The 115,343-nt window shown below is 52.5% G+C and carries 105 protein-coding genes, 1 tRNA gene and 1 CRISPR repeat array (1 of these 107 cut by a window edge); of the genes, 36 read left to right on the top strand and 70 right to left on the bottom strand.

The window, feature by feature from the left end; all coding sequences use genetic code 11:
* The first annotated feature begins 63 nt into the window (after positions 1-63).
* Positions 64-1,475: direct repeats of the CRISPR family, unit length 36 nt; unit sequence GCTTCAATGAAGTCCACTCATAAAGAGTGGAATAAC.
* 163 nt (positions 1,476-1,638) lie between these two features.
* The 9 genes from cas2 to VCU37_RS01940 form a co-directional block, all read right to left on the bottom strand.
* The gene (gene cas2 / locus VCU37_RS01900; protein ID WP_336248937.1) at positions 1,639-1,935 is read right to left on the bottom strand and encodes a CRISPR-associated endonuclease Cas2; all 297 of its coding nucleotides are present in this window, start codon (positions 1,933-1,935) and stop codon (positions 1,639-1,641) included.
* A complete protein-coding gene (gene cas4g/cas1g, locus VCU37_RS01905; RefSeq protein WP_336248938.1) occupies positions 1,935-3,569 on the bottom strand; it encodes a CRISPR-associated endonuclease Cas4g/Cas1g in 1,635 nt (544 codons plus the stop codon). The genes cas2 and cas4g/cas1g overlap by 1 nt, the downstream gene beginning before the upstream one ends.
* 3 nt (positions 3,570-3,572) lie before the next feature.
* Positions 3,573-4,442: a type I-G CRISPR-associated protein, Cas3-extension family gene (locus tag VCU37_RS01910; protein WP_336248939.1), complete on the bottom strand. Its 870-nt coding sequence runs from the start codon at positions 4,440-4,442 to the stop codon at positions 3,573-3,575.
* Positions 4,443-4,447: 5 nt separating this feature from the next.
* The gene (gene cas3g, locus VCU37_RS01915) at positions 4,448-7,486 is read right to left on the bottom strand and encodes a type I-G CRISPR-associated helicase/endonuclease Cas3g (protein WP_336248940.1); all 3,039 of its coding nucleotides are present in this window, start codon (positions 7,484-7,486) and stop codon (positions 4,448-4,450) included.
* A complete protein-coding gene (gene csb2 / locus VCU37_RS01920) occupies positions 7,483-9,144 on the bottom strand; it encodes a type I-G CRISPR-associated protein Csb2 (protein ID WP_336248941.1) in 1,662 nt (553 codons plus the stop codon). The genes cas3g and csb2 overlap by 4 nt, the downstream gene beginning before the upstream one ends.
* The gene (cas7g, locus tag VCU37_RS01925; protein ID WP_336248942.1) at positions 9,144-10,415 is read right to left on the bottom strand and encodes a type I-G CRISPR-associated RAMP protein Csb1/Cas7g; all 1,272 of its coding nucleotides are present in this window, start codon (positions 10,413-10,415) and stop codon (positions 9,144-9,146) included. Before cas7g ends, csb2 begins: the two co-directional genes overlap by 1 nt.
* Positions 10,416-10,642: 227 nt before the next feature.
* A complete protein-coding gene (locus VCU37_RS01930) occupies positions 10,643-11,719 on the bottom strand; it encodes an XRE family transcriptional regulator (RefSeq protein ID WP_336248943.1) in 1,077 nt (358 codons plus the stop codon).
* Positions 11,720-11,803: 84 nt separating this feature from the next.
* The gene (locus VCU37_RS01935; RefSeq protein WP_336248944.1) at positions 11,804-13,543 is read right to left on the bottom strand and encodes a nuclease-related domain-containing DEAD/DEAH box helicase; all 1,740 of its coding nucleotides are present in this window, start codon (positions 13,541-13,543) and stop codon (positions 11,804-11,806) included.
* 5 nt (positions 13,544-13,548) lie between these two features.
* The gene (locus VCU37_RS01940) at positions 13,549-14,097 is read right to left on the bottom strand and encodes a phosphorylase family protein (protein ID WP_336248945.1); all 549 of its coding nucleotides are present in this window, start codon (positions 14,095-14,097) and stop codon (positions 13,549-13,551) included.
* Positions 14,098-14,175: 78 nt separating this feature from the next.
* Here VCU37_RS01940 and VCU37_RS01945 point away from each other — a divergent pair, with 78 nt between their 5' ends.
* The gene (locus VCU37_RS01945; RefSeq protein ID WP_336248946.1) at positions 14,176-15,129 is read left to right on the top strand and encodes an N-acetylmuramoyl-L-alanine amidase; all 954 of its coding nucleotides are present in this window, start codon (positions 14,176-14,178) and stop codon (positions 15,127-15,129) included.
* A 70-nt stretch (positions 15,130-15,199) separates the two neighbouring features.
* Here VCU37_RS01945 and VCU37_RS01950 read toward each other — a convergent pair whose 3' ends face one another.
* Positions 15,200-16,615 carry a protoporphyrinogen/coproporphyrinogen oxidase gene (locus VCU37_RS01950; RefSeq protein WP_336248947.1) on the bottom strand — a complete coding sequence of 472 codons (1,416 nt, stop codon included), beginning with the start codon at positions 16,613-16,615 and terminating at the stop codon, positions 15,200-15,202.
* Complete coding sequence (hemE, locus tag VCU37_RS01955; protein ID WP_336248948.1) at positions 16,599-17,654, bottom strand: uroporphyrinogen decarboxylase; 1,056 nt, start codon at positions 17,652-17,654, stop codon at positions 16,599-16,601. Before hemE ends, VCU37_RS01950 begins: the two co-directional genes overlap by 17 nt.
* Positions 17,655-17,733: 79 nt before the next feature.
* Between hemE and VCU37_RS01960 the strand changes: the two genes are divergently transcribed.
* The 3 genes from VCU37_RS01960 to VCU37_RS01970 all read left to right on the top strand — a co-directional run bounded on the left by VCU37_RS01960 (position 17,734) and on the right by VCU37_RS01970 (position 20,236).
* Positions 17,734-18,816 carry a ferrochelatase gene (locus tag VCU37_RS01960; RefSeq protein ID WP_336248949.1) on the top strand — a complete coding sequence of 361 codons (1,083 nt, stop codon included), beginning with the start codon at positions 17,734-17,736 and terminating at the stop codon, positions 18,814-18,816.
* Positions 18,817-18,848: 32 nt separating this feature from the next.
* Positions 18,849-19,772, top strand: coding sequence for a chlorite dismutase family protein (locus VCU37_RS01965; RefSeq protein WP_336248950.1), 924 nt, complete (start codon positions 18,849-18,851; stop codon positions 19,770-19,772).
* A gap of 74 nt (positions 19,773-19,846) precedes the next feature.
* Positions 19,847-20,236 (top strand): hypothetical protein, encoded by a 390-nt coding sequence (locus VCU37_RS01970; RefSeq protein WP_336248951.1) that lies wholly within the window; start codon positions 19,847-19,849, stop codon positions 20,234-20,236.
* A 170-nt stretch (positions 20,237-20,406) separates the two neighbouring features.
* Here VCU37_RS01970 and nucS read toward each other — a convergent pair whose 3' ends face one another.
* Positions 20,407-21,084 carry an endonuclease NucS gene (gene nucS / locus VCU37_RS01975; RefSeq protein ID WP_336248952.1) on the bottom strand — a complete coding sequence of 226 codons (678 nt, stop codon included), beginning with the start codon at positions 21,082-21,084 and terminating at the stop codon, positions 20,407-20,409.
* A gap of 6 nt (positions 21,085-21,090) precedes the next feature.
* Positions 21,091-21,912, bottom strand: coding sequence for an ammonia-dependent NAD(+) synthetase (gene nadE, locus VCU37_RS01980; RefSeq protein WP_336248953.1), 822 nt, complete (start codon positions 21,910-21,912; stop codon positions 21,091-21,093).
* Positions 21,913-22,131: 219 nt separating this feature from the next.
* Between nadE and VCU37_RS01985 the strand changes: the two genes are divergently transcribed.
* Positions 22,132-23,364, top strand: a complete 1,233-nt coding sequence (locus tag VCU37_RS01985; RefSeq protein ID WP_336248954.1) for a glycoside hydrolase family 10-like protein — start codon at positions 22,132-22,134, stop codon at positions 23,362-23,364.
* 54 nt (positions 23,365-23,418) lie between these two features.
* On the opposite strand, the gene argF is transcribed toward VCU37_RS01985, so the two are convergent.
* Together argF and VCU37_RS01995 are read right to left on the bottom strand one after the other, a co-directional pair.
* Positions 23,419-24,423, bottom strand: coding sequence for an ornithine carbamoyltransferase (argF, locus tag VCU37_RS01990; RefSeq protein ID WP_336248955.1), 1,005 nt, complete (start codon positions 24,421-24,423; stop codon positions 23,419-23,421).
* A gap of 123 nt (positions 24,424-24,546) precedes the next feature.
* Complete coding sequence (locus VCU37_RS01995; RefSeq protein WP_336248956.1) at positions 24,547-26,172, bottom strand: DHA2 family efflux MFS transporter permease subunit; 1,626 nt, start codon at positions 26,170-26,172, stop codon at positions 24,547-24,549.
* Between the two features lie 188 nt (positions 26,173-26,360).
* Here VCU37_RS01995 and VCU37_RS02000 point away from each other — a divergent pair, with 188 nt between their 5' ends.
* Positions 26,361-26,945 carry a TetR/AcrR family transcriptional regulator gene (locus VCU37_RS02000; protein WP_336248957.1) on the top strand — a complete coding sequence of 195 codons (585 nt, stop codon included), beginning with the start codon at positions 26,361-26,363 and terminating at the stop codon, positions 26,943-26,945.
* 33 nt (positions 26,946-26,978) lie between these two features.
* Here VCU37_RS02000 and VCU37_RS02005 read toward each other — a convergent pair whose 3' ends face one another.
* The 20 genes from VCU37_RS02005 to VCU37_RS02100 form a co-directional block, all read right to left on the bottom strand.
* Complete coding sequence (locus VCU37_RS02005) at positions 26,979-27,992, bottom strand: polyprenyl synthetase family protein (protein ID WP_336248958.1); 1,014 nt, start codon at positions 27,990-27,992, stop codon at positions 26,979-26,981.
* Positions 27,993-28,114: 122 nt separating this feature from the next.
* A complete protein-coding gene (locus VCU37_RS02010; protein WP_336248959.1) occupies positions 28,115-28,864 on the bottom strand; it encodes a class I SAM-dependent methyltransferase in 750 nt (249 codons plus the stop codon).
* 165 nt (positions 28,865-29,029) lie between these two features.
* A complete protein-coding gene (locus VCU37_RS02015; protein WP_336248960.1) occupies positions 29,030-30,817 on the bottom strand; it encodes an NADH-quinone oxidoreductase subunit N in 1,788 nt (595 codons plus the stop codon).
* Positions 30,817-32,319: a complex I subunit 4 family protein gene (locus VCU37_RS02020; RefSeq protein WP_336248961.1), complete on the bottom strand. Its 1,503-nt coding sequence runs from the start codon at positions 32,317-32,319 to the stop codon at positions 30,817-30,819. The genes VCU37_RS02015 and VCU37_RS02020 overlap by 1 nt, the downstream gene beginning before the upstream one ends.
* 1 nt (position 32,320) lies before the next feature.
* Positions 32,321-34,222, bottom strand: a complete 1,902-nt coding sequence (nuoL, locus tag VCU37_RS02025) for an NADH-quinone oxidoreductase subunit L (protein ID WP_336248962.1) — start codon at positions 34,220-34,222, stop codon at positions 32,321-32,323.
* A gap of 2 nt (positions 34,223-34,224) precedes the next feature.
* Positions 34,225-34,539 (bottom strand): NADH-quinone oxidoreductase subunit NuoK, encoded by a 315-nt coding sequence (gene nuoK / locus VCU37_RS02030; RefSeq protein WP_336248963.1) that lies wholly within the window; start codon positions 34,537-34,539, stop codon positions 34,225-34,227.
* Positions 34,536-35,324, bottom strand: coding sequence for an NADH-quinone oxidoreductase subunit J (locus VCU37_RS02035; RefSeq protein WP_336248964.1), 789 nt, complete (start codon positions 35,322-35,324; stop codon positions 34,536-34,538). The genes nuoK and VCU37_RS02035 overlap by 4 nt, the downstream gene beginning before the upstream one ends.
* A complete protein-coding gene (gene nuoI, locus VCU37_RS02040) occupies positions 35,324-35,980 on the bottom strand; it encodes an NADH-quinone oxidoreductase subunit NuoI (RefSeq protein WP_336248965.1) in 657 nt (218 codons plus the stop codon). Before nuoI ends, VCU37_RS02035 begins: the two co-directional genes overlap by 1 nt.
* Before the next feature lies 1 nt (position 35,981).
* Complete coding sequence (locus tag VCU37_RS02045) at positions 35,982-37,250, bottom strand: complex I subunit 1/NuoH family protein (protein ID WP_336248966.1); 1,269 nt, start codon at positions 37,248-37,250, stop codon at positions 35,982-35,984.
* Positions 37,250-39,604 carry an NADH-quinone oxidoreductase subunit NuoG gene (nuoG, locus tag VCU37_RS02050; RefSeq protein ID WP_336248967.1) on the bottom strand — a complete coding sequence of 785 codons (2,355 nt, stop codon included), beginning with the start codon at positions 39,602-39,604 and terminating at the stop codon, positions 37,250-37,252. Before nuoG ends, VCU37_RS02045 begins: the two co-directional genes overlap by 1 nt.
* Entirely contained in the window at positions 39,597-40,943 is a 1,347-nt protein-coding gene (nuoF, locus tag VCU37_RS02055; RefSeq protein ID WP_336248968.1) for an NADH-quinone oxidoreductase subunit NuoF, read from the bottom strand. Before nuoF ends, nuoG begins: the two co-directional genes overlap by 8 nt.
* Positions 40,936-41,631, bottom strand: coding sequence for an NADH-quinone oxidoreductase subunit NuoE family protein (locus tag VCU37_RS02060; RefSeq protein ID WP_336248969.1), 696 nt, complete (start codon positions 41,629-41,631; stop codon positions 40,936-40,938). Before VCU37_RS02060 ends, nuoF begins: the two co-directional genes overlap by 8 nt.
* A gap of 9 nt (positions 41,632-41,640) precedes the next feature.
* The gene (locus VCU37_RS02065) at positions 41,641-42,933 is read right to left on the bottom strand and encodes an NADH-quinone oxidoreductase subunit D (protein ID WP_336248970.1); all 1,293 of its coding nucleotides are present in this window, start codon (positions 42,931-42,933) and stop codon (positions 41,641-41,643) included.
* A gap of 8 nt (positions 42,934-42,941) precedes the next feature.
* Positions 42,942-43,577, bottom strand: a complete 636-nt coding sequence (locus VCU37_RS02070) for an NADH-quinone oxidoreductase subunit C (protein WP_336248971.1) — start codon at positions 43,575-43,577, stop codon at positions 42,942-42,944.
* 11 nt (positions 43,578-43,588) lie between these two features.
* Positions 43,589-44,293 carry an NADH-quinone oxidoreductase subunit B gene (locus VCU37_RS02075; protein ID WP_336248972.1) on the bottom strand — a complete coding sequence of 235 codons (705 nt, stop codon included), beginning with the start codon at positions 44,291-44,293 and terminating at the stop codon, positions 43,589-43,591.
* Positions 44,293-44,703: an NADH-quinone oxidoreductase subunit A gene (locus VCU37_RS02080; protein ID WP_336248973.1), complete on the bottom strand. Its 411-nt coding sequence runs from the start codon at positions 44,701-44,703 to the stop codon at positions 44,293-44,295. The genes VCU37_RS02075 and VCU37_RS02080 overlap by 1 nt, the downstream gene beginning before the upstream one ends.
* Positions 44,704-44,815: 112 nt before the next feature.
* On the bottom strand, positions 44,816-45,661 hold the full coding sequence (yihA, locus tag VCU37_RS02085; RefSeq protein ID WP_336248974.1) for a ribosome biogenesis GTP-binding protein YihA/YsxC: 846 nt from the start codon (positions 45,659-45,661) through the stop codon (positions 44,816-44,818).
* Positions 45,658-46,938, bottom strand: coding sequence for an NAD(P)/FAD-dependent oxidoreductase (locus tag VCU37_RS02090; RefSeq protein ID WP_336248975.1), 1,281 nt, complete (start codon positions 46,936-46,938; stop codon positions 45,658-45,660). Before VCU37_RS02090 ends, yihA begins: the two co-directional genes overlap by 4 nt.
* 116 nt (positions 46,939-47,054) lie before the next feature.
* Entirely contained in the window at positions 47,055-47,201 is a 147-nt protein-coding gene (gene ykgO / locus VCU37_RS02095; RefSeq protein WP_336248976.1) for a type B 50S ribosomal protein L36, read from the bottom strand.
* A 105-nt stretch (positions 47,202-47,306) separates the two neighbouring features.
* Positions 47,307-48,389 (bottom strand): isochorismate synthase, encoded by a 1,083-nt coding sequence (locus tag VCU37_RS02100; RefSeq protein ID WP_336248977.1) that lies wholly within the window; start codon positions 48,387-48,389, stop codon positions 47,307-47,309.
* Between the two features lie 34 nt (positions 48,390-48,423).
* On the opposite strand from VCU37_RS02100, the gene VCU37_RS02105 reads away from it, so the two are divergent.
* Positions 48,424-49,152: a class I SAM-dependent methyltransferase gene (locus tag VCU37_RS02105; protein ID WP_336248978.1), complete on the top strand. Its 729-nt coding sequence runs from the start codon at positions 48,424-48,426 to the stop codon at positions 49,150-49,152.
* Between the two features lie 61 nt (positions 49,153-49,213).
* Here VCU37_RS02105 and menD read toward each other — a convergent pair whose 3' ends face one another.
* From menD to menA, 3 genes are read right to left on the bottom strand one after another with little or no spacing between them, the layout of a single operon-like run.
* Positions 49,214-50,983, bottom strand: a complete 1,770-nt coding sequence (menD, locus tag VCU37_RS02110; RefSeq protein ID WP_336248979.1) for a 2-succinyl-5-enolpyruvyl-6-hydroxy-3-cyclohexene-1-carboxylic-acid synthase — start codon at positions 50,981-50,983, stop codon at positions 49,214-49,216.
* Positions 50,973-52,040 (bottom strand): o-succinylbenzoate synthase, encoded by a 1,068-nt coding sequence (locus tag VCU37_RS02115; protein ID WP_336248980.1) that lies wholly within the window; start codon positions 52,038-52,040, stop codon positions 50,973-50,975. The genes menD and VCU37_RS02115 overlap by 11 nt, the downstream gene beginning before the upstream one ends.
* Before the next feature lie 17 nt (positions 52,041-52,057).
* The gene (gene menA, locus VCU37_RS02120; protein WP_336248981.1) at positions 52,058-53,041 is read right to left on the bottom strand and encodes a 1,4-dihydroxy-2-naphthoate octaprenyltransferase; all 984 of its coding nucleotides are present in this window, start codon (positions 53,039-53,041) and stop codon (positions 52,058-52,060) included.
* A 150-nt stretch (positions 53,042-53,191) separates the two neighbouring features.
* Between menA and VCU37_RS02125 the strand changes: the two genes are divergently transcribed.
* The 7 genes from VCU37_RS02125 to VCU37_RS02155 all read left to right on the top strand — a co-directional run bounded on the left by VCU37_RS02125 (position 53,192) and on the right by VCU37_RS02155 (position 59,787).
* Positions 53,192-54,517 (top strand): AMP-binding protein, encoded by a 1,326-nt coding sequence (locus VCU37_RS02125; protein ID WP_336248982.1) that lies wholly within the window; start codon positions 53,192-53,194, stop codon positions 54,515-54,517.
* 73 nt (positions 54,518-54,590) lie between these two features.
* Positions 54,591-55,985, top strand: coding sequence for a cell wall-binding repeat-containing protein (locus VCU37_RS02130; protein ID WP_336248983.1), 1,395 nt, complete (start codon positions 54,591-54,593; stop codon positions 55,983-55,985).
* A gap of 144 nt (positions 55,986-56,129) precedes the next feature.
* Entirely contained in the window at positions 56,130-56,915 is a 786-nt protein-coding gene (locus VCU37_RS02135) for a YaaA family protein (protein ID WP_336248984.1), read from the top strand.
* A 166-nt stretch (positions 56,916-57,081) separates the two neighbouring features.
* Positions 57,082-57,621 carry a helix-turn-helix domain-containing protein gene (locus VCU37_RS02140; protein ID WP_336248985.1) on the top strand — a complete coding sequence of 180 codons (540 nt, stop codon included), beginning with the start codon at positions 57,082-57,084 and terminating at the stop codon, positions 57,619-57,621.
* A 2-nt stretch (positions 57,622-57,623) separates the two neighbouring features.
* Positions 57,624-58,241: a PIN domain-containing protein gene (locus tag VCU37_RS02145; protein WP_336248986.1), complete on the top strand. Its 618-nt coding sequence runs from the start codon at positions 57,624-57,626 to the stop codon at positions 58,239-58,241.
* A 404-nt stretch (positions 58,242-58,645) separates the two neighbouring features.
* A complete protein-coding gene (locus tag VCU37_RS02150; protein ID WP_336248987.1) occupies positions 58,646-59,344 on the top strand; it encodes an SOS response-associated peptidase in 699 nt (232 codons plus the stop codon).
* A gap of 77 nt (positions 59,345-59,421) precedes the next feature.
* On the top strand, positions 59,422-59,787 hold the full coding sequence (locus VCU37_RS02155; protein WP_336248988.1) for a hypothetical protein: 366 nt from the start codon (positions 59,422-59,424) through the stop codon (positions 59,785-59,787).
* Between the two features lie 75 nt (positions 59,788-59,862).
* Here the strand turns inward: VCU37_RS02155 and VCU37_RS02160 are convergent, their stop codons facing one another.
* The 6 genes from VCU37_RS02160 to VCU37_RS02185 form a co-directional block, all read right to left on the bottom strand.
* A complete protein-coding gene (locus VCU37_RS02160) occupies positions 59,863-61,638 on the bottom strand; it encodes a PH domain-containing protein (protein WP_336248989.1) in 1,776 nt (591 codons plus the stop codon).
* Positions 61,625-62,170, bottom strand: coding sequence for a PH domain-containing protein (locus VCU37_RS02165; protein WP_336248990.1), 546 nt, complete (start codon positions 62,168-62,170; stop codon positions 61,625-61,627). Before VCU37_RS02165 ends, VCU37_RS02160 begins: the two co-directional genes overlap by 14 nt.
* Before the next feature lie 153 nt (positions 62,171-62,323).
* Complete coding sequence (locus VCU37_RS02170) at positions 62,324-63,016, bottom strand: hypothetical protein (protein WP_336248991.1); 693 nt, start codon at positions 63,014-63,016, stop codon at positions 62,324-62,326.
* 615 nt (positions 63,017-63,631) lie between these two features.
* Positions 63,632-64,411 carry an amino acid ABC transporter ATP-binding protein gene (locus tag VCU37_RS02175; protein ID WP_336248992.1) on the bottom strand — a complete coding sequence of 260 codons (780 nt, stop codon included), beginning with the start codon at positions 64,409-64,411 and terminating at the stop codon, positions 63,632-63,634.
* Positions 64,408-65,316 (bottom strand): amino acid ABC transporter permease, encoded by a 909-nt coding sequence (locus VCU37_RS02180; protein WP_336248993.1) that lies wholly within the window; start codon positions 65,314-65,316, stop codon positions 64,408-64,410. The genes VCU37_RS02175 and VCU37_RS02180 overlap by 4 nt, the downstream gene beginning before the upstream one ends.
* Positions 65,274-66,191 (bottom strand): ABC transporter substrate-binding protein, encoded by a 918-nt coding sequence (locus VCU37_RS02185; protein ID WP_336248994.1) that lies wholly within the window; start codon positions 66,189-66,191, stop codon positions 65,274-65,276. The genes VCU37_RS02180 and VCU37_RS02185 overlap by 43 nt, the downstream gene beginning before the upstream one ends.
* Positions 66,192-66,328: 137 nt before the next feature.
* Between VCU37_RS02185 and purM the strand changes: the two genes are divergently transcribed.
* Positions 66,329-67,366: a phosphoribosylformylglycinamidine cyclo-ligase gene (gene purM, locus VCU37_RS02190; RefSeq protein WP_336248995.1), complete on the top strand. Its 1,038-nt coding sequence runs from the start codon at positions 66,329-66,331 to the stop codon at positions 67,364-67,366.
* A 50-nt stretch (positions 67,367-67,416) separates the two neighbouring features.
* On the opposite strand, the gene VCU37_RS02195 is transcribed toward purM, so the two are convergent.
* The 3 genes from VCU37_RS02195 to purF all read right to left on the bottom strand — a co-directional run bounded on the left by VCU37_RS02195 (position 67,417) and on the right by purF (position 70,745).
* On the bottom strand, positions 67,417-68,889 hold the full coding sequence (locus VCU37_RS02195) for a cell wall-binding repeat-containing protein (protein WP_336248996.1): 1,473 nt from the start codon (positions 68,887-68,889) through the stop codon (positions 67,417-67,419).
* Positions 68,890-69,049: 160 nt separating this feature from the next.
* Positions 69,050-69,280: a glutaredoxin domain-containing protein gene (locus tag VCU37_RS02200; RefSeq protein ID WP_336248997.1), complete on the bottom strand. Its 231-nt coding sequence runs from the start codon at positions 69,278-69,280 to the stop codon at positions 69,050-69,052.
* A gap of 43 nt (positions 69,281-69,323) precedes the next feature.
* On the bottom strand, positions 69,324-70,745 hold the full coding sequence (purF, locus tag VCU37_RS02205; RefSeq protein WP_336248998.1) for an amidophosphoribosyltransferase: 1,422 nt from the start codon (positions 70,743-70,745) through the stop codon (positions 69,324-69,326).
* Between the two features lie 248 nt (positions 70,746-70,993).
* Between purF and VCU37_RS02210 the strand changes: the two genes are divergently transcribed.
* Entirely contained in the window at positions 70,994-71,689 is a 696-nt protein-coding gene (locus VCU37_RS02210; protein WP_336248999.1) for a potassium channel family protein, read from the top strand.
* Positions 71,690-71,924: 235 nt separating this feature from the next.
* Entirely contained in the window at positions 71,925-73,034 is a 1,110-nt protein-coding gene (locus VCU37_RS02215) for a type I restriction endonuclease (protein WP_336249000.1), read from the top strand.
* Between the two features lie 129 nt (positions 73,035-73,163).
* On the opposite strand, the gene VCU37_RS02220 is transcribed toward VCU37_RS02215, so the two are convergent.
* Positions 73,164-73,236 (bottom strand) — tRNA-Lys (locus tag VCU37_RS02220).
* A 116-nt stretch (positions 73,237-73,352) separates the two neighbouring features.
* On the opposite strand from VCU37_RS02220, the gene VCU37_RS02225 reads away from it, so the two are divergent.
* Positions 73,353-74,561, top strand: coding sequence for a hypothetical protein (locus tag VCU37_RS02225; protein WP_336249001.1), 1,209 nt, complete (start codon positions 73,353-73,355; stop codon positions 74,559-74,561).
* Between the two features lie 289 nt (positions 74,562-74,850).
* Here VCU37_RS02225 and VCU37_RS02230 read toward each other — a convergent pair whose 3' ends face one another.
* Complete coding sequence (locus tag VCU37_RS02230) at positions 74,851-75,549, bottom strand: AraC family transcriptional regulator (RefSeq protein ID WP_336249002.1); 699 nt, start codon at positions 75,547-75,549, stop codon at positions 74,851-74,853.
* A gap of 85 nt (positions 75,550-75,634) precedes the next feature.
* Here VCU37_RS02230 and VCU37_RS02235 point away from each other — a divergent pair, with 85 nt between their 5' ends.
* Complete coding sequence (locus VCU37_RS02235) at positions 75,635-75,973, top strand: VOC family protein (protein WP_336249003.1); 339 nt, start codon at positions 75,635-75,637, stop codon at positions 75,971-75,973.
* A gap of 100 nt (positions 75,974-76,073) precedes the next feature.
* On the opposite strand, the gene purL is transcribed toward VCU37_RS02235, so the two are convergent.
* Genes purL through VCU37_RS02255 form a run of 4 tightly spaced genes read right to left on the bottom strand, consistent with a single transcriptional unit; the run spans position 76,074 to position 80,210 of the window.
* Entirely contained in the window at positions 76,074-78,323 is a 2,250-nt protein-coding gene (gene purL / locus VCU37_RS02240; RefSeq protein WP_336249004.1) for a phosphoribosylformylglycinamidine synthase subunit PurL, read from the bottom strand.
* Positions 78,324-78,326: 3 nt separating this feature from the next.
* Positions 78,327-79,079: a phosphoribosylformylglycinamidine synthase subunit PurQ gene (purQ, locus tag VCU37_RS02245; RefSeq protein WP_336249005.1), complete on the bottom strand. Its 753-nt coding sequence runs from the start codon at positions 79,077-79,079 to the stop codon at positions 78,327-78,329.
* Positions 79,079-79,315, bottom strand: a complete 237-nt coding sequence (gene purS / locus VCU37_RS02250) for a phosphoribosylformylglycinamidine synthase subunit PurS (protein ID WP_336249006.1) — start codon at positions 79,313-79,315, stop codon at positions 79,079-79,081. The genes purQ and purS overlap by 1 nt, the downstream gene beginning before the upstream one ends.
* A gap of 43 nt (positions 79,316-79,358) precedes the next feature.
* A complete protein-coding gene (locus VCU37_RS02255; RefSeq protein ID WP_418896463.1) occupies positions 79,359-80,210 on the bottom strand; it encodes a phosphoribosylaminoimidazolesuccinocarboxamide synthase in 852 nt (283 codons plus the stop codon).
* 132 nt (positions 80,211-80,342) lie between these two features.
* Between VCU37_RS02255 and VCU37_RS02260 the strand changes: the two genes are divergently transcribed.
* From VCU37_RS02260 to hemL, 4 genes are all read left to right on the top strand, one after another.
* On the top strand, positions 80,343-81,512 hold the full coding sequence (locus tag VCU37_RS02260) for a 5-(carboxyamino)imidazole ribonucleotide synthase (protein ID WP_336249007.1): 1,170 nt from the start codon (positions 80,343-80,345) through the stop codon (positions 81,510-81,512).
* Between the two features lie 57 nt (positions 81,513-81,569).
* A complete protein-coding gene (locus VCU37_RS02265) occupies positions 81,570-82,391 on the top strand; it encodes a hypothetical protein (RefSeq protein WP_336249008.1) in 822 nt (273 codons plus the stop codon).
* A gap of 413 nt (positions 82,392-82,804) precedes the next feature.
* Positions 82,805-83,551 carry a hypothetical protein gene (locus VCU37_RS02270; protein ID WP_336249009.1) on the top strand — a complete coding sequence of 249 codons (747 nt, stop codon included), beginning with the start codon at positions 82,805-82,807 and terminating at the stop codon, positions 83,549-83,551.
* 92 nt (positions 83,552-83,643) lie between these two features.
* Positions 83,644-84,939, top strand: a complete 1,296-nt coding sequence (hemL, locus tag VCU37_RS02275) for a glutamate-1-semialdehyde 2,1-aminomutase (protein WP_336249010.1) — start codon at positions 83,644-83,646, stop codon at positions 84,937-84,939.
* A gap of 34 nt (positions 84,940-84,973) precedes the next feature.
* Here hemL and VCU37_RS02280 read toward each other — a convergent pair whose 3' ends face one another.
* From VCU37_RS02280 to hemA, 4 genes are read right to left on the bottom strand one after another with little or no spacing between them, the layout of a single operon-like run.
* A complete protein-coding gene (locus VCU37_RS02280; RefSeq protein ID WP_336249011.1) occupies positions 84,974-85,366 on the bottom strand; it encodes a nuclear transport factor 2 family protein in 393 nt (130 codons plus the stop codon).
* Positions 85,359-86,912 (bottom strand): uroporphyrinogen-III C-methyltransferase, encoded by a 1,554-nt coding sequence (gene cobA / locus VCU37_RS02285; RefSeq protein WP_336249012.1) that lies wholly within the window; start codon positions 86,910-86,912, stop codon positions 85,359-85,361. Before cobA ends, VCU37_RS02280 begins: the two co-directional genes overlap by 8 nt.
* Entirely contained in the window at positions 86,909-87,859 is a 951-nt protein-coding gene (hemC, locus tag VCU37_RS02290; RefSeq protein WP_336249013.1) for a hydroxymethylbilane synthase, read from the bottom strand. Before hemC ends, cobA begins: the two co-directional genes overlap by 4 nt.
* Positions 87,859-89,163 carry a glutamyl-tRNA reductase gene (gene hemA / locus VCU37_RS02295; protein ID WP_336249014.1) on the bottom strand — a complete coding sequence of 435 codons (1,305 nt, stop codon included), beginning with the start codon at positions 89,161-89,163 and terminating at the stop codon, positions 87,859-87,861. Before hemA ends, hemC begins: the two co-directional genes overlap by 1 nt.
* 91 nt (positions 89,164-89,254) lie before the next feature.
* On the opposite strand from hemA, the gene purE reads away from it, so the two are divergent.
* Entirely contained in the window at positions 89,255-89,722 is a 468-nt protein-coding gene (gene purE / locus VCU37_RS02300) for a 5-(carboxyamino)imidazole ribonucleotide mutase (RefSeq protein WP_336249015.1), read from the top strand.
* Positions 89,723-89,803: 81 nt separating this feature from the next.
* On the opposite strand, the gene VCU37_RS02305 is transcribed toward purE, so the two are convergent.
* From VCU37_RS02305 to VCU37_RS02325, 5 genes are read right to left on the bottom strand one after another with little or no spacing between them, the layout of a single operon-like run.
* On the bottom strand, positions 89,804-90,628 hold the full coding sequence (locus tag VCU37_RS02305) for a class E sortase (protein ID WP_336249016.1): 825 nt from the start codon (positions 90,626-90,628) through the stop codon (positions 89,804-89,806).
* Positions 90,625-92,268 carry an ABC transporter ATP-binding protein gene (locus tag VCU37_RS02310; RefSeq protein WP_336249017.1) on the bottom strand — a complete coding sequence of 548 codons (1,644 nt, stop codon included), beginning with the start codon at positions 92,266-92,268 and terminating at the stop codon, positions 90,625-90,627. The genes VCU37_RS02305 and VCU37_RS02310 overlap by 4 nt, the downstream gene beginning before the upstream one ends.
* Positions 92,261-93,073, bottom strand: a complete 813-nt coding sequence (locus VCU37_RS02315) for an ABC transporter permease (protein ID WP_336249018.1) — start codon at positions 93,071-93,073, stop codon at positions 92,261-92,263. Before VCU37_RS02315 ends, VCU37_RS02310 begins: the two co-directional genes overlap by 8 nt.
* Positions 93,070-94,017 carry an ABC transporter permease gene (locus VCU37_RS02320; protein ID WP_336249019.1) on the bottom strand — a complete coding sequence of 316 codons (948 nt, stop codon included), beginning with the start codon at positions 94,015-94,017 and terminating at the stop codon, positions 93,070-93,072. Before VCU37_RS02320 ends, VCU37_RS02315 begins: the two co-directional genes overlap by 4 nt.
* 11 nt (positions 94,018-94,028) lie before the next feature.
* Entirely contained in the window at positions 94,029-95,555 is a 1,527-nt protein-coding gene (locus tag VCU37_RS02325) for an ABC transporter substrate-binding protein (RefSeq protein WP_336249020.1), read from the bottom strand.
* Positions 95,556-95,683: 128 nt separating this feature from the next.
* Between VCU37_RS02325 and VCU37_RS02330 the strand changes: the two genes are divergently transcribed.
* Positions 95,684-96,655 (top strand): AIM24 family protein, encoded by a 972-nt coding sequence (locus tag VCU37_RS02330; RefSeq protein WP_336249021.1) that lies wholly within the window; start codon positions 95,684-95,686, stop codon positions 96,653-96,655.
* Between the two features lie 57 nt (positions 96,656-96,712).
* On the opposite strand, the gene VCU37_RS02335 is transcribed toward VCU37_RS02330, so the two are convergent.
* The 6 genes from VCU37_RS02335 to VCU37_RS02360 are packed head-to-tail and all read right to left on the bottom strand — an operon-like array spanning position 96,713 to position 100,896.
* The gene (locus VCU37_RS02335) at positions 96,713-97,147 is read right to left on the bottom strand and encodes a hypothetical protein (protein WP_336249022.1); all 435 of its coding nucleotides are present in this window, start codon (positions 97,145-97,147) and stop codon (positions 96,713-96,715) included.
* On the bottom strand, positions 97,128-97,481 hold the full coding sequence (locus VCU37_RS02340; RefSeq protein WP_336249023.1) for a hypothetical protein: 354 nt from the start codon (positions 97,479-97,481) through the stop codon (positions 97,128-97,130). The genes VCU37_RS02335 and VCU37_RS02340 overlap by 20 nt, the downstream gene beginning before the upstream one ends.
* 48 nt (positions 97,482-97,529) lie before the next feature.
* Entirely contained in the window at positions 97,530-97,814 is a 285-nt protein-coding gene (locus VCU37_RS02345; protein WP_336249024.1) for a hypothetical protein, read from the bottom strand.
* Positions 97,815-97,861: 47 nt separating this feature from the next.
* Positions 97,862-98,851 (bottom strand): type II secretion system F family protein, encoded by a 990-nt coding sequence (locus VCU37_RS02350; protein WP_336249025.1) that lies wholly within the window; start codon positions 98,849-98,851, stop codon positions 97,862-97,864.
* A complete protein-coding gene (locus VCU37_RS02355) occupies positions 98,845-99,972 on the bottom strand; it encodes a CpaF family protein (protein WP_336249026.1) in 1,128 nt (375 codons plus the stop codon). The genes VCU37_RS02350 and VCU37_RS02355 overlap by 7 nt, the downstream gene beginning before the upstream one ends.
* The gene (locus VCU37_RS02360; RefSeq protein WP_336249027.1) at positions 99,973-100,896 is read right to left on the bottom strand and encodes a hypothetical protein; all 924 of its coding nucleotides are present in this window, start codon (positions 100,894-100,896) and stop codon (positions 99,973-99,975) included.
* 206 nt (positions 100,897-101,102) lie between these two features.
* On the opposite strand from VCU37_RS02360, the gene VCU37_RS02365 reads away from it, so the two are divergent.
* From VCU37_RS02365 to VCU37_RS02380, 4 genes are read left to right on the top strand one after another with little or no spacing between them, the layout of a single operon-like run.
* A complete protein-coding gene (locus VCU37_RS02365) occupies positions 101,103-102,149 on the top strand; it encodes an ABC transporter substrate-binding protein (RefSeq protein WP_336249028.1) in 1,047 nt (348 codons plus the stop codon).
* 18 nt (positions 102,150-102,167) lie between these two features.
* Entirely contained in the window at positions 102,168-103,175 is a 1,008-nt protein-coding gene (locus VCU37_RS02370) for an ABC transporter permease (protein WP_336249029.1), read from the top strand.
* Positions 103,168-104,214 carry an iron chelate uptake ABC transporter family permease subunit gene (locus tag VCU37_RS02375; RefSeq protein ID WP_336249030.1) on the top strand — a complete coding sequence of 349 codons (1,047 nt, stop codon included), beginning with the start codon at positions 103,168-103,170 and terminating at the stop codon, positions 104,212-104,214. Before VCU37_RS02370 ends, VCU37_RS02375 begins: the two co-directional genes overlap by 8 nt.
* The gene (locus VCU37_RS02380; protein ID WP_336249031.1) at positions 104,211-104,966 is read left to right on the top strand and encodes an iron ABC transporter ATP-binding protein; all 756 of its coding nucleotides are present in this window, start codon (positions 104,211-104,213) and stop codon (positions 104,964-104,966) included. Before VCU37_RS02375 ends, VCU37_RS02380 begins: the two co-directional genes overlap by 4 nt.
* 36 nt (positions 104,967-105,002) lie before the next feature.
* Here VCU37_RS02380 and VCU37_RS02385 read toward each other — a convergent pair whose 3' ends face one another.
* Both VCU37_RS02385 and VCU37_RS02390 read right to left on the bottom strand, forming a co-directional pair.
* Positions 105,003-105,908 (bottom strand): PAC2 family protein, encoded by a 906-nt coding sequence (locus tag VCU37_RS02385; protein ID WP_336249032.1) that lies wholly within the window; start codon positions 105,906-105,908, stop codon positions 105,003-105,005.
* Between the two features lie 76 nt (positions 105,909-105,984).
* Positions 105,985-107,325 (bottom strand): M20 family metallopeptidase, encoded by a 1,341-nt coding sequence (locus VCU37_RS02390; RefSeq protein WP_336249033.1) that lies wholly within the window; start codon positions 107,323-107,325, stop codon positions 105,985-105,987.
* A 67-nt stretch (positions 107,326-107,392) separates the two neighbouring features.
* Between VCU37_RS02390 and VCU37_RS02395 the strand changes: the two genes are divergently transcribed.
* From VCU37_RS02395 to VCU37_RS02430, 7 genes are all read left to right on the top strand, one after another.
* Positions 107,393-109,003, top strand: a complete 1,611-nt coding sequence (locus VCU37_RS02395) for a CPBP family intramembrane glutamic endopeptidase (protein WP_336249034.1) — start codon at positions 107,393-107,395, stop codon at positions 109,001-109,003.
* Positions 108,996-109,406: a PaaI family thioesterase gene (locus VCU37_RS02400; protein WP_336249035.1), complete on the top strand. Its 411-nt coding sequence runs from the start codon at positions 108,996-108,998 to the stop codon at positions 109,404-109,406. The genes VCU37_RS02395 and VCU37_RS02400 overlap by 8 nt, the downstream gene beginning before the upstream one ends.
* 10 nt (positions 109,407-109,416) lie before the next feature.
* Positions 109,417-110,313, top strand: coding sequence for a DUF6544 family protein (locus tag VCU37_RS02405; RefSeq protein WP_336249036.1), 897 nt, complete (start codon positions 109,417-109,419; stop codon positions 110,311-110,313).
* Between the two features lie 92 nt (positions 110,314-110,405).
* Positions 110,406-111,803: a hypothetical protein gene (locus tag VCU37_RS02410; RefSeq protein ID WP_336249037.1), complete on the top strand. Its 1,398-nt coding sequence runs from the start codon at positions 110,406-110,408 to the stop codon at positions 111,801-111,803.
* Between the two features lie 118 nt (positions 111,804-111,921).
* The gene (locus tag VCU37_RS09335) at positions 111,922-113,184 is read left to right on the top strand and encodes a GNAT family N-acetyltransferase (protein ID WP_418896459.1); all 1,263 of its coding nucleotides are present in this window, start codon (positions 111,922-111,924) and stop codon (positions 113,182-113,184) included.
* A 76-nt stretch (positions 113,185-113,260) separates the two neighbouring features.
* Entirely contained in the window at positions 113,261-114,880 is a 1,620-nt protein-coding gene (gene pgm / locus VCU37_RS02425; protein WP_336249038.1) for a phosphoglucomutase (alpha-D-glucose-1,6-bisphosphate-dependent), read from the top strand.
* A gap of 51 nt (positions 114,881-114,931) precedes the next feature.
* On the top strand, positions 114,932-115,343 hold the 5' end (the start) of the coding sequence (locus VCU37_RS02430) for a multifunctional oxoglutarate decarboxylase/oxoglutarate dehydrogenase thiamine pyrophosphate-binding subunit/dihydrolipoyllysine-residue succinyltransferase subunit (protein WP_336249039.1). The gene runs 3,299 nt beyond the window's last position; 412 of the gene's 3,711 nt are visible here — the first part of the coding sequence; its start codon is at positions 114,932-114,934; its stop codon lies beyond the right edge, outside the window.

Genomic DNA, 115,343 nt, shown 5'->3' on the forward strand with positions numbered 1-115,343 from the left:
AAGTCCACTCATAAAGAGTGGAATAACAAGGACGGGTAACACAAATGAGCTCTATTCTTTCCAGCTTCAATGAAGTCCACTCATAAAGAGTGGAATAACATTATACCTTATCTATCGGTCGATGCAACCAAAACTTGCTTCAATGAAGTCCACTCATAAAGAGTGGAATAACGGGTTGACGGTTTTGCCGCCACCAGGCCGTATCTCAGCTTCAATGAAGTCCACTCATAAAGAGTGGAATAACAAGGACGGGTAACACAAATGAGCTCTATTCTTTCCAGCTTCAATGAAGTCCACTCATAAAGAGTGGAATAACGACGATCCGGGACGGTTCGTGTTTGCTGAGAAGCCGGCTTCAATGAAGTCCACTCATAAAGAGTGGAATAACAATTACCGGACGTTGGTTCCTGCTGCGGAGTCGATGGCTTCAATGAAGTCCACTCATAAAGAGTGGAATAACTCCTCGGCGTGCCGTGGTGGTGCGAACCCGAGCGCGGCTTCAATGAAGTCCACTCATAAAGAGTGGAATAACCTTGCTCACCTTCATGGCCGGTTGCGACTTGCCCGTTGCTTCAATGAAGTCCACTCATAAAGAGTGGAATAACAAAGTCTAAAGAAAAGTTGACAGCGACCGATATATAGCTTCAATGAAGTCCACTCATAAAGAGTGGAATAACCATCGGTCTCGTATCGCTCAACCATGATCTTGTCGACGCTTCAATGAAGTCCACTCATAAAGAGTGGAATAACTGTTCGAGTGGTACGCGAAACGGCCCGCGGGGGTTGCTTCAATGAAGTCCACTCATAAAGAGTGGAATAACAATTCGGTTCCACAACCCGGCGCATACTCGACACAAGCTTCAATGAAGTCCACTCATAAAGAGTGGAATAACGTGTAAACCGCAGTGACTTAAAATTGCTTTAGTTTCGCTTCAATGAAGTCCACTCATAAAGAGTGGAATAACGACCTGCAAAACGGGCATATCACCGAGGGTTGGTCCTGCTTCAATGAAGTCCACTCATAAAGAGTGGAATAACAAAGCATCATGGCCACAACAGTTAGCCGCGAAAAAGGCTTCAATGAAGTCCACTCATAAAGAGTGGAATAACACGCTGCGTGATAAACCCACCCTGTTCTAGAGGTTACGGCTTCAATGAAGTCCACTCATAAAGAGTGGAATAACCAATGTGCCAGCAAACATCAATGTGAAAGGAAAGGACGCTTCAATGAAGTCCACTCATAAAGAGTGGAATAACGTATACGGCTTTAGTCATGGGTTTCTCGACCGGGGAGCTTCAATGAAGTCCACTCATAAAGAGTGGAATAACGCTCGTCACGACCCTTGGCCTCGCGAAATCTGAGCTGGCTTCAATGAAGTCCACTCATAAAGAGTGGAATAACCACACTCCGCCAGCCGGTTAGTCGGTTAGTTGGCGTTGCTTCAATGAAGTCCACTCATAAAGAGTGGAATAACAGCGCATCGCGATCCTCATGCGCTGGTTAGAGTCTAGCAGCCTTTTGCGAGCAGCCCACGATACAAGCTAGTAATTCAATCTCTGTAATATTTTCAAGCATCTAGAAACTTCATATACCTAGTGCGAGCACCCTAGGTATTTTGGAGTAAGCCGCTCCCCTCGCTACCAGATAGTGGCACCAACATCAGGCGGCGGATACGCCCGTCCTACCCATTCAATACGACGTTCAGGAGTCCTGGAAACATCTCCAAGGTCAATAACTGCAACACTGTCTTCGTTTTGGTTAATCGTGTCTCTGACCATAGAAATTAGCTGCACACGTTCCATTAAATCTAAGTCGCATATATAAACGGAATACTGCATTCGATACCCATAAGCAATAATCCTTCTTCCCATACGAGCCAAGCGATCAGGGTCCGAAATGTCATAACAAACGAGATATCGACGTCGTTTCATCATTACCTCGTGGTAAACGCCACGTACTTGGCAATGTCTTCCATCATCACCCCAGCCAGCAACCGGCACTGTAAGCGCAGTGCTCTCCTGTACTCAGTCCGGTACTTAAAAACTGGGTGAATGATTGTTTCATCAAGACGACGTTCATATGCGCGCAACAAATCTTTTTTCATACCAGGTTTCATGATGCAGCCGTCACCTCGGTATTGAAACTTGTCAGGTGTGGCCACGCCAGTGTTGACAAGCTTGACGACCGTGGAGTCAACCACTAACGGCCTGAATTCTTCCATCATGTCTAGTGCCAATGCAGCCCGATTAAACCTTGGTTCGTGCAGTAACCCCTGATAAGGGTCGAATCCAACGCTGAGCAATGAAACTGTCATCTCTTTAGCAAGCGCTGCATACAAGAACGACAACATTGCATTCACAGGGTCTGTTGGCGGTCGTTTATTGCGCCCTTCTAATGTGAAACCCATCTCAGCTTTAAGCATGGCATCGAAAGCTGAGAAATAGGCTTTAGCAGCAATGCCTTCAACACCAAGGAGTGACTGCTTATCTTTGCAGCGTTTAACTCTTGCCAACGCTCGGGTCAGTTCTGTCAGTGTGGGTTCTACATCAATCTTGGCGTTTCTTCGAAGAAGCGTTCGGCAGTTCGCAATCTTGCCCGCAATCATTGTTTTTGCATAATCCAACGCACCAGTGATTGATGCCAACACCTGACGACGACGCAAGTCAACATTTCCACTCATCGCCCCAGACGCGTACCCTTTAAACCACCCGCCACTTGAAAACCATAAGATCGGGATGTTCCGCTCAAGACACGCCCCAATAAGTGTTGAGCTAACTTCAATGCGTCCATACAAATTAATTTCACTCACATCAAGAAGACGCACCTTTTCTTGGGTGACACGATCCTCCCTCAGCTCTACAACACCATTTGAAAGACCAATATACGTACCCTGTGTGGTTATATAAAGTGCTCGTGAAGCTGGATCAGTTGCAACCATCCGCCGAGGGGGTTGAGCACTCTTTCCATCGAGGGCATTTGTCTCATCAGGAATACACATTTCTACAAGCGAGCAACGCCGACACTTTGGACTATCAATCAAGGGTTTAGGAATCTTGTGAGACGCAGCAACCTTTTTCAAGTCTGCAACTTGGGCTAAAGCCCAATCGATTGCTTCTTTTGTTATTGGCACACTAACACGCCGCTTAACCTTGTCATACCAAACATAGGCAGTTGAACATTTATGTCCTGCTTCTCTTAATAACAAGGCCTGGATGAGGACCTGAACCTTATCTTTAAGCCAAACTGGGTCATCACCTAGCTGTGGAGCACCACGTTTAAACTCAATAGGGATCGAAAATGAACCATCACCTTCAAGCACATCAAGCTTGGCCACCAGACCTAATTCTGGCGAGGATAACTGCACTGAGGTTGCTTTAAATGGCTTTTCTTCGCTTGTAGCAGGAACCGAACCCTTCACAGCGTTGACCTTACGGTGAAGGGCAGTTCCCTCAGCTACCTCGTGATTCTCTTGAAACTGTCCCAGAACCCATTCTAAATAGAAAGAACGTTTGCAATAGACAAACTCACTGACCATTCGAGCTGGAACAAGGTCTGGGACAGGGTTCATCAGCTACTCCGACCAAACCAACTTTGGTGGACACATCCGTCCATATCCTTGACCAACTCGTAGGATTTGAGATTGATACACGAAGAAAACACCTTTCGGTGGAACCCAGTCCACCGAATCTAAACGCTGTTTGCGCGGCATAAACTGCATAAGTGCAGTAATACTTTTTGCCCCTAGGGGGCCTTTCCACATTGGCCATGCCCATGAGGCATTTCCCGCGGTTCCGCTACCGCCAGGTGTTAGAACCCGCTTGTTGCTACCGAATACCGGCAGCAGTGCTAACCCTCGGAATGCCAGCCAGTCGGCACCTGGTATCGTGGACTTTTTGGTATCAGATGGATTTGTTGCAGTTAACGCGTAATAACGATCATCACGAGGATCCCACATCAATGTTTGATATCCCGTAGCTGAGTATCGCCATGGCCCAAAGAGGCTTTCGTCCATTAAGTCTTTACTTAATGACTGCCCTACACCATTAACAATCGTCAGAAACTTTTGAGAACCAGATGTGAAATACAGGTCTGTTGGCTTAGAGAGGCCTTTCCCGTCAACTGTAATATCGGTGATAAACGAAGACCGGATTCCATGCTCTTCAGAAATACAGGTAAAAAGAAAGTCTAGTTTTTCTTCTTCCGTAAATCGTATGTCTGAATACTCGAATAATGGCCATTCCAAGACACGATCACGATCTTCTAAAAGTAGAGGAATGAGTTCGTCTTTCGCTACAGTGCTATGTAGTACCGCCGTAGGTTCAGAGTCCTCCGTCCAAGAAATCTTTGCGTTGTAATTCCGAAGAGCCTCACAAACTCCAAGTGCGGCGAGAAATGCCATCGGGTTATTACCGTGCAGGCCCCCTAGCTCAATCGTATTCATCCCAATCACCTTCTTTTAGTTCCAGATCGGACTGCCGATTGGCGGGCACTTTCATGGTGGTCAGCCAGGCGAAGCACTGCCTCTAACCAAGCAAGCCCATACCATCCAAACCGTTCCGTCATTGCCCAGAAACGATCAGTTACCCCTGAACTCACCGCGTCTAATCCATGCGCACTCGATGCCTCCATGTCATAGCCTTCACGCGAGACATGCACGTCAACCGGCTTTGGGTCGTCCTGCCGTGGTGGAATCGATCGACAATACCCATGGTGTGTAGCTACAAGGTGTTTAACTAGGTCTGCATCTGGACGAGTTTCAAAGCTCTGTGCATGCTCAAGGAGCGCCAAACTCATGAGCTCATGGCGGGTACCTCGAACATACCCAGACTGTTCATAAATAGCGGCAATTTGGGCACCTGATTTTGGCGTCTCGACCGATTTAGCCAGCACACCATCAGCAGCCATTGCAGCCGCAATCACATCCCCTCCGTATAGCACCGTTTGGAAGCGACTATCGGCTTTGCCAATATCGTGAAACGACCCTGCCAACCGAAGGGACTCGGCAAGTGATTCAATCCCTAGCGAATGGGCGTATCGTTCAGCCATAGCAGCAACATCATCACTATGTTCGTTAAGGCTAAGTGGTACACCAATCAGACTTGAAGCAGCGTCAGAACCATCCGTTTCAAAGACATACCCGCCTTTTTGGTCTTGAGTAGTTAAGGGCTTACCAACAGCCACATAGAACGTGCCTGTTTTGCCGTCAACGAACTCTTGAGGCACGAGGTCCACCAGTTCCACGCTGGAGTTGATGGTGTAATACGTACCTTCCGGGGCTTCAGATTGATTCCAACGCTCCAGCAAACGTTGTAATGCCACTAGCGCACCCTCTTTTTCAGCCTTCGAGATACGAGCATTATCCGATGACGCAGAGGGTGGCTTGATTGATGTTGGATACCCGAAACGTTCATGGAATCGAATTGTTGGTGCTACACCCGGGTAATCCTTAGCCCGTTGGAATTGGGCTATCTCACCAAGGTCAGTGACCGTATCAGTAGAAGTCGGGTCCCAGTTGCCTTCCGAAATACCACCCCATTCCAGAGGCACAATGACGACATCACCGTTGCGGACATCTTTAATAGGAATCCATTCTGAATCAACACCCCTCCACCGCAGCACCCAAACGACATGATGAGGCATCTGATCGCCCTCATCTTTCGCGTCAAAACGGTCAACATCGGCTACATCGATAAGTTGAGGTTCGTATGGATGTTCAGCTTGAAGGTTTGTTCTGTTCCGAGAACTGGCCCAGAACCTAAATGCCGGTATTGGCAGTGCGATTGCTTCACTTGAACGAGGTGGACAGGCCAACAATTGGTCAATCAGTGCCTCAAGCTGGTCAGTTCGCAACCATTCTAACGGTTGCCCATCATCGGTACGTCCTTTCCCTGGGCTGGCGTATCGAAGCGGGATTTCTCCACGCCAAATGACCGTTACTTCTGGGCGTGGTTCCTGAACGCCGTGCAAATGATAGGCAACCTCCGGTTGTGTGGCCGGTTCAGGGAATGTTTGGCTCAATGCATCAATATGACTTGGAGACAGTCGCGTCGTTTGAACATCAGGCGCTGAACAAACTAAACGCTCCTCAGGAGTACCGAGTTCTTGAGAAGCTGGCCCCATGTCAAACTGGTCTTTGCCATGAAGGCCTTCAAGCAGGTTCCAAGTTTTAGCCAGCGTTAGACCATATACCGGATCAACGTTCTTTTCGGATGTCTGCTTTTTATGCGCAACAATGAGAATCTCAGCTGGATTGCCACGCGCACTTAACTCACCCCGGCGATCAACACGACCAGCGCGCTGAATGAGTGCATCCATCGATGCAATCTCGGTGACCATCCCGTCAAAGTCGAGATCGGCGCCAGCTTCAATCGTTTGCGTAGAAACCACATACACACGCCGATCCATCTCATTACGGTCACGCCCCGCACCGGCTATCTCCTTGATGTGCGCCCAAATGGTTTCTCGATCAAGCGGCCGCATACGCCCTGTAAGCGTAATAACATCGGCATTGGGTTCGTTTGTCTTGATCTCTTGGCCTAGACGGACTGCCGTTTCCACGCGATTAACAATGACACCAATAACATTACCCGAAATCCGTTTAGCTTCGGCGGGAATACGTGCGATTAATGCCTCTTCGGGGCGTTTTGCCCCTTGGAGTGCGAGCAACTTTAAAGATGCATATTTGACCGCTCGGACTCGATCCTTGAGCCTTGGGCAAGATTCAATATCTTCCATTTCTTCAAGTTTGAAAGAAGACTGTGCCTCAAGGTCAACTGGGGTAGCCGACATTTGTACGATGCCGTTACGAATAGGTAAACCATCTTTGATGCAGGCATTTTGCATAGCTTTCAATTCGCCAAGCATCTTCGCAAAAGGCTTACTCAAGTGCACCTCGTCAAGCAGCCACAAACAGTCATTGCCCAATAAGCCCGCATGAATAGGGCGCATTTTGGGGCTAACCCCATACCCGCGGAAAAGCACTCTGGAACCTACTTGGTCGACCGTGCTGATAAGTACGGCAGGGATATCAGGTTGACTCGCCCACGTATCATCCAATGGGATACCGCCACGAAGCTCCGCTACTTCAAGCGGCACCCGATTGGGGGAAGCATTCGCCATCCGCGAACGAAGAGCCTCAGCCACTCGGCGTTGGATATCATCCGATGGGTTTAACAGCGCATTTTGAAGTGCCTTGACGTGACCCATCGTTTGACTCACAATTGCACGACGATCAACCACATACACAATCCGCCGGGGTGCCTGATGCATATCGGCCGCTTGGGTATAAAGCGCAATGTCAATGGCGCTCGTTTTCCCCGATCCAGTCGGCAGGTCCAACACCATTGGCCACCCTGCATTTATCCCAGGATGCTCTCTTTGGTTTTGAAGGATCTGCTCAACAAGACGCTGTTGCCAAGGGTATGGCTCAAATCCGTGGATCGACTGGAACCACATAGCAAAGTCCTGCCCTGAAAACTGTGTCATCGTCCTACCTCCGGAGCACACAATCCCATACCAAAGAAGCGCCCAGCACCAAGCACAAGAGGGCCTTGTACAGGTTCTTTAAATTGAATTCGTGCATGAATAAGAAACCGCCGGCGCCCACCGATTTCAATAGGGTCAAACCGTTTGCAGTCATAACTTTCACTGAAAAATGGTTGGCGTTGAACCTGAACTGAAACTGGCTCAGGTAACCCCTGATCTCGGCAAGCTCGCACAATGGAATCAATAGCCTTCGTTGCCGCAGCATCGTGTTTGCTTGCACTCGCATGACCAAAGTGTTTGGGGTTTCGATCAAGCACAATGGGGGTAGTCGTTACCCATATCGATGATGGTTTGCGCCAGGTATCCAGTTGTAGTGTTTTTACCCGTGACGTGGGATTGCGCTTGAAAACCGTTCTATCGCCGCCCGAGGAAAACAATCTCACGGTTCCCAGTTCTTGACTGTCATCATTTGCTTGTTCCCAGGCACCAATTGCTTGATACACATTGAGTCGATCTTGTTGATCGTCTGGTTCTGGAAGTATTAACACAACGCCCATGCCAGCCCCTGTTGCATGGCGGAACTGCACGAATGCGGGAGCGATGATTTTGATGTGCGGTTTGCTTGTTGGGGAGCCATCTGCTTCGTGCCCTGAGAGGTACGGGGACCGTGGATTAGGGGCGTGAGCTAACAGTGCATTTCGAAATGCCCGACATACATCCCAAGTCTTTTTAACAGAAAAACGCTTTCCCTCAACATATTCAAACGCCATCCACTCCCCAGCTTCAGTTGAAACGGCAGGGGTGAGCAGGTTGGGTTCACCGTGGTAATAAGCGGTTAGTGTGTGGGGCATGATACGTGGGTCAACATCATTAAATTGAGAAGTCGCATCGTCCCGCTGCGTAGCATGGATAGACCGAAGTACGAATGCTTGTTCCAGCCGCTCTAGCTGCCCAGCTTCAAATGTCCGAAGCACATGCCCGCCCTGTTTATCAGGAACCCAGTTGGGGGTTTGTGCACACTGACCAATAGAGACCGCAACAAAACTTGATGAATGGCCAAGCCGAGTTACCCGGGCCAACACTTGGTTTAGTGCCCCTTGGTACTGCAGCACATCATGTTCCTCAACCCCATCCCAAATAAACCACTGCACCGGTTCTTTGGGGGTAACCGACGGATAATTCCGTGCCTGCTTGTTGCGTTCTTCAGGAAGCAGGTCAACTTTGGGATTCTTGCCAATCTTCTCATCCCATGCAATAAGCTTGGTTACGTCACGTGCTGCTCCAATTTTCTTGAGTGCTGATGCCTTCTTAGCCCCAGTTGTGGCCATGGCTAACGCTTGTGTAGCATCGCCAATTTTGTTGTACTTCGTGACCAGTTGGGAAGCACTCATCACCGTCGCATCATTCGTTGGTACAAAGTGAGTTACGACAGCTCGTGCGCTGGCCTCGGAGGCAACAATCTTGGGCGCACCCAGTGTGGATAGCCAACGGAGAGCCTCTGCTTCAGCCAGATTTACCTCGTCATCGTCATGAAGGGCTGCTACACAGGCACTGAATAAACGGCTGGGATGGGCTGGCCACTCGTGGCCGGTACGGTTAAAGGCATCAGTTGCGATATAGCGCCGAGTCAGGAAATCGACGCGGATGCCGAAACGCATTAACCCTCACCACCATCTGTGGGGTTTTCAGCCATTAACTTTTCACGGCTGGCACGGATAAGTCCAACAAGCTTGTCAGCAGGATACAACACGATTGGGTCGCTCTCCCAGGTCATACCCAACGATGCAGCTTGAGCAACAGCCTGGTTCAATAAGGTGATTGCATCATTGGCAGTGAGTGAAACAACACTGATGTCTTGAGCATGTTTGCCAATGAGTTCTAAAGTCCAGGCGCCCTCATTAATCAGGTCACAACGAGAACGTAGCGCGAAATCGCCTTCCATACGTGAGGTGATGGCAACTAACCCAAGCGCAGCAATAACGGTGCGTACCGCATCGTTCACTGCTTTACGCTTCTCGCGGGGTACAGCAGTGCCGTCTGGATAGGTCGCAAAACGCAATTTTCGTAATGTGCCAAGGGACAACACACAGGTGTGCGTCGCGTGATCCATAACAATGCCACCGGCCTGCTTATCGATGCTCGGTGTCACATTGCCGTGGTTAATCTCACTCGGTCGCACGGCCTTGCCTTTTGCACCGCCTGCGTCAGCCTTGAGTACCCACTCTTCATCTCCTTTGTCGAGTTTGTAGACGACATTCTCGACCTTTTCTATTTCTAACGGATCAATACGACTCCCGACCTTCACGCCAAGGCGAATATCGTGGGCCACAATCTCTGAGTAAATAGCCCGCTCAAACTTGCTACCCAACCCACCTTTTGGCCCAGTGGAATCCCAACCACCAAAGAGCAATACCGTGGGTGCATATTGATAGAGGGCTGTGGCGTCACCAGGCCGTGCTTCCGTGATGGCCCGACCAATATCTGACAACCGGAACAGTGTGCCATCTAACAAGGAATCGCGAATTGCGGCATCATAAACACGGTGCGGAAGACCCAATGTTGACAAGGCACCAAGATCAGCTAAATCAGCTTTCCCCTCGCCATCCTCGACACTCGTAAAGTCAATCTCCATAAGTGGAATAGAGACTTCACCAGCATCGATCTTGTCCTGGACCGCATACTGCAAACCGCGCGCACCTTGGGCAACACTCATTAGTAGAGCCGTTTCCCAGTGGTTTGCCGTCCGCTCAGTTTCCCCTTCGTCAAGGATTGGTCCTTCGACAGCGTAACGAGTTCGCGCATTGTCAGGCACGGCATAGGTAGCCGGATAAACGGGTGTGCCTGCCCCACCAACTGGCTGCATCACCGCTGATACACGAAAAGCAGTTCCAGCACCTGCAACTGCTTCAGTCAATTCTTTGATATCCATCATCTATTCCTCTATGGTCATGGCGTACCCCGCCGATTTGCTAACAAGTCTCAATAGAGACCGACTCGGGCAATTATTGCACAGCAGTTTATAACCTTGCAACTATATTTCGATTATTTATCGAAATATTCAGGTAGAGGTCGGTCATCGTGGCACTTCTTGTGGCCACAAAACAAAAAACACCACATCTCAAGATGTGGTGCCCACCCAAAACAAACCGAATACAGCTAAGCGGCCACCCGCTCAGGTAACGGTGCACCAAGCCCAAGCCCTTCAATATCGCCTAGCCAGTGACGCAAACGTTCCTCTTTAATGCCGTATGTATTAACAAGATAATCGTAGGCACCCAGACCAAAGGCACGCCCCGCTGCCATGCCAAGAAGTCGCGGTGATTCTGCCTGGGGTTCATCGGGTTCCTGACGACTCCACCCCCTTGCCTCAAGCTCCTTAAGAAGTTCACGATGACGCGCCACACTGATAACACCGCAGTTCTTGGCGCGGTGAATACTGGCTTGTACAGAGATACCGTATTCACGCTTAATAACGAGAAGATCTTCGATGGTGGTCTGTTCGTTGATGCACGCCTTAGCAACCTTCAACGGCAAGAGCAACGCGGCAGCAAACTCGTGCGCCTCTTTTTCGATCTGCTTAGGGCCACGCTTACGCGCAACATGTTGGTCCATCACAAGGTGCGCAACCTCGTGCGCAATGGTGAACCGCAAGCGATCTGTCGGCTGTGCTTTTACGCTCACGATCAAGGGTCGTGTCTGGTGCTGCGCACACAACCCATCCGTCATCAATTCCAATGAAATCCGCCGGTCTTTACCGATGAGTTGGTGAATAACGCCCACACCCAGTCGTTCTGCTGCCTGGGTCATACTTGGAATAGGGTCAGAATCACCAAACCCCAAAAAATGCCGCACATCTCGCGCTGCATCTTCCGGCTTCCCGGCCGTTGTTGGCTCAACGAACATTGGATAGTCCACGCGGTCTAATAGTGACTGAGCTAACACCTGTGCCTCATTAAAGATGGCCTGAACTAAGTTCCGTTCAGTGGTAGTTACTTCTGGCGCCATCCGGAAGTTCACATGTTCAATCTCTGGAATCTCATGGGAAAAAAACGAATCAGGCAACCCAAACTCGTCAATGAGCCGTTGAGCAATCTCACGCGGCAACCCTTTGGCTCCTGTTTCAACCGCTGAAATGAATGCCTGCGACACATCTAATCGCTCAGCCATATCCCGCTGTTTAAGTAAATGTTGGTCACGCAACGACTTCAAACGGGTTCCAGGTATCCATTCCATAGAACAAATGTACGCTTTTTTGGTTGATAAGACAAGCACCCAAGTCTGATCGTCTCACCACCCGAATGCGCAAGTGCAGAATGACTATGTTCGTTTGGCATCTCCTGCATTGGCATCGGGATCAACCGTGATCGTTATCAAATCAAAGAGCGCCCGTGTCATCCCGATATATTTCAACGCATTAATGTCGGCCCCATGCCGGTCATCAACTTGTTTATCGGGATCAAACACGTCCGTCAAAATGACTGCCGGTGACTCCATTCCCTTAAAGGACTGAATGGTAGTAAACCGAATCTTCTCACCAGCAGGGTCCCCAACTTCGTAGGGTACGACCCAATCCAATAGTTCTGGCACCACTTCAACTGCCCGTTCCACAAGCGAACCATTACGTCGGTGACTCAAAATAACAATGTCTTTGGGCGTATATCCACGCTTAAAGAGCTCAGAGATACTTATCCCTAAGGTCAGTTGTGCCTGTTCATCTGTCGCTAAAGTGACATGATTTGGCCCCGGTCCCTCATCAGCACGTAAGTACGAGCGCACACCACCGTCGACCAAACTCATCTCGGTTGCAGCTTGTCCAATGATCGGCGAATTACGGCAATTCTTTGTCAGCTTAAACTTGGTGACATCGGGCATACGTTCACGGATAAGCCCCTCTATATCATCATTGACATACACCAATTGACGGGTGAAATCACCGAATAGCCAGACGTTCCCACCGGCGAGCCCACCTTTGACCATGACATCGAAGAGGTCCAAAAATACGGGACGAATGAGATCTTGGGCTTCATCAATGATGATGGCATCAAAGCGTTCTTCTTCAGAAATGGTGCGATACATCTCGATTGCTTGGAGGGGCAATGATTCGTTCCAAAAGGTTGAGCGTTCCAACACACTGGCTTCGGGTGCAGGTACTTGAATCCCCGTTTGATCAACAACCAAATCAAGCAATGGTCCAACTGTTGCATGCCGTAACCCGGCTGTGAGCGCTTGCAACCGTTTACCCAAGAGCACGTTGTAGCAAACTAGTAAACACGACTTTCCCTCTTTAACAATGCGTCGTGTGGCTTCAACCGCGAGGAAGGACTTACCCGTTCCGGCAGCACCATCTATCATCACACGCATGTTGTCGTCAAGTGCATCAATAATCTCATACTGCTCATCAAGGAGACGCAACATTTGTGCTTTTTGCTCATTGCGAATATCACGTACCGAACGCGCAATATCGAATGAGCCGACGAGATGTTGTTTGATTTCCTCAACAACGTCTGGGGTTAAACCGCCTTGCTTGACACGAGCGTTGGCACGACGATCATGTTCACGTGAGTGACGCAAGACACGCGCGATGGCGCCAGGAACGCCCGAACGAAGGTCATCAATATCGAGAACTTGCCAGTCCTCGAATTCAATGGAATGGGGTGCATTCGTCTTAAACGGTGCTCCTGTGAACCACACCACATGGGCAAAAGGAATCCCACTGGTGTCAACAAACGACTTGAGATAGGACATTAATGTCCACTTATTGTTGTCGGCTTGTTTAAAGGGTGAACGCTCGGCGAGTTTCCCATTGAACTCCCACTTGCCATCGCTACGACGGGCAATGCGCTCGTGAGACTTCACCTCAAGCACCACAATGCCCTCACCAGGAATAAGAATGACAAAATCAATCTCTCCTTGACGCTGCGTCTTGTGGCGAGCAAGGTTTAATGAGTGAAACACGACCCAATGGTCTGTCCCGTTAGCTCCTTGGAGAGCTTCAAAAATGGCGCGTTCACCAGGTGGAGCGTTCGAGTCAATCGCGCTCGGAATTAATTCAGCCACGAGGGTTATCCAATCTGCTTGCGTAGGTAGGCACCGAGTTGCTGACTTATCTTTTCAGCAACGAGTAGCCACGTGGTGTATGCCCCATCATCGGCACCATCACTGACTATTTTGACTGAGTACAGCTCCACCCCCAACGCCTGACAGCGAACAGCCAGGTCATACAGTTCCATATCCACCAATTGGGCGTGGGCCTTGAGTGCTTCATGTTCTGCAGGATCGTCAACAATATGATCGACCGTTGCAACCGTTCGCCGTGGCAAGTCTTGCGCCCACTCAGGAACCGCTAATTCAATCGGGTCACGGCCTTGGCTCGTGCCATCAACCACCTTATCGATAACAAATATGGAGCCTGGGGTATCGCCCATCCCCCCTGCGGTACCGGTATTAAGTACTGCATGTGGCTTAGGGGTTGTTCGTTGCACATAGGCATCGAGCAAGTCGATATGCGGATTCCCAATACCCACACGAACGATGTCGGCAGGTTGTGCCCCAATACCCTTTATCTCCTGATCAGCCGCAATGACCAGGGGAATAGATGGCTTCCAATACATAATGGCCTTCCTCCCATGTTGTACAGACCTTCACCATAGCGGACATTTGCCATGAGATGGGTTTAGCATCATGCAGTAATGATCTCGTCGCCTCGTTTTCTGTCGCCCGTTGCACTGTTCGTCGCCTTGTTGTGCCTTGTCCTCACCGGTTGTGCCTCGACACCAGCACCCATTGTGACTACCACACCGAGCAGCTCACCAAGTGCCTCAACATCAACAGCGAGTTGGCAAGGGGCACCAACACCGACTCCGACCCCAATCGCCACGTCTTCACCGAGTACGCATTTACAAGCTCCACAGTCACCCGATGCCACTACGACGAGCAATCATCCCGTCGCCCCAATCCCTCAATCAAGCGAACCAAAAACGATACAGCCCTTACAGGGGCTTCGGGTAGTCCTTGACCCTGGTCACAACGGCGGTAACTTCTCGCATACGAAGGACATTGCTAAACAAGTTCCTGATGGACGGGGTGGCACAAAGAATTGCAATACCACCGGCACTGCAACCTCGTCTGGCTATCGTGAAAGTACCTTTAATTGGGAAGTAAGCCAACGAGTCAAAACCTATCTCGAACAGCGGGGTGCAGTGGTTTCGTTAACCCGAACGAGTGATGACGGGGTAGGGCCGTGTGTGAATGAACGTGGTGCTGCTGGTAACGGGGCCGATGTCCTAGTCAGTATTCACGCGAACGGGAGTGACAACCCGAATGTGCGCGGCTGGTTCATTTTGCATTCGAGTGCCCCACTTAATCACAACCAAGACAACCCCTCACGACTGCTGGCCGGCCATATCGCTGAAACACTTAAAAACCAAGGTTTTCCAACGAATCCATCAGGCCCTTTTAGCCCACGCAGTGACATTGCCACGATTAACCACTCAGGCGCACCCGTGGTCATGCTAGAGCTATTAGAAATGAAGAACCCTGATGAAGCGGCGTTAGCCCAATCGCCAGCAGGCCAAGAACGCTACGCTACGGCCATCGCCGATGGTATTGAACATTGGGCAGGCGATCCTCGACGAAATGAATAGCCCTATACTTTCCAACTATTCACAATAAAATCAAACCTGTAACCCTTACCAATTAGGTAAGCCCGAGACGCTAGACCAGCTGTTCACCCGTTTTAAGTCCATGGGGCACCACAGCAGCCAATCCGGTTCCGCTGGCCCACGCCCCAGTGATCGCTAGTCCTGGCAATGTGGCCGCAGCCTCATGGAGCTGAGCAACCCGTGCTAAATGGGCAGGGGTAAGTGGCGGCAAACTCGGCCCCCAATGCATGACCTTGGAACCCAATACCTCTTCAATCCTTGCTCCGGTCAAGATTTCAGCTTCTCGAACCGCGATCGCTTCGGTAACCGTGGGATAGGGTTCACCTTCCCTCCCCCAACTCAAGCGCATGGCATGGATATCTGGTCCACATGCCCCACCGAGCCACGGCCACTTTTGAGAAGAATGGGTGAGTGCTTTAGCGCTGACCAGGCTATTTGCCTCAACAAGCATGCCAGAACCCCGTGGCGCATCATTCAACCCAGGAGCACGAACCACTAACGTTGCATGCACAATGGGCACACCTTGAGGAACCTCCCACCCTTGAGTTTCAAGCTCAGGAATTGCATCTAACAGCCGCAACCCTTGCCCTCCATCAGTTGCCACAATAACTCGAGGAGTCTGGACGATCGTGCCTTCTCCACCCGGTAACGGGGGAAGCGCTGGATTGGGATTGCGTTCTGCTCTAAATGTTGAGACCGCCCATGGAGTATGGTTTGTACCACGCTCTAGGGCAGTCGCAATGCGATGGGTTTCGATGCGCCCACCACCGGCAAGGATCTGCGAGACAAGGCCTTCGACTAGTCGGAACAACCCGCCCACGGGTTGGGCGACCGGATTACCTTTCGGCCCCCCTCCCCGTATCGCGGCAACTGCGCCAATCAAACTGCCTTCACGCGCTAAGCCTGCTCGCAAACCAGGAATGACACTATCTGCAGTTAAATTCCGTGGATGTGCACTGTGAATCCCTCCCGCAATAGGTGCAACGAGGCGATCAGCCACTTCATCACCCAACCGGAAACGAACAAGATCGTCCAGGCCCTCTCGTTCAGCACCAGCCTCTGGGCCCATTGTGAGATCTTGACGTGCGCGTTCTAGTCCTTTTGGAGAGAGCACCATCGCAACATCAGGGTCATCCAATGAAGCTGGAATACCTAGTGATCCAAAAGGTAGCGGGGTCGCACCATTCTCTTCGCTAAATAACCAGCTTGTTCCAGCTGGCCCAGCCACGGCTAAGCCCAATTCCTCACATAACTGAGCACAAACCTGTGAACGAGAAGCATACGAATCTGCACCAAGATCAAATGTTACTGGCCCGACCTGACCACCAATAATCAGTCCACCGACACTGCCACGTTGCTCTATAACAACAGGCTTCAACCCGGCCTTCACCAGCGAATAGGCGGCCGTTAAACCAGCGATACCACCGCCGATAATGACGGCATCAGCAGATTCAGTTTGTGTGCTCATCAGTTGTCACCTCGTGAACAAATTCAACAATGCGGGTCAAAACATCAGGATCTGTCGTGGGGGGTACCCCGTGGGCAAGGTTCACAATATGACCAGGGGCTTTCGAACCAGCATCAAGGACCTCACGAATGTGCTGTTCAAGCACCTCCCATGGTGCCGCCAGCAGCGCTGGATCGATATTGCCTTGAAGGGTGACAGTGTGCCCCAGGCGCCGGTCCGCCTCATCCAATGCAATACGATGATCAACGCCCACAACATCGGCTCCGGCATCACGCATTTCAGGGAGAAACTCGTTGGTCCCCGTACCGAAGTGAATAGTCGGAACACCGGCTTCATGCGCAGCTTGGAGAACCGTAGCAGAGTGATCAACGACATGGGCAACATAGTTGGCTTGGCCGAGTGATCCGGCCCAAGAATCAAAGAGCTGGATAATGCTTGCTCCACCAGCGATTTGTGCTCGAACGAAGTCGGCGCTGATACGAGCACACCAATCTAATAGGGCATGCCAAGCAACCGGATCGGCATACATCATTGTTCGCGCCGCAAGGTGGTCACGGCTTGGCCGACCCTCAACCATGTATGCCGCCAAGGTGAAGGGGGCGCCGGCAAAACCAATAACCGGGGTGTATGGAGCGGTACCGTCAGGGCGACCAAGTTCCTCGGTCACCAGCTGAACCCCTTGAGTGATTACCTCCTCACCCTCAAGGTGGTGCGTTTCTAAGGCCGAGACATCAGCCATTGTGAGGATGGGTTTATCGAGGACTGGTCCAACCCCAGGTTCAATGTGCACATCGATACCAGCAAGTTTGAGCGGCACCATAATGTCAGAAAAAAATACCGCCGCGTCAACCTTGTGGCGGCGAACCGGCTGACAGGTGATTTCTGCAGCAACCTCTGGATTCAAACATGAATCCAGCATCGGGATATTCGCTCGAAGATCACGGTATTCCGGCAAACTCCGCCCTGCCTGTCGCATAAACCAGATTGGTCGATGGGCAGACGGTTGGCCTTTAATTTGAGCGATAATCGGTGGTTGCATGGCACCACGGTAGACGGATTACAACCGAAGGTGTAAGCAAAAACGGCAGGATTGCCAATGAACAGTCAGGATAGGTTCCATGACTGACCCGCTTGAACCGTTTGACGCCATCTTGCTCCTCAGTTACGGCGGACCGCGCGGACACGAAGATGTGCTGCCCTTTATGCGTAATGCCACTCGTGGTCGAAATGTTCCAGATTCTCGACTGGAGATGGTTAGTGTCCACTATAAGAAATTTGATGGAGTAAGCCCGATTAATGCACGCATGGATGAACTTATTGAGGGGTTGTCCATGGCACTGCGTGCAAAAGGGTCTACGCGTCCGGTTTTGCTCGGTAACCGAAATTGGACGCCCTTTATGGTTGACACATTGCGTGAAGCCCATGCACAAGGGCTGCGGCATTTCCTCATCATGCCTACAGCTGCGTATTCCTCCTATTCCGGGTGCCGCCAATACCGCGAGGATGTTGCCGAAGCGGTGGAGACCTTGCGGCAAGAAGGTATCGACGGGTTCCGCTTTAGTCGCGTTCCTGCGTATTACCACTTAGATGGGTTGATACGAACGAATGCGCAAGCCGTTATCGAAGCGGTACGTGAAGCAAGCGCCGCTTCAACCCCTGAGGGTGGTGAAGATGATGAAACACCAACCGTCATTTTTATCACCCACTCAATTCCACTCGATATGAATGAGGCCAGTGGCCCGCAAGGGCAAACCAATGTCTACGAGGCCCAACATGCTGAGCACTATGCCGCAGTAATGGCCAACGTTGAAGAACTCCACGGCGGCCCCGTGCCATGGACCTTTGGGTACAGCTCACGTTCTGGCCCACCACACCAGCCTTGGCAAGAGCCCGATATTGTTGACATGCTTGAGGACATGTATGCCGATGGGATTCGCCGGGTGGTGATCTGCCCAGCAGGGTATCTCTTTGACCATATGGAAGTGGTCTACGACCTGGATACTGAGGCAGCCGAAGCTGCCGCTGAGCTGGGTATGGTGTACAAGCGCACCCGAACCGCCGGCGTGCACCCATTCTTTATGAATGATTTAGCCGATTGGGTGCTGCAGGCTGCCACAATAGCGGATACAAGCTGCTCACCCCAGTGTTGTAAATCCGCACCCACCGCAGAGATGCTTCCAGCAGTATGTGGCCAGGATTAACGAGACCAAATTTTCTACAACAAGGAACAGCTATGCCACCCCATCACGGTAATGATGCCGACCACAAGGCACCCGTTTCTACACACGGTGGAAACGACCATCCACATGCTCATGGGCGCCACGGGGCGGGAGCACATTCGGCAAGCCATGGGCATACCATGCCTGGTGCACCCGAACCAGTTGCTGATCCCAAACCTGGCCAGGGTCACTTTGGGCAGGGTTATGGCCAAGACCCGGACAAGTTAGATCCTCGTGATCGTATCGTTGACCGTGAGGTTGTAAACGCCACACCCCATTACAGCTTGCACGCAGTCTTTAAGACCGTACTCCCCTTTCCAAAGGATGAACAAAGTCAGCGCTCCGATGTTGAGCAGCTACTTTCCGCACTCGATGCAACCGGTGTGGAAATTCGTGGCTGGTATGACGTGAGTGGTTTCCGTGCCGATGCTGACTTGTTGTTCTGGGGACTTGCTGATTCAACGGATACATTGCAAGCCGCTAACCAGGCCATCTTGAACTCAGAACTTGGGGTGAACCTGGAACGGGTTTGGAATGTGATGAGCGGCCATATGGTGGCTGAGTTCAGTCCTTACCACCTCCCAGCCTGTTTTGATGGCGTTGGCCCGAGAGACTACGCTGCCGTCTACCCCTTTAATCGGTCCTTTGACTGGTATTGGCTCCAAGCCGAAAAACGCCAAGACATGCTGAAGCGTCACGGGATGAATGGACTGAATCACTTGGATGTGAAGATTTCTACCCTGGCTGCCTTTGCAATCAGCGACTACGAATGGTCGATTACCCTTGAACATGATGATGTCGCGCGGTTGATGAGTGTATTGCGTACTCAACGCGCAGTTGAAGCCCGGGTATACACCCGTGAAGACACTCCGATGTTTGCCGGTAAGCGCATGGAATTAATTGATTGGGTTAAACGCCAGCCTGCTGAAGAATATTAAGTCTGTTTGATGGTAGTCCTAACCATTCCCCCTAGGGTGTCCGATACTAGATAGGAACGGTACAAAGGATCCCCATGGAAGATGTAGCAACCCATAAACCAGCGTTCTTTCTCGTGCCATTGATTGGGACAATTGCGGGTATTGCCATACTGCTTTCCCCCGCGTTCACTAATACGGTCGAGAGCTTCTTAGGTGTCAATGATGAAGCGACGTACACCTATTACGAGAAAACCATCACAGAGGAAGAACTCGATCAAATCCTGAGCGAGAAGAACGTCTATACCGTTCGTTATAGCGCCCCGGTCAACGGTGTTATTGGATCAGTTTGGAATACTGAAGAAGAAGCTAAACAGGCAGAGCAAACCTACCGTAATGAACAGGGCGGTCCTGATGTACTCCCCGAGAGTGACAACTTTCAAGACGTACCTGGTGCCACACAGAACCAATCCGTTATCACGCAATAAGGCCAAGCTATGACTGCCATTGACATGATGAGCACTAAAGCAAAAATTCACAGTTTCGTACTTGGAGCTGCGCTACTTCTTGCTGCGGTATATGGGGCACTGTAACCCGTTGCATACGCCAGGCTTATAGTCCATCGAATGCCATCAGTCGCTATGCTGCGTTGCGTTTGTTAGAACAGCTTTAACTCTCCTGAGTCAATGCCGCGCAATTCATCGTAATCAACTTCAATGCACTGAATATCCCGACTTGCAGCCAGTACTTTCGCCTGTGGTTTTATGATTTGGGCTGCAAAGATACCGCGTAACCCATTGAGCATGGGGTCGCGTTTCATTCGTTCGAGGTATCGCGTTAACTGTTCAACCCCGTCGATTTCTCCACGGCGTTTTATTTCCACGGCTACGGCATTGCCTTGGGCATCGCGCAACAGCAAGTCCACCGGCCCGATATCGGTTGGAAACTCTCGGCGAACAAGGGTGTATCCCTCGCCCAATGCCTCTGGATTATTCGCAAGTAACTGTTGCAGATGAGCTTCGACGCCATCCTTACTTAGTCCAGGGTCCTCACCAAATTCATAGCTTGTGTCACTGATCACGTCGTGTAGCTGAATGGTGAGTGTTTCACCCTTTGGATTCGTGACTACCCATTTCGCTGCATCTTCACCACTAGCTGGTTCTTCGGTCAACGTATTGGGCGCGACCATCCAGTTCAACGGTTTGTACGCACCACCATCAGCATGAATAGCCACACAACCATCTGCTTTCACCATTAATAGGCGAGTTGCTTCAGGTAAATGAGCCGTGAGGCGACCGTCGTAGTCAACGGTGCACCGAGCAACCAATACACGCATCTCTCGTTATGCCTTTGTGTGATGAGACCCCACCGTTTGAGGTCCAGGTGGTGTTGTGCGTTTATGGGCCGAACTCCGGAACTTTTGTTCGAGATTGACTCGTGCGGCTTCACCGATCGTGCCACCGGTCAAATAGGTATCAATATCGTGATAGGTGAGCCCGAGTTCTTCTTCATCGGGTCGACCTGGTTGGCCATCTAGCAAGTCTGCAGTTGGTACTTTTTGCCACAATTCTTCTGGAGCACCGAGTGCCATTAAGAGCTGAGCACCTTGGGATTTCGTTAGCCCGGCTAGCGGCATCACATCGGCTGCCCCATCACCAAACTTTGTAAAAAAGCCTGTCACCGCTTCGGCAGCATGGTCGGTACCGATCACGAGGTACCCATGCTCGCCCGCCATTGCGTATTGGGCGACCATACGCATACGTGCCTTCACATTGCCCTTATTGAAATCACCTAAGGGTTGGTCGATAGTCGCAAAACTATGGGCGATTGCGTCAGTTGCTGGACCGATATCAATCGTGACAACTTGGTCAGCGTTGATAAACGATAAGGCGAGTTGGGCATCGGCTTCATCGACTTGAACGCCATAGGGCAAGCGCATAGCCACAAAGGTCGCCGCATGCCCTGCAGTTCGTAGTTCTTCTACGGCAAGTTGGGCTAGGCGACCGGCGAGGGAAGAATCTTGGCCACCACTAATCCCTAAGACAAACCCGTGTGCCCGTGCGGACAAGAGGTAATCCTTTAAAAAATCCACACGGTGACGAATCTCAGCTTCTGGGTTGATAGTGGGCTTAACTCCGAGTTCACGAATAATCTCAGCTTGCATATGGCAAGGGTAGTCCCTCTCACCTAACCACACCTGGGACCAATTGGCCGCAACCATCGTGAGGCCAGCGTGCACAGTACACGAGAAACAACTTCAGGTAAGCCCGTAGAGGCAAATAACGCCCCAATACTGCCTCTAACCGCTTACTTGAATGTTATCTATCCAGAATCAGGGAACACCCATGACGCAAGCGACACGCGGTACGTCAAACTAGTCGCAATGCGCATGTTTCCCAGACTATTCATTCCGATACTCAGTTCGCTCATTGCTATTGCTTTAACAAGCTGTGGATTTGACGAGAGTGGCATTAGTCGAACTCCGAAACTGCCGCCAGCTAGCAACCTCATTCGGCCAGCTATTCATGGCCTGTGGGTGGCAACAACAGACCCTGAACTTGATTCTCCCGAAGGGGTTACCACGCTATTTGATCGCGCCCACAATGCGGGTATCACGGACATATATGTGCAAGTGAACTGGCGCTATGCCACGAACTGGCCAAGCAATACATTCTTGCAGGTAAAAGCCGATGGGCGTGATGTGTATGAAGAGGTGCTTACGGCCGGAGCTGAGCGTGGAATGCGCGTACATGCCTGGATGACCGTCATGTTAGGCGGTATGGCCGATAGCCCAAATGAATTGTGGAAGGCCCACGGCCTCCAAGCACCAGAGGATCAGCGCTGGGTCACGCGCAGCGTAGATGGCCGGTGGAGCGACTTTTTAGATCCCGGAGTTCCCGAAGTACGTAAGCTCGCGGTAGAGGCGGCGAGTGAATTAGCCCAAAAAGAACCTGCCAGCGTTCACCTTGATTTCATTCGGTATCCCGAAGACGAGAACCGTGTACCAGGAAGTGAATGGGGTTATAACCCGATCGCATTATCTCGCTATTACGAAGAGACCGGGAAAACAGAACAACCGGCCACCGATGACCCCGAATGGGCGAAATGGAAGCGAGAACAAGTCACCAATATCGTGCGTGACATAGATGCCGCCGTAAGCCCACTGCCAGTGAGCGCTGCGGTAGTCACCTGGGGCCAAGGGCCGCGGTCACGAGCAGGGTTTAAGGGAACAAGTGCGTGGACCGATGTGATGCAAGATTGGCCAGGCTGGGCTGAAGAAGGCATTGTCGATCAGCTTGTGGTTATGGACTATTTCGATGAATCCAGTAATCGTTCGTACCACGCATCGTGGGCGCAGTTCGCTGGCCAACTGCGCTCAACCTACCCCAACGTCCAAGTGCTCCTCGGGCAGGGGACTTGGCTAAATACCACCAAAGATTCACTGACCCAACTCGCTCGTGAGAACGATTATGTAGATGGGTGGGCGTTATATGCGAATGACAAGGTACCTGCTGACTTGTGGCCTGCTTTACCCAACGCGACTCCCGAACCAACACCATCAGCATCGCCGTCTCGCAGGGCTAAATCATCACCGTCACCTGCATCTAGTCAGTAGTGAACTAACAGCGAGTGGTACTACCAACATCTCGGTGAGCGACCATACTGCTGGTTAAGCCAGTGTGGCGACCATGATTGCCTTAATCGTGTGCATTCGATTCTCTGCTTGGTCAAATATCACATCGGCATTGGCTTCAAATACGTCGTGGGTGATTTCCATTCCATCAGCGAGGGATGGGTACCGCTGTGCAATCTCTTTGCCGATACTGGTGCTCGTATCATGAAATGCCGGTAAGCAGTGCAGTACCTTCACTGACGGATTCTCCGTAGCGGCCAGAAGGTCGCTATTCATTTGATAAGGCAGGAGCGCTTCAATCCGATTATCCCATATTGCTGGGTCTTCACCCATAGAAACCCACACGTCGGTGTACAAAAAATCAGCGCCTCGTACCCCCGTCTGTACATCACTTGTTACGGTTACACGGGCACCTGTATGGGTGGCCCGTTCACGAACACCTTTAAGGACACTTGGGTGGGGCTGCAAACCATCTGGAGCAACAACCCGAATATCCATACCGAGTGTGGCGCCCAGTACGAGGAGTGAATGTGCCACATTATTGTGTCCATCACCGAGATACACCAGTGTGGTGGTCTGCCAATCGCGCACCCCGTGTTCTTGCATGGTTAGGGCATCGGCCAGCATCTGAGTTGGGTGAAACTCGTTGGTCAACCCGTTATATACAGGAACTCTCGCATAGGCGGCTAATTCCTCAACAACCGATTGACCATACCCACGGTACTCGATGGCGTCATACATCCGACCAAGTACACGCGCCGTATCAGCAATGGACTCTTTGGTGCCCATCTGACTACCGGTTGGCCCCAGGTAGGTCGTGTGCGCCCCCTGGTCGGCCGCTGCCACTTCAAAGGCACACCGAGTGCGCGTGGAATCCTTTTCAAAGAGTAAGGCGATATTTTTGCCTACTAGCCGCTGGGTCTCATTTCCCATCCGTTTTGCTTTCTTGAGGTCAGTGGCCAGGGTGAGGAGGTAGGCCACTTCTCGCGGGGAGAAGTGAAAGAGGGTTAAGAAATGGCGTCCGGTGAGATTCTGGGGCATATGCGAAGTCTATGAGTTGCCCGTGGCGTACTCAATGCCCACTGATTGAATACACAAATCAGGGCAGGAGTAGTCTGCCACTCTTCGCAGCACAACATCATGGACGATGTGATAGCGGTCCATTCACCCCGTGGCTGGTGTAGTGGGATGAGCAGCACGCACAACGCGTACGGCTCCGACCATACCCAAAGCAAGAAAGACCATAGCGGTTACTAGGGACCAGCGCGTAGCACCCGTAAATGCGGTAGCAAGTGCATTCACAATGTCGTTGCCTTGTGCGCCGAGGAGACCATTGGCAACATCTGCCCGTAGCCCAGCGAGGTTACTGCCGACCGATGATCGAGTCGCATCGATCAGTGCTTGTGCTTGACTGGGGTCGATAGCGGTCATTCCGTCGAAGGCATGGGTGAGATATCGGTCAAAGCCAGCCGCCAACGCCGATCCACTGAGTGCGATGCCGAGGGCTGACCCCACTTGGCGTACTGTGGATTGTGTTGCAGAACCTTGGCCAGATTGAGTGGGAGGAATATCGGCGAGAACCGTCGATGTGAGTTGTGCTGCTGCAAAGCCGAGGCCTACTCCGTAGATAATGAGGCAGGCACTTACAAGAAACGGGCTAACGCTTCGGTTGAGAACGAGTGCGAGAACCCCTACCCCAATTACTTCAAGAATCAACCCAATGAGTACCACTCGAGCGGCACCGAACCGTGCAGAGGCATGACGTGCCAGTGCCCCAGCGACAAACGCACCGAGCGCCATCGCAGCTAACACCCATCCGGCTATAAACGGGCTGAGCCCGAGCACCCCAATCAGGTAGAGGGGTAATACAAAGACCAACGCAAACTCACCAACAGCTACAGCCATCGCAGTGATGTTGCCCCAACTGAATGTGGGAATGGAGAAGAGGGCAAGGTTCAAGAGCACCCGTTGCCGTTGGTGGAGGCGATGACGTTCCCAGGTGATAAACACCCCGATGCCAACAATCCCAACTACGAGGGCGAGAAATGCGAGCGAGACTGGTGCGCTGCGTGACCAAGTTGCATTCCCCACGGTGAGTTCACGGATCGGGTGAATCCACCCCAACTCAGGGCCTTCGATGACGGCAAAGACAAGTGCACCAAATCCGACAATGCTGAGCACAAGTCCGAGCCAGTCGAATCGTCCTGGTTCAGCATCAGCAGCCTTGCTGTTGGGGGCCACGAGTAGTGCCCCGATCACGACAAGGAGACCGATAGGGAGGTTAACCCAAAAAATCCAACGCCAGGAGAGGGTGGCTGTTAACCAGCCACCAAGAAGTGGCCCGATAGCAGCCATACCTGCCATGACCGCCCCCCAAATACCGAAGGCCGTTGCGCGGTCGTTGCCTTGGAACATCGTATTCACACTTGACAGGCTGGTGGGAAGGACCATTGCCCCACCAACACCTTGTAAGCCCCGCGCAAGCAACATCGTGTTTCCGTGTTGTGCCGTTGCAGCCCAGATGGAGCCGGCAACGAAGACCATAACCCCTCCTATAAACATGTTCCTACGACCGTATAGGTCAGCCATGCGCCCAAAACTCATGAGCAAAGCTGCAAAAACAACCGAATAAATGGCATTAAGCCATTGGGCATCTGAGAGGGTGAGGTGTAAGTCACGGATGATGGCTGGCAAGGCAACACCGACAATCGTGCCGTCAAGAACGATCATCGAAAGGCCTGCGGCAAGTACAGCCAAGGCCCACCATCGTGACGGGTGTGTTGAAGTCATAGGTGGTGGATGTGGTTGGTGGCGATGTGGGTCATGACAATCACTGGTTGTGCACTGTAGTTGGAATTGCGTTTCATACCATCTCTTTTGCGACACTATGTCTCTATAAGACTACGCCTTTAACAAATAGATTGCGACACTATGTCGCAATAATGTTAGGATGGGGCTGACCGAGCTAAGGAACTATCGTGCCAAAGATTGAAGCTGAAACCGTCAAGGCCCACCGGGCTCAAATGGAAGACAAGCTCATTGACGCAGCCCAAACCTTGCTGATTGATCAAGATGACAGGGCGTTCACGGCACAAGCAGTTGCCCAGCATGTAGGTATCGCACGCAACTCCCTATATCGCTATGTCGATTCGATTGATGACCTTCGTGCACGTGTTATTGCACGATGGCTTCCAACGTGGATTGATGCCGTTGACGCTGCTGTAGCGACCGCAACGAACCCACGAGACAAATTGCTGGCCTATATTGACATCAATCTTGAATACGCACACGCGAGCAGCCATGGCAAATTAATCACCATAGCCCAATCACTCAGTCCGGAGTATCGCGCCACCATCACCTCAGCCCATGAACAACTTGCCGGAATGGTGACTGATTGGTGCGCACGCCTTGACCCCGATGGGTATGTATTAACTGCGGCCTTCATTCAAGCTATTTTGAATACAGGGTTTGACCAACTTGCCCGCGGTGGCGAACTATCTACCATACGAAAGCGGTGCCGTAGTGCGATTTTGGCCATCATCGATGACCGGACCAATCAATAGCGAGCGCATGGTGCTCGAAATTGCCATCGCACCTCACGCAATGCGGTCAACGGCTTTGGCGGCCATAGCCATGAGGGCATCGATAATGTCTTCGCGTCCTCCAACGAGTGAACCCAAGGCCACACCAGCTCGATCAATATGGTCAAAGGCTAACGCCCGCGCCTGTTCAATAGCCGGGTGGGCTCGTAGATAGTCAACCGCGAGCGCCACATGCTCTTGCGTTGGATCATCAACCCAGCGGGCAAGATCGCTATCTAGCCCATCAGTTTGTATCGCAAACAAGACCGGAAGGGTACGCACGCCTTCCCGAAGGTCAGTACCAGGCGTTTTGCCACTAACCTCGGTATCCGCCGTAATATCAATCACGTCATCTGCGATTTGAAAGGCCATTCCCGTGTGATAGCCGAATTGACGTAAACATGCGACAGCCTCATCATCAAGACCACTAACCATGCCCCCAATGGCGGCACTTGAGGCAACAAGACTGGCTGTTTTCCCCTCAATAGCTGAAAGGTACCGCTCAACGGATGGGGTAAGCGCAGGGAGTTGATGTGTATTTGCGTGTGCACTCGTCACTACTTCTCGAATTTGTCCACGCGCCAAACTGGCCACACATCGAGCCAATTCTGGTACGACACGAGCATCTAATGTGCTTGCCATCAGCGAAGCACGCGCAAGCAACCAGTCACCAGCCAAAATCGCAACGGTGTTCGACCACTGTTCGTGTGCAGATGGCTGGTTGCGTCGGGTGGGCGCATTATCCATAACATCATCGTGATACAAGGTGCTCTGATGGGTTAACTCAACAAGTACCGCACCATCAATCGCATCTGGATGGGTGGGTTCCATACCACCGACCATTGACGATAATAGAGACACGACGGGACGAAACCGTTTGCCACCTGCATGATTTAAGTGACCGGTTACAAGGGTGACGAGGCTCTCATCATCAGCAAACGATGCTTCAAGGCGGGCTTCAACGGCACGCAAGGCGTCGGTGAGGTCAAGTCCATACTGTTTGGCTTCGGCAATCAGGGGGCTGGTCATACCCATAACCTAGCCCACACCACCTATGAATCAGCCGTTTTGGACGTGCGATGGGATATTCAACGTGCAGAACCAAGCACGAATACCGGCGCTTATCCCCTGCGCAGAGCGCTGAGCAGGCATTATTCAGGGAGTTGCGTGATCCAAACTTCCGTGACCATATGCAGATCTACAGATTCTTGCTGCAAATCTGGGTGCGTGTCGACCACATGCTGCAACGCTTTTTTTCGGATCAGCTTTTGGGTTGGACTCATCACTCGGTACGCCGAATGAGTTGTGTAGAGATCAACGAGATGCTTAGTGGGAAACCGTCGAATCCAGGGGATGAAGTGACGTACTGTTGGCCCAAACGGGGTGGTTGGGAATTCAGCATGGGCGATCATCCCACCAGGTGTGGCTGTTGAGTGCGGCTGAATCTCAGCGAAGGACTGGTGCCAACCTGGTACCGCAGACTCCAAGTTCCAAATAATTGCGAACTGTCCACCCGGTTTCAAAACACGAGCAACTTCAGCACTTGTTGTTACGGGATCCATCCAGTGCCAAGCCGTTGCGGTCACGACGACATCAACATCGTTATCCGGTAACCGGATGAATTCGGCGGTTCCGTGAATCTGTTCAGCTTCAGGAGCTCGTCGAGCCAAAATAGCCAGCATGGCTTCACTCGGGTCAACCACAACTACCTCGGGCACCCTCTTGACCAAATCTTGGGTCAACAAGCCAGTGCCCGCACCAAGTTCAAGAACTCGTTGCGCACCCTCGGGAATGATCAGGTCGATCGCTTCAGCAGGATAGCCCGGACGGTACCGATCGAATTGTTCTGCTCCGGTTTGAAATGACTGGGCGCGGCGCAAGCGCTCAAGCAAATTAGGCATATGCCTGAGTGTAGTGGCTTTTAGTTAGTCTGTTATCCTCCTACACCTATTTCACCTAAATTGGGCAAGCGTTCTTTCTCATGAGTTTATGTGCCCGATTTTTTTCTGTTAAATAGCTAACGCAGCCACGATAGTGGCCGCGTTAGTAGGGTTAAAAAAGAATACTTAACCACCTAAGACAGATGCCGCCTGGTTGCCCAGCAAAATCAAGATGGCTGGCAAAAGCCCGAAGACAAGCACGGCCATCGTAGACATACCTGTTCCTAACAAGGTGCCCGGAGCCATCATCATGTCTGGCAGTTCAGCAGTCTTTGCGGTTTCCTCACCCATCCAAATCTTGGCAATAATGCCAAGGTAGAACACGCTGGCAATAACGCTCGCCGTCAATGCAACACCAACGGCCCAGTATTGGCCGGCTTGAAAGGCAGGCATAAAGACACTGAGTTTGGCGATAAACCCAACGGTTCCAGGAATACCAGCCAGGCTGATTAAACAAATGCTGAGCATCGCGCCCACGCCGGCATTCCGTCGCCCAGTTCCGGATAGGTCAGCGAGTTGGGGTGATCCCATCATTCGGCGTTCCAGGAAGGAGACACACCCAAAGGCACCAATGACGGCCAGACCATATCCAAAGAGGTAGATCATTAACCCAGATACGCCATTGCGTGCCCCTGTTCCACTGAAATCCGTAGCAAGAAGCGCCAGGGTCAAATAGCCCGCATGCGTGATCGCAGACCAGCCAAGAATACGTTTCACATCCTTGGTAGTTATTGCACCGACAGCACCAATAACCATCGTGGCACAGCCAAGCAAGAACACGATAGGCATCCAGGTCCACTGGAGTGGAGCGAGCCCAACCGCAAACAACCGCATGAAGGCAACAAAGGCGGCAACTTTAGTGCCCGCAGCCATAAAAGCGGTGACCGGAGTGGGGGCACCCTGATAAACATCAGGCATCCAGAAGTGGAAGGGGACGAGCCCGACCTTAAAGGCTAAACCAACCAAGGTGAGGATAATCGCACCGGTGAGCGCCCCATTGGGTGTGGTTAATGGTGCAAGGCTCTGACCAAGGGCGGAAATAACTGTTGTGCCGGTAAGCCCGTACAACAGAGCCATCCCATACAGCATGACAGCTGAGGCCGTAGAGCCGAGAATGAAGTATTTGATTGCGGCTTCTTGGCTATTTAAATCGCGCTTGGCAAAAGCCGTCAGGACATAAAGGGCCAAGGAGAAAATCTCAACACCAACAAAGACCATCAGCAAATTGTCTGTACTGGCCATGATCGTCATACCCAAGGCACTGAGTACCAGTAAGGGGTAATACTCACCACGATGAATCTGGCGCGTTTCAAGATATTCGTAACTCATCGGAATAATGAGCATGAGGATCAGGCACAGTATCCCCCGTGCCGCCAAGCTAATCCCATCTACGACGAGCATGGCGTTCAAATAGGCATTGACATCAAGCAATGAAGAACCAGTTGAACCAGTCGTCACATCAATAACGCTTAATGACTTGGGGTCATTGATCCACAAGTTGATGGTCATTGCCAGTCCAATTGTGGCACCAAGCCAGGTAATGAGGCTCACCATTAGGCGCGGACGAGCGGACAAGGTCATCGCCAACACAAATTGGACGATCCCCAGTAACCCGACTGCACCACCCAAAATAAGGGTGGAATTGCTGGGCGTGGAGAACAGAATCCCCATCACAGAGAGCGTGATTGAAATGAGCAGAATCGTAAAACTCATTCCTTTGCGTTGATGTTTTGCTGCATCCAGCGCTAAGGCTATGAGGGCTGCGGCAAAGAGAACTAACTCAACACTGATGGACTGCCAAGGAATCGTTGGGGTTCCACCCGTCGCCCCTAGGCCTTGAAGCAGAGACGGATCAATGGTGAACCCTTCAGGGGTTTGTGCTTGCCCAAAGGCAACAACTGTAGGCCACGACATTAGTTACCCTCCGTGGGTTGTTCGGGAGCCATTTGGGTAGCGGCCGGTGCGGTAGCACCTAAGAGGTGATCTACCGCCGGATTGACTACATCAAACAGGGGAGCTGGATACAACCCGAAGATCAGCATGAGAATTACTAGGGGGTAGACGAGATAGCGCTGTGGGCCAGTCAGGTCACCCATATGCTCACTGGCGCCTCGTACGGGACCAAAGAATGCACGTTGGTATGCCCACAAGAAGTACACAGCGGCAAGGATTACGCCTGTTGCTGCCACCGCGGTCAGTCTCGGTAATACCCCATAAGAGCCGACCATGATGGAAAACTCACCGGGGAACCCGTTTAGGCCAGGAACTGCAATGGATGCCATCACGGTGTAAAGGAAAATCCCACCGAGGACTGGTGCTTTGGAAAATATGCCTCCATGATCGTCGATGCGATTGGTACCAGAGTGAAGCACGAGCCAGCCGACGAGCATGAGCAGTGCGGCTGTGGTGATCCCGTGGTTCACCATTTGGATAATGGCACCAGCGACCGAAACATTGGTTGCGGCAAAAATACCCAAGGCGATAAACCCAAGGTGGGCCAAGGATGAATAGGCGATGAGCCGCTTCAAATCCTTTTGGGCCGCAGCAATCATTGCCCCGATGATGATGCCGAGCACAGCCAGCGTTCCAGCGAGCGTGGCTTGCTGTTCAGCAGCTTGAGGTAATAACCCCACATTGAGGCGAATGAACCCGTAGGCACCAACTTTGCCCATTACGGCCGCGAGAAGTACGGCGATAGGGATAGGTGCAGATGCGTAGGCGCTAGCCTGCCAGGTGTGGAAAGGCATTAAGGGGAGCTTGATCGCAAATGCAAGGAAGAACAGCCAAAAGACAGGCGTTTGAACGGCAAGTGGTAGGCCTGCCCCATGGAGTTGGGCGATATTAAATGAGCCAGTATTGACCCAGATATAGATGATGCCTGCGAGGAAGGAAAACCCACCGACCAGGGTGTAGACAAAGAACTTCATTGCCGCACGTACCCGGTCCTCAGTCCCAAAGGCGCCGATTGCTAACCAGGTGGGAATGAGCATCACTTCAAAGAACAAGTAGAACAGAACAAGATCATTGGCAAGGAATACACCAATAAGTGGTGCCTGCATGCCTAAGAGACTCATGGCCAACCCTCGCATATGGTGCTCGGTATGCCACATGTAAGCCACCAGGAAGGGCACAAGGAAGGTAATTAGGCCGACCATAACAAGACTGATGCCGTCTGCGCCTAATGCATAATTTACATTCCAGGCAGGAATCCATGCGTGTGTTTCAACAAATTGAAGGCCAGGAACACCACGCTGGAACGTAAACCATGCGTAGACGAATTCAGCAAAGGTCAATAGAGATGTTGCTAACGCAATCGCTCGAATGGCAGCGTGCTGTGTTGACTTAAGGAAGGCGATGAGCAGGGCACCAAGGGCAGGTGTTGCGATAAGTAGGGTCAAAATTGGGATCGTTGTCATCCTATGCTCCCAACAAGGTCAGGCCGACGATGGCTGCCATCACAAGAACACCAACCAGAATCCCGCCAGCGTAGGTACGAACCTGGCCGGACTGGAGGTTGCGTACTGAATCGCTAGCCGCTTTGGTTACGGTGCCTGACCCTTCAACAAGACCGTCAACGAAGAAGCGGTCGACGAATGATAGGAAGATAGCAAATGGTTTTGCTACATCAGAAGTAAATCGTTCATAGGCTGCGTCATACCAGAAGGCGTTACGAGCCATATCCCCGTACATGCCACCAGCGACCGTGAGTTTGGACGCCACCGGGTTGCGGTTGAGCATGTAGCCAAGGGCAATACCGAGGAGACCAACCGCAACTGCGGTACCCATCTGTATGGTGTGATCAATCACATGGGCATGACCTTCATAGGGTGCAATCGTGTGCGCCAGCCAATGTTCTAGCCACCCGGTCGCATTTAACAACCCACCAACGAGTGAGCCAACCGCAAGGAGCAACATGGGGAGGGTCATTGATAGCGGGCTTTCGTGTGGATGCGCGCCAGCTTCCCAGCGTGGTTCTCCCATGAAGATAAGCACAAACCACCGTGTCATATAGAACGCGGTGAGTAATGCCGTGAAAATACCGATACCCCATACTGCGAGGCCTGCCCCGCCGAGATCGGCGGCCGATGCAAGCACTTCTTCTTTGGAGAAGAATCCGCTTGTCAAGGGGAAGCCAGCAATCGCAAGCACACCAGCACCAGAGACGACGGCGGTGATTGGCATTTGTTTGGCCAGTCCACCCATGCGACGAATGTCGGTGGAGTTAGCCATCGCATGCATGACTGAACCTGCAGCTAAGAACAGTGCAGCCTTGAAAAAACCGTGGGTAAGGAGATGGAAGGTTGACGCGGTGTGGTTTCCAGCACCGGCACCGATCATCATGTACCCCAGTTGTGAAATCGTCGACCACGCGAGGATTTGTTTGTATTCGTTTGTGAAGCACGCAACGATTGCGGCCATGAGTGCCGTCAAGGCACCGATCCACATGACAATTGGTAATACCCCACTCAGCGCAAATGGGATGCTCAGTCGGGCTATAAGGTAGACACCCGCCGTGACCATGGTGGCGGCGTGGATAAGCGCAGAAACCGGTGTGGGGCCAGCCATCGCATCGGGCAACCAGAGGAATAAGGGGATCTGGGCACTTTTAGCGGTTGCACCAAAAAAGAGCAATACGCAGGCGGTGTATAAGACCCCTGGATCAACGTCGGGTGCTGCCGTGATCAGTGTTGGAATATCTAATGTGCCAACACGCTGGAAGAGTAAGAACATGGCAATTAAGAACGCAGCATCACCGATACGGTTGATGACGAAGGCTTTCTTAGCTGCCGCGGCATATACCGGATTATCGTGCCAGAACCCAATAAGAAGGAACGAGCACAATCCGACCAGTTCCCATCCCACAAAGAGTACGGGCAGGCTGGCACCCATGACAAGGATGGCCATCGAACCGATGAACAAATTGAGGTAGCCAAAGAACCGGACGATGTTCTCGTCGTGGTGCATATAGCCCAAGCTGTACACATGGACTAAGAGACCAACCCAGGTGACGAGCATAAGGAGTGCGGCACTGAGCGGGTCGATGAGGGTTGCCCACTGCACGGTAAAGGGGCCAGCCACAATCCAGGTCGCAACGGGCGCTAAGAGGGCGGGGGCACCTTCACCAGCAAGCTGTACTTGGAGGAAAGCAACTGTCGCCATGAGCGCAGTGGTCAGACTTGTGGCAGTTCCAAGCAATGGGCCGACAACGCCAAGACGACGATTTCCTAATACGAGGACTGCTGAACTCGCTACACACAAGACCGGCAGGAGCCAGATCAATGCAGCCATGGAGCCAGGAGGGGGTTGAATCACGTTCATTGTTACGCCTTCAAGTTCGCCAAATCGTCGGGGTCAATGGAGGCACGCAATCGGAACAGATTGACGATCAAGGCCAACCCGACTGTGACTTCAGCAGCAGCAACAACCATGACAAAGAAGGCAATAATTTGTCCTTCAACTTGGCCGTGGAGCGCGCCGAAGGCCACAAAGGCCACGTTTGCGCTATTAAGCATCAGTTCGATGCACATAAAGACAACAATCAGATTCTTGCGAGTCATGACGCCAAATAACCCAATGGCGAACATGGCTGCACTCAGGCATAGGTAGTACCCGATTGGGATGCCTGCGCTAATCATGCGCCCTCCTCTGTCTCTGAAACAGAATGTACGACGGTGTCATCGAATGCGAGGTCATCCTCATCGTCAACATCGTCATACTGTTCTATACCGGCCTGGGGTAGTGCCTCTCCAGGTGCGACGGCCTCACCGAATTCAACCAAGTCAGATGGCTTTTCATTGAACCGACCAATGATTAATGCTCCAACGGCCGCAACCGTCAATAACACCGCCATGACTTCAAATGGCCAAACATAGTTGGTGAATAAACCTACTCCGAGGTCATGTAAGACTTGTCCTTGGTCTAGGCTTAGCCCTTTGCAGGCAACCGATGGGTTTGCCTTTGCGGCTTCGACGACCGCCTCATTTGTATTGCAGGCGCTCGCCAGGCTCATCCAAGGGTTCAATACCCATCCTGCCAACCCGAGGAATACCGCACCGCTTCCCAGGGCCGCCGCGATATGCCGCGATTGTTTCCAATCCAGTCCAACCCCTTCAGCTTCAATGCCCAAGAGCATGATGACGAAGAGAAACAAAATAACGACAGCACCGGCATACACCGTTATTTGCATGGTGCCTAAGAACTGACCACCCAAGGCAAAATAAAACACCGCTACACAAAAGAAGTTGACCACTAAAAAGAGTGCCGCATGTACCGGACGTTTAATAAGAACTACTGCGAGGGCGCTGGCTAGTGCTAAGGGGCCAAGAATCCAAAAAAGAAAGAATTCTCCGCCACCTGAGGCAGATAGTGTTTCGGTCGCCTCCGCCCCTTGGGCGAAGATCGTGGGTATGAGCGCACCCATTAGGCGATCACCTCACCTTCAGAAGCGACCGGCTCATCAACAGGTTGGGGAACCGGTGACGGTGCCCCGGCGTCAAAGGCGTCCTGTGGCTTAGCCGTGCGATGACGGGCCGCTTCATAATGGTCGTTAGCTTTAATGGTCGGTTTCTGTCCAGCAAAGTTGTGCTGGTAGTACTCGACGTTGGAGTGCTCCACATCCTCATCTGTCATGGGTGTGGCTTTACCGCCTTCTGGGATTGGGGCAAGGAGACGGTCCTTGGTGTAGACCAAATCGTTACGGTCATACTCGCTCAGCTCGAACTCATTGGTCATCGTGAGCGCCCGTGTTGGACACGCTTCAATGCACAATCCACAGAAAATGCAGCGTGAATAGTTGATTTGGTAGTCAGCACCGTAGCGTTCACCGGGGCTGTACCGGGCTTCAGCAGTGTTGTCACCACCGCGAACAAAAATGGCGTCGGCTGGACAGGCCCAGGCGCACAATTCACACCCCACGCACTTTTCGAGACCATCGGCATGACGGTTTAATTGGTGCCGGCCGTGGAAGCGTTCCTGAACAACGGCAGGTTCATCGGGGTACCGGCGTGTCAGGTCCTTCTTTACGATGGATTTGGCGGTGAGACCAAACCCTTTAAATGCGTTTTCAAATGAGGACATATCAGACTCCGGTCATAGATGAGGACGTGGCCATCACGTCGTCATCGGATTCTTCTTCGAGGACATCATGGTCTTCAGAGGTGTCGTGATCTTCAGGGGCATCGTTCAGGAATGGTCCAATAAACCAAGCAAGGGCGGTTAATAAAATGACCCCACCGAGCCAGGGAAGAACCTCAGCCACACTTGGCCCACCGTCAATGACACCGGTACGCATCGCAACAATAAACCCGGTAGCAGCCACCCAGAAAATGCCGGTTGGCAACATGACTTTCCAACCCAAGTCCATCAGGTGCGGGTAGCGGAAACGAGGCATTGAGCCGCGGAACGCTACAAAGATGTATAAGAACACGAGGATCTTGATAAAGAACCAGATACCTGGCAAGAACATGTCAACAATGCCAATACCCGTTAATGGTCCACCGGTGCCACCAAAGAATAAGGTGACCGTGAAGGCTGCCATGGTGATCATATTCATGAACTCAGCCAGGTAGAACATCGCGAATCGGGCAGCGGTGTATTCGGTCATGAACCCTGCGACCAGTTCGCCTTCAGCTTCTGGTAAGTCAAAGGGTGGACGACCAGTTTCAGCAAGACCAGCGGTAAAGAATAAAACGAACGCTGGGAACATTGGGATAACGTTCCATGCCGGTAACCATTCCAGTACCGGGATACCTGGAAATAGGGCAGCCCCCTGGGCGGCAACAATGTCACTCATGCGCATTGACCCGTTCCAGATGAATACAGCACAGACACTCAGCCCAAAGGCGAGTTCGTAGGCAATCATTTGTGCGCTTGCGCGAACCCCACCCATCAGCGCATATTTAGAGTTGGAGGCCCAACCGGCCAAGATGATGCCGTAGACCCCGATTGATGACCAGGCCAGCGCCCATAGCATCCCGACATTGGGATCCCATATCTGTAGGCGCACCTCTCGGCCAAACCATTCCATCGTGCCGCCAAAGGGGATGATGGCCATAAAGCTCATCCCCACCACTGCGCTGATCAGTGGTGCGATGACATAGACCCCACGATCAACCTTTTCGGGGATCATATCTTCTTTGATGAAGAACTTGAGCCCGTCGATAAAGGACTGGAAAATACCCCAGGGGCCAATCTGAATAGGACCAACGCGATACTGCATGCGTGCGATAAGCCGGCGTTCAAACCAAATAACCATCGCGGTACCTAAGAGCCAAAGCATGAGGCCCAAAAGTGCAACGAGGAAGACGATGAGAACGTCGAGCCAGTCGTTAATTCCGTTGACAGGCATTAGGACTCCTTTGACCCGGAGACGGTGACCTTACGCCAACCTGAACCCAGGTCAGCGAGGGCCGAACGAGCGATCACCACATGGTTAGGTTTGATCGCTTCAGTGATGGTGGCGGTAAGGGGCACCGTGCCGGTCGGACAGCTCACACGCACGGCTTGCCCATCAGAAATATCTTTGGCGTCTTGGGGATGTATCCAAATTCGGGCACCAGGACCAGCTGCAAGTAACTCATGGGCATCCGTTAACAGCGCTTGAGGTTCAAGTAACTGATGAACCACAATGCTCTTTAAACCCTGACCTGTCGAAGTATCCGTTGGTGAACTACCTGTGGCGGCTGAAGGGGCAGCAGCACTGGTGTCACCCATCAATACCGCCGCTTCTCGGCGAACATCATTGGCGGTCTGCCAACCCAAATCGCGGTCCATCGCCTTGCTCAGTTGGCGGACGATGTCCCACTCAGGTAAGACGCTACCAACGGCACCTGTTACTTGGGGCCAGGATTGTCGGCGGCCCTCCCAGTTGGTGTAACTGCCAACACGCTCTGTTGGTGCCGCAGCTGGGAATACATAAGAGGATGCAAGCACACTCGTATTTCGTAACACACCAGTGGTAATAACCGTCGCGGTGTTCAGCGCTTTGGCCACGAGTTCAGGGTCTCCAACGCTGACCATCGGGTCGGCACCAACCAAGAACAGCACATCCAATTCACCATTCGCAGCGGCTTCAAGCATCTGCCGGGTATCTTTCCCGGTTTTGGTTGGTACCCGAGACCACATTTGTGCAACTGGACCAGGCTCGGTTAATGGACGGCCACCAGGCAAGACACCCGGTAACAAACCAGCTTCAAGTGCACCGCGGGTTCCCGCATGTCGTGGAATCCAGGCGAAGCGTCCATTTTTCACCCCAGCGAGATGCCGTGCAGCTTTAAAGGCTCCAGGGCTTTGGGCAATGCGTTCGCCAGCAAGGACCACCAGGTTGTCACCCATACCGTCAAAGACGGGTGCCAAGCGCTGATCACTGCCGTCGGCCAAGGTGTACAGCACGTCGCGTTCTTCACCTGCATCGGTGGGAATCCATTGCCATGCAATTTCAGCGAGGCGACCAAGCACTGGACCGATAACAACAATTTTCAGGCCACGTTTCCGCCAATGCTTCCGCAACCGTAAGAACAAAGCGGGGTTCTCTTCATGCGGTTCTATACCGGTGACTACCACACACGAAGCCCCATCAATATCGGCATTGGTCGCTTGTTCTACCCCAAGCAGTGTTGGGAGTTCAACAAGTTCCTCCTGGGTTGGTATTGCCCGAAAATCAACATTGTCAGTCCCCAGCACATCTCGAGCAAAGCGACTAACGGCATAGGCATCCTCATCGGTGATGAGGTCACCGGCGAGTACCCCGATACGCTCACTCGGGGTCTGGTTCAACAGAGTTGCAACGTCTTGGATGGTTTCTTTCCATGTGGTTGCACTCAGTGTGTCGCCAACCTTGGCGAGGGGTGAAACAAGACGTTCATCACTTTGAATGAAGGCAAACCCAAAGCGGGTGGCATCATCTATCCATGCATCGTTCACACTGAGATTGGTTCGGGCCATGACCCGTTGAATCACCCCACGACGCACATCAGCACGGATATTTGAGCCTGATGCGTCGTGGTATCCGATACCTGGCATTCGTTTAATATCAAACGGACGGGCACCAAAGCGATAGGTCGTTGCAGTTAATGCCCCAACGGGACAGATCTGTGTGACGTTCCCTGAGAAGTAACTCTCATAGGGCTGATCTTCATAGATGCCAACTTGTTCAAGGGCACCCCGCTCCATTAACTCGATAAACGCGTCGCCACTAATCTGCTTCGAGAAGCGGGTACACCGCGCGCACAGTACGCACCGTTCACGGTCAAGTTTGATGAGCGGACTAATCGGCATCGCCTTCGCATGGGTCGATTTACGCTCAGCCATCCGAGTGTCAGGGTGACCATGCTTTAATGCTTGGTCCTGAAGTGGGCACTCCCCGCCCTTATCGCACTGGGGACAGTCAAGCGGGTGATTGACCAGAATCAGCTCCATCACATCCGCTTGCATCTGTGCGGCAAACTCGCTCGTATGCTGTGTGCGAACCACCAGCCCAGGGCGTGCGGCCAATGCACATGCAGCCTCAGGTTTACGCGCCCCCTCAACGTCTACAAGACATTGACGACAAGCCGCAACGGGGTCAAGGAGTGGGTGTTCACAGAAACGTGGAATGGTAATGCCAAGCTGCTCAGCCGCGCGGATCACTAAGGTACCCGGCTCAACCGAGATTTCTTGGCCATCTATGGTGATGCTAATCAGGTTGGAAGTCTGCTCAGACATTGCCGGTCCCTACCATCAAATTCGGGCGATCAGCCTGGGCGTTGGAGACCACCGGACCAACATGGGGCACGATATGGTCACCAACACGGCCGTTCTCGACCAGTTCGACAAATTCATTTCGGAAGTACTTGATCATCTGGGGAATCTGCCCGCTGAACCCATCAGCTAGTGCACAGAATGACCGTCCTTTGATGCCTCGGGACTGGTCAACAAGCAGATCAATATCGCCCAATGTCCCACGGCCATCTCGGATACGTTGCAAGGTTTGCCCCATCCAGTAGCCACCGTCACGGCAGGGGGTGCATTTGCCGCAGCTTTCATGTTCATAAAAGCGCAGCCAGTTGAGCCCCGCCTCAACAACACTGGTTCGGTCACTAAAGACCATCAGGGCACCGGTGCCAAGCATGGACCCCGCTTCGGCAATGGACTCATAGTCCATTCCTAAGTCCAGGTGGTCTGCCGTCAGGATCGGTGTAGACGAACCCCCTGGCGCCCAGAACTTTACGGGGCGTCCATCGACCACACCACCCCCCAGCTCTTCAATGACATCACGGGCACTCATACCCAATTCGATTTCATAATTTCCAGGACGATTCAGCTCACCTGAAATACACATGAGCTTGGTACCAGGTGCTTTCTCTGTTCCCCATTGCTTGTACCAGTCAGGGCTGTCTTGGCCCATGATGTAGCCAGCCGCAGTGACTGACTCCACATTGTTGATGACCGTTGGGCTGGCATAGAGCCCAGCAACAGCAGGGAATGGTGGGCGTAGACGAGGCTGTCCACGGCGACCTTCCAGCGCTTCAAGGAGGGCGGTTTCTTCACCACAAATGTAGGCACCCGCACCATAGTGCAAGGTGATGTGATGGCTAAAGCCTGTGCCTTGGATGTTCTCACCGAGCCACCCGGCTTTGTGCGCCGCGTAGATGGCTTCTTCGACACGAATACCAGGGAAGACGTATTCTCCGCGAATAAAAATGAATGACCGTGGGCTATTGAGTGCATACGCACTGGCAATGATCCCTTCAACTAAACTGAACGGATCGCGTTCCATTAACTCACGGTCTTTGAACGTGCCGGGTTCGCCCTCATCGGCATTTACAACAAGGTAAATGGGTTTTCCAGTGTCTTGAGGAACAAAACTCCATTTCAAACCAGTTGGGAACCCTGCCCCTCCACGGCCGCGTAGACCGGAATCTTTCACGAGGTTTCGGTTTTCTTCAGGACTCCGTTCAAACGCTCGGCGCAGATTCTTCCACCCGCCGGTGCGTTCATACCCCTCAAGGGTGTGTGCATCCTCAACGTCGTAGCGCTGAGAAAGCAATTTAACTTCAGGCATGTTCTGCCTCCTTTTCAGGGGCGCTACCCAGATCAATCATGTTCAATCCCGTGCTATCAGGTCCCGCTTCGGGTCGAACAACTCCACCATCTTTGGCTGTATCAAGGCCAAGCTTTTGTCCTGGCGCTTGCTCATCAATCGGGCCAATACCCGCCAACCGATGGCTGATGGCTCGTACACCAGGCGGAATCATCCCACGAGTGGGCGGCGGTACAACACCGTCACGCAGGTTATCAACAAGGTCAACCGCTTGGTCAGGGGTTAACCGTTCATAGTTCATGTAGTCAACGGTCACCACGGGGGCGCCTTCACAGTTGCCTAAACACTCAGCATGTTCCAAGGTGATCTTGCCATCATCTGTGGTGCCCTCATGACCAACTTGGAGATGGTCTTGGAGGGCTTGGTAGACCGCTTTACCACCGCGAACAGCACACGCAAAGTTTGTACATACACTCACCAAGTGATCACCCATCGGGCCATCATGTTTGTACATCGTGTAGAACGTGGCCACCGCTTCAACCTCGGCAGCAGTCATCCCAACAAGTTCCGCGCATTCGTTGATACTGTCACGCGTGATCCACCCATTTTGGTATTGCACCAGGTGTAAGAGCGGCAGGAGGGCCGAACGACGTTCGGGGTACCGATTACAGAGCTGTTCAGCTTTAGTTCGTAATTCTGGGGTAAACATCGCTACTCCTTACCGGTCAACGCCGCCCATAACTGGGTCTACGGCTGCAATGATGGCAACAACATCAGCGATCTGATGGCCGGGGATCATGAAGGGCAAGGTGCCCACATGTGTAAAGGATGGGTCACGCATATGGACACGCCAGGGTTTGTTGCCACCGTTACTAGTCATATGCACACCAAGCTCACCTTTAGCACTTTCAACACTGGCAAATACGGTGCCTTTGGGAACATCAAACCCATGAGTCACGAGTTTGAAGTGGTGAATCAGTGACTCCATAGACTGACCCATAATCTTGCCGATATAGGCCGGTGCATTCCCTAATCCATCGGGGCCTAGTGCTAGTTGGGCTGGCCACGCAATCTTTTTATCCTTAACCATGACTGGCCCTGATGGGAAGTTGTCAATGGCTTGGCGAATGATGCGTAAGCTCTCATCTATTTCACGCAGACGGACTACGAACCTGGCGTAGGCGTCACCAGCAACTTGGGTTGGAATATCAAAATCGTACTGCTCAATATTGCAGTACGGATTTGATTTACGAACGTCTTGGGCGATCCCGGCGGCACGTAGCATTGGTCCGGTGACGCCAAGGGCGAGCAGCTCGTCTGCGGTTAATACCCCAACATTGACGTTGCGGTCCATCCACACGGGGTTGCCTTCCAATAAAGCGGCGTTATCAGCAAACCACTGCGGCAGTTCCTTGAGCAGCTTGTTGACATGGTCAACAAAGTCGTGGGGAACATCATTCGCCACGCCACCTGGGCGAATAAATGCATGGTTCATACGCAACCCAGAGACCGCTTCAAAGAGGTCCAAAATCATGTTGCGTTGGCTCAACCCATAAATCATTGCGGTGGTAGAGCCCATTTCATTTCCGCCAGAACCGAAGGCCACCACGTGATTGACGATGCGGTTGAACTCAGTCAAGATGATACGGATCGCCTGAGCCCGTTCAGGAACGTCGTCCGTAATACCTAATAGTTTTTCCACACCGAGGCAATAAGCCAACTCATTATGGAAACTCGTCAAGTAGTCCATACGGGTGACAAATGTGGTGCCCTGGGTCCAGGGACGATATTCGAGACTCTTTTCGATACCTGTGTGCAAATACCCGATGACTGGTGTGGCTTTGGTGACAATTTCACCGTCCATCTCTAAGAGCAACCGCAATACCCCGTGGGTAGATGGATGCTGCGGGCCCATGTTGATGATCATCTTGTCGTCTTCAACGGCTGGGGGAAGGTTCTGCCAGTCGCCACCAGAAACGGTGAACTCGGGAGCGTTAGCAAATGTCGTCATCGTGGCTCCTAGTAGTCCCGCTCATCAGCAGGCGGCACGCTTGCACCATGGAAGGTGACTTCAACACCGCCAAGCGGGGAATCTTTACGGACGGGGTGACCAACCCAATCATCAGGCATCATGATGCGGCGAAGATCTGGGTGCCCTTCATAGATCACACCCATGAGATCCCAACTTTCACGCTCCATGAACAATGCTGAGGGCCAGTACGCCGTGGCACTCGGTACCCGCGGGTCCGTATCTGTGACTTTGGTGCGTAACCGGAACGTGCGCGGAGTTGCTAACCCGCGAAATAGCCACAACACATCAAAGTGGCCGTCCACATGTTCTTCAAAGACTGGCCAACCGGTCGTTACCTGTTCGGTATGTTCAAAAACCCCGCCGGGCCAGTGCACTGCACTAGCATCCAAACAGACTTCAGTCCCAAGCTCATTAGCAATAAGGTCAAAGGCACCGAGGACATCTTCAAGGGAGACATCTATGGTCAATTCATTGAATGCCACACTGGCAACCGCTGAATCAAGCGCATCGGTGAGTACGCGTGCCACTATCCGTAGTGGTTCACTCACAGGTAATGGCACCTGGCTGAGGGCCTGCTCTTGTGCTTCCGCTTCGGGGCTCTCGAGGTGTTGTTCTTCAGTCATAACCGCCCCGCTTACATCCCGTTTGTAGGCCAACCTGAGGCAGGAGACCCTTGTTGAATGGCTTGTGCCGAATGAATCTGGCTGACGCGATCACCACGCCCGCTCACAACCTCTGACCGAGGAGTAATGCGATGTAACGCCGGGGCTGCAATATCACCGTTATGACGGTTGGGATCAAGTGTTTCACCGTCAACCCACCCCGTGCGAGCACGGAAGGCTTCCATACTTTCACCCTTGCGAGGACGCTCAACAAGTTGTTCGTTCAAGATTTTTTCGCGTAGTCGCATAAATCCCTGTAACAACAATTCAGGGCGAGGAGGACAGCCAGGCACATAGACGTCTACGGGGACAACATGGTCAACACCTTGCACGACGGCATAGTTATTAAACATGCCGCCACTTGTGGCACACACACCCATAGACATCACCCATTTGGGTTCAGCCATCTGGTCGTAGAGATTTCGCAAGATAGGTGCCATTTTTTGGGTGACTCGTCCGGCAACCACCATGAGATCAGAGTGACGAGGGCTCCCACGGAATACTTCTAGCCCATAGCGCGCCATGTCGTAGGTAGCAGACCCGGTAGCCATCATTTCAATAGCACAGCACGCCAACCCAAAGGTATTCGGCATGATGGAGCGACTGCGACCGAACCCCAAAACCTTTTCGACGCTCGTGAGTAGCACCCCTTGCGGGATTTTTGTTTCCAATCCCATTAGTTAACGTCCTCCTTGCGGATGGCGAGACGAGTCTGGTCAAACCCTTCCCAGTCAAGCGCACCCTTCTTGACGATGTAGTAGTACGACTCAATGAGCAGTAACAAAAAGACCGCCATGACGCCAAAGCCGTACCATCCCAGATCACGGAGGACGACTGCCCAGGGGAATGTAAAGACAGCTTCAATGTCAAAAATAATGAACAACATGGCAACCATGTAGAACTGCACAGGAAAACGGTTGCGCTCGATGAGGTTCTGGCGCTCAGGCAACAAGCCAGACTCATAGGGGTATGCCTTAATAACCGTACGATTACGTGGCCCAAGGATCTGGGTTCCATAAACCAGAACAAGGGTCATTACAACTGCTAACGCAAGCAGCATAAGCATGGGAAGGTATTGAACCAGCACGTCGCCTACCTTTATGTGTTGGGCGCTTTTCGCGCACGAGTTGAACCAAGGCTAACCCTGTCCGCGACTTGTTTAAACACTTTTAGGAACGTTATGGTGCTCCTGGACTGCTTTAGGCTACCAGAAACCCTCTCACCTGGTCTCTTAAGTCCTTAATACCAAGACCGGAATGACTACTGATGGGGTGAACTAAGTCCATTTCACAGGCTTGTCGAATCGCCTCAATTTGATCCTGCCGCCACGTGGCAGGCACCTTATCCACCTTGGTAATAACGACTATTACGGGAAGTGACCGTTGACGCATCCACGCAAGCTGACGTAAATCGTCTTCCGTTGGCCCAACTTTCCCGTCGATCAAAGAAAGTATAAGTGCGAGCTGTTTGCGATGTTCTAGGTAGGCCAACATGCGGTGATGCCACCGTTCACGTTCTGCTTTCGAGGTTTTGGCGTACCCATACCCCGGCAAATCAACGAGTTGTCCGCCACCTTCATGTGAAAATGCATTCAGTAGCCGAGTTCGCCCCGGAGCAGAACTGGTGTGTGCAAGTTCATTCTTCCCTTGGCTCCGGCCGGCAAGTGCATTAAGCAAACTCGATTTACCAACATTCGAACGACCAATCACCGCAACTTCATGTCCGCCTTCAGGTAACTGCTCAACGGCTTCAGCACTTCCCGCAAACGTTAACCGGAGGGCCTCACCCGCTTTGGCTCCTTCTGGATAGGGGGGTTGTGCCGTTGTCTTCCTGACTGCCATCGGCCGTGTGGGGCTATCATGTACTGGCTCTGATGGTGTTCGATCATTCGTTCGCTGTGGTGTAGGTGTTTCAGACTTATTTTTTGCGGCGCGACTCGCCTCACGGGCCGCCCTCGCCTGTTGTACTTGTTTCGCTCGCCGCTTTTGACGAGGGGTAAGCGGTACATCACCTTCATGTTGGGCAGATTGGGGTTGTTCACTCATGCGGCACGAACCAAACGGCTCAACCCTCCAATCACAACGTCAGTGATATTGTGCGGTCTTGGTTCATTGATCAGTTGCGCCATCGTGCGATTAACAAATTCGAGCACATAGCGCCGCGGTAACCCGTGTTGGGTACATAGGCGCATGACGTCCTTGTTACCCATCGCTTCAAGGAAATAGATACCCAGTCGGAAATATCCTCCCCAGGCAGCCCGCACCGCAGCCGGATAAGCCTCTAATGCACGGTGAGACCCATTTGCAAGAGCTGAGTCAATCGCTTCTGCGGCCATATATCCAGCTTCAAGCGCATAGCTAATCCCCTCACCGTTGAACGGGCTCACCATACCTCCAGCATCCCCAACGAGAAGAACACCCCGATAGAGGTGTGGATGACGGTTATGCGCCATAGGCAACGGTGAACTCTTTGCCCTCCCCACTTGTGTTTCAGTGGAGATCTCCCAGCTCTCAGGCATATTATTCACCCACGCATCAAGGAGTTGGCGGTAGTTCACTTTCTGGTACTGCGGGCTCGTCGAAATTAGTCCCCAGCCCACGTTCACAAGACCATGATCGAGCGGGAAAATCCAACCATAACCGGGCAATAATTCATCACCGGCACGCATCTCAAGATGGCTTTCCATATATTGCATCGATGCCCGTGGGCTCTTGTAATAGGCACGAACTGCAGTACCCATAGGACGAGCCTGATCGCGTGGCAGTCCTAGTTTCACCGCAATACGGCTTGATCCACCGTCAGCAGCCACAACATAGTTGGCCCGAACCTGGCCGGCCCCATTCGGGCTCTGAAACATCACACCCGTACAGTGGCCGGGATCTGCACCAAATACCGGTTCCGTAACCTTTGTTTCACTCCAGATAGTTGCCCCGCATTCTTGGGCATACTCAGCTAAGCGATAGTCAAGAATTTCACGCCGTGAGGTCAGGCTGTAACTAGGGAATCGGTCCGTTTCTGGCCAGGGCAGGTTCCACACCATATCGCCACCATAGATACGCAATCCCTTTTGTATGGCAAACCCGTCAACCTCTCCCGCAGCTTCCTCATACAACCCAAGCTGCTGTAACGCAACAACGGCACGAGGGGTGAGACCGTCACCACACGTCTTGTCACGTGGATAGCGTTCTTTTTCGATTAGGATGACGTGATGGCCATGTTTAGCCAACATGGCAGCCGTCGCTGAACCACCTGGCCCGCCGCCAACAACAACAACGTCACATTCATGTTCGCCAGCCGGCGCAGGATTTCCTAAGGGTTGCATTCGATACAGGCTACTCGCACACACCCTTGTAAAACAGATGGTTTGTCAGAAGCTCATTCACGTTAAACCGAAAAATAAAAAAGGAGTGGCCGAAGCCACTCCCTACGCAAGACCACCTAGTAGGTCTTCTTCTTTGCCCCACCCTGACGCACCTTAAAGCGTGGGGCGGTCTTGTTGATCACATATACACGGCCCTTACGACGGACAACCTGGCAGTCAGGATGACGACGCTTCAAGGAACCGATGCTGTTCACTACCTTCATGATGATCTCCTCAGGCAAACGTGGGGCGCCTTCGGATAACCGGGCGCGGACAGGGCTGACCACTGTACCGATTTACACGCCAGTTGCACACAGAAATTGATGTTTTCAGTCTGTACGTAAATCAGCAATCACATTTGCAACCGCAGCGACCTTCAATCGTGTTTCATTGGCTTCTGCGTCTGGGTCACTGTCAGGCATAATGCCACAGCCCACATGAGCACGTGCCGTATTCCCCGGCCCGAATCGAACACAGCGTAGGGCGAGTGCAATATCTGCATCACCGTTGCCCCGAATCACTCCAGTTGGCCCGGCAAACTGGTGGCGAGACTCTGGTTCAAGCGCCCGAATAACGCCAAGTGCAGCCTCTCTTGGTGTGCCACAAACTGCCGCGGTGGGATGAAGGGCATCAAGAATCGTCATGGTGTGTACGGCCGGGTCAATTGTGGCACGAACATGGCTGGCTAGATGGGCGACATTGGGTAGGCGCAGGATGAACGGTTCATCATCAATATCAATCTGGGCGGTGAATCCACCCAACGCATTAGCCACTGAGTCTCGGGCAATCACATGCTCGTTGAGGTCTTTTTTGCTCTTGCGTAATCGTTCTGCGTCTTGAACCGGTGCTGATCCAGCCAGCACCAGACTGGTGGTTTCTCCACCCCGTCGTCGTAATAACACCTCTGGGCTGGCACCTACAAATTGATCATGGACATAGGTTAGGCACATCGGAAAAGCATCATGGAGCGCTGAGGCGAACATGGGCACCGTCACGCCCTTGGCGGGCAAGTCGATGGTTCGTGACAACACGACCTTTTCTAACTCGCCGTTTGTCAAGCGCTGCACCGCCTGGCGAACCATATATTTAAATTGACTGGCATCGTCACCATCCAGTGTGGTTGATGGTCGCACAACCGGCTCGTCGATATGACCGTTCGTATAGACCTCAGCCACTTGGGCACAACGAACAATTTCGCTACCAGGGTCTAGCGGGTCAAAAGTGAAGGACATAAAGGCAAGATCCTCTTCACCTAGGTGTGCATTAACCCACTGTGCCGCTTGGGTAAACCGACGGGTGGGGTCGCTTGGACGAAAACGTTCAGCAACCCCACGGCCAGCAACCGCAATGTGGGGGCCAACAAGGGCATAGCCGTGGGTAGCAGGAAGATCAGCCAGCAATTCTGAAGACATGGTCGCCCACATTATGCACATTTAAGGTGGAGCCATGACGGTCAATTTGCCAGACGCTCGCCCCACCGCTGAAAAAAATGCTGAACTTGTGCGCCAAATGTTTGATCGGGTTGCCCCAAAATATGACCTTGGCAATACGGTTTTGAGTATGGGTTCAGACCAACACTGGCGGCGAGTACTGGTCAACACGATTAACCCTAAACGAGGGATGCGTATCTTGGATGTTGCTACTGGCACAGCCCCATTGGCACGTCTGCTAGCCCAAACAGGGGCCGATGTTGTTGGCCTTGATTTCAGTCAAGGCATGCTTGCGGCAGGGGCAAAACAAGATGCCGCCAAAGGCCTGGCACCACTCAAACTCGTTAATGGAGACGGTAACCGCCTCCCGTTTGCCGATAATCAGTTTGATGCATTGACTATTGCGTTTGGATTACGCAATTTTCCCGATCCAAAGGGAGCGCTTCGTGAGTTCAGCCGTGTGGTCCGTCCTGGTGGCCTGGTGTGTGTCCTGGAGTTTTCTACGCCGACCAACTGGCTGTTTAACCGCATCTACACGGATTATCTCGTTGCTGCCCTACCGGCATTAGCCCAGGTTTTCACAAGCGACCCTCACGCCTATTCCTACCTGGCGGATTCCATTTTGGCGTGGCCACACCAGCGGGACCTCGCCAGATGGTTTGCTGAGGCCGGCCTTAACCAACCGCGCTGGCAGAATCTGTCCGGAGGGATAGTTGCCTTACACGTTGGGGAAGGCGCTTGCTAAGCCCTATTCATAGCCGGGTTGCGTCATCTTGAGGTTTTGCCTCGCCCATACCTGAGGATGCTTACCAAGTTGATTTCTGTGGATTAGTAAACCCCGGATAAGGTTCTTCTGGAGCAAACATCTCTGCGATGGCCATCGAAATAGAGGCGTAGGTCATACGTGTTTCTTCGGGATCGCTCGCAAACTCGACAACCCGGATACCAGGCTTGGGTGGGATATTAGCTACCGTTGCCGCTACCTGTTCAGCATTTTGGATACGAACGGACTCGTACCCCATCGAACGCGCAATCTTGGCCGGACTATGGCCGTGCGGTGTAGTGAATACCCGCCGGAATACGCTCTGATCAACGGCCTTAAGATGCCCGAGCCGATCAAAAATCGCCCCACCATCATTATTGATAACCACAATGGTTAGATCTGGTATCGGCTCCCCCGGTGCCGCATTGTTAATGAGCCCGGGAATGTCATGTAAGAATGACAGGTCACCCGTAATCGCTAATGTCCGTCGACCCGTCGCCAATGCTGCACCAATTGCAGTAGAAGTAAAGCCGTCGATTCCGCTTACCCCTCGATTGGCAATGACCGACAAGTTTGGCAGTACAGGAACGGTTTCGTTGACGATTCGAATTGGGGATGATGACCCAAGTACAAGCAGGTGTGGTTCGGGATTTTCAATCAGGTCACGGACCAATTCACGAACAGCTGTTACCGCCCCATGATCCGTTGATACTGCGATATCAACCGCTTCCATAGCCCGTGCGTCAGCAATTTGCCACCGTGATAGCCATGACCTATCCGACTCATTTTCAACATCGGGCAAGAGCTCTGAAATCGGACTAAATACAAGGTGCGTGGCCCGGCGTGAGGGGTTCCATCCCCGGGCTTCAGGGTCAAATTGGATGACCTCACGGGCACGCCCGATAAGGGCGGTTACATCACGGCTCAACGTGGGGCGGCCAAGGACCACAACAACCTCAGGGGTAGCCTGATTAATGAAGTCTTGGTTTGATGCTAACCATGGGCCACTTTTGATGAGGGTCCCACCATATTTAACCCCACTCGTTGGTTCAGCGATAATTGGCCAACCGAGGCGTTCACAGTGTTCGATCAGGTGGCGCTGATCGTACGGATGGGTCCCGTCACCAGCTACGACGAGAACCTGATTTATTGCGCTAAACAATCCAACCAGTTCATAGAGCACTTCTCCGGGTACCCGATTGGGGGCATGCACAATCGGACTGATACCGTCCAGCGGTTGAGGTTCCCAAAGGGCGTCCGTTAACGGTTCGCGCAAATGAACATTGATATGGACTGGGCCAGGAGCCGACCCTCCCCTACCTGTGGCGTGGACAACCGCTTGAACTGCTGTTGATCGAATTGAGGTGCCAGCCTCTTTGCCTTCTCCACGGTCATGAATGTTGAACGATGCCCGAACATAGTTCTGGTGCAGATTCGTTTGAGGCATGGTCTGGTTATCCCCAATGCCATGCAACTCTTCTGGTCGGTCAGCTGAAATGATAATCAGTGGGATACCAGCATTGTCTGCTTCATGAATTGCTGGACGATGGTTAGCCGCAGCGGTACCAGATGTGGATATCACGAGGGCCGGTTTAGTATTCCCCAAAATGAGGTTGCCCCGACCAATTCCCACCGCAAGGAAGGCAGCGGATCGTTCATCAACGCGGACATGACAGACCAGACGTGAATCATTGATGCACGCCAACGCAAGTGGAGTCGATCTGGACCCAGGCGAGATAACGACATCGGTTACTCCCTGGTTAACTAATTCATCTATTAGCGTTGCACTAAGCGTTGCTGAGCTAATCCCCATCTGTCCAGTCTCTACGTGTCAGTGTGTTCTTATCGCCATCACTACGCATCGTGTCACGCAGCTGGGCAGTTAGGTGTTCTAGTCCGTCAAGTCTATCGACATAATCCAGATTGTTAGGCGATACTGGCCCGAGGGCCTCTTCGCCTGTCGTACTTATCGGCCAGGAAACGTCGTGGTTAAACAGTTGACCTGTACCAAGACCACAAGCTCCAGCCAACGTTGGCACACTCGCTGCAAGGGCGACACCAGCACGCATCCCCACTGCACTTTCTAGTGCACTTGAAATGACACATGGCAACCCATGGGTGTCAACCACTGCACGTGCTCGCCGAACCCCCCCAAGGGGAGCGGCTTTGACAACAATGAGGTCTGCTGCCTGATCAAGACCAGGTATTTCAAATGGATCTGGTGCAAGACGGATACTCTCGTCAGCAGCCACACGAACGCCGGTTGCGGCACGAACCTCAGCGAGGTCTTGGAGTCTTTGGCACGGTTGCTCAACATATTCCAAGCCAGGGGTACGGGTATCAGCCCCTTGGGGTCGAGCCGCATCGTTATAGGCCTTAACACGGGCAATTGCCTCATCGACATGCCAAGCCCCATTCGCATCAATGCGGATTTGGCCGGTATCACCTAAGGCGTGTCGAACAGCCCGAAGACGGGCAACATCATCGTCAATTGTTTGCCCAGGGTCAGCGACTTTGACTTTCACGGTTGTCGCATTCGTTTGACGAACAATCGCCATCGCATCAGGAGGAGAAATAGCCGGTACTGTCGCATTGATTGGTACATCGCTACGAACCGGGTCTGGCCACCCGATGATGGCTGCTTCTAACGCGCTGGCTAACCACAAGCGTGTTGCAGGAAGGCCGTATTCCGGGAATGGACAGAACTCTCCCCATCCATTTGGGCCATGAATGAGGAGAACTTCTCGGGTCAAAATGCGCCGGAATCGAAACCGTAAATGAAGCTGCACGCCAATGGCCTGGTCAATTGCCTTAGGTAAACCAAGGGTGTTGGGGTCTAGGCGTATCGCCTGCGGGGCACCATGATTCATGATGGGTATTCAACTATTTAGAACTGAGGGCTGAGCAGTATGGCACTCAGGGTAATGGTTACAGCCATCAGCAACGCCCACACCGTCATGGCTAGGCCGGTACTTGCCAGAACTGGAATCAGCGCCTGACCAGAGGCTCCAGAACGTACCCGTGCAATACCTCGGTAGGCCAAGGGGAATGAGAGCAATGCGCAAGCTGGTAGGAAAGCGGCATACATACCTGGGTGATTTATCGATTTTCCAGCTAATTCCACGCACTTCCAGATTGTTACAAGATATGGAAGGAGTACCAGTCCGGTATAAACGTTCCGGGCTTGTTTATCACCAAGCCGGACTGCAAGGGTATGTTTTCCGTTTGCCGAATCCTCCGGAATATCACGAATATTATTTGCCTCTAACACGGCGCATGAGAATCCACCAATACCAATTGCATAGGCCAGCCCATACCACGGTAAGCCGTTGAGGCCATAGGCAGTTCCCATAGTGGCTGCCAAGCCAAAGGTCAGGAATACCGCTACCTCTCCAAGAGCATGACTGGCCAACGGATAGGGACCGCCGCTGTAGGCATAGAGCAACAAGCAACAGATGATCCCTATGGGCAATAACACCCATGCTTGGGCGAGCACAATAAGCGCCAGGCCAGACCCTATAAACACCGCCATCGCAATCATTAAGGCACGCGTCATCGCTTGTGGGGTGACCAGTCCGGCTGCTACTGCACGGCGCGGACCTGTACGGTCCGGGCTGTCGTTTCCGGCAACGCCATCAAAGAGATCGTTGGCATAGTTCACTGCTACGGTCGCAGACGTTGCCACGACGAGGGCTAGCAGGACAAAACTAATCAGGCTCACCGGATGGGCAGCAAGGGGTTCATGGCCGTTAGCCTGTAGGGTTTCGGCGTATTCGACTGAACCAGCTATCCCTGCCCCTGTTCCCATTACCACTGGAGCTAGGGCATTAAACAGGGTTTTTGGTCTGGCCGCCTCAACATAAGGGTTCATGCGCCTAATGGTACGAGGCCAGGGCCTGGTCACGGTAGAACATAGACCGCACAGGCTATGGACTAGAGGTACCTGTTTATAGGTGCAATCTTGAGAGAATCAGGACGGTTGATAGATGTTGGGTTTGCACTTGTGCGATACCGTGACGCCATGCGTGAACTCCTCGCCATCCCGGCCACCCCAGATGTCCTGCTTCCTTCACTATTCGCTGCATGGGAAGGAACCGGCCCAGCCATCCTCCCTTATGACCCTGGATTAGAAGGTCAAAATTTTGGACGGTTATTTGCGGCAATGCAACCCAGCTCAACCATGAAACCCGGTGGGCCGGTCAACCTCCCCTTCGGCCGTGGGGTGCCCGATGATGTTGTAGCAGTTATCCAAACCTCTGGATCAACCGGAGAACCACGTGGTGTACAACTCACACGTTCGGCACTTGAAGCCAGTGTTCGTGCCGGTTTACAACGCACCCAAGCCGATCCATCAATTCCCTGGCTCAATGTGCTACCCCTCCACCACATTGCCGGCTTACTTACCGTGTTACGCGGTGTGGTTTCAGGAACCCCAACCGTTGTGCACGATGGGTTTGACCCTGATGCCATCAAAGCGCTTGATGGCCCCCACCACCTTTCGCTCGTGCCGACCATGGCTCTCCGGCTCACAGAGGCGGGGGTTCGCCAACAAGAGGGTACCGTGGTGCTCATTGGCGGAGCCGCGATTGCCCAACGAGTTGCCGACGCTTGGCCACACGCAGTTCGAACGTGGGGAATGACTGAAACGGCTGGCGGGTGCGTCTATGACGGCAAACCACTCGATGGCGTCAGCGTACTTGCAACACCGAGTGGCCGGTTGCGTATTGGGGGGCCAACCCTGATGGCTGGATACCGTATTCAAACCGATGCTGGACGGGGGCTCACAAATGGTCTTGCAACCGATGTGACGACGGAGCTTGGTGAAGGGCTGGATCCCGACGGTTGGTTCACCAGTGCTGACCTGGGCGAAGTGCGTGACGGTGACGTCACCGTGTATGGGCGCGCCGACGATGTCATCAATACCGGTGGCGAAAAGGTTATCGGTGGGCAGATCAGCCAAATTCTTGAACAGCTTGACGATGTTGAAGAAGCCGCGGTCGTTGGTATCCCAGATGAGGAATGGGGACAACGTGTTGTTGCCGTATTAGTGCCCGTGGATCCTAACCGTGAGGGGTTGCGGGCCCGCCTCAGCCTTGACGTTGTCCGCAACCATGTCAAGGCTGCACTGGGTGCCCCTGCTGCGCCCAAAGATGTGCTCGTCGTACGCGCTTTGCCACGACTTGGTAACGAGAAAGTCGATCGGATCGGATTGACGGCCACGGTTGGTGCCATGCTTACGCCAAAACCAAGTGAAGGTGGTGGCTGTGGTGGCGGTTGCTGTGGTGGCGGCGGATGTGGGAACAACGCTCCTGTAGAAGCAGAAACCAGCGGCTGTGGTAGTCACTAGGCAGGGCGACCTGTTTTCTGGTGTAATAGCTAAGCGTGGCACGCCCCGCGTAGAACAGCGAACATAGGACAACATGGTGACCACTCCCCGCCCCCATGATGACGACGACGATGCAAACCTTGTCGCCGTTTCTGTTGAAGACACCGGCCGTAGCCGGGCAATTAAAGCTGAGCAGGCACAGGCCGCGTCCAAATCAAAAGGACCTCGCTTACGTCGATCAGGCAAAAAATCTACATCAAAAGGCAAGAAGAAAGTCCGCGCTTTGCGCCCACAAACGCCTGATTGGTTGACGAGCCCAGCCTTAACGTTTATCCAAGCCGTAGTCCTTGCTGGGCTTGCATTCGGGGGTTTGCAAGCTACCGGGGTCTTGCATTCGATCACGACAACGACAGTCATTATCAAGTATCTGAGTGGGAAAACACCCATTGATGCATCTGTTGATGTCGCTCGTCGAGACTTTAATTCGGCTGAAACGGTACTCGTCATTCAACAAGACGATTTCGTTGATGGCACATTAGCTGCGGGGCTGTCTGGAGCCATGCATGCTCCCTTATTGCTAAGTGATACTGAGCAGCTCACCCCACGCACCTTGGATGTCATTCGTGAAATCAATCCAAAGCGAGTGATTTTGCTCGGCGGTGAGGTGTTGCTGAGCCCGAATATCCAAACCCAACTGGAAAGCCAGATTGAGGTAGAGGTCGTACGTTTTGCTGGCCTTGACATGCAAAACACGATGGTTGCCATTGATAATGAAGTGGCACGTCTCACGCGTGAAGAGTTCAATCGCCCCTCACAGCGCGGCGTACTCGTTGACCCAAAGGATTTGTTTAATGCCGCTGCGGCCGGGGCTGTTGCAGCCGACTGGAAGAATCCCGCCTCGATGCTCCTTGCCGATGGTGACACCGCAATTCCAGAAACCGATCAGTTGGTGAAGGGATTGAATCTCAATGAGGTCTTTGGCTTTAATGCCTCAGTTGCTGGACCAAAGGTATTAACGGCGACAACACTCCAAGAACTGGCCACCTTGAAGGGGCGAGAGGATGGGGACCGCCTATCAACCGTCTTTTTAGTGCCTCAAGATGATACCCACCGAGCCATGCTGGCCGCGCCAGCAGCCGGTAAAGCAGGCGGGGTCGTACTTCCTGTCAATAATGAGGACACCCTGGCTTGGCTGCGCGATGCCTGTCCGAAGATTACTGAAATGACCCTGCTCGCACCTGATGGCGAGTTTCTTGAGGAATACAACAAGGCGATTGAAGCAGTGAGTGCATGTGGTGCCGAGGTTGAGAACCCGAAATCATCGGTCACGATTCCTCTTCCCGCAGAAACGACACCGCCACCTGCGCCGCCAACACCCACCCCAACGATTCACCTCCCGCCAACGACAGTGGCTCCTGAAGCGCCCATCATTACTGAGGACCCTCAGGCGATTGAGGATGCACTTGCACCTGCGGCACCAGAAGGCTAAATGCTATTGACCACTCAACCCCCAACAGATGCACGATTGTTGGGGGTATTTTTTGCTATCGCAGTACTGCCTGCCAACAGCCTCCACCGCATGACCATGATGTCGGTTTCTTCCCGTTCTCCTCAAACGCTCTAAGCTTGGCCCATGTTGATGTTGCTTCCCCCGTCTGAGTCCAAATACCAACCTGATCGTGGGAAACCAACTGATTTAAATAGCCTCACCGGTTCACCGACATTGACCCAAGCTCGCCAAAATGTTCGGGATGCGTTGATCGCATTATCTGGCCGTGCCGATGCCGCTGATATTTTAGGTATCGGCCCGAAGCTGATCGACGAGATTGCCAACAATGCGCATATCGATTCGCTTCCCGCACGCGAAGCCGCCAATATCTATACCGGAGTGTTATATAGCGCCGCAAAGTTGGGTGAGTTACGTGGTGGTGCTAAACGTCGAGCCACAAAGCATGTGCGTATTATGAGCGCCTTATATGGCGTGGTGAGTCCAAACGATATGGTGTGTGCCTACCGTTTGAGTGGCAACGTTAAATTGCCTGGTATTGGGTTGGTGAACCGGTTTTGGGAAAGCCGTCTTGATGATGTATTGGATCCCCTTGCCCAATCGTCTGTGGTCATCGATTGTCGTTCTGGGGCATATCTGCCATTTTGGACCCCAATGGGTAACAACGATTGGGTTCAGGTGGCGGCAGCCCAATATAAGGGGGGAATACTGAAGGTGGTGAGCCACTGGGCCAAACACCACCGAGGTGTGTTTACACATCATCTCCTTACCCGATCAGCCCCAGTACCTACAACTGTTGAAGAAACCGTTGAAGCCGCCCAGGAACTCGCATACGACCATCCTGATTTGCAAGACGTAACGCTTACACCTACCTCCAAGGGGCACAAACTGACCTTTATCGTCAACCCCTAGTAGCGGCCTATACCCAATCGTGTCCAGCTATTACCGGTGCCAGAGAAGGAACTCCTTACCACTCATCCTTGCTATCTTCGATGCCGTTTTATACCATGAATTCGAACGATTCGAAAAAAATGAATGAAACGAACACATTGACATACTCCACTGGGGAGATGCTTCCATGAACCGAGCCCTTCACGACCGCACGTATTTCCCGCCCACTCACGATGAGGATAAGCACAAGGCACAAGCACTCCAACAGACGGTTGACAAACTCGAAGAAGCCACATCAAATATCGGGAATCAAACCCCTTCACTGATCATCAACGATGGGTCCGGCACATCAATTGACCTTCCCCCCGATGTGTTGCCTGTACTCATCCAAGTGATTGAGGCGATGAGCCAAGGACTTGCAATCAGCCTTGTCCCCCACAATATGGTGCTCACCACCCAAGAAGCAGCAGACATGCTTGGCATTTCACGTCCTACGTTGGTTCGTATGCTCGAAGATGGGAAGATTCCATTTGAGCGCCGAAATCGACACCGCCGACTGTACCTACGTGACGTGGTGGAATATCGAGAGCGACAGCGCCTCGTGAGCCATGATGCCCTCAGCGATATGGTCTCCGACGCTGAGTCACTTGGTCTGTATGAGATAGATCATGATGAGATCATTGCATCGCTTGATGCAACACGAACAGCTAACAATAAACGAGCCTAGCTATGGTTTTTTCAGCCTTCCTTGATACCTGCGTACTCTATCCCTCACGCCTGCGTGATGTATTACTGGAGCTTGCGTGCCAAGGGGCCTATCGAGCTGTCTGGTCAGATGGAGTCGAAGAAGAACTTGCCAGAGTATTAGAGCGAAACTATAGCCACAAAAAAACTATAGGTGATGATAATAATACCGATTTAAGAAATGATAGATCCATCTATATTAATCGACTACTTGACCAGATGAACCTAGCCCTCCCCGATGCTAAAGTTTGCATTAAAGATTCCCCAACTAGTTTCTCTATCGAGTCATTACCTGACCCTAATGATATGCATATTGTCGCCGGGGCATTAGCCGGTAGAGCAGATGTGATCGTCACATTCAACCTTAATGATTTCCCTAAAACATGCCTTCCATTTAGCTTGTTCGCACAAGATCCAGATGAATTTCTCATCGACTTATTAGATCTTAATCCTAATCTTGTCAAAATAGCGCTTAGAAATGTTGCTAACCGAACAGGCAAAAAAGGCCCGAAGCTAGAGGAACAAGATATTTTAATACATCTTGGTAACTTATCAAACGTAAAGGGATTTGCGACTCAAGCTCATACCATTTTATATGGATAATTGCCAGCTAGTAGCATATTATATATATCAATCAGCTACCTTGATAACTATCCTTTTCTGACCATGGTTCATCTGTACTTGGTAGCAAATCATGAACAGAGGTATTTCAGCCCTGAATGATGTGTAGTGCTGTACAACTACCTAGCATGAGGCGATAAGCACCATCCAACTGACGTTGTGATTCCTGCGTGATCATATGCTATTTCCGATCAAAGAATAGGAGCACCATAGATAAGGAAAGGGGGCCTCTCCCGCCGAGAGACCCCCTTGGATATGCACAGGACTCTTATCGGAAGTTCTGTTGTGGGGATTAGCGGGCATACCTATTTCAATGCCGGCGCACAGGGCATTAGCCCAGCGAACATCTCATGCCACATAATCCCATGAGCAGACACAATGGGAACATGTGTGGGCGTTATTCCTTGGCCGTTGATACTCAACAGCTGAGACTGCATTTTGATGTTGATATCGCCACGGCTGACTGGTTGCCTACCTATTCAGTAGCGCCGTCTACACCGGTACCGATTGTGCGTGAACGGACCAATGAGCGAGGGCTCACCACAGCGGTATGGGGCTTTCGGCCAAAATGGGCAACGGCAGACGGTCCACGCCCAATTAATGCACGCCTTGAAACCGTTGCAACGAATGGTCTCTTTAAAGATGCGTTTGTATCTCAGCGCTGTCTCATTCCCATGACCGGCTACATCGAGTGGGTGCCAGCAGTAGATTCATCTGGACAGTCCTTTAAACAGCCGGTGGCTATAGCCACGCCTAACCAACGCATCCTCGCCGCCGCTGGCTTGTGGGCTGCATATCGTGATACCTCAGACGATCCTTGGCAGGTTACTTGTACGGTTATCACCCGCCAGGCGGTTGATGCTAGCGGAGACGTGCATGACCGAATGCCTGTCGTTGTGCCACCATCGTTGTGGGATTGGTGGCTTGACCCAAAACGACCTGGTCAACCAATAGATTGCAAGGAACTTTCCCATGGGAGTGACACTGTGGCCAAGCAGTTAATGGCCTGGCCGATCAGTCGGCGAATCAATCATGTTCGGACCATTGATCCGACTGATCAATCCTTGCTAGACCTGGTCAGGTAGCCACCTCATTTAGGCAAAGAGACAAGAAAGTATCGAAAGGCTCAAGAGCAGACGTATAAGGCCCGTACAATACGTCTATGGCATTCATCCAGCGAAAGAAGCGTGAAGAAGACGACGAGATTGGGATCCGCCAAAGCGAGTTTGCGGGTCTAGGTATGGATCTTGGTTTGGTGGTTTGTCCCCAATGCCGCCGTGAGGTACCTGATTGGCGCGACACCTGTGAAGATTGTGGTAAGCGTCCAGTTCCCAAGGCAGGGCTACCACCCGCAATGCCTGATATTCCTGAACACCTGGTTGCTCCCGACCCCGAACTCGAAGCGCTACTCAATGGAGAATATGAAGCCGAGGACGAGGACGAAGTTGAAGAAGATGACATTGAAGAAGTCATTGGCGATCAGCCACAGTCCAAGAAAGGTAAGCGTTCCTGGCTGCGCTGGACCTAGACCTCATCGTGGCAGACGATAACAATCGTCACTCAGATAAGACGGGTGCTCATAGGTTGAGTACCCGCCTTCTTTTTATACGCCATCACGGTTCGCCCCTTGACGGGCGTAGGCAGACACCTGGGCCTCAACGCGCAGGGCGTCAACCCGTTCAAGGTCATGCGCACTCACCTTAGGAGCATGGATACCAGCCACGTCAGCATCAACATCGCCAAGACCGAGCCGACGCTGAGCAAAGGTTTCTCGCTCCTTGATATTTTGAATCAACGTCAAGGGCACAATCGAAATAGATCGAAACACCAACCCCCGACGAATAACAAAACATTCTTCGTTAATCGCCCAACGCTGATTGTGGTACCGCCACAGCCCAATGGGATAGGCAATAGCTAAGGTAAGAACGGCCAGCACAAGCGCAGAATAGGCCGAACACGCGATCACTGACTCAACTATCCCAGCGAGAATCACAACGGGGAACCCGACTTGAAGGGTGCGGATAAACCCACGGTAAATAGCACGCCGAGATGGCCGGTTGAGCTGGGTTGGTATGGTTACACCAAGGAGGTCTTGGGCAAGTTCTCGCCACTGGCCAGCGGGTAACAAGGGATGAACCAACCGCAAACTTGAGTCATAATTCTTTTCGATATTGGCAGTGGCGTCCGCAGTTGCGATCGTGACTTCATCAAGTTTAAGCCAAAGTCGAAGCGGGTTTTGTCCGATGCTGACCGACTGGATACGCCCGAGGGAAGCGCCCTTCTCATATCGAGAGAACAACCCTTGCACGCTGTGAATCCTTCCATCTTGAATCCAAGAGGTAAATCCCCAGTTATTTAATTGGCTCGCTACTATCCCAAATACGATTGGGAGAAGCGAAACGATCACAACCGGAATCGAAGCGGCTGCAATAAGTCCAGCGAGGTCCGTTCCAACCCCGAACATAGAAAACCACACCACAATCAACACGGGTACGGCTAAGGCCAACGTAATCATGATTGATGGTGCTGCCGCCATGAGTACGAATAAGAGCCACTCCTTGACACCGAGATGGGCAATATCTACCCGCGAGGTATGCCCAACTTGCCCAGCATTGTCAATTGGTATAGAAGGAGCGATCTTTTCCTCAGCACTCGCACCAACCCCTTCAACCGATTGATGCCTGCGAGTGGTACCAGTTTTTCGATGCCGGAATAGTGCTTCCCGAACAGGATCATTAATCAACGCTGCATCAGGCTGAATGGCAGTACCCATTTGAGGTGCTATCGCAATACGCAAGCGGTCAGCCAGCGCCACGTCGACAAGTTCAATCACAATATCTTCGGTATCCCCACTCGATACAACAACTGAGCGGGTGTTTGTAATTCGGGCAAACGGATTCGCTTTCAGTGTCACATTCTGGACACGACTCCTCGCCATTTTTTGATGTTTCTGAAAGAGAATGCCCTGGCGCATTTCGATTGTTTGTTCATCAAGACGCCAGCGGATAGTCAGCCATCGTCCAACAGGTACTAGCCCAACCACGATGGGGACAAACAGATTCAAAAGCGCCTCAATGACTACCGGCGTGAGAAAGGGAAATATTGCCTCTATTTGTTCGATAACGGGACCTGGTAGAAACACCATGCTCCCAACCATGGCGAAATTATAAAAGAAGTACGCCACAAGAACCCAGGCAACTTGCCCAAACAACCCGACGAGTGTCCACGGGCTGGTTCGTTGCCATTCTCCAGGGTCGGGGAGGTTCACGGTTTGTGATGGTGTATCACCAGATACGCCCTCTCGTTCCACTGCACCTTGAACATCAGGTTGTGACGATCCTAATAACGGTTCTGAACCTTGGTGTTCAGGCGTAGTCACGATCGACTCCTAACTGATTTTGAATGGCGTAGGCATCAGCATTGGCCAGGTTATGGATAGTCATATTGGGGCTATGCACCCCAGCCGTCGTAATGGTCACGCTAGACACACCTAGGAAGCGTTGGAAAGGGTTGGCCGTTATTTCAACACCCTGAACGCGCAGCCCTGGAATCGTATGCGTATAGGTCGTGTAGACACCGCCCTTTTTAATGACCGCATCGGGGGCGAGGCGATACCGAATAGCCCGATGAGTGAAAAATGCCCAAGCAATTGCGAGCAGCTCAAGAACGATAAAAACACCAAAAATCCATTTGATGACCTGAGGAATAATTGCAGGGTCAACAGGTAGATTCGTGAGGTTAGTCTGAATATTAACAACGACTATGTTCGCAATAATGAGCAGAACGATTGTCATAATTAGTGACAGGACATGTTGTCCAAGACTGAGAATCAAATTTCCTACCCCCAAGCGCTTCCACTCACCCTCAGGAACCTGCCCGTTTTCAGCGTACGTGGGTAATGCGTCAACCATGGAACTTCTCCCTTAGTGATTGAACTCAGTCTTCCTAGAATGCTTTACCTTACTAACCTTTCACCCTAGAAGATCTAGGAGCATACCCCTATATACGCTACGGCAAAAAGGGGATGGCAGCCGAGTAGCTGCCTGTCGGCAGCACGCTTACAACTAAGACACAGCATTCACAATGAGCCCGGCGAATAAAAGGACAAAGCCGATGACGTTCAGATAGGTCACCGGTTCACCTCGAAACCGTGGCAAACGCCCAAGCAGTAGATACAACCCGTAGAGTATGAGACCACCCACAGAGATCACGGGAGAGAGGGTATCCGTCCACGCGGGAACCCCATGGGTATAGGCCACCATGACTCGTAATACCAGGGCAATAGCCACGACGGGTGCAGCAACAAGGGTGACACGATAAGCCGCGTCATACAGCAGATCAGATGCGGGCATTCGAGGGATCAGCCACCACGCAAAGACACCCAATGCCCCTGCCCCGATGCCAGCGATGAGGGCAGTAATGGAGTCCACGAGGACATAGGCCGCGGGCGCAATAACAATGACGGGAAAAAGCGCAAAGAGCCAAGGTTTTTGGAGGTCGCGTTCAATCGTGGCCGGTCGTTTACCATCACGCCCTTTGACAAGCCCTTGAGCGATCAGATCACCTTCTGGAGTCGTAGCCACTGTCCGTTCAGCCATATTTTTGATGAGGTACATCACTGACATCACAAGGGTTATTGCGATCATTCCTAAACCGACGCTTTGAATCGTCATGTAGACGTTAACCATTGTTGTCGTGGTCTGGGCAAACATTGGGAGCAGCGTGATCAAATAGCACAGCATTACGAAGCCAAACATGCAGCGACCTCTTCCTTAAAGCGAACAAGCACGATCGAACCTAGAGGCAGCGTACAGGCTGTACTACAGGTTCGTACCGAGCTCTTACGGCATTGTCTATCACCTGTGGACATCTTTTGTATTTCGCTGTCCTTACCTCATGCGATGCTTGGATAACACTCTGTATTTCTGTATCCCGCAGCTTGAACACATGTGCGAGAGGATGATGAGTCCTGGTCAGCGAAGGCAGAGATGAAAGCAATTCATTTCATCCTTGGATGCCGTTGCAGACCAGCAAAAAAGGCCAATTCTCAAAATGCGCTGACCAGGTAAAACACGCCTATGTAATCGGTTTCTTTAACTTCAAGGGTGTTCATTCAAGGATGATGTGTTAGCGTATTGAATCACAACAAGACGGCTCCTTTTTCCCCACCGATGCCGATTTTTTTACAGGCATCCGCCGTCTCTAACAACCAATTAACAGGTTATCCTCAGCGTTATCCACAACTGTGGACAATTTGCGCTGCCTGTTGAAAACCTGTGGATAAGTCTGGGATAGTTGCTACATCGAACCATGCTTATGCACAAGTAGTCCGAGCGGACAGGGTTCTTGCCAATACGGTGTTGTCTGTCTACTTAAATGCGCCGAGCCTCAATGAGGCGACCTAAAAACTGTCGGGTTCGTTCATGAGTCGGCTCAGTAAATATGACATCGGGTGTCGTCTGTTCTAATACCTTCCCGTCATGTAAGAAGGCCACCTGGTCACTAACGTCTCGAGCAAAACCCATTTCATGGGTAGCGAGCATCATCGTCATACCATCCTCAGCAAGCTCACGAATCACGCCAAGGACCTCACCAACTAATTCAGGGTCAAGAGCACTCGTCACTTCATCAAGCAGTAATAACTCTGGGTCAGTAATGAGGGCACGACAAATCGCGACACGTTGTGCCTGCCCACCACTAATACGATCAGGCCATTCTGTTGCCTTGTCAGCTAAACCAACCCGGCTGAGTAGCGTCATCGCCTTGGACTCGGCTTCATCTCTGGGCATCTTGTGGGCTTTACGTGCGCCAAGGGTCACATTATCCAAGATGTTGAGGTGCCCAAATAGATTCCAGGACTGAAAGACCATACCCATGCGACGGCGCACACGATTAACATCAACCCAGTCAGTAGTGACACATTCACCCTGAAATGTGATTGACCCTGCATCTGGTTTCTCGAGGAGGTTCACACACCGCAACAGCGTTGATTTTCCACTCCCTGATGGACCAATCAACGTGAGGACCTGGTGCTGTTCAATAGCTAGGGTGATGCCATTTAATACGGTGTGATGGTCAAAGGTTTTCACCAATTGATCAACTTCTAGGCACTGGCCCGTAGTGGCTAAAGGCCCCGTTTGTGGTGCACTCATACCAGTGTTCCTGAACGTTGTGCCCGAGTCCGAGCTGCCCAATAGTCAGCAAAACGAGCTAATGGCACGCTAACTGCCAAAAAGAGGAGTGCGGCAACCACATAGCCCGAGTAGTTGAATGTTCGCGCAGCACCCAGCCCAGCTTCGCGTACCGCTTCACGCACGCCCAGCACACTGATGAGGGCAACATCTTTTTGCAAACTCACCACCCCGTTCAACAGCGCAGGGACCACATTGCGTATCGCCTGGGGCAAGATGGCATGACGGAGGGCCTGCATTTGTGTTAACCCGATTGAGCGCGCAGCTAGACGCTGTGACTCAGGCACACTTTCAATACCAGAACGAATAACCTCAGCGGTATAGGCCGAGTACGACAGCACAAGGGTTGTCACACCCCAGAACAGTTCGGAGTTGGGTAGCCACGGAATTTGAAGTGCAGGCACCCCAAAGCCAAGCAACAAAATAGCCAGAATCAATGGAATCCCTCGGAAGAGGTCGATATAGACAATGGCCATAACCCGGAGCGGGAAAAACACCGGTCCGCGGAGAGAACGCACCCCAGCAATGATGATCGACAGTAAGAAAATTGCGAGCTGTGCAATCACGAATAATTGCATATCCAGCACGAAGCCCCGCCAGATATTTGGCAACGCATTGACCATATGCTCCAAGCTGAAAAATTGATCTCGCACCACCGGCCATGTCGGGCTATTCAACACGGCTGCAGCAATAATTGCGCCAACAACCACCGTCGATATGACGCTAATACCAACCCCAATCGCACCTTCTTCGTTGAGGAGCGTTCGGACACGCCAACGCCGAGACCCGACGGGTCCCGTGAGCGACGGCGGGGCTATCTGGTTCAGCGTTCTAAGGTGGCGATATCGCCGCCAGCGGTAAGCCACTTATCTTGGAGTGACTTCAGTTCACCGGCAGCATCGAGTGATTCAATAGCCTGATCTAGGCACCCCTTAATCGGTGAACCCTTCGGCAGCAGCATGCCCATGGCTTCACCATCTTCGGCTTCGGGAAGAATCCCGACAATGGTTGTATCGGGCATCTCGACTGCGGTCACATAAAAGGCAGTGGGTAAATCAAAGACCACACCATCGACTTGACCCGCATCAATCGCTGATTTTGCGGCCACATTGTCGTCATATGCCTGCGCGGGGGCATCTGGCTTAATCTCATCATCAATGTAGTGCAATGATGTTGAACCAATATGTGCACCGAGCTTGGCACTCTTTAACGCACCAATCGTTTTGGCCTCTTTAATGGAAGCATCCTTAGCTGCTACGACTGCCTGTTGAACCTTGTAATACGGGGCAGAGAAATCGACAACCTGTTTACGCTCATCGGTGATGGAGTACTGCTGAATATTAACGTCCCAGTTCTTTTCACCAGGCTTGATGGCCTCATCAAAACCGGTGCGCACCCACTTCACATGATCTTTTTGGTATCCGAGGCGTTCAGCAACCGCATACACGAGGGCACTTTCAAAGCCTTCGCCATTCTCTGGCGTATCATCTTTCATCCACGGCTCAAATACCACTTCACCAGTAGCAACCGTCAACGTACCAGCTTCTATTGTCTGCATATCAGCTGGTGTGCAAGAAGCCATTGAAGCACCATCAGAAGCTTGGGCGATTGAATCAGAATGACCAGCAGCAGATGGCTGACTGCTACCTGAATCTGATGACGGTGCGGACGGGGTCGAAGAGCAACCTGCAGCGAGCAGTGCAAAAGACAGCACCGGCGCGACAGCACGAAGACGCAACATAATGAATCTTTCAACGTAGCCAGCTTGACGACCACCAAGCTAACGCTTTACACCTGTTCAGGCTGAGAGAAATAGGAAATACCTTACGACGGTGCGCTACATGCCCGCACAGGAGCAATGTCGATAGGCTTTTGACCATGAGCCATCATGATGAACCGTTAACCTATGCCAAAGCCGGTGTCAGTATTGAAGCTGGTGACGCCGTTGTTGAACGGATCCGTCCGGTTGTTGAACGGACACGGCGGCCTGAAGTCCTCGATGCAATCGGGGGATTCGGCGGGCTTTTTGCAATTGACCCAACCCGATGGACGGCACCCGTCATGGTCACCGCCACCGACGGCGTAGGAACAAAGCTCTCATTGGCTCGTCAGTTAGGCATCCACCATACGGTTGGTATCGATTTAGTCGCCATGGTCGTTGATGATCTTGTCGTTTCCGGTGCCGAGCCGATGGTCTTTTTGGACTACATCGCCATTGGGCAAGTGGATCAAGATGTGGTGGCTGACCTTGTGACGGGTATCGCAGCAGGCTGTGAAGAAGCGGGCTGTGCCCTAGTCGGGGGAGAAACCGCTGAACATCCTGGGGTGATGCCGGCAACGGACTACGATCTGGCAGGCTTTGGTGTTGGGATGGTTGAGCGGGATCGAATCCTTGGACCAGATCGCGTATCTGAAGGTGATGTCCTGATCGCCATGGCCTCATCCGGACTGCATTCAAACGGCTATAGCCTCGTGCGTGCAATCGTAAATGAATACGACCTCGCCCAAGACCCAGACGGGCGACTAGGACAGCCCCTCGGTGAAGCTCTTCTGGCCCCAACGATTATCTACACCAAACCTTGTTTAGCCTTGTGCGCGGCAAACCTTGTCCACGCGTTCTGTCACATCACCGGCGGTGGGCTGCCTGGTAACCTACCTCGGGTATTGCCTGACCATTTGGGGGCACAGGTAGATACAACGACATGGGAAGTTCCCGAGCTATTCACTTGGCTGTGTGAAACTGGAAACGTCGCTCAAGAAGAAGCATTCTCTGCATTCAATATGGGAGTTGGGATGGTCGCCGTTGTCAGCCCTGACGATGTTGACCAGACGTGTTCTCTCCTCAGCGAACACGGGGTCACCGCTTGGGTATGTGGAGAGGTCACCTCAACGCCAGGGGTCGAACTTTTGTCGTAAATGGAGTGGTTCACACAGCTTCGATAAATCAACGATAACGAGCCTTCGCCTTATCCGGTGTAGAGGATTTCGCGGGCTTGGGCACACGCTGCAGCACTGGCGTAACAAAAGACCATCCGATGTTCTGGCGCAGGCACCATATCCCGATCCGGTCGCCCAAAATCACGAAGCAAACTCCGAGTAGGAGCCGGAATCGTATCGCCTTGCACATACGCAACATTGGTCAAACTGCGTGCTGGAAACGCGGTCTTAAAGAGGTCTTCGCGTTCACCATCAACAAGGACAAGTGCTTTCGCCCACCGAGGGCTTTCGGGCATCCCGTTTCGTACCGCTTGTGCCGCCGTGTGAAAGCGTGTCGCCCCAGCAATCCGGTTTATCCCGTTAAATCCGATCTGAGCGGGTCGCCCAGCCCGGTCAGTCCCGCGAGTGGGTACGCGCACAATCGTATTGACAACGCGATCACTCACGGCTTGTGTTCCGCCGTAAATACGCAACGCATGGCTATTCGCCCATCCAAAGAGTTGCCCATCTGCAGAGGCTTGCATAAGGTCTGCAGCAATCACATCGGGGAGGTGGTCGGTGTTGGTGACATAGATATCGCTATATTCAAAGCGCACATTTACCGCATCAGCGTAGGCACCAGACTCAGATGAACCTGGTTGAGCAAAGCCACGTACTAAGGTGACGAAATGTTTGCCGCCTGCAATCGGTTTTGAAGCGGTGGGGCGCATATTGATGATCGTTTCAACCCGGGTGAGGCCGCCAGACCGTGTGACCTGCCAACCCATTTGGGTAAGGGTTTGTTCGATAGCTGGCGCTAAGACTGTGGTACCACCAACAAGATGTACACGACCAGGTTTACCCGAACGTTTCTGGATACGGTTCAGCGCATCTATGACTTCCTGGCTGAGATGATCACCGTTGGTTAACAGCATGTCGCCGGGAGCGCGGTTGCCATTAAAGGCGGCGTTAGCCCCATAGCTAGCCCCAAGAGCATCAACCCAAGAATCTTCGTTAGCTAGGTAAACAACCGGGATATTGGCACATTGAGGTTCCGTACCCGGACAGTAGTTACGAAATACCTGCTGATGTTCGGGGGTGGCATAGCGGAAGGTTTCGATGTCTTGGAAAATATGGGCCGCAATGACCGACCCTGTCCCCGGACCGGTTGGCGGATTCCATTCATAAAACCGCCGGGCACTTTGCCGAGTTGGTACGTCGCTAGTGTTCACCGGTTTGAAGTCGTATTCAACGTTTACATCATTCAGGGAAACACGTTCAACATAGGTCGCCCAGTCACGACACTCAGGTTCGCTTTCAGTCAGTGGATTGTGGGGTTTCAAGTCGAGACGACAAATCTCATGGAAAATCTCTCGCGGACGGTTGTCAAAACCGTATTGATGATCCTCAGTGATTGCTGCCTTGCCAGGAAGAAGGATGGGGGCAGATTGCCCACCCATAACCGCAGTGGCCGGAATCGTGGCCAATGCAGCGAATGCGAACAATAACAGCTTGATACCCATCGTGATGTCCTAAATACGTATACCCATCTCGGGCTTAGAACGGTGTAGTGAAATTGTTATACCGTTCAGCACTGTACAACGGTTGTCCTGCTCCTGATATATCGGACAGGGTAAACACGTATCGCCCAGCCGTTTGGCCGGGCGATGGGTACAAGATGGATTACATCACTTCTTTAATCTGAGCCAAGAATGGGTTCGTCAATACCGTGTCTCCAATAGCAACGGTGGGCACAACTTCATTGCCATTGTTGTGTTTGCGTACAAAGGCGGCTGCCGCCTCGTCTTCCCAAATATTGACACGCTCAACTTCAAATCCGTCGCGTTCAATTTCTCGAAAGAGTGCTGCGCAGAAGCCACAACCAGGACGCCAGTACACCACGGGAGTTGTCATTTGTATTCCTTTTCTCTAAATGGGGGGTCAAAACGTATAGGCGCTAGGGCTGTCGGATTGGTTCTGGCCGGCCCGCAAGCATTTGGCTGTCTTCTACCGCGATTGGATATTCACCCGTAAAACAGGCCACACACAAACTTTTAGCGGCACGACCAGTTGATTTAATGAGTCCTTCAACTGAGAGGTACCCAACAGAATCAGCACCTAGATATTCAGCCATTTGTGCTGTCGTCATATCAGCAGCGATGAGTTCTGCCCTGCTTGCCATGTCAATGCCGTAGAAACATGGCCACTTCACTGGTGGGCTGCTAACGAGCAGGTGGATTTCTTTGGCACCCGCTCGGCGCAACATGTCCATCAGCTGACGGCTGGTATTGCCACGCACGATGGAATCATCAACGACCACGAGGCGCTTACCATCGATCATGTCGTGAATCGGATTGAGCTTCATCCGAATACCAAGTTGACGCAGGGCTTGGGTGGGTTGAATGAAGGTGCGCCCGACATAGCGGTTCTTTTGCAACGCTTCGGCGTAGGGAATACCACTCGCAAAGGCGTATCCACTTGCCGCGGCCGCGCCACTGTCAGGCACCCCAATCACGACATCAGCATTAACGGGGTATTGCTCAGCCAGCATTTTGCCCATCTCGAAACGGGCACGGTACACACTCGTTTCAGCCGTTTGATGATCGGGACGGGCAATGTAGACGTACTCAAAGGCACAGAACTTGGGTGTCGGTTCGGCAAAACGACGACTTTCAATGCCTTGTTCGTCGATGCGGATTGCTTCACCAGGTTCAATCTCTCGAACGACGATGGCCCCCACAATGTCGAGCCCGCAAGTCTCGCTGGCAAGCACCCAACCACCATCAGGAAGCCTGCCCAACATCAACGGGCGAACCCCGTGTGGGTCACGGGCTGCGTAGATGGCTTGGTTATCAGCCAACGTTAGGCTGAATGCTCCCGTTACAAGTGGCAGAACCTCCACCAACGTGTCGAGCGTGGACCCGTTATGACGCGTCTTTAACAACGTGGTGAGCAGGAGGGAATCACTCGTGCATTTATCTGATTCTTGAGGATCGCCAATCAGTTCACGAAGCTCACCCGTATTGGTCAGGTTGCCATTGTGTGCCAACACCAGTGGGGTACCTGAAGCCGTTTCGGTGAATGCCGGTTGAGCGTTGGCCCAAATCGATGACCCTGCTGTTGAGTAGCGCACATGGCCAATAGAGAGGTGGCCTTCAAGGGCAGCTAGGGAACTCTCATCAAAAACACGGGCAACAAGCCCCATATCTTTGTGCACGAGCAGGTGTTGCCCATCACTGGCTGCAAGGCCAGCGCTTTCTTGACCACGGTGTTGGATGGACTGTAGGGAGTAGAAGGCTAGTTTCGCCGCGTGCTGCTCTGGCGCGAATACCGCAACTACCCCGCATTCGTCTTTCGGCTTGTCATCAAAAGTCGTCACTGAACCAGGATAGATTGTCGCGCCACGTTGGGGGAGAGATTCACCGTATCCACGGGTGCCAGAAAAAGAAATACGAGTATCTCTCGCGCATGGCTCCTCTCACCGTAGGCAATTATTTGCTACACCACAGCTCGAAATACGGGCTAACCAGCCCACTCATCGTTTCACTTCGATGTGCCGGTTTTGATGTAGAACAACAGCAGACTTACCCGTACCAAAAAGACCACCGTCTGACTAATCTTATAGCGATGGCGCGACTCAGAGACACCCTCGCTAATACCGCAGCAATCGCGTTTGCGGTTGCCTGGGCTGTTCCCATACTTTGGCCTCAAACGCAGGGAGATTGGGCTGATATCACCGTGACCATTTCATGGGTGGTTCTCATTGTCGATGTCGCTATGGATTGGCGAGAATCTCAATCCACCAAAAGCTACTTAAAGACACATTGGATTGAAGTCCTGGCTGTGTTTCTTCCTCTTCTGCGGCCACTGCGTCTCGTCCGACTTGTACTTCTTATAAGGAAACTTGATGGGACTGCGGCATCAAGCTTTGCTGGCAGTGTTGGAGCATATCTCAGTTCTTCAGCTACTCTCATCGGCTTTATCGCGGCGGTGGCCATCCTTGAACAAGAACGTGGTTTACCAGGCTCATCAATAAATACATTTAATGATGCTGCTTGGTGGGTAATGGCCACTATGACTACGGTTGGATATGGTGACGTGTACCCAGTCTCCGAAGGTGGCCGCTACATCGCTATGGGTCTAATGATTTGTGGGATAGCACTGCTGGGTGGTGTCACCGCAATGGTTACTTCAATTATGACTGCACGTGTCGTCAAAACTGAGGATCACTTTGATACCCAGATGGAATATCTAACCCAAGCAATCCAAGACCTTAACACGCTGCCCAGCCACTGCCCGCACTGCGGCCATGACCTTAGATAAGTCCCAAAACCGAACGCCTAGACATGCACTCCTTTCAGCTTGGACGACAAGTACTGATCCTCTAATTCACGTAATTACGTTTAGTTTGATATAACTTCGATGAAAATATTTCCGATGAAGACTCCGTAACGTGCACTTCGACAACTGGTCGTAGCAAGCAAGGAACACCTTGCTTCAGATATGAACTCAGAGCCGAAACCACAAACCTTTCCATCACTCAAAGCGTAAGGCAGCCATGTCACTCCTCGACAGCATCACATCCATTGCAGATCGAATCAACCTCCATCGAGAGACGATAGAAACAGAAGAAGGAACAAAAACGGCAATTGTGATGCCGTTCATTGCTCAGATTCTTGGATACGACGTATTCAATCCCGCAGAAGTCATTCCTGAATTCACATCAGATATTGGAACTAAACGGGGTGAGAAAGTCGACTATGCCATCGTTAAAGATGGTGAGGTTCAAATGCTTATAGAGGTTAAACAATTAAACTTTGACCTCAACCTCAACCATGCCTCACAGTTGATACGGTATTTCCATACATCAAATGCTCGAATTGGAGTACTGACAAATGGCCAGCAATGGCATTTCTACACAGATTTAGAACGACCTAATCGAATGGATGAGCGACCATTCCTAAAACTGGATCTCTGCAATCTTGACTCCTACGCACTTCCAGAACTAAAGAGATTAACAAAAGAAGCCTTTGATATTGACTCTGTAATAACTTCAGCAGAGGAACTAAAGTATACACAAGGACTGAAAGAGTCTCTTCGTGAGCAGTTCAGTAACCCTAGCCCTGATTTTGCTAAGGTTCTAGCTAATAGATTCTATGATGGAAATTTTACTCAGCGAACCAAGGAACAGTTCACTGCACTAACTAAAAAAGCATGCGATCAGTTTATTGAAGACCGAGTAAATACCCGTCTTGCTACTGCTCTAAAAACAACTAGTGCCACAGTTACCGTCTCTGTCGAACCTACCGAAGAACCTAATATTGGTGAGAAAAATCCACAGCAAAACAATCAGGGTGAAACAGAAAAGAATGGAATAGAGACAACTATAGAAGAGCTTGAAGGATTCCATGTCGTCCAGGCAATGCTATTTGGAATCGTAGATTTAAATCGCGTAGTGAGCCGCGACACAAAGACCTACTTTGGCATACTTCTTGATGATAATAATAGAAAACCTATCTGTAGACTCCATTTTAATAGGAGGCAGAAAATGATTGAGATTTTTGATGAACAAAAAGATAGCCAGAAGCACCCTATTAGTTCAATCCCACAGATAGCAGAATTCAAAGAACAACTTATTTCCATAGTAAATAAATACGATGGAAACTGAGTAATCTGATAGACACACACCTCTGCACTGACCACTAGGGCATAGTGGCAGACGGTAAACCAAATCACCCGCCCTACCGTGTTCAAAGACGATGGACTGGCGGGTGTTCGCTATATAGAAGAGATGTAGTGGGCCCTGTCGGGATCGAACCGACGACCAGCGGATTAAAAGTCCGATGCTCTACCAACTGAGCTAAAGGCCCGTGTATGGGCACAGTATGCCGGACTGGTCACGATAACGCAACGTAGATCATTGATCATCACCGAGTTTCACATGCGTAGATTCGCATGTGAGATTTCGAGTCGTTAGCGTGAGGGTATGGATGCGATCTTCTTACCTGAGCCTGCCACTGTTGATATTGATGAAGATGCCCGTGGTGGCGTTGTTACAGGGTCATCCACCGTGCAGATAGAGGCTGACTTGGCAACGGTCCCAGGCCAGTACCTTCGTGACTGTCTCACAACCTGTTTTGCTGGTGCACCAGTGGCATCTGCGAGCGGTGCAACAATCGTGTATCTCGCTGCACCAGATATGGCTGATGAACAAGTTGGCGTCACTGCAAACGAGGATCAAATCACGATTGCCGCCAATAGCTTGAGCGGTTTTTGGCGTGGCACTCACCTGGTTATCCAACTGTTGGGGCCTGAACTTGTGGTAGGCCTCCCTGTGGCACTATCACAGCTTCCCTTTATCCCGATCACGATTGACGACCAACCAAGCCATTCCACCCGCTCAATGACCTTACCCCTCTTGGATATGGCCCATGCTGTCGAGGACGCCCTCACCATTGTGCGTCAGCTTGCAGCCATTGGGGTCAATCATCTCGCGTTGGCACAATTCGAACCAGATACACCTGCCCAGATGGTGCTCCCCCACACCATCACTGCCGAGGATTACGCCCGGTTCTATCTTCAAGCGGCCAACCTTGGCATCACCGTTGAGCCTGATCCTGAGCACATCATTTCCCTCCCCTCCGACCTGTGCACTCATGACACCTACACCCGCGAGCAGATTGAGGCGGCACTCTGGCCAGATGCCGTGGCTGCACTCACTGCCGGATGGATAGGGCAACGTGCCAACACTCAGCGGCCATCAGATATTTCACAAACGGAGTTGACCTGGGATAACAAACAACGTATTGCGGCCTATTCCCTATTTTGGAGTGCCCTCGGTGTTACCTTTGTGGACGGCCCAAGCTTTGTGTGGCCGTGGCACCTCATTCGTCTCCAACCACAACTGCTACCCGATGGGCAACAAACGCGAGTGGCATTACTCCTCGCCCCTGGAACGCACATCCACGGCGACCACATTGAAATGCAACGTGGCAAAGAAGGCGTGATGGGTCCTGGCCTCTCCATAACCGCTATGGTCAATAGCCGACCGGTCCCCATCACATTGGTCTCCGGCCACCCAAACGCTGCATCTGGCGGTACTGGCGTGTATCAGGTCATCATCCCCAGCCTGCCAAACAACGCCGACCTCCGCCTAGCCGCCATCGCCCAAACAAACGACGGCTGTTCTTGCTAAATCACGAGGGCCGAACACAAAGGCCTAGTAGCAAAAGACTGATCGTAGCCAACATCTCTTCTTGGCCATACTTTGATTTCACCAGTACGGACAAGAGGACGCAACTGGTTCCATAACCGCCTTGGTGTCCTTAAGCTCTGCCTATTCCCCTCGATACGCTGCCGCCCATACAAGTAGGCAAAAATACCAGCAACCTGGATCTGAGAGCTCTTACTTGAATCCAGATACTCAATAGCACTGATTGTTGACTGTTGACACTCGGCAACCATTGAACAACTCAATACGGTTGCTATATAGCTGTTCGATATTTTATTAGCGTATTAAACGTCATTCCCGTCAACTGTTGTGTTGATCGGATGAGATGTGACTGATCGGCATACCCTGCGGCCACCGCTACCAATGCTGGCTCTATCCCCTTGCAGCCGTATCCAATGGCCCGATTAAGTTGGTGAATAGCGACAAGTGTTTTCGGTCCGTACCCAAAAACACGATTACAAATCCGTTGCAACGTCCTCGTGGATAATCCCTGCATCTCCGCGAGATCCTTTACCCGTATCCCACGACGAGCAGCATGATCAATCGCATGGGCGAGACCGATGTCCGTTGGCGAAGCTAAGCATTGCCGCCACAGCGAAGTGCCACTGCATTTTAGTGCCAAGACCGGATTATGTATAGCAACTTCTTGAACCGACATTGGTAGCTCTACCAACTCGCTTAGCGCTACTCGTTCATTCTGAAGTTCACAAACGGGTAAGCCAAGCATCTGATGGGCCATACCAGGGGCAAACCGAAGCCCCCAAGTGACCTGGCCGGGTTGGGTAGAAACCAACGAAGCCTGCGTATCTGGACCAGCAAAGATGATCTTATTTCCCGAAATAACCAAATCCATAGCAGCATCGGGAAGGACCAGATGTTGCTGATCCCCTCCGGTAACCCGCCAAAGGGTTGTCCCAGGGATTGGACCAACCCATTCTGTCATCCCAGCCATGGGTTCAGTTCTCTCCTAATAATCCACCATAAGCGTTGTCCGAATTGTTCTATCCCAAATCACACGGAGCTCATACGGTAACCACATGATCACGTTTACAACCGTTGAACTGTACTCATCTTCTGCCGCACAATCGGCCGAATTCATATCGAAACTATCCGACTACGAGCAAACCTTTTATGGTGACGATTACGTAGATATTCATGCAAATGATGGTTTCACCATTGCATTCAATACAACCCAAAACCCACGCCCACCTCTCGCTATTTTTCAGGTAAAGGATTTGGAGGCCATGCGCGCCAAGGTTATTGATATAGGTGGAGAGATAACTGTTGAGCCTTTTGATTTTCCAGGTGGCCGCCGTTTCCAATTCCGTGAGCCAGGCCGTAATGAGCTTGCTTTTTGGGTTAGTAACGCCCAATAGCAGCGCAACCCTTCACTACTAAGAAGCGTGGCTTCAAATCACGAAGGAATATTGAAGCCACGCTGTACAACAAAGGGCGGCGGCAACCACCGCCCAGGGGTTATAGGGCTAAGTCCAAACCAGGGCCGACCAGGCGACTAGATTCAGAAGTTGTCCCTAAGACGAGGAGGTCCAGGCCAGCCGTTTCAACATCAGCGGTCAGGGCATCAAGGTCACGGGTCGTCACCACAACCTGCGTTGGCGCCTCACCGAACCAAAACGCTAGGCGGTCCTCATCGGCTACATCAACCGTTACGTCAAGGCCAAGAGCAGCACGTGGGTTCGCTACCCGTTGGGGGTCTTGGGCACGCAAGATTTCAACCAAGCTGGTGACCAGCCCACCAGTGCTCACGTCGTGGGCACTGAGCATGGCCGTTGAGCTGCGTAGTAGCCGTTGCAGGGCTATCTCTCGGTCGAGGTCCACATCAGCCGGTCGGCCAGCGATTCGACCGTTGACAACCCAATCCCATTCAGAACCGGCCAAGGCCTGGTCTGCCGGACGCAAATCACCGATAAGCACAACAGAAATACCCGACTCAGGTGCAAACGACGGTCGGGCGTTGTGGACGTCATCAATGATGCCCATAATGCCCATAACCGGTGTGGGATGAATGGCCGCATCACCGGTTTGGTTATAAAAGCTCACATTGCCGCCTGTGATTGGTGTACCAAGCGCTACGCAGGCTTCTTCAAGGCCGGTAATGGTGTCTTGGAACTGACCCATAATTTCAGGACGTTCTGGTGAACCGAAATTCAAACAGTTTGTTGCCGCAACCGGTTCGGCTCCCACGCAAGCTACGTTACGAGTTGACTCAGCCACCACCCGTCGAATACCAACGAGCGGGTCTAGGGCACACAGTCGACCATTGCCATCTGTTGAGAATGCCACACCACGAACATGGTTAGGTTGTAAGCGCAATACTGCCGCATCTCCGCCAGGCCCAGCGATGGTACCGTGCCCCACAATGGCGTCATATTGTTCGATCACTTCACTAGGAACCGTGATATTCGGACTCGCCAACACCCGTTCAGCCATGGCCGTAATAGCCGCGGTATCAAGCTCAGCGCTTTGGGTTCGGGCATCAGCATCAACATCAATATCAGCGTTCGGGTGCGTCCAGGCCTCAATCGGCCGGTGATACACCGGACCATCGGCTGCAAGTGATGCTGCCGGAACATCGTGTTCAAGCACCCCGTTGCGCCAAAAACGGAGTCGGTCACCCTCCACAACCTTGCCGATAGGAACCGCATCCACACCCCACTTGGCGCAGGTCGCTATGACCGTTTCGACCCGTTCAGGTTTAACAAGGGCAAGCATCCGCTCTTGACTCTCCGAGCAGATGATCTCCCAGGCCTCCATATCTGGTTCACGGAGATTCACCAGATCAAGATTGACGTCCATCCCCATTCGGGCCGCAGAAGCCATCTCAGAGGTTGAGCATACGATGCCCGCAGCACCCATGTCTTGGATACCACTCAACAAATCTGCGTCATAAAGCTCAAGGCAAGCCTCAATCACACCTTTGGCCGCAAATGGGTCGCCCACTTGCACATTAGGACGTTTCGTTTCGTCGATGCCACCCTCATCAAACTCTTCACTAGCCAAAATTGAGGCGCCACCGATTCCGTCTCGTCCGGTGCGTTGCCCAATCAATATCGCGATGTCACCAACCTGTTCGGCGCGGGCAAGCTGAATACGGTCCTTCTTTAACAGCCCAGCACAGAATACGTTAACCAACGGATTGCCCTGATACGACGGGTCATACACCACTTCACCGCCCACATTGGGAATACCAACACAGTTCCCATAATGGCTGATCCCATGTACCACCCCATCTTTTACCCACTGGGTGGTGGAGGTATCAGGGTCACCAAAGCGCAGTGGGTTCATCAGCGCAATAGGCCGCGCCCCCATCGTCAAAATATCGCGGATAATCCCGCCCACCCCCGTTGCGGCTCCCTGGAAGGGTTCCACATAAGAGGGGTGATTATGGCTTTCAATTTTGAACGTAACCGCCCAGTCACCACCAACGTCAACCACACCGGCGTTTTCACCCGGTCCAACAAGAATGCGGTCCCCACTAGACGGAAGGTTTTTTAAATGCACCTTTGAGCTTTTATACGAACAGTGCTCAGACCACATCACCGAATAGGCACCAAGTTCAGCACTGGACGGCACCCGTCCAAGGGTGTCCACGATGGACGCATACTCATCGTCTTTGAGTCCGAGTGCGCGAGCTGCTTCTAAGGGGTCTTCAGCAGGAGCGGGAACAAAACCGTCAGCCACGGGTGGAAAATTAAGTTCAAACACGGTCTACTCCTTAGCCGCCAACAGGCCATTCACCCAATCTTCAGTGCCCAACCGTGGGGTAACGAGGTGTTCCAAGATCAGGTCACGCCCATCAACAAGTCCCCCAAGTGCGGGGTCCACACTGTGTTCGGGGTGGGGCATCAAACCAGCAACATTGCCTTGGGCATTCTTCACGCCTGCAATCGCGCCCATCGCACCGTTCGGATTCGCATCGTCACCTTCACGTGCTGCAGACCCATCTGGGTTCACATAACGCAACCAGACCTGACCAGCTGCATCTAAGGCCTCAATATCAGGATGGATATAGCGCCCTTCACCACTTTTAAGCCAAATCGCATGCACCTTGCCTTGGGCATTTTTTAAATGCACGATGCGATGGCGAAAATGCATATTCACGTTTCGAGTTAATGCACCGGGTAAGAGACCAGCTTCGGTCAAGATCTGGAAGCCGTTGCAAATACCCAACACGCGCCCGCCATTGTCAGCAAAGTCACGCAGTGCGTCCATGATGGGGGCAAACCGGCTGATCGCCCCACAGCGTAGGTAATCTCCAAAGCTAAAGCCACCAGGAACGATAACCCCATCAACACCTTTGAGATCGGTGTCTTGGTACCACAACGGCACAGCTTCACATCCGAGGAGTTCAACCGCATAGGCAGCGTCACGGTCATCACAAGTACCAGGAAAAGTGATCACCCCGATACGCAAATTAACCGGGGAAATGGGCAGCTCCGCCTTGTGGGAAGCGGTGCCCATTAGTGCTCAACCTCAAAGGTCTCAAGCACTTCATTGGCCAATAACTGGCTGGCCACCTTCGTCGCAAGGGCTACAGGATCTGCGACCGAATCATCAATATCTAATTCAATGCGCTTACCAATGCGCACCGTATTCACGCCATCCAGTCCCATCTTGGGAAGGTTCCGTTCCACAGCTTGACCGGCCGGGTCCAAGATTTCGCGTTTAAGCATGACGTTGACATTCACCTTGGGCATATGCTCACCTTTGAGAGAGGGTGGGAGAGGTACAGACTATCGGTTACGCCGGTGCAGTTAAGCGCCCATACGCTTCGGCATACCGAGCTTGAACTTGGGCAACAAGGTCATCGGGCAGCGGCAACGATGTGCCATGCTCACGAACCCACTCACGCACTAACTGCTTATCAAATGAGGCCTGGTCACGTCCTGGTTCATATTGGTCGGCCGGCCAAAATCGGCTTGAGTCAGGTGTACAGACTTCATCAATCAACATAATCTGCCCATCGATCAGCCCAAACTCGAATTTTGTGTCAGCAAGGATGATGCCGCGTGATTCACAGTGAGCTGCCGCACGCTGGTAGAGGTCCAAGGTAAGGTCACGCAAATCGGAAGCTATTTCCTCACCAACACGGTCGCCCATGTGTTCAAATGAAATATTTTCGTCATGTTCGCCCGCTGGTGCTTTGTATGCAGGGGTGAAGATGGGTTCTGGTAAGCGATCAGCCACGCGCAACCCTGACGGAAGAGGTACATCACAAACTGAACCAGACGCTTGGTACTCAGCCCAACCACTCCCAACGAGATAGCCACGAGCTACACACTCAATAGGAATCACGTCGGCACGCCGACAGAGCATTGAACGACCAGAGAGTATGTCGGCAAAGGCGTCAAGACCGTAGCCGTACGTATTGGGGTCCGTTGAGAGTAAATGGTTGGGCACATCAAGGAAATCCAGCCAAAACACCGTAATACCGGTGAGTACCTCTCCCTTGCCTGGGATAGGTGTTGGGAGAACTTCATCGAATGCGCTGACCCGGTCACTCGCCACAAGTAACAACGTATCCTTCCCTACCGCAAATAGGTCACGAACCTTGCCAGAGCCAAGGGCCGTAACATCAGGTAGGGCGCCGATTTCTGCGAGGGCTTGGGTGTATGCGTGCATATCAGCCATTACACGAGCTTAGTCTGCTGAAAAAGAAACCCCGAAATAATGACACAACTCCCCCTGTCATGACGTCCTTTTGAGGCAAAGGAAGGGGTAGGAGTGCAAACTAGCTACGTGCGTAAAGAAGGTGACATGTTGAAGCTGCCAACTGACCGGCCGGTCAGGGTGGGCATTGTTGGTGGTGGCCAGCTCGCGCGCATGATGGTGTTAGATGCGGCGCGCTTGGGGCTGGACTTAACTGTGTTAGCTGCTGAACGAGATGAAGGTAGCCGTGGTGTTATTGCGGTTCGTGATGGGGACCCGAATGACCCTCAAGACCTTCAGGACTTGGCAGATTCGACAGACGCCTTGACCTTAGACCATGAACTGGTACCCCTCGAGTATTGGCGGGCGATCGAATCCCAAGGCCAGGTTCTCCACCCAGGTGCTGAAACGTTGCAGTACACCAACAAGATTGTTCAGCGCACCGCCTTTGCTCAGGCCGGTTTGCCAGTTCCCCCATTTTCAGTGGTACATACAGCGAAAGAAATAGATGGTTTCGCCTCTGAACACGGGTGGCCACTGATCCTCAAATCTCCGCTCGGTGGCTATGACGGGCACGGCATTATGCAAGTCCGTTCGATGGATGAAGCCAACGTGATGTTAGAGGCGGCGGCAGGGCAGCCCCTCCTGGCTGAACCACATTTACCCTTGCGCGATGAAATAGCGGTATTGGTATGCACCAGCGCCAGTGGTGAGCGCGTTGTCTATGATCCAGTGCGCACCATTCAGGAGAACGGTATGTGCGCTGCCGTTCACGTTGGTGAAGGTGTTCTTGACCCTGCCGTTGCGTCAGAAGCAAGCAAAATCGCCCAGCGAACCGCTGACCTCGTTGGTTCGGTTGGCATTTTGGCAGTCGAGTTCTTTGTCACCAAGGATGGCCTCACCATCAACGAAATCGCTCCTCGTCCGCATAACAGTGGCCACCACACGATAGATAGCTGTCAAACAAGCCAATTTGAAAACCATCTACGAGCTGTAGTGGGGTGGCCCTTAGGGTCCCCGGCAATGACGTGTAAAGCAGCGGCGATGGTCAATGTGATTGGTACGCAAGCCGGTGATCCCACCACACGCGTTGGCCGTGCATTAACCACCCAGGCAAAGGTCCACGTGTATGACAAGACCTGGCGCCCTGGACGCAAACTTGGACACGTAACTGCGGTAGCCAATGACATTGACACCGCAGAGGCTCGTGCTGAACGGGCTGCACAGCTACTGATGTACGGGTAGTAAAAAACTGGATATTCCCTGAGCATTTGTCCGTATTGCTCCGGTAGACTCCCCCTTATGGCCACAGGAGAACATGACCTCACGCGAGATGTGTTAAATCGTGCGATGGATCTCTATGGCCGTGATCAAGTCGCAGGCGATACCCATCAAGATTTGAATATCAGTGATGTCCGTGACATTGCTGACCAGTTGGGAGTTCCTCAGCACTATGTATCTGAGGCGCTGGCGCAGCCGATGATTCGTCCACCTGCCACACGACGTGCGTCAACCTATGTTGCTGAGCGGTATGTCAGCCATCCCGCCAACGAGGTGTTAGCCGGTGCCGTCACCTATTTGCGTCGGCGTGAGGGGTTTGTCCCTGACTACAGCGTTCCGTATGGTTACCGCTTGAAAAAAGCAACCGGGTTAGAACTGCTTGATCTGATTAACGAAACCGAAACCACACTGGCTGATTTCAAATATCTTGACGTAACCATTCAATCCATTGATGATGAGACAAGTGTGCTACGGATACAAACAACCGTGATGCCTGCGAATACAGCAATAGGTCTCGGTGCATTGGGTGGTGCAATAGCTGGTGGCGTTATCGGTTGGTTCGCTGGACTTGTAGCTACCGATTCTGGTGCATTGACTGCGGGAATGACCGCGGTCGGGATAATTATGGGGACGGGTATCGGTGTGCCCGTCGGGTTGTACTGGTGGAAGTACCAAATCACCTCATACGGTGAGGTATTAACCAGAGCCATTTGTGGCGCAGGTGATGTTATTGACAACCCGCTACCCGAACCCGTTTCACCGACCCAGCAACTTGCAGAAGGTGCAGGCAAAATTATTGGTGCGTTTGTTCGTGGCTTGTCCCATAAGAAGCCAGATGCATAGCCTTGGGGTATCAGAAACTTCCAAGAGAATCCAAGTACAATCCATGGCCATGAGGTTCTCCATATAGTGCACTGATACACCTCTCAAACCAAAAAGAAGCGTCTTAGTTCACTCATTTCTTGTTTTTTCTTCTTTTGAGCAACGAAATGATGCTCATAAACGTCCTATTACTGGCTATAGATGCTGGAATGGTTTTGGTACCAGGTTTAGCCGCACCATCTGGAGACACCAGATACACCACTACCAGGCCGTTTAACCGAATCTACCCAGTGGTTGAGACGTCTTTCAACCTGATATGCACACAATATAGACCCGTTCCTCTTTTGCTGGACGCAACGGATAGTCCCCCGATTATGCGCCTGTGGCCACCGTAGGTTCTCCTACCGAAGAGATCATGCACCTAAGGACTAGGCATGCACCATTCATGGAAGGATTCCAAGGATTTCCAACAATCTGTACTCCAACGCGCGATTCGCCTCCAGGGGGTGACAAGTGCGCAAGGCGAACCTCTGGCACCACGCACTATCCAAGAAGTACGGTCAATCGCCCACAACCTCGGTGTTAGTCAATACCACATCGAACGGGCCCTCAGCGAACCCATCATCTTTACTCCTCAACTCGGTCAAGCCGGCCCATTGAATGTCCAACGCTTTGTACCACAGCCACCTTGTCAGGTACACCGCTCAGCAAGCCTCTACCTCACCACATGTGAAGCTATGGAAATAGACGCCCAGATTCCCAACGGGTTTACGTTTATAAGTTCCTATGACGGGAAACGCTTTGCATACGATCACACCGAACCAACAATGTGGTCATTAACCGGATTAACTTGCAACATCCTTCCCCACTCCCCAGAAGGGGTTATCCTTTCGATAACCGCAGACATGCCGTCAGAACGTGTAGCTGCTATCGGTGGTGCCGTGGCGGTGGCTTCAGCAACCACCCCTATCTGCCTCACCGTTCACACCATGTTTTCTGTACTGCCCTTCACACCGCTCACGAATCAAATCATCGGTGGACTCATTGGGGTAACCGTTGGTGGGACCATTGGTGCAGTCATTGGTCGCTTGTGGTGGCGCGAAGAAGTCAAACGCAGAATCAGAGTGCTCACCCGTGCGATCCAGGGCATCGTTTCTTACGCAGATGCTGATGGCTATTAGCCATTGCTCGCATCGATTCACCCTCTCGGGCACACACCGTGTCAACGATTTCATTATCCCGTGTTGGTGCCAACCCTTCTAGGATTGTGACCATGACGAGCCCAACCAAACAGAACCTGTCAAATGCCCAATGGTATGCCCGAGCCAAAGCGGTCATACCTGGTGGGGTAAACAGCCCAGTACGAGCTTGGAATGGGGTAGGTGGCACGCCTGCATTTCTTGTTTCAGGGCGTGGTGCGACCGTTACAGATGCTGAAGGCAACGAATACTTGGACTACGTCATGAGCTGGGGCCCGCTGATTTTGGGCCACTCGCATCCGGCACTTGTCGCGGCCGCTACCGAAGCAGTTATGAAAGGGTCAAGTTTTGGGGCGCCAACCCCAGGGGAAGTCGAACTTGCCGAAATGGTGTGTGCTTCGGTACCCGGTGTTGCGTGTTTCAGAGCCGTATCGAGTGGCACTGAAGCCACGATGACGGCTATTCGTCTGGCCCGTGGATATACGGGCAAGTCAAAACTGATCAAGTTTATCGGCCACTATCACGGCCATTCTGATGCCCTATTAGTCAGCGCAGGGAGTGGCATAGCAACCCTTGGCCTGCCCGACAGCCCTGGAGTAACCCCGGGTGCTGCCCAAGACACCCTGGTTGTTGAATGGAATAACCCGCAAGCCCTTAAGTCAGTCGTGGCTCAATATAAGAATGAACTTGCAGCCATCATTTATGAGCCAGTGGCTTGCAATATGGGGTGTGTACCAGCTATTGATGGGTTCCACGAGTTGATCCGGTCACTTGCTACTGATGCTGGTGCCCTGGTGATTGTTGATGAGGTAATGACTGGGTTCCGCCTCGGTAAGGGTGGTGCAGTTGCTCGTTTTGGGCTGGATGCAGATATTGTCACCTTCGGGAAAGTTATCGGTGGAGGCTATCCCCTGGCTGGCCTGGGTGGTCGGACCGATGTGATGGCATATCTCGCTCCTACCGGCCCGGTCTATCAAGCTGGCACATTAAGTGGAAACCCCGTGGCTGTTGCGGCAGGGCTGACACAATTAAAGCTACTTGATGACGAGGTGTACACCCGATTAGAGGCGCTTGCACAACGGCTTTGCGACGGCCTCAGCGCCGTCTTTACCGAAGCGGGTATCCCTGTCCAAACCCCACGGGTAGGGTCGATGTTTTGCCTCTATTTTTCGGATAAACCCGTACAGACGATGGCTGATGCAAACGGAGCTGACCATGCTCGCTTTGGCCGTTTCTTTCATGCTATGCATGACCACGGCATCAATTTGCCACCAAGTGGCTATGAAGCTTGGTTTGTTTCTTCTGCGCATATGGAAGAAGACATCGATCGCACTATCGAAGCAGCAAAGGTCGTGGCACCGTTGCTCTAACAGCAACGCTATGAACCGAGATGGAACGATGTGCCTAGCGGCCAGGATCTAACAGCTCGGTATGGCAGCGGCTAATCAACTCACCATCAAGGGTGAATGTGAGTACAAGGTCAACCTCATGGTTTGCAATCACCTGGTCACCATCAGCTAGACGGACAATCCGCCGAACATGGGCAACCACACGGTCACCATCAGCAGAACTGATCGGACGGATACTCAACACCTGCATCCGTGCCCGTGGACCGACTAGTGTTGGGCCGAGAAGGTCAGCTAACTCTCCCGTTCCTGTGGCTTTTCCGGCTGGGCTCGTAAACTCAGCATCATGTGTAAACGTTTCAAGGATCTGTTGTAAATCACCACGATTGAGGGCATCAATATGCCCGCTGATTACGGGATGGTCTGCTTCGGGGTGTTCAGGTTTATGCACTGGTCAACGTTTCGATCAAGGCGGCTACAAGGCCGTCAACATCATGGCGGTGTGCTATAGCTGCAGGCTGGTAGCCCAGGTCCTCAATGGTGGCTGCGGTAGAGGGTCCAATGGCAACGAGTTTGACCGACGCAGCGATACCGTCTGGGGACAGTGCCACAAGATTGCGAATCGTTGATGAAGATGAACAGGCCACTGCATCAATGCGCCCTTTCGCCAAATCTTCGGCCACACCAGGTGGAAGCTCGTAGGCAGGCACGGTGCGATAGGCCTCTACATCGTGTACCTCAAACCCATTCTCGCGTAACCCTTCTGCCAACGTTGGCCCCGCAATATCTGCAAGCGGTGCCAAAACTGGTTTATCCCGCGGGAAATCCGGGTCATTGCTGATCGCACGCGCAAGTGCCTCCGCCGTTGCTCGTGGTGCAATAAGATCAGCCATAATCGAATGGGTGGCCAGCTCTTCTGCCGTTCCAGGTCCAACCACAACTAGGCGCAGCCCGGCAAGGGCCCGGCCATCAAATCCTTCATCAGCAAGCCCGTTGAACAGCGCACGGACCGCATTCCGACTCGTTAATGCAATTGCCCCGTAGGTAGAAAGCGAATGGAGTGCCCTCCGCATTGGTTCAGGGTTCAGTGCGGGCAAAATCTGAATTGTTGGTGCAATCACCACATCCGCACCCAAGGCACGAAGCTTCATAGATACGACGCTGGAATCTTGGCGTGTACGCGGCACAAGTACACGTCGCCCGTGAAGGGGACGGTCAGTAAACCACGTCAATTGATCTGCCAAGGCTGCCACTGGTCCAATCACGGTTACCGCAGGCGGCCGAAACCCCGTCCGCGCTACTTCATGTGCAACTTCTCCCAGGGTAGACCGCAGTACAGCCTGACGGCTCAATGTACCCCACCGCACGAGTGCAACGGGCGTATCAGCCGACTTGCCACCACGCATGAGCCCATTCGCAATCTGTTCAAGGTGTGCTACGCCCATCAAGACACAAAGGGTGCCCGGGAACGTTGCCAAATTGGGCCAGTTGACTGGGTCATCCTGGCCGTCTGGGTCTTCGTGTCCCGTAATCACCGCAAAGCCGTGGGCCAACCCACGATGGGTAACAGGAATACCGGCAAACGCTGGCGCAGCAACCGATGAGCTAATCCCCGGTACAACTTCAAATGGCACCCCAGCCTCAAGGCAGGCCAAGGCTTCTTCACTTCCGCGTCCAAATACAAACGGGTCGCCACCCTTAAACCGCACCACGGCATGACCTTCTTGGGCTTTTTGCACAATCAGGTCATTGATACCTTCTTGTTTAAGGGCGTGATAGTCCGGACGTTTGCCAACAAATACTTGCTCACATTCAGGCGGGCACAGGGCACGAGCTTCGGCGGAAGCTAAGCGGTCGTACGCAACGAAGGTCGCCGTAGCCAATAACTTGGCTGCTCGGGCCGTGACAAGCCCCGGTGCACCTGGTCCACTTCCCACGAGGTACACCGTTCCAGGTACCGCTGGGGTACCTCCAAGCTCCTCAATTCCTGCCATCATGCACCCTTCTGTTTGAGTGTCGCAACCACATCACGAGCAAATACAACGGCGTCAGTATCTGCATCTAGTTGTTCAGTCAATCGGATGGGGGAATGGCCTTCGCCACGCCCAAGAAAGATACGTACCGTGGCTGTACCATCATCATCGAAATCAGCATGTACCCCTAATGGGATTGAGCAGCCACCGCCGAGGTCGGCGAGAATACTCCGTTCGATGTGAGCTGCCCGAGCGCTTTGTGGATCATTGAGTGGGGCAAGCGCCGCGATGAGTTCGTGGTCATCATCACGATGTTCTATAGCCAAAATGCCTTGAGCGGGCGCCGGAACCATGTGATTAACGTCGATGGGTACAGCTTGATAGGCAATATCGTTCAGCACATGAGGGGCTCCTGGACGGCCAGTTTGAAGACGAGCAAGTCCTGCACCAGCTAATACCACCGCATCTAGGTCACGGTGGATACGACCAATCCGGGTGGGTACATTGCCACGGATTGGTTCAATAATGAGGTCTGGTCGTTCTGCCAAGAGCTGCGCTGACCGTCGAGCAGATGAGGTTCCAACCCTTGCCCTTCTGGGAAGGCTGTCAAGATCAAATCCAGCCATACTGACAAGCACATCACGGCTATCAGCCCGTGGTGGGATCGCGGTGATCGCTAATCCTGGCGTTGGGTCAGTTGGAACGTCTTTACAGCTGTGGATTGCCATATCTACTGTGCCAGAAAGCAATGCATCACGTAAGGAATCTAAGAAAATACCTTTACGATCAAAGGCATCCAAGGCACGTTCAGGATGATCATCTCCGGTGGAAGACATCGGTACAAGCTCGGCAATCAGCCCACAACGCTCCTGTATAAGCGCAACGGTTTGGGCACTTTGGGCAAGCGCCAAGTCAGAACGTCGGGTTGCAACACGGAGTGGGCTACGGTTTGAGAGCAAATGAGTACCCATTAGGACACATCCAAATCAAAGAGGGCCGCAAGGGTCCGGGCATGCCCTTCACCATCTGGTGTTTGTGCTGATTGTTTTAGTTTCACCGTTGGTGAGTGCAAGAACTGATTGACCATCCCGTGTGTCAACACCTCAATTGCTTTGCGCTGTTCTTCAGTTAAATCACCAAGTTTGGATGCCACTCGCTCAAGTTGATGGCGACGTATCTCCTCAGCACGTTGACGCATAGCGGTAATGGTTGGTTCGACGCTTTGCCCATACGTCCAAGCCGTAAACTCCCCCACTGCTTGTTCAATAAACCCGCACGTATCTTCAATGGCTTTTGCACTTGGGCCGTCAGTGACAACACTGCGGAGTGAATCAATCCCAAATAGCCGTACATTGTCTAACTCATCAACCTCAGGAGCCACATCACGAGGAACGGCTAAGTCGACGATGACGAGGGGGTTTGGATTCCCTTTTCGGATACGTGCAATACGCTCTTTGGTAAACACCGGGAACGCAATGTCAGTACTGGTAACAAGTAAATCAACCCCACCAATGACATGGTCAATCTCAGAGGGATGGTCAAGGTCAAGGGGCATCGCATAGGTGTGTGGAACGCGGGCGCTTAACCGTTCAGCTAATTCCTCCGCTTTCCACTCAGTCCTATTTGCTATGTGTACTTCACTTGGTTTGAGGTCTGGCTTATTCTCCAACCCCGCGAGGGTTCGAGCCGCCATCCCCCCAATCATGCCCGCACCATAGATCAGCACACGGCTACCTTCCTTAGGGAGATAGCGCTTAGCCAAATCTAATGCAACGGTCACCGTTGAATGGGCGCCCTCACTGATCGTAGTGTGCTGACGAACGGTCCGACCTGTATGAATTGCCTGGCGAAACAACTTGTTCAGTACCGGCCCGCTCGCACCAGCATCCAACGATGCCGCCATCGCATCACGAACCTGCCCGAGAATCTGTTGTTCGCCGACAACCATCGAATCAAGGCCACAGGCCACCGTAAACAAGTGCCGGGCAGCATCTTCATCTTCAAGTGTTTTCAACGATACGTCTAGCTCCGCCCCAGTCTGGCGAGACAGGCACGCAATCGTGTGGCGCAACGCATCACGAGCCCCTTCAGGGTCACGGGATGAGATGTACACCTCTTTTCGGTTACACGTGTTAATCAGCACTGCCTCATCAATCTCTTCTAAATCACAGATTGATTGCAGCACTGATTGAATGCGGGCCGGTTCAATGGCCAGGCATTCGAGGAAATCTATAGACGCATTATGGTGACTTGCACCCATCATCATCACGGCCATGGGGTATCCACGCTACCGTTTGATTCAACATTTCCTGCCTAAATCCGAAAGGGAAAATGTGTCGCAATTAGCACCATTAGTTGGCATCATCATGGGCTCTGATTCTGATTGGCCCACAATGCAAGACGCCGCAACGATTTTAGACACCCTTGGCGTGCCCTACGAGGTTCAAGTTGTCAGCGCCCACCGCACCCCAGACCGTATGGCGGAGTATGCAAAAACAGCCCGTGACCGCGGTCTGCGCGTCATTATTGCCGGAGCTGGTGGGGCTGCGCACCTCCCTGGCATGGTTGCAGCGTGGACGACCTTGCCCGTGATCGGGGTACCCGTTGACATCACCCCGTTACAAGGTGTCGATGCCTTACATTCCATCGTCCAGATGCCAGCGGGGGTGCCTGTTGCCTGTGTTGCAATTGGTAACGCAACCAATGCTGGTGTACTCGCCGCCCGCATACTCGGGGCACACGATCCGACTATTGCCCAAGCACTTGAGCAATACGCTGAGGATATGCACACCAAGGTTGCGGCAAAAAATGAGGCACTCCAAGCCAAACGATAGGCCCTGAACCGTTCTAGCGCATCGCAGAGTGTGGGTGCACCATGAACGCAGTTCTAGGGAGTTCACCCACTGGTATTAGCCCTAAACGCCACCTGGTACAGCACCACTGGGGGCCGGGCCAGGCGGTAGCGGCCCCTCGATTGGGGTGGGAAGCGGTAAGGCCTTGCCATCCGTTGTTCTACTGCTCACCAATTTGGCTCTGAGGACAAGCCGCTGGCGAGCTGAACCAACCGGATGGCAGGTCGTCAAGGTGAGCATTGCCTCACGTTCAGGGTCAACCACTGTCCAAGCATTATCAGCGGTGACCCAGCATGGTGCTCCTGGGGCACAATCATCATTAAGGCGTGTTTGTACTGCTTTTTCACCACCCTCCACCACCGTATATACATGGGTGGCCACGGGGGAGTGCAGTTCAATCTGATCGCCCACTACCAGTTGATCTAAATGGCGGAACGGACTTGCCCACGTAGAGCGATGGCCGGCAATAGCGACGTTACCGGCCTCACCTGGAAGTGGTGAACCAACATAATGGCCAGCACCGGCACGTAAATCATCAGCATCTGTCCCTTCAACCACGACGTTATCGACCCCTATTTTGGGGATGACGATGCGACTCATCGGATCACCTGCGATCAGTCTGCGTTGTTCAAACCGTGCGAATAAATCAGGGCTGGTCACCAGCTGATCAGCCAGTGGTTGTTGCACAAGATGGGCACTCACCTGGTCAGTTATCGATGGCCACACAAGCCCAGCCACACTCAAGATCAGGACTACCCACGCCATGGCTCTGATGAACCGTATCCCTGCCTGACCAACGTGATACCGACCTGACACTGACCGGTAGAGATACCCCAAGCGGCTTTCATCTTCAGCGTTGGGTTCTATCGGGTCTTCAAACCAGGTCATAAACACTTGAAACGAGTAGCGGCAACCAATCGAGCGGTATAGGGGTCTTTGGGATCAGTAAAGAGGGTTTCTGTTGGACCAGCTTCGACAATGGTGGCCGAGGACATGACCACAACGGTGTCACACAACTGCGCCACGGGAGCAAAATCATGGCTGACCATGATTAATGTTCGCCCCTTCGCATGGCTCTCCAGGGTGTCTAGCACCTGCCGACGAACGGCAATATCGAGAGCGCTCACGGGTTCATCAGCAATCAAAATATCAGCTTCACCTAGCACTGCGCGGGCAATAGCCAGGCGCTGCAACTGCCCACCACTAAAGGCAGTGGGGTAGCGCTCAGCCGAATCTGGCGGAAGATCAACATGTGCAAGCGCCGAAGTGATACGTTCTGCACGCTCTTCGGCACTGAGATCTGGGGCAGCATCGTTCAAGCTCTCCTCCAAACTCACTCGGAGGGGTAAACGAGGATTGAAGGATGCTTTGGGGTGTTGGAAGACCATCTGTACCCGCCCATTAACGGTGATCTTGCCCGCAGTCGGGCGATTTAACCCTGCGATTAGACGAACAAGTGTTGTTTTTCCTGCCCCCGACGCACCGACAATACCAACTCGGCCACCTTCAGGAATCACCAGGGAAATATCGTCAAGTGTTGGTGTTTCTCCACCACGGTGAGTACGTGTTACTGCTTCAAATATCACAGCCTGCCGGGTCTGGTCAGTACTGGATTGTGACGGTGCACAACGGGGAACGAAGGCATCGCTACGGTTTTCAATGGCACGACTTAACGTCACAACGGCTGGGTGCGGGTCATCCATAACAGCTCGAATGGCTCCACGAGCGACAATTTCACCCCGGTCCATGATGAGTCCGTTTTCACACATCTCTTGGGTAAGGGCCAAGTCGTGACTGATAAAGAGGAGAGCAGTATTTTGACTGTCGAGGCGTTGCTTGAGAAGCTCAATTATCTGTGCCTGTGTCAGTGCATCAAGAGCTGTTGTCGGTTCATCAGCGATTAACAGGGCGGGTTCATTTGCAAGTGCAATCGCAATCCCAATGCGCTGGCACTGTCCACCACTCAGCTCATGGGGTCGTCGGTGCGCATGGGTAGCCATCAGACCAACATCTTCAAGGGCACTGATAACACGAGGGTCTTGCCGCCGCCCCCGCTGATACCACGGGATTCCCAGTTCACTGGCAAGGGCATCACCAACACGAACGAGCGGATCCAATGCGGCACGAGGGTCTTGGAAAATCATCCCTATCGTTGCACCACGAACCTTCGCAAGGGTCCGCTCTGATGCCCCGATCACTTCAAGATACTGGCACTCACCCCCTGCCTGTTCAATCAACGCCGTTGGCATAGCCGGGCAATTGATTCGAACCGAACCTTGCGGAGTAAGTTGAGTGGGTAACAGACTGGCGATCGCTTGGGCTGTCACACTTTTTCCTGACCCAGACGCACCAATCAACCCAATGCGTTCACCAGGAGCGATCACAAAACTGACATCCCGAACCAAGGTTTTTTGTCCGGCACGGACACCTAACCCGTTGACTTCAATAATCGGCATTTCTTGGACTGCCACAGTGTCAGCCTGTCCTTTGATACGAGGTACGGGGATAGGTGGGCGTTTCTTAGTCATGGCGCGGATCCAACCAATCACGTAACCCATCACCAAAGAGGTTCGCCCCATACGCACTGATACCAATGGCAAGGCCCGGCCACAGTGCATAGATGGGGTGAGTTGGCAAATACTGTTGCGCATCAGCCAGCATGCGACCCCATGAGGGTGTCGGTGCAGGCGTGCCAAGGCCAAGATAACTGAGGGATGCTTCTGCCAAAATAGCCAGCCCCATCATGACTGAAGCCTGCACGGCAATCGGACCCGCAATATTTGGCAGGATGTGGCGGATAATAATTCGAGGGCGAGACACATGAGATAACACCGCAGCCTCCACAAAAGGCTTATGGCGGACTTGTGCCGTTGTCGCTTGTGCAACCCGGATAAAACCGGGAATACCTGCAATACCGATCGCTAGCGTTGCCGTCACTGTTGACGGGGTAAACGCTGCCCCGAGCACAACGGCAAGGAGAAGGGTAGGTAAGGCGAGGAGCACATCAGTGACCGGCTCAATCACGAGCTTTACGCGGCTTTTTGAAATAGCTGCGAGCACACCGAGTATCGTGCCAGTAACCCCCGCAATCGCCAAGCTCGTTACGGCAACACTCATCGCCGTTTTAGCTCCGATCAGGAGCTGGATCGCAATATCCCGCCCAAAACGATCCGTACCAAAGATGTGGGCGGGGGTTGGTCCGACGAGACGGTTATTCACATCGACTGGAACATCTGGGTGAAAGACAACACCGATGAGCCCGAACGCGACAACGATCGCCAGTATGAGACCGCCCAGCGTGAGCGCATTCGGACGGAGATGCAACTTGGTCATAGCACCTGATCTCCCGAGTCAAGGAGGCGGGTATCGAGGTGCTGTGCAACCGTGTCCACCACCGTGTTCGTCACCACAATGATTGCGGTAACACAGATAATGGCCCCTTGGACAGCAAAGAGATCACGGTTTGCCACCGCTTTAATGAGATAGGTTCCGATACCTGGTATGTCAAAGACTTGCTCAATGACCACAGCCCCAACGATGAGGTCAACAAATACCAGTGCCGCCACGGTAGAAATCGTGATGAATGCATTAGGGAGCCCATGTTGGATAAACGCCCGTGCGCGTGTTTTTCCTGAGGCCATTGCCGCCCGAATAAAATCTGCATCACCGATATCCAGCATGGCGGCCCGTACGTGCCGAATCAGCACTGCGGTGGGAACGCTGGCTAGGGCCATGCTTGGTAACAGAATGCGGCGCAGGAAGTCCGCCGGGTCTGCAGACGGCACCGTCCAACCGCTTGCCGGTAACCATTTTAGGTTTAACGCAAATACGGTCACGATCCCTAATGCGACGACAAAACCGGGGAAACTCACCCCAAACCTTGAAAGTGCAGTGATGGTACGCCCAAACCATGTATCTGGGTACAGGGCACTCAAGGTCCCAACAATGACTGCGACAACAAGGGAAATAGCCACCGCAAAACACACCAAAATAATCGACACTGCGAGACGATCAGCAATGATTGGGGTCAGTTTGTCTCCCGTGACGAGGCTGTTTCCAAGATCACCGTGGAATAGACCAACCATCCATTGTTGATACTGAACAAGTAGGGGTTGGTCAGTTCCGAGCTCAGCTCTCAGCGCCGCTAATGATTCAGGGGTGGCATGAACCCCGAGGCGAACCTGAGCAGGATCGCCTGGGAGGATGCGTAGGAGTACAAACACCACCACACTCGTCAAGGCGAGCGAGATGATTGTTCGCAAGAGATTACGTAACAAAGGAATGAACCTTATTCCACCTCAATAGTGGTCATATTCAAATTAGGGATAGGTTGATCAGCTTGCACACCTGAAATGGACTTGCGGGTCACAACGGTATTAGGGAGCTGATACAGGGGAACCACAAGCATCTGGTCTTGGATTTCTTTTACAACCGCTTGCATCGCCGTATTGGATGCATCGGGGTCAATCATTGCATCGGCATCTTCAAGTTTCTGTACCAGTGATGCATCCTGGACTCCCCAGTAATACTCGGGACGAACGAGGCCGGGCAAGTCACGGGGTTCAACATGGGCGATGATTGTGGCCTGATAGTTCCGATTCTTGTAGACCTCATCAAGCCATACGGCAGGAAACTCGGCACTTTCAATCGTTGTGCTGATACCTGCAGCACTTAACTGTGCATTCACCAGTTCGGCAGCAGATTGGGCGTAGGGCAACGTGGGTACCTTCATCGCAAAGGACGTCAGCCCACTTGCAGAAGCCATTGATCGAGCAGCATCAAGGTCAAATACAGGGCCACCATCGCTCAGTGACCAAGGATCTGTTGTCGCAACCGGGGCAGTTAATGGTGTTCCACGCCCATCACTTGCCGTAATCAACGCATCGGTATCAATCGCAGACGCAACAGCCTTGCGCGCCTCAACCTTGTCAAAGGGTGGAGCTGCATTATTGAAGATCAGCAAGACCTTATTGGTTGTGGCCCCTTCCATGACGTTGTAGTCCGCCTTAAGACTGTCTAATTGCTGGGTCGCTTGCATAGACCACAAGATGTCCACGTCACCACTACGAAGCGCATTTACTGCCGTTGTTGCATCCGAGATATATCGGAATGTGGCGGTCTTTACATCAACGGGTTGACGAGCATCATCACGCGCTTCAAGCACGGCTTTTTGTTCTGCGACAAACTCTCCAATCTTGTACGGCCCCGTCCCAACGGCGTTCTGCTCAAGATTGTCGATATGGTCCGGGTGCATCATCGCACCAACATGGGTTGATAGCAGGAAGAGGAACTGTTGTGAGGGCTTGGATAACTGCACCACCAGGGTCGTATCATCAGGAGCTTCAACAGACTCCATCACCATCATTGGTTCGTCTTTATTGTTTGCCCACTCATTATTGCGGAGCCGGTCAAGGGTGAACTTCGCCGTCTGTGCGTTAAACGGTTCTCCTGTTGAGAACGTCGCGTTATCAACAAGCTTGAATGTATAGGTCTTGCCATCTGGGCTGATCTCCCACTCTTTAGCAAGTAACCCGTTAAACGTGCCGTGCAAGTCTGTTGTAACAAGCGTTTCGTACACATTGTTCATCAACAATGTTGGAATAGCTGCACCAGCGGTAGCAGTAAAGTCAAGGTTTTTAGGTGGGTCCACCAATGCAGCCGTTACGCTGTCCTGTGCACCATCTGTGGTTGCTTCTTGTTGAGTACCACTACTCGCATCGGACTGGGCAGGTGTTGTGGTCTGTCCAGCGTTGCAAGCGGTAAGACTCACGGCTGCAATGCTGGCAAGCAAAACCCCAGTTTTAGAAATGTGCATAGCTCTTAGCCTCCGTCAAGTTTAGGGCTGCTCTAGTGTGCCCTTTACAGCCCTTGCCTACCTATTTACGGTAGAACTGTTCTTGTTGTCCCCGAATGGTAGGGGTTTTCTATAGGAATGGAGTGAATATGAGCAACGAATCTGAAGGAAGTTGGCAGCCAGATCCCGATGGAATGAACGATTATCGGTGGCATGACGGTACAGCTTTTACTCAGCACGTAGCGAATGGAGAGCTCGTAGGCACAGCACCTCTAGGTGAACGGGACCCCAAAGCTCCACCACGAAACCAGGGTTCACCAGTACAAATGGCGACCAATGAAGAGGCAGCGGTAGTGTCAGGCAATCCAGGGACGGCTGGAAACCCGTCGTTTGCTACAACTGATAGCGGACACTCAATTGTTAATGACCATGTCCATCAGTACACGGGTGGCATTACCGGCGATTTACTCGGCACCGGTGATGCCGATGCAATGGTACGCGAGGTGGATGTGGTGAACGGACGGTTCCTTCGCTGCTTCATTACTGGAACCCCAATGGTGGCCCGTCAAGGTGCCATGGTTGGCTACCAGGGAAATGTGGACTTTGACTATCAGAGCCAAGGCATGGGAAACCTCTTTAAAAAGGCGTTGACTGGTGAAGGCGTTCCACTAATGCGAATGTCTGGTCACGGGGAGGTATATCTCGCCCAACAAGCCCAAAAGGTGCATGTCATCCATCTCAACAATGCGGCACTCAGTATCAATGGATCTAACGTGCTGGCCTTTTCTGGGGCGCTTCACTACAACATCGAGATGATTCGTGGTGGGGCGGTTGCCATGGCTGCGGGAGGCCTTGTTAATACGGTGTTTAAAGGAACTGGCTGGCTTGCCTTTTCAACTGATGGTGACCCGTTAGTGCTTGATGCAACTAAAGCCCCCACCTTTGCTGATACCAATGCCCTTGTTGGGTGGTCAGCAGGCTTACAAGCAACACTCAAATCAACCTTTAAGGCTGGTGCGCTAATCGGGCGCGGCTCAGGGGAACTATTCCAAGCCCAATTCAGCGGCCAAGGGTTTGTCATTATTCAACCGAGTGAGGGTATCTACCAGGTCACCCAATAGGTTCTTTGTCGCGTGTGTATGGCACCGCTGATGGATGCCATACACACGCTGCGTTCGTCATTGGGTAGGGGGTGGAATCACCTCGGCCGCACCCTCAGCTAGCACTCCAGACCACAAGCCACGCAATACACCGGTTGGTTCTGCACGGATATGAACTCGAATTTCAAGAGGCCAGCCGGTTGTATCCACGTTGATAACTTGGACATGCTCATGAATAGCAATTCGGGTTAGCAAACCCCTGTCCGGCGTTCCAACCCCGCCAACAAGCGGTGATTCTTGCATCAATGTGACCGCCATCATGTCAGCAACATGCTGGCCATGTTGATAGGTAGAGAGGGCATCAGATGCCGCGGCCATTATGGCGAGGGCAACTGCAACCGTGGCCGTTAAGGCGAGGAGGATGGTGAGTGCTGTTGCACCTTGTTCATGATCAGCTGGTTGCCTTATCGGTCGATAGTGAAGTAAGGCGTCCTTATGGTGTTGCTGAAACACTGCGAACTCCCCATGCCTGTTGGCGTATCGTCCATGTGGGGGCACCAGGTAGTGGGAGTTTGATTGGCCGTTCAACCACAACATGAAACGAAGCACCTTCCTTTGGATGTGGTGGAACTACATGGACCACATAGGGGGACGGGGGGTCAATCGTGCCAACTAATGCGAGCTGACGAGCGAGTGTTTGGGCAACACCAGAGGTAACCAATACGCTATTGACATACGAACCAGCAATCACAACCAGCACAACGGCTATGCCGATGAATGGGCTGACGAGGGCAAATTCTAGGCTTTGACTTCCTTGGTCATGACGACCGGTGTTCAGATAAGCCATCGTGAAAACCTGAGGCAGCTTGGGCGCGCTCCAAGCTGCCAGATAGGCCTAGAACATCCAGATTCCAGCAGCGGTTGCGGCAACTGCCCCCTGGATGGTGTTGATAATTAGCTCAGCCAGGAAATCAAAGAGTTTCCGAACGAGCTCCTCAAAAAATGGTGAGGTTAGAATCGAGTAGATAAGACCACCACCAACCACGACGCCTCCGGCCAACATGCCGTATTCGGCCGTGGTTGCACCAGATTCGGGGTGATGAGGATCGTAGGTGTCCGGGACAGATGCGTGCTTAACCATCTGGCCTTTGCTTGTTATAAGGTTTTCTTTGAATGACATGGCTATTCCTTTCATAGCAGTTACGCGCATAGCGCGGTTGATGCTCCCTACCGATGAATAACACTCGTAATAGCCGGTACAAGTACCGGGACAACCATGACGAGCATGAAGGCCGGCATGAGGAGCAATGTGGTGGGGAGTACCAATCGGGCACTCAACCCCTCTGCGGCTTCTAAGGCCTCTTCATTGGCCCGCATCCGCAAATCTTCTGCATGCATGTGCAAGGTGGTAACCACCGGGGCACCCCAAGCAGTACTTGCAATCAAAATGCGCCCGATATCACTTAACGCATCTGGCATGACTTCTAACGGGTCGTCAGCTACATGCCAACTTCGTGCAGCTTGAAGGCAAACCGATGCTTGTGGCTCTCCGATGAGTTGGCTTACAAACAAGAACGCTTGCTCAGGGGCCACGCCAGAACCTAAAGCGAGTGCCAAAAGGTCAGTTAATTCTGCTGACGGATCAGCCTGTTTACCATTACGGGTAACAAGGGGATCGACAGAACGTGCTGCACGTTGAACCCCTCGAACGAGATAGCGCATCCATAGCCCTGCCAACAGCATCATGCCTATCGCTATGGCGAGCACACCAATTCCCCAAGACGACATCAGAAAGGTGCGTGCCGCTTCCCCACTCAATATGGCCATGGTCAACCCAACACAAGGAAGTGCAATCAAAATGGCTGCGGTTACGTTGGCCTCGGCTTGTTTCGCACGCACGCTGGCAGCCATTCGTGCTGACCGTCGAATACCGTGGATGACTTCATCCACAACAGGGCCAGCCGCGGTACCGCATTGATCGGCCATTGCGAGAACTCGCAGTAACCGACCGGTCGTATCTGCATCAACAAACTGGCTTGCAACGTCTGTCAGCGTTTGACCACTTGCCAAGCGTGCTGCAATCACTCGAAGCGCCGTGCCGTGTGTGCTGTATGAAGCTGCACGAATCATGGCAATCACGGGACCGACTCCTGTCGATAAGGCAGCACGAATCATCACGACATCACTCATGGTGAGCGGTGTCGGGTGCGTCACCATGCCGCACGCTCCCAGAGCGGTTCGATATGAGGATGCATTCCTGGTTGACCGCCGACGACTTGGCCAATTTCAACCACACCACGTTTACCTTGTGGGCTGCGTGCACAAACGACTATGAGATCTAGTGCACTCGCAAGTTGTGCGCACACCGCCTGTTCAGGTACGCCCGCCAGGAGGGCCATACCCTCGAGACGGACAAGGGCTTGATGACTTGATGCTGCGTGAACGGTCGTCATACAGCCCTCATGGCCGGTTATCAACGCCTGAAGCACGTCAACAATTTCTACGCCGCGGACCTCGCCAACGATGATGCGGTCTGGGCGCATCCGTAGGCTTTGTCGTACAAGTCCAGCAATGGTGACTTCTCCGCTTCCTTCAGCACTTATACGCCTGGTCTGCATGCGCACCATATGGGGCATTTCTGCACGAATCTCCGGCGAGTCTTCAATGAGTACGATGCGCTGAGTGGCATCAACAGATCCAAGCAGCGCCTGAAGCAGCGTTGTTTTCCCTGAACCGGTTCGACCACAGACCACAATTGATTGACGAGCAGCAACCGCCTCCGTTAACAATGTGTACACCGCTTCCGGGACGGCCCCTAACATACGCAGGTCATTGAGACTCAATGTGGCCGCATTAAATCGACGCAATGTGATGAGTGGCCCGTCAATGGCGATTGGTGCTATAACCGCATGTAACCGCGACCCATCCGCTAACCGTGCATCTACCCAGGGCTGTGCCGTATCAAGACGATGACCACTTGGCCCAATCACGCGCCGGATTGCTCGCAATAGGGCATCTTGATCAGCAAAGGTCAGACTGGTGCGTTCCATCGAACCGTCGCGTTCGACCCAAACTTCATGCGGTCCGTTGACCATGACGTCAGTAACGCCTGGCTCTCGTAACAACTGTTCAAGGGCACCTAAGCCAAGCAAATCATCCGTCAGATCCCGCACGAGCTCAGCCATGCGATCAGGTGCGGCTATCACCCCCTCTTCGTGTAAGGCTCGTGCAATATGAGCCCGAGCCTGCCCAGGATTTCCAAAATCACGAACGTCGATGTCTAGGGCAGTTAATCGCCGGCGAATACGTTCTTGCAAGGCTGGCTGGGAAGCAACCATCTAACTCACCCCCTTGAGCAAACGTGTTGGCTCCTGCGGGTGCGGACGGGCTACGGATGAATGCCGTGATTGTGACGGCGTCGATTGGTGCCGCGTATTTCCTCTACGAGGAGTCCAAACACCAGGCACAGGTTGCCCAAGCGTTCTCGATAGCACCTTGAGGAAACGCCCTGGGAACGCCTGGGGTAATGCACCTCGAAGACCGCCTCGCGCAATGCGATAGGACCACCCCACGTGACCAAAACGACCCATGCCCACAAATGCCCCAACCTCACGCGGCAATAATTCACCATCACCAATACCGATGACCCGACGTGCCATTGGATACGTACGTGCAGCAGACACCAGGGCACGATCACAGCGCCCGACAATGATTTGAGTGTGTTCACTCAGTGGGGCTTCAACAATCACAATGCCAAACCCATTAGGGGGACCTGCTTCTGGGTCAATAAGCCACAGATTCGGACATGCGAGCAGCCGCCCCGGGTACTGCATTCCAGCAGCCACAATTGTTTCTGGAGTAGCAGCGAGAGCAACGCGCATCCCAGCCCAGGCATAGACAGAACCAATTGCAAGCGACAAGGTACTCGCCCCAACATGGGGTGCCGACTGACTGATAACCAGACGACGCTTTGCTTGGATCCCTTTCGGTTTGAACGTAACGTTGCCCAATCGACTGGCATCTCGTGGCCAGACCAGGGCGTCGAGAGCGCCATCACGCATGGCTTGTTCTCTATTTAACCTATCGTCACCAATAACAACACAGCGACGACCAGGCGTTGGTGAATCACAGAGTATGAGCTTGGCTGGCAGGTGGTCAGAATCTTCAACCACCTGCCAGCCCAACATGCTTTCTACGTAACGTCCTACAGCTTGTGCCAGATCAGGGGCGTTCAGATTGATTGCAACGGGCATACATTCCATAGCAGAAGCGTATGCAATACATAGCAAGCGATAGTAATTATCCACAAGTATTCATAGGCTCTCACGACAGTGCATACGTTGTGGAAAAGCAATCTCCAGCCTGTAGGAACGCGCGAATCCTTCGCATTCGACACATAAGCCTGACAAATAGTTTAGTAAGGATAACCTTACTAACTCATCCATTAATCGATAGGAAGTACATATCTATGACCCGTACAACCCGTTTTGCTGCCATACTTTCCGCACTTGCGGCTATGGCTGCCGGCTGTTCAAGCACCGAGCCGACTACATCAACTTCAGATGTACCATCAGCCACCACCGCTTCCGCTAGTGCAGAGGCAAATGATGCCTCATCAGAGATGGCAAGTGAAGGGGCCAGCGAAGCTTCAACAACTGCGGCAACCTTCCCGCAGCACTATTCAACATCTGCTGGTGACATCACGATCAAGGAAGCCCCTAAGAAAATTGCGGTCCTTGAATATGGGGCACTAGACACGATTGATGCCCTCGGTCTCAACGATCTGGTTGTTGCAATCCCGATGTCCGTTGACAAGGAGGGGCTTGCCAAAACATTCCCAAATGCCAAAGACGTGGGCCAACCACGCGAACTTGACCTTGAAACTCTTGCTGTCACTGAACCGGACTTGGTGATTACAGGCATTCGTTCACAAGAAGTGGGCAAAGAATTAGCCAGTCAGTACACCGTGTATGACGATTCAATTGATTATTCCAATTACGTGGATTCCGTCATCCAGGTCAATACCGACTTAGCCAATATCTTAGGTGCAAGTGATAAGGCAACAGAGAAACTGGACGCCATTAAAGCAAGTGCCGACGCGTTGAAGGCCGCAGCTAAGGACAAAGGAACCGCCATGGTTGTCATGACCTCTGGTGGCGAGGTCAGCACCTTTGGGACAAATAACCGTATGAGTTCTCTTGTCTTTGATATTGCGGGGATGAAACCAGCTTTTGAAGTCACAAAGAATGACCGCCATGGCCAAGTCATCACTTATGAAGCGATTCGTGAAGCCAATCCTGATTATCTCTTTGTGTATGACCGTGACACTGCAATTGGGAAAGAAGATGCCCAATCAGCCAAGGTGTTATTAGATAACGACCTTGTGAAGGCTACAAATGCGGCAAAGAATAACCATATCTTCTACCCCGAAACCTTTGGACAGTACATCACCGTTCATGGTTTGAATAACACCAAGGCCATGATTGATCAGTTAACCGAAGCACTATCCAAGTAGCCAACGCTTCGCGTCTATATGACCGCACCGGTTAGCCAACCACAGCCGCTGTACCGATCCCCATGGGTGATTGGGACAGCGGTTGTCCTCGTGACCATTGCGTTGGCTGTTACAAGCGTTTTCGTTGGCGCGGCTGATCTCACGCCAAGCGATGTGCTTACCGGTCAACTGAACGAAGCGCAACGGTCAGCCCTCTTTATTAGCCGGATCCCGAGAACAATCGCTATCGTATTGTCAGGATCGGCTATGGCTGTCGCTGGATTGGTGATGCAGTTGGTCGTCCGAAACCGATTTGTTGAACCATCAACAACGGGCACCACGGCCGGGGCCAGTGCCGGCATACTCATCGTGTTGCTAGTAAACCCTGGCGCTCCAGTGATCATCAAGTTGATCGTTTCCACCATTGGGGCACTAACCGTGACCGCGGTATTCGTTGTCCTGATCGCTCGGATCCCTGCCCGCCAAAGTGTGCTGATCCCACTTGTAGGCATTATGACAGCCACTGTTGTTGAAGCTGGTGTCACCTTTGTCGCACTGCGGCACAACTTGCTTCAGTCCATAGGTGCTTGGACGACCGGCAATTTTGCACCGATTATCGCTGGACGATACGAATTACTATTTCTCGTTGGGCTAGCCAGTCTGGCCACGTGGGTAACCGCTGATCGCATCACGATAATTGGTCTTGGCAAAGACACCGCCACGAACCTTGGGGTCTCTTATCGCGCAACCCTTATTTGGGGGTTGGCATTGGTTGCAGTCACCAGTTCAATCGTGGTAACTGTCGTTGGCGGGCTGCCCTTTCTTGGCCTCGTGGTTCCAAACTTAGTCAGTATCGTTATTGGTGACCGTCTGCGCTTTTCGATTCCGTGGGTTGCCATTTCTGGTGCTGGGTTAGTCCTCGTTGCAGATGTCATCGGCCGGATCGTCATCCCCCCCTTTGAACTGCCAATTGGTACCACACTTGGGGTGATTTGTTCTGGCATATTCCTCGGCCTTGTCATGCATTTGGACGAACATCGTGACTGAATCGCCACCACAACCACCTCAACCTATCGCACGAACGATTCCCGTTTATCACCGACGACCGTTCTGGGTGCTCACCATCAGTTTGGTGGTACTGATTGTTGCAAGTATCGCCTTTGTTACCCTCTCTGTAGACAACGGCAAGTTGCTCTTCACATGGGATGCCGTATCGCCATCACTGACCGCAAAACTCCTCGGTATGCGCCTGGGCAAATTGGGCCCAATGATTGTTGTGGGATTTGCAGTGGGGCTCGCCACCATCGTGTTTCAAACGATCACACGAAACCGTATTCTCACCCCAAGCATCATGGGTATTGATGATCTCTTTGCCCTCATCCAAACGCTTTTAGTGTTCTTCCTCGGGGGGATGAATGTATCAGCAATCCCCGGCCCACTTCTCTTTGGACTCGAAAGCATCCTGCTCTTGGGTATGTCCTCACTTTTGTTTTATGTCGTCTTTATTCGCGCCCACCGAAGTCTGTACAGCCTTGCCCTTGTAGGTATCATCACCGGCATTTTCTTTCGTTCTATTGCCTCGCTATTTAAACGGCTCATCGACCCACAAGAGTTTCTGGTTGTCATTGACCGTTCACTTGCCAGATTTGAAGCGGTCGATCCGGCGCTCTTTCTAACAACCCTGGCGTTATGCGGCGTTGCCAGCCTGATTATTTGGCATTGTCGCTACCAACTAGACATCCTGACCTTAGGTCGGGCATCGTCCATCAGCCTTGGTCTGGCTTACTCACCCGTGGTACTCGTACTTCTCGTCTGTTGTGCCCTCTTGGTCAGCGTGACAACCGCGCTGATCGGCCCACTCACCTTTTTAGGCCTACTTGTCGCCAATATCGCCGTTGCCGTTTCAAATACCTACAGCCATAGCTGGCTGCTACCAATCACTGGTGTTATTGGTTCAGCCACGTTAGTCAGTGCGCAGTTTGTCCTTGAACGTTTACTCGGTGTCGGCACGGTTGTGATGGTCGTCATCGAACTCATCGGCGGCATGCTCTTTCTTATATTGTTATTGAAGGGGGCTATCAAATGATCACCATTGACCAGGTATCTAAACGCTACGGGGCACACACCGTTGTAGACAACATCTCACTGACCATTCCCGATGGTGGTGTCACCTGTTTAATCGGGCCAAATGGCGCCGGTAAAAGCACCTTGCTCGGGCTGACCGCACGCCTTGATACCCCGGCCTCGGGCACTATCTCTATTAACGGCAACAATGTGCACACCCTCCGGTCGCAGGAGGTGGCCAAGCGTTTAGCGATACTCCGGCAGGAGAACCATCTGAATGTTCGCTTAACGGTTCATGAACTCATCATGATGGGACGATATCCCCACAGCGCTGGGCGCCCACGCGCCCATGACCGCGCAGTGGTTGCAGAAACGATTACTCAGTTGGGCCTCGACGACATTGCCGACCGAGATATCAACACCTTAAGTGGTGGCCAACGCCAACGGGCATTTATTGGGATGACCCTGGCGCAAGCAACAGACCATCTTCTCTTGGATGAGCCGCTCAACAATCTTGACTTACGCCACGGTCGACAAATGATGCGACTCCTGCGAACAATCGCAGACGACCTCAGCCGAACTGTTGTCGTCGTCATTCATGACATCAATACCGCGGCTCGGTATGCGGACCGAATCGTCGCCATGAAGGCGGGCAGACTCATTGCACACGGCACCCCCGAAGAGGTCGTCACTGAACACGTCCTGAGTGACGTCTTTGAAACACCTGTTCGTGTTACAGAGATGGACGGCAAACCACTTGCCCTTACCTACTAGGTTGTGGACCTTCGCCCAAGGTTGTGTCCACGCCGGTTAGTAGTCGCCCCCGTTTTCACCAGGAGCCGGACCATGCCCTTCGGGATTCGCAAAGTACTGTTGAATTTCAGCAGCTAATTGATCCCCGCTTGGCAATGTGAATCCTGTGGCTTCTGGATCATCGGTGTGTTCCTCAAGACGTTCAATGAGTTCTGCAATCATCGGACGTGCCTCAATGGAACGATCCAATTGGGCAGTCATGGCCTCAACGTTGTTCTTCAGTTGTGTCGTATCAATCGTGACACCCAAGAAGGTCGCCACAAACTCGACGAGCCGTAGCACGGCAGCTGGATACCGGTCACCGGCAACATAAGGCGGTAGTTCAGCACTAATACCCCAGGCTGGAATATTTAAATACTCCATCTCCCCGATGAGAAAATGGCCAGCGCCGATTGGACCTTGATAATCCGCCACAATGGCAACTTCTTCAGGAATACCATCTGCCACTTGGTTGCGTACCCCAAGGAGTCGAAGGTCACGCGTATGCGGACTCATACCTGGGTAGGCATCGAGAAGCAACATTCTTGAAACCCCAAGGCGGCGACAAGCAGCTTGAATGGTACGACTAAATGCGCCCCATTGAATATCGGGTTCAGGACCGGTCAGGAATACCACGTCACGGTCAGCATCAAGTGTCTGGGCAGCCCAAAGCTCTAATTTTGGCATATGAATCTGCCGTAACAGCCCGTCTTCAACATCAGCCATGGGACGGCGATCACGGTAGTCAATGAAAACGTCCGCATCGAGCTGACCAATTTGTTCAGCTTCCCATCTACTCCGCAAAAAGCTGGCCGCCTGACGGGCATTATGCGCTGCATCGACGAACCCGTTGAGGGCAACGACTAACAGCGGTCGGCGGAGAGGGGGAAGATTTGCAGCCCAAATCATATGCGGAGCATCCATAGGCCCATTTTATGGCTCATTGCCACGGAACAATCGAATGTTGACGAACCGGCATATTTAGGCCGAGAATCCCTTGTTACTTGAGCAGCCAGGGGGGATCTATTCGACCACCGCTGGCTTCAAACTCGGCTTTTACTGCAGCCAACAGCTCAGGATCAGCCGCCACATCAAGGGCAACCATTGCAAGAGCGTAGGCTCCGTCGGCAACACCGCTATCACCGGCGGATGTGATGGCGACATCACGGAATGCTTCCGTATGCAAGCTTGTGCCAAGGGGCGCAATCGCCAGAGTTGGGTGAATGGCAGGAACACGCATACTGACATTCCCTTGATCCGTACTGGCTGCAAGGTGTTCAGGCATCACGCCACGCGGTAATACCCGGCGCCCGCGGTCAGCCATGGCAACGGCATACCGTTCACCCAGTGTTGTATTCAGTCGGGTCGGTAAATAGGCGTGGTCCTCGTCAAATTGGACGGTCACATCCACGCCATGCATCATCGCCGCACCTTGGGCAATAGCCTGCACACGATGTAACAGAATGCTCATCGTGTCAATCTCCTGACTCCGAACGGACAGTTCCAATTTGGCCAGCGCCGGCACAATATTGACTGCCCCGCCCCCACCATCAGGTGTAAACACCGCATGAATGCGGTCACTGGGCAACATGTGCTGTCGTAAAGCTGCTATCCCCTGGTATGTCGCTACCGCAGCGTCCAGAGCATTTGCACCCGCAAACGGCGCGGCAGCAGCATGTGCGGCACGTCCCGTGAATGTGATCGTACCCATTGTGTTGCCAAGCCACGGCTGTTCTAAAACATCAGCCATGTAGGGATGCAACATAATGGCCGCATCAACATCATCGAATACACCGTCACGAATGAGGTATTCCTTCCCGCATGCGCCTTCTTCTCCCGGGGTGCCAATGAGCCGGTAGGTACCAGGAATCTGATGTTCTGAGGCAATACGGGCAGCAAGGACAAATGCACCAGCCGATGTTGCTGCAATGACATTGTGGCCACAGGCATGGCCAATATGTTTCAGCGCATCATATTCGGCAATGCAAGCGATGACGGGGCCTTGTTCCCCATTCGGGCCGGTTACACGGTGCTCGGCTTGCAATGCCGTAGCCAATGAACCTACCCCTATTGTCGTAGGAAAACCCTGTTCATCAAGGTATTGGGCAAGTGCGGCCGCACTTGCATGTTCTTCAAATGCCGTTTCAGGGTGGGCATGAATCCAATGGCTCAGTGCAATAAGACCTGGGTAAAGATCGGCAAGTTGGTGATGAACATGTTGTGCAATGCCGTCAGGTGCACCACGAAACTGGCTCGTGATTGGCTTGGCTGTTTCACTCGCGGCAATCAATTGTTCATATTGAGCGGTAGACCAGGCGTCATAGGGAGAAGAAGGATCCATAAGCACAATGTACGAGTTATCTCTATCGATAGGCACACCCATAGGTAAAAAGCCCTAGACTCGGCCTATGTCGTCTATTCCTTATGACACCGATGCCCTTACTCGCTTCGTTGAACAAGCCGATTTATTCGGTTTAAAGAGACTGCCTGCTCCCCCTGCAACACTGCGTGAGGCTGACCAGGTAAGACGGGAGCCCAACGCACCCGCGCAATGGCTTGCTGCCATCGTCGTATTCATAGGCGGCTCTTTGGTCGGCAGTCTGGGTGTTGGTCTCTACCTTTGGTTGGGTAAGGGCATCTCAGACACTGACAAACTCGTCAAGGAGATCCAGGACTTCTCCTTTGGAAGGGATAATGACCAGCTCAAGCTCATTATCATGCTGGGTCTCTATGCCCTAGCTGCCTATCTGCTCTATCTATTATTTGTTCGGTTCATCGCTAGTCGGCCGGTGTATGAACTGTTCGGTGAAGGTTCATTTAAAGAGTTTGTTGCCGGATTGGCCGTAGGCACTGCCTTAATCCTCGTCATCATTATTGCCTTGTACACGATGGGCCACTACCACGTGGACGGTTTTGAATTCGGTCCCGGTGTCATCACGGGCCTTTTTATTGGAATTGGGCCTGCCTTTTCTGAGGAAGTCGTGTTCCGTGGGTTTGTGCTTCGCCTCCTCGACAAATCCATCGGTGCCATCCCAGCCATTCTTGTCACAAGCATCGTGTTTGGGCTCATTCATGCCGGTAACGAACATGTCACGCTCGTCCAGTCCTTATTGCTTGGTATCAGTGCTGGGTTGTTACTCGGTTCGGCCTATTTTCTCACCCGACGCCTGTGGCTTGCTATTGGCATCCATTTGTCGTGGAACTTTGTGCAGGGCGGTATTTTTAACTCTGATGTGAGTGGTACGGGCTATAACTCCGGCTTATTTCGGGCAACATTCTCAGGCCCTGACTATCTCACCGGAGGAGCGATGGGTATTGAGGGGAGTGTGCTCTCTATCGGCCTCACGATTGCGGTGAGCCTCATCATGCTAGGTATGGCCTACAAACGTGGGCACATCACCGGCCGCGTGGGTTGGAATGCCCCCCGTATCAACTTGCTCGGGAGTGTGCCACGTATCGAGATCTGGTCTGCTGATGGCGAATGGCGTCCCTTGCCAACACCGCTTGAATTGAACGCCATGATGGCACCCGAAGATGAACCTGAGACCATACAGACCGGCATTGACGGTCATAGCGATGCGAGTGAAGCTACCGCAGCTCCGGTACCTACCGGAGCAGCCACTCCTCCTGAGGATGACATTCAAGAGTTACCTATCCCACCAGATGACGAACTACTTAGTGGCGATTTGGCCGACATTGAAGCGGCGCACGCGGCCACCCCCGACGATAAAACTGAACAATTTGAGCCGATCAGCTCCCCAGTTGATGCGACGTTACCCGCTAGTCAACCAACAGAATCCGAGATGGAATCACTGATGGCTCAAGCCCCAACTGATGAGCCACCCACCATTACAAAGGTGTCATCATCAGTGACCGCAGTGACCGGTACAGGAACGGGACACGTTACCGATGAGGACTTAGATTCCACCCAACAAATGGAGGCGGTAACGGAACTCGATATGACTGATCAAATCAAACCGATCGAACAAACCAAGGTCGAACCCGACGCTGATGAGTAACGAAGCGGTAAATAGCCCTTTTGATCGACTCATCGGTACGACCATTGAATCGGCTGGCCCCACACAAGTCATCACGTCAACGCCGATTCGCCCAGACCTGACGCAGCCTCACGGCTTTGTGCATGGGGGGTTGCTCGCAACTCTTAGTGAAACAGCTGCGAGTATTGGGGCAGGACGCGCAAGCCCCAGCGGGTCGGCGGTTGGGCAAAGCAACCACACCGAGTTTTTGAGACCAGCAACGCCTGAAAGCAAGGTACTGACCGCAACCGCAACACCCATCCGTGTCGGTCGCCAGGTTCAGATCTGGGAGGTTCGTATTACAGATCAGCGGGCCCTTGAAATTGCTCGCTCAACCATTCGGCTTTTTAATGTGAATCCCCCACGTTCAGCTCCAGCACAATAAGGTACGTCTTATGAAGATCTCATCACTATTTGCCCCACTCCATAACCGTATTGCCAAGTGGGTACGGCGTGTCCTGCTTGGGGTTGGGCTGGTGAGCATCATCCAGATATTGCCCTGGTCCCCAACCCTATGGTGGGCCAGGCGCAACGATAATCGCATCATTAGCCGTGAACCGCTTGCGAATCGTGGGGCAGATCGTATCAGCGAGGCTGACCTGCGTAACCTGCCAGACCCAATACGCCGGTACATTGAAACCGTTGGTTGGATTGGACGTCCACGTCCGTCATTTATGCGTATCACCACCCAAGCAAGTCGCATGCTTGTGGCTGGTTTCCCAAGTCCAGTTGCTATGCGGTTCACCCAGTTAAATGCTGCTGCATCACCAGAACGCCAACGCGTCGCCCGCGGTCGCACAGCTGGGTTAGCCCTCGAAGCCGTGGATGCATTTGTAAACGGTACCGACACCCTCCAAGTTGTTTCTGCTCGGCTCGTACCGCTCCTTCGTCGAGCCGGCCGTGACATGGATGCGTCTGGCCTTGCCGCTTGGATAGCGGAAGCTATTTTGATCCCTGGTGCGTTGCTCGAACGTGGCGACCATAACCACACCATTATTTGGACACCGATTGATGACAAAAGCGCTGGCATCACCGTAAAAGCCTTTGGTTTAACTGTCGATGGTGTGTTCACGATCAATGGCGATGGCTTGGTCCACTCCTTTACCACCGATGGCCGTCCATGGGTCCACGGGCGCAGGCATTATCGGCCTGCTGGATGGACGATGACTTATGACAGTTGGGTTGATACTGCGGGCGGTAAATTGCCAACCATGCTCAAAACCTTCTGGCATGTAGATGGTAAGGACACTCAGGGTTTGATTAGTAAAAATGCCACGATCACGTTCTGGTAAATCAATTATTCAACCAATAGCTAACTGACCAGGCTGAATCGATACATCGGTGTGCGCTTCAATGGCACGCCATCTCTTGCTATTCTTCTCCCATGCCCTCGCGCTCACGCTCTACCCAATCCACATGGTTGTACCGGTGGCTGCCAGACGTGCTCATCTTTCTTGCAGTACTTGTCATCTGTGTGCCTATCGTGGAAGCACTCATGGGGCACCAGGGCAGTCGAATGGCGTTCACTGCCGCAATTACCGATGGCCAAACACTTGTGGTGGACCGGTGGAAGTACCTTCTGACTGTGGACTTTGCCCTTCGAGATGGGCAAATGCTCTCAGATAAAGCGCCGGGCCAACCCTTCCTTATGGTTCCGTTTTACCTCATCGGTAAAGCTATCGGTCTGCCACCTATTCTGCCTGATCTGATTAAACCCACCTACTTTGGCGACCGGATGTTGTGGTGGCTATCAACCTGGTCATCAGCCATTCCTGCGGCGATACTTGCGGTTTTGATGCGACGAGTAAGTGCACGCATTACAGGGGATAATCAGGCTGGCCTTGTTGCAGCAACAACGATGACGTTTACCACGCTGCTCTTCCCCTTTGCGAATCTTCTCTTTGGGCACATGTTGGCAGCCTGCCTCGTGTACGCCGCATGGGTTGTAGCTGATGGGGGTACTGACACACCCGAGACGATTTCTCCTGGACGTCTCGCTTGGGCTGGGGGTCTCGCCGGACTTGCTGTACTTGTTGAATACACGGCTGCAATCGTGGTTATCGCCTTAGCCATCCAACTCCTGATAACAAATGCTCGGAATAGTTGGGGCTACATCCTTGGAGGACTCCCATGCCTAGTGTTGTTGGGGTTGTATAACTGGGTGGCGTGGGGATCACCGTTTTCCTTTTCATATTCAAACTCGGGCACCTTCGCCAATCACCACGCTAAAGGCCTCTTTGGTATCCAATGGCCTAACCCAGGGCTCACACTCCAAGTCCTCGTCGGTGAACGCGGCCTTTTCCTTATGACCCCTATCTGCCTAGCCGGGTTTTTCGGGTTATTCCTCCTCGTGCAAACCTTCCAATCACGCCGAACCGCAGTGTTTTCCCTGGTGGTCTTCATTGCATTTGTTTGTGTGCAAGGTGGTTGGTCATCGGCGACTGCCGGAGCCAGTCCAGGTGCACGCTACGTGGTTCCTGCCTTGCCGTTCCTTGCCATAGGGGTTGCCCAGTTCTGGCGATGGTCCTGGCTTTCTACGGTGATATTTGCCGCACTAGGAGCCATTCCGATGTTTGCGGCAGTCATGACAAATCCGCTTGCCCAACCAACGCAGCCGTGGGCAACGGCTTTTTGGATTCAACGCATTATGAATGGGAATATGGCCTGGACGCTCTTCCATGGATACATGGCCGATTGGCTCGTCATGGTCGCAACTTGGATCATTGCAACCGCCCTGCTCGCGCTGGCATGGACATTTTCACCGACCACAGCGTATGAATAGGCCCGCACCTTCTCCTAGCGTGAGCGGTGATACTCCGGTACCAACAGGTACCTCTCGGCGCATATGCTCATGTTTGGATGGACCAAGGCACCGTACATAGAGACGTTAAACTGAGGCAATGCGCGCGCCCTTGCCCAAAATCGAACCGTGGACACGCCCCCTCACGTGGGGATTACCAATTGAAACGGACCGGCTGATCCTTCGTCCACTGAAACCAGGGGACGCAGAACCGCTCTTTGCGGCTATTCAACACAACTTGCCCCACCTGAGTAAATGGTTGTCTTGGGGTGAGCACTACACAATTGATATGGCCAGACAATTTGAAGAAACATCAGTGCAGTCGCTCATTGCCCAGACCGATTTGCCATCCTTAGCGATACCGCTGCCGTTGCTGATTCTTTGGAAAGAAACGAATGAAATCATCGGGAGCCACGGCTTAGTCTCAATCAATGCCCAGTCACGCTCTGCCGAGATGGGCTATTGGGTGGCCGAGTCGTTTACGAATATCGGTATTGCTACGGAATCGAGTGCCGCCCTTATTACCCGTTGTTTGACCCCGAATGAACAAGGTGGATACGGGTTCAACCGTGTGTATATCCGTCATGCCGGGTCGAATACGGCCAGTGGTGCGGTACCTCGAAAGCTGGGGATGCGGCGTGAAGGATGGGAACGTCAGTCCTTTGTGCTCCCTGGAAATCGCCGTGATGACTTAATCACCTGGGGTGTCTTAGCTGAGGAATGGGACGGAGATGCCATGCGGACCACCTTGAAGAAACCTCGCCCTGACGTGGGTGTTGGTCCGCACCCTAAACCGTGGCCAGAAGGAGAGCACTACGACCCAAGGCTGTTAGCACACGGGGACAAACGCAATGTCACCGACCAGTATCGCTATTGGACACTTGAGGCAATTAAAGCAGATCTCGCTGCGAAGTCTCGTCCGTTTCATGTGGCTGTCGAAAACTGGCAGCACGACATGAATATTGGCACTGTTGTACGGTGTGCAAACGCGTTTGGGGCACGAGCCGTACATATTGTTGGGAAACGATCATGGAACCGACGGGGCGCGATGGTTACCGATCGCTATGTCGACATTTATTATCACGAAGATGCACAAGCCCTTGCACAGTGGTGTGATAAACGGAATATCACGTTGATTGGGGTTGACCTTGTGCCCGGCAGCCAAAGCATCATCGATGTTCAACTCCCTGAGGCCGCAATGCTGGTATTTGGCCAAGAAGGGCCTGGATTAACGCCCGACATTATTCAAGCTGCTCAGATGGTTGTACACCTCCCACAGCAAGGCTCCACACGATCAATTAATGCGGGTGTTGCAGCTGGAACGGCAATGATGTTGTGGACCGCACAGCATCGGGCACCGTAACACATGAGGAGAAAAATCTTCCCTCTATCGCGGTTTTGACTGTACAAACAGTCCTCAGACCTTTACCGTTTGGAGTATGAACGAACGCGCTGGAACTCCTGCTACCGAAGCTGACCTTATTAACCTCCAAGAAGTCCTTGATGCCTATTACGACATCAATCCCGACCCTACCGACCCCACCCAACAAGTCGCTTTTGGTACAAGTGGTCACCGAGGTTCCAGCCTGGACGGGGCATTTAATGATCTGCACATTGCCGCAATCACCCAAGCCATCGTTGAATATCGGCAACGGGCACACATCACCGGCCCTGTTTTAATGGGTCGAGATACGCACGCACTCAGTGCGCCAGCATGGCAAACCGCCCTTGAAGTACTAGCTGGAAATGATGTGCCGGTATTGGTCGACAATGCAGATGGATACACCCCTACGCCAGCATTAAGTCACGCGATCATCACGTTGAACCGTGAAGGGAAGCAATGTGACGGCATTATCATCACACCTTCACACAATCCGCCGCGCGACGGAGGGTTTAAATACAACCCTCCCCACGGTGGTCCAGCAGACACGGATATTACGGATGTCCTTCAAACACGTGCCAATGAATTGATGCGTAACCCACATGCAATCAAACGCCTATCGGGTGATAGCGCATCTTCGCACGCCGAACCGTTTGATTATATGGGCCGGTATGTCAATGACCTTCCGAATGTCGTTGATATAACAGCTATTAAGAACGCTGGTGTTCGTATCGGTGCGGATCCGCTTGGTGGGGCCAGTGTTGCCTATTGGGGACGTATCGCGGAAACCTTTGGCCTTGACCTCACCGTTGTAAATCCCGAAGTAGACCCCCGCTGGTCATTTATGCCGTTGGATAAGGACGGCAAAATTCGTATGGACTGTTCAAGTGAAGCGGTCATGACCAATGTCGTGAAGAATCGGCATAACTTTGACTTGTCTACCGGGAACGATGCTGATGCCGATCGGCACGGCATTGTAACCCCAGACGGTGGATTGATGAACCCAAACCACTTTTTAGCGGTTTCGATTGATCACCTCTTCCAGTATCGTCCCCAATGGGGTAAGGACGTGGGCATTGGCAAGACGCTTGTATCGTCATCCATGATTGACCGGGTTGTCGGTAAGCTTGGGCGCACCTTGGTGGAGGTACCGGTTGGCTTTAAATGGTTTGTACCGGGCCTGGTCAATGGCAGCATCGGCTTTGGTGGAGAAGAGAGTGCAGGGATGAGTTTCTTACGGATGGATGGAACCACCTGGGCTACGGATAAGGACGGCATTATTGCCGCTCTTTTGGCGGCTGAAATCATTGCGGTTCGTGGTGCCTCACCAAGCGTCATCTTCCAACGTTTTGCCGATGAATTTGGGTTACCTGCATATAGCCGAGTTGATACCCCAGCCACCCGTGAACAAAAAATCAAGTTGAAAGGCCTACGTCCAGAGGATGTGACCGCAAACGAATTGGCTGGGGACCCGATTATTGCCAAACTGACGAACGCACCAGGCAATGATGCTCCTATCGGAGGTTTAAAGGTTGTAACCGACCACGCTTGGTTTGCAGCTCGCCCGTCGGGAACAGAAAACCAGTACAAGATTTATGCAGAATCTATGAAGGGAACCGACCACCTAATAATGGTTCAAGAACAAGCAAAAGACCTGGTCAACGCTGTACTAGGCTAATGCAACTCACAGGGGGCATCGCCCCACCGATAAACGGTCAGAGGAGATAGGGTGTCCGAACCAGGCAATATTCCAAGTGCAAACTCGTGGATGGTTGAGGAGCTATACCAACAATTCTTAGACAATCCCGATGCGGTTCCTGAAACGTGGCATGACTTTTTCAGTGATTACCGGTCAGTTGAATCAACACGTCAGGTACCGATCAAGGCAGGTACGAAGCCATTACGATCGTCTGGTCAACCACCAGTCGTTACCTCTAGCACACGTGTCTATGCCGAGGAAATTGATCCCATATTGCCTCATCTTGGTGGGGTCCCCGTTCCTGATAACGCACACACCCTGCGTGGTGCCGCGAAAACAATTGCGGCCAATATGGTTGAGAGCCTTACCGTTCCAACGGCAACCAGCTTCCGAGAGATTCCTGCAAAACTTCTTGAGGTCAATCGGCGGACTATCAATGCAC

Source organism: Stomatohabitans albus (assembly GCF_036336025.1).
Classification (GTDB): Bacteria; Actinomycetota; Nitriliruptoria; order Euzebyales; family Euzebyaceae; genus Stomatohabitans; species Stomatohabitans albus.

Excerpts from the sequence above, each read along its gene's own strand:
- VCU37_RS01995 (WP_336248956.1), bottom strand. The coding sequence starts at position 26,172 with ATGACTTCAACACACCCGTCACGATGGTGGGCCTTGGCTGTACTTGCC.
- VCU37_RS02390 (WP_336249033.1), bottom strand. The coding sequence starts at position 107,325 with ATGGATCCTTCTTCTCCCTATGACGCCTGGTCTACCGCTCAATATGAA.
- VCU37_RS01970 (WP_336248951.1), top strand. The coding sequence starts at position 19,847 with ATGGAAGATGTAGCAACCCATAAACCAGCGTTCTTTCTCGTGCCATTG.
- hemE (WP_336248948.1), bottom strand. The coding sequence starts at position 17,654 with ATGCAACCACCGATTATCGCTCAAATTAAAGGCCAACCGTCTGCCCAT.
- VCU37_RS02010 (WP_336248959.1), bottom strand. The coding sequence starts at position 28,864 with ATGCCTAATTTGCTTGAGCGCTTGCGCCGCGCCCAGTCATTTCAAACC.
- purQ (WP_336249005.1), bottom strand. The coding sequence starts at position 79,079 with ATGGGCACCGCTTCCCACAAGGCGGAGCTGCCCATTTCCCCGGTTAAT.
- VCU37_RS02185 (WP_336248994.1), bottom strand. The coding sequence starts at position 66,191 with ATGTTGCGTCTTCGTGCTGTCGCGCCGGTGCTGTCTTTTGCACTGCTC.
- purS (WP_336249006.1), bottom strand. The coding sequence starts at position 79,315 with ATGCCCAAGGTGAATGTCAACGTCATGCTTAAACGCGAAATCTTGGAC.
- VCU37_RS02405 (WP_336249036.1), top strand. The coding sequence starts at position 109,417 with ATGAAGATCTCATCACTATTTGCCCCACTCCATAACCGTATTGCCAAG.
- cas3g (WP_336248940.1), bottom strand. The coding sequence starts at position 7,486 with ATGACACAGTTTTCAGGGCAGGACTTTGCTATGTGGTTCCAGTCGATC.
- nuoL (WP_336248962.1), bottom strand. The coding sequence starts at position 34,222 with ATGAACGTGATTCAACCCCCTCCTGGCTCCATGGCTGCATTGATCTGG.
- VCU37_RS02310 (WP_336249017.1), bottom strand. The coding sequence starts at position 92,268 with ATGACTAAGAAACGCCCACCTATCCCCGTACCTCGTATCAAAGGACAG.
- VCU37_RS02315 (WP_336249018.1), bottom strand. The coding sequence starts at position 93,073 with ATGACCAAGTTGCATCTCCGTCCGAATGCGCTCACGCTGGGCGGTCTC.
- VCU37_RS02075 (WP_336248972.1), bottom strand. The coding sequence starts at position 44,293 with ATGGGATTGGAAACAAAAATCCCGCAAGGGGTGCTACTCACGAGCGTC.
- VCU37_RS02270 (WP_336249009.1), top strand. The coding sequence starts at position 82,805 with ATGCACCATTCATGGAAGGATTCCAAGGATTTCCAACAATCTGTACTC.
- nuoK (WP_336248963.1), bottom strand. The coding sequence starts at position 34,539 with ATGATTAGCGCAGGCATCCCAATCGGGTACTACCTATGCCTGAGTGCA.
- VCU37_RS09335 (WP_418896459.1), top strand. The coding sequence starts at position 111,922 with ATGCGCGCGCCCTTGCCCAAAATCGAACCGTGGACACGCCCCCTCACG.
- VCU37_RS02350 (WP_336249025.1), bottom strand. The coding sequence starts at position 98,851 with ATGGTGACGCACCCGACACCGCTCACCATGAGTGATGTCGTGATGATT.
- VCU37_RS02175 (WP_336248992.1), bottom strand. The coding sequence starts at position 64,411 with ATGAGTGCACCACAAACGGGGCCTTTAGCCACTACGGGCCAGTGCCTA.
- VCU37_RS02340 (WP_336249023.1), bottom strand. The coding sequence starts at position 97,481 with ATGGCTTATCTGAACACCGGTCGTCATGACCAAGGAAGTCAAAGCCTA.
- nadE (WP_336248953.1), bottom strand. The coding sequence starts at position 21,912 with ATGCAAGCTGAGATTATTCGTGAACTCGGAGTTAAGCCCACTATCAAC.
- hemL (WP_336249010.1), top strand. The coding sequence starts at position 83,644 with ATGACGAGCCCAACCAAACAGAACCTGTCAAATGCCCAATGGTATGCC.
- VCU37_RS02365 (WP_336249028.1), top strand. The coding sequence starts at position 101,103 with ATGACCCGTACAACCCGTTTTGCTGCCATACTTTCCGCACTTGCGGCT.
- VCU37_RS02125 (WP_336248982.1), top strand. The coding sequence starts at position 53,192 with ATGCGTGAACTCCTCGCCATCCCGGCCACCCCAGATGTCCTGCTTCCT.
- VCU37_RS02265 (WP_336249008.1), top strand. The coding sequence starts at position 81,570 with ATGGCCACAGGAGAACATGACCTCACGCGAGATGTGTTAAATCGTGCG.
- VCU37_RS01945 (WP_336248946.1), top strand. The coding sequence starts at position 14,176 with ATGATCTCGTCGCCTCGTTTTCTGTCGCCCGTTGCACTGTTCGTCGCC.
- VCU37_RS02325 (WP_336249020.1), bottom strand. The coding sequence starts at position 95,555 with ATGCACATTTCTAAAACTGGGGTTTTGCTTGCCAGCATTGCAGCCGTG.
- purE (WP_336249015.1), top strand. The coding sequence starts at position 89,255 with ATGGGCTCTGATTCTGATTGGCCCACAATGCAAGACGCCGCAACGATT.
- ykgO (WP_336248976.1), bottom strand. The coding sequence starts at position 47,201 with ATGAAGGTAGTGAACAGCATCGGTTCCTTGAAGCGTCGTCATCCTGAC.
- VCU37_RS01910 (WP_336248939.1), bottom strand. The coding sequence starts at position 4,442 with ATGAATACGATTGAGCTAGGGGGCCTGCACGGTAATAACCCGATGGCA.
- VCU37_RS02395 (WP_336249034.1), top strand. The coding sequence starts at position 107,393 with ATGTCGTCTATTCCTTATGACACCGATGCCCTTACTCGCTTCGTTGAA.
- VCU37_RS02360 (WP_336249027.1), bottom strand. The coding sequence starts at position 100,896 with ATGGAATGTATGCCCGTTGCAATCAATCTGAACGCCCCTGATCTGGCA.
- VCU37_RS02100 (WP_336248977.1), bottom strand. The coding sequence starts at position 48,389 with ATGTCTTCAGAATTGCTGGCTGATCTTCCTGCTACCCACGGCTATGCC.
- yihA (WP_336248974.1), bottom strand. The coding sequence starts at position 45,661 with ATGAGTGAACAACCCCAATCTGCCCAACATGAAGGTGATGTACCGCTT.
- hemC (WP_336249013.1), bottom strand. The coding sequence starts at position 87,859 with ATGGGTACTCATTTGCTCTCAAACCGTAGCCCACTCCGTGTTGCAACC.
- nucS (WP_336248952.1), bottom strand. The coding sequence starts at position 21,084 with ATGCGTGTATTGGTTGCTCGGTGCACCGTTGACTACGACGGTCGCCTC.
- VCU37_RS02020 (WP_336248961.1), bottom strand. The coding sequence starts at position 32,319 with ATGACAACGATCCCAATTTTGACCCTACTTATCGCAACACCTGCCCTT.
- VCU37_RS02005 (WP_336248958.1), bottom strand. The coding sequence starts at position 27,992 with ATGACCAGCCCCCTGATTGCCGAAGCCAAACAGTATGGACTTGACCTC.
- VCU37_RS02060 (WP_336248969.1), bottom strand. The coding sequence starts at position 41,631 with ATGTTTACCCCAGAATTACGAACTAAAGCTGAACAGCTCTGTAATCGG.
- cas2 (WP_336248937.1), bottom strand. The coding sequence starts at position 1,935 with ATGATGAAACGACGTCGATATCTCGTTTGTTATGACATTTCGGACCCT.
- VCU37_RS01965 (WP_336248950.1), top strand. The coding sequence starts at position 18,849 with ATGCCACCCCATCACGGTAATGATGCCGACCACAAGGCACCCGTTTCT.
- VCU37_RS02140 (WP_336248985.1), top strand. The coding sequence starts at position 57,082 with ATGAACCGAGCCCTTCACGACCGCACGTATTTCCCGCCCACTCACGAT.
- VCU37_RS02045 (WP_336248966.1), bottom strand. The coding sequence starts at position 37,250 with ATGCCTGTCAACGGAATTAACGACTGGCTCGACGTTCTCATCGTCTTC.
- purM (WP_336248995.1), top strand. The coding sequence starts at position 66,329 with ATGAGCCATCATGATGAACCGTTAACCTATGCCAAAGCCGGTGTCAGT.
- VCU37_RS02215 (WP_336249000.1), top strand. The coding sequence starts at position 71,925 with ATGTCACTCCTCGACAGCATCACATCCATTGCAGATCGAATCAACCTC.
- VCU37_RS01940 (WP_336248945.1), bottom strand. The coding sequence starts at position 14,097 with ATGTATTGGAAGCCATCTATTCCCCTGGTCATTGCGGCTGATCAGGAG.
- VCU37_RS02400 (WP_336249035.1), top strand. The coding sequence starts at position 108,996 with ATGAGTAACGAAGCGGTAAATAGCCCTTTTGATCGACTCATCGGTACG.
- argF (WP_336248955.1), bottom strand. The coding sequence starts at position 24,423 with ATGCCCCAGAATCTCACCGGACGCCATTTCTTAACCCTCTTTCACTTC.
- VCU37_RS01930 (WP_336248943.1), bottom strand. The coding sequence starts at position 11,719 with ATGGAATGGATACCTGGAACCCGTTTGAAGTCGTTGCGTGACCAACAT.
- VCU37_RS02155 (WP_336248988.1), top strand. The coding sequence starts at position 59,422 with ATGGCATTCATCCAGCGAAAGAAGCGTGAAGAAGACGACGAGATTGGG.
- VCU37_RS02380 (WP_336249031.1), top strand. The coding sequence starts at position 104,211 with ATGATCACCATTGACCAGGTATCTAAACGCTACGGGGCACACACCGTT.
- VCU37_RS02305 (WP_336249016.1), bottom strand. The coding sequence starts at position 90,628 with ATGACCTGGTTTGAAGACCCGATAGAACCCAACGCTGAAGATGAAAGC.
- VCU37_RS02070 (WP_336248971.1), bottom strand. The coding sequence starts at position 43,577 with ATGACTGAAGAACAACACCTCGAGAGCCCCGAAGCGGAAGCACAAGAG.
- VCU37_RS02210 (WP_336248999.1), top strand. The coding sequence starts at position 70,994 with ATGGCGCGACTCAGAGACACCCTCGCTAATACCGCAGCAATCGCGTTT.
- cas4g/cas1g (WP_336248938.1), bottom strand. The coding sequence starts at position 3,569 with ATGAACCCTGTCCCAGACCTTGTTCCAGCTCGAATGGTCAGTGAGTTT.
- VCU37_RS02345 (WP_336249024.1), bottom strand. The coding sequence starts at position 97,814 with ATGTCATTCAAAGAAAACCTTATAACAAGCAAAGGCCAGATGGTTAAG.
- VCU37_RS01960 (WP_336248949.1), top strand. The coding sequence starts at position 17,734 with ATGACTGACCCGCTTGAACCGTTTGACGCCATCTTGCTCCTCAGTTAC.
- VCU37_RS02385 (WP_336249032.1), bottom strand. The coding sequence starts at position 105,908 with ATGGATGCTCCGCATATGATTTGGGCTGCAAATCTTCCCCCTCTCCGC.
- VCU37_RS02170 (WP_336248991.1), bottom strand. The coding sequence starts at position 63,016 with ATGTTTGGCTTCGTAATGCTGTGCTATTTGATCACGCTGCTCCCAATG.
- VCU37_RS02330 (WP_336249021.1), top strand. The coding sequence starts at position 95,684 with ATGAGCAACGAATCTGAAGGAAGTTGGCAGCCAGATCCCGATGGAATG.
- VCU37_RS02355 (WP_336249026.1), bottom strand. The coding sequence starts at position 99,972 with ATGGTTGCTTCCCAGCCAGCCTTGCAAGAACGTATTCGCCGGCGATTA.
- VCU37_RS02105 (WP_336248978.1), top strand. The coding sequence starts at position 48,424 with ATGACGGTCAATTTGCCAGACGCTCGCCCCACCGCTGAAAAAAATGCT.
- nuoF (WP_336248968.1), bottom strand. The coding sequence starts at position 40,943 with ATGCCTGAAGTTAAATTGCTTTCTCAGCGCTACGACGTTGAGGATGCA.
- VCU37_RS01950 (WP_336248947.1), bottom strand. The coding sequence starts at position 16,615 with ATGAGCACACAAACTGAATCTGCTGATGCCGTCATTATCGGCGGTGGT.
- VCU37_RS02370 (WP_336249029.1), top strand. The coding sequence starts at position 102,168 with ATGACCGCACCGGTTAGCCAACCACAGCCGCTGTACCGATCCCCATGG.
- nuoI (WP_336248965.1), bottom strand. The coding sequence starts at position 35,980 with ATGTCCTCATTTGAAAACGCATTTAAAGGGTTTGGTCTCACCGCCAAA.
- cobA (WP_336249012.1), bottom strand. The coding sequence starts at position 86,912 with ATGATGGCAGGAATTGAGGAGCTTGGAGGTACCCCAGCGGTACCTGGA.
- VCU37_RS02235 (WP_336249003.1), top strand. The coding sequence starts at position 75,635 with ATGATCACGTTTACAACCGTTGAACTGTACTCATCTTCTGCCGCACAA.
- pgm (WP_336249038.1), top strand. The coding sequence starts at position 113,261 with ATGAACGAACGCGCTGGAACTCCTGCTACCGAAGCTGACCTTATTAAC.
- VCU37_RS02090 (WP_336248975.1), bottom strand. The coding sequence starts at position 46,938 with ATGCAACCCTTAGGAAATCCTGCGCCGGCTGGCGAACATGAATGTGAC.
- VCU37_RS02200 (WP_336248997.1), bottom strand. The coding sequence starts at position 69,280 with ATGACAACTCCCGTGGTGTACTGGCGTCCTGGTTGTGGCTTCTGCGCA.
- VCU37_RS02145 (WP_336248986.1), top strand. The coding sequence starts at position 57,624 with ATGGTTTTTTCAGCCTTCCTTGATACCTGCGTACTCTATCCCTCACGC.
- VCU37_RS02115 (WP_336248980.1), bottom strand. The coding sequence starts at position 52,040 with ATGAATCATGGTGCCCCGCAGGCGATACGCCTAGACCCCAACACCCTT.
- VCU37_RS02410 (WP_336249037.1), top strand. The coding sequence starts at position 110,406 with ATGCCCTCGCGCTCACGCTCTACCCAATCCACATGGTTGTACCGGTGG.
- nuoG (WP_336248967.1), bottom strand. The coding sequence starts at position 39,604 with ATGTCTGAGCAGACTTCCAACCTGATTAGCATCACCATAGATGGCCAA.
- menA (WP_336248981.1), bottom strand. The coding sequence starts at position 53,041 with ATGAACCCTTATGTTGAGGCGGCCAGACCAAAAACCCTGTTTAATGCC.
- VCU37_RS02065 (WP_336248970.1), bottom strand. The coding sequence starts at position 42,933 with ATGACGACATTTGCTAACGCTCCCGAGTTCACCGTTTCTGGTGGCGAC.
- csb2 (WP_336248941.1), bottom strand. The coding sequence starts at position 9,144 with ATGCGTTTCGGCATCCGCGTCGATTTCCTGACTCGGCGCTATATCGCA.
- VCU37_RS02015 (WP_336248960.1), bottom strand. The coding sequence starts at position 30,817 with ATGTCGTGGCCTACAGTTGTTGCCTTTGGGCAAGCACAAACCCCTGAA.
- VCU37_RS02150 (WP_336248987.1), top strand. The coding sequence starts at position 58,646 with ATGTGTGGGCGTTATTCCTTGGCCGTTGATACTCAACAGCTGAGACTG.
- VCU37_RS02195 (WP_336248996.1), bottom strand. The coding sequence starts at position 68,889 with ATGGGTATCAAGCTGTTATTGTTCGCATTCGCTGCATTGGCCACGATT.
- VCU37_RS02130 (WP_336248983.1), top strand. The coding sequence starts at position 54,591 with ATGGTGACCACTCCCCGCCCCCATGATGACGACGACGATGCAAACCTT.
- VCU37_RS01985 (WP_336248954.1), top strand. The coding sequence starts at position 22,132 with ATGCGCATGTTTCCCAGACTATTCATTCCGATACTCAGTTCGCTCATT.
- VCU37_RS02230 (WP_336249002.1), bottom strand. The coding sequence starts at position 75,549 with ATGGCTGGGATGACAGAATGGGTTGGTCCAATCCCTGGGACAACCCTT.
- VCU37_RS02135 (WP_336248984.1), top strand. The coding sequence starts at position 56,130 with ATGTTGATGTTGCTTCCCCCGTCTGAGTCCAAATACCAACCTGATCGT.
- cas7g (WP_336248942.1), bottom strand. The coding sequence starts at position 10,415 with ATGGATATCAAAGAATTGACTGAAGCAGTTGCAGGTGCTGGAACTGCT.
- menD (WP_336248979.1), bottom strand. The coding sequence starts at position 50,983 with ATGGGGATTAGCTCAGCAACGCTTAGTGCAACGCTAATAGATGAATTA.
- hemA (WP_336249014.1), bottom strand. The coding sequence starts at position 89,163 with ATGGCCGTGATGATGATGGGTGCAAGTCACCATAATGCGTCTATAGAT.
- VCU37_RS02225 (WP_336249001.1), top strand. The coding sequence starts at position 73,353 with ATGGATGCGATCTTCTTACCTGAGCCTGCCACTGTTGATATTGATGAA.
- VCU37_RS02165 (WP_336248990.1), bottom strand. The coding sequence starts at position 62,170 with ATGGTTGACGCATTACCCACGTACGCTGAAAACGGGCAGGTTCCTGAG.
- VCU37_RS02035 (WP_336248964.1), bottom strand. The coding sequence starts at position 35,324 with ATGGGTGCGCTCATACCCACGATCTTCGCCCAAGGGGCGGAGGCGACC.